Consider the following 82533-nt stretch of genomic DNA (forward strand, 5'->3'; position numbering starts at 1 on the left):
CAATGTCCGAAGCAATAGCTGGAGTCACTGAGAAGCCTACGCCATACTGTACTCAGTTGGCGTAGGAGTATGTCACTAACTGATACCCAACAGGAATTAGAGCCAGAAGAGCGGGAGTTAATTATGGCGATAGCACCACTTTTTCAAGAACAATTAGAAGCAGCGCAGCGACATGGAATAGAACAGGGGCTGGAACAGGGGCTGGAACAAGGCTTAGAAAGAGGACTAGAACAAGGCTTAGAAAGAGGCTTAGAAAGAGGACTAGAACAAGGCTTAGAAAGAGGACTAGAACAAGGTTTAGAAAGAGGTAGACAAGAACAAAAACGCTTAATCTTAGAAAATTTTCTGGTAGTTAGATTTGGAGAATTAACTCCAAAAATGACAGTTGTTTTATCTCCAATATCCAAGTTGCCTGCGGCGGAATTTACTGTGCTGTTGCTGGGATTGTCGATGTTGACAGTTGATGATGCAGGGCGGGAATCTGCGGTTAAATTGTTGGTGGAAAGTGTCTTGCAAGTACGATCGCCCGAATTGGGCGATCTTCTACCAGCAGCCGTCAATAATTTATTGGCATTGCCTCTGGCAGAATTGACATTGCTTGTAGAACAACTGCCCCAACTATCGGCTGATGAATTGAGGGAACGGTTAGGTAAAACACCTGACTAAAACCTGCGATCGCAGCCATCAAGGGCGATCGCAGCCATCAAGGGCGATCGCCCTTTATAGCATTTCCATAATTCTTCAATCAAATTCCTCGCTGCTGCCGATCGCATCGTTAACATGGAAGATGGAAAATTAGCCTAATTTTTAACTTCCCACAACTTCCCACAGAATAGACATCACCCATAACTCCCCCAATCTCAACTTATAGCTATCTCCAAAAACTCTTGTGGGGTAGGCATCCTGCCTGCCATTTACAGGCTTTTCACTGCGATGACTAATTGCTAACAACCAATCCTGGGCGGTAAATCCCTAAATTTTGCAGGTACATTTTTTCCAGTTTGGGTATCGACGAGTCCACTGAACCGCCAAAACGACGAAAAGAAGGCCAGATGTAGGCGAGTTTTCTGATGGCTGGCTCCAATCTACCCGCTTCTATATCTTCTAAAGCACCTTTTTCTCGGATCAACTCTACAGCTACAAAGTCTTGATTTTGAGGGCTGAAATCGGTGATGCTAAATTTTTTAGCAAATCTATCCCAAGTTGTGCTGAGAAACTGATACCGCCCCGCAGCGTCGGAACACAGCTTTTTGCCGTAGCGGCGGCCGCATCTCATTTCTCTGGGATGGTCGCTGAAACTGTCAAATTTGGTGCCGGTGTACTGGGTATGGTAGCCCTCGGAACCAGCAGTGCCTTCGGCTGTGGCAATGGTGTCGAGAAATGCTTTTACTCGATCGCGCTCAATGTTATCCTCTCCTTTGTCTGGTGAGTCGCCAGTTGGAACTTTCGGCAAGGCTTGGGGCGAAGTCCGAGAGCTTTCTGACGAGACAGTCACGCCTTTCGGAGGCGGCGAGATTTCTGCCGAGACAGTTTGTCCCCACAGTTTCGGGCTCATTCTACCCAAAAAAAAGCACGAACAAATGCACAAACTCCACCCCAGCCTCAAACGGAGGCGTTTGGAATGCTGGCTGCGCTGTCGCATCGGCCACCCGTGCAGGGGAATGGCTGCGGGTAAGATTCCTGTTTGCTGGCCGAAGGCGAACAGCGATTTCAAGGCTAGCAAGGTTTGTTTGTAGAAACGAGGTGGAAGTTTGCGAGCCCTCATCGCTGTGGCGAAAGTCTGGACATCTGTCAGAGTCACTTCTGCGAGCGGTTTTTCTACAAACCGCTGAAAACTGTTAGCCGTCTGCCAACTAAAACTCTTGCTGCGAGGGGATTTGCGATCGACCCACAGGCGAATTAGCTCGATGTCTGAAATGGGTTGCAGATAGCTTCCCAGATGTTCTGGTGCGTACAAGAGTACCTCCTGATATCACTTCTAGTTGAAGATTCCCAGTTAGAACGGATGATAGGAACAGGGATCGAGGGAAACTGGCTTCAACCATACTAAGTGATACTACTAAGCGCTCACGGGGTCAAGTTTCATCGCCGCTTTTTCGAGCAGTTGAGTGTAAAGTTGACCTAGTTGGGAGGCTACACCGTCCCAACTGAAATAGGTTTGGACGCGCACTCGGCCTGCTTGTCCGAGTTGCTGGCGCCATACTGAGTCAACTAACAGCCGATCGATCGCACTTGCAAACAGCGCTTCATTTTTCGGTGGCGCCAGTAAACCGGTTTGTCGCGGCACTACGGTATATTTCAGCCCTCCCACGTCGGAGACGACTACGGGCGTGCGGCAGGCCATCGCTTCAATGGCGACTAAACCGAAGGGTTCGTAATGGCTGGGAATGACGCAGACATCGGCGGCGGCGTAGTAGGCGGGGAGAATGTCTCGACTCAAGCCACCGGGAAAACTGGTAATGTCGCTTAAGCCTAATTCTTGAACTATGCTGCCGATCCGATCGCGCTCTTTACCGTCGCATTCGCCCTCACGCCAGCCGCCACCGATAATTAGTTTTAAATCGCCTTTGCCTCGCAGCGCTGACAGACTGACGGCGCGGACTAAGGTTTCGATGCCTTTGCGGTGGTCAAAACGGCCGACGTACAGCACGACTTTGGTTTCCGGTGCTATTCCCAACTGCTGGCGGGCGGCCGATCGCCCGATCGACCCAAACCGCTCAATCTCGGTACCGCAGGGAATGATCTCAATATTGCCTTTTGAGGACACCAGAGACCTCATGTGTTCTCTTTCTTGGGGACTGGTAGCCACTACGCGATCGGCTGTTTCCAGAAGTGTTTTTTCCACTTGCAGCCTGGTTTTGGCAATCATCGGAATTGTCGTAACCGACTTATATTTAACTGCTGCCAAAGAATGATAAGTGTGAACTTGTCGCAGGGGTTGGGATTTTTTCAACTCCATTCCCACCCAAGAAGACAGCCAGTAATTCGTGTGAACTAAGGGATATTGAAAGCCTGACTCTAACTGAAACTTCTGAAATTCGTGAACAAAAATCGGCAAATATCCGAAAAGTTCGTCGCGGGGAATAAATTCTTGTGGCCCTGCTACTAGCCGAATTGTCCGGCAATTGCGACTGTGCTGTACAATCCTTGCTTGTTGGCGATCGGACGATCGGGTGAACATATCAACTTGCCACCCCTGTTTCGCCAGAGCTTCTCCTACTTGACGCACGTAAACATTTTGCCCGCCCGCTTCTTCTTTGCCAATTTCCACAGCCGGATCGCCGTGTACCGAGATCAGGGCGATGCGTTTTTTTGTTAATGAAATCATGATTATTTACCAAAATTTTAAAAAAACTTGCAGATTGAAAGTGCTCTTTTGGCTACTACGTGAGGATTGCAAGGTTAAATCTAATTTTAATTAAAATCAAAATAGGCGATCGATAAATCATCCTTCAGGGATAACTTTCCGGGGGGAAATTGACAGCCGACTTCCTTCTGCTGACAGATACGTGCAACAGATCCAACTCTAGATAATCTAAATAGAAATGAACAAGGGTAAACTAAATTTCCCTGATTCGCGCCGGTGTCAAACTCGAACCTGCTTTCAGCTTGCTGTTCGAGGTGCTTCCGTCAGTCGAAGGTAGAATTGTTACCTTTCGGGAGAAATAGTTTGAGATGTAGAGAAATCAGAAGTAAATCTTCCTAAAGATAGAACTTTACAGGGCGATCGAAAAGAAAGCTAAATTACATTCAAAATTTTTCTTTCCTTGCGCCTTCTGGCTTATGTGTTACTGCATCTTTTTAATGTTAAGAATTGTTCCGATGTTTGCGCGTGGAGGATTCCTCATTTTCGTGCATGGTATTATTTCGCGAACTTCGCATTTTGGAGCCGTATCGATTAGCCCAAACTTGCGTAAACTCGGCGCCTAAGAAGAGAATTTGAGCGGAATAATTAATCCAAAGCAGGATAATCACGAACGATCCCGCAGCACCGTAGGTAGAGGCAATACCGCTACCTCCCAGGTAAATTCCAATTAGGGATTTGCCGATCGTAAACAGCACTGAAGTGATGGCGGCGCCGATCCACACATCATTCCAAGCAAGATCGACATCGGGCAAAAGTTTGTAAATCAAGGCAAACAGCAGCGTAACTACACCAAAGGAGATAGCAAAGTCCACAATCTGCCAAATACCGACTGGCAACTGTAGCAAGCCGTTCAACCAATAACTGACTGCTGCTAAAACGGCGCTAATTACTAAAGATACTAGCAGTAAAAAGCCTATGCCCAAAATCATTGCAAAAGACAATACGCGGTCTTGCAAAAAGCCCCAGATGCCACGTCCGGGAGGCGGTGAAACATTCCAAATAGTATTGAGGGCTTCTTTAAGATTAGTAAATACGTTGGAAGCGCCCCACAAAAGTGTAGCGACGCCGACTAAAGTAGCAATCATTCCCGACTTGGGTTCGGAGGCTTTGAGGATCAATTCTTGGACGGTTTGGGCGCCATCTTTGCCGATTAGACTTTGGAGTTGGGTGACGATTTGACCTTGGGCTGCGTCTGCACCAAAGACTAAACCCGCGATCGCAATTACGATAATTAGCAGCGGAGCGAGGGAGAAGACTGTGTAATAGGCTAGGGCGGCGGCTAGGGTGGGTGCTTTATCTTTTTGCCATTGAGTAAAAGTTTCTTTGAGCAGCGATATGACTGTCTTTAAGTTCACGACCTTTGGTTTCCTTATACTTATGCTTTACCAAGGGATTATAATAGTTTAGGAGTTTTTCAGCCTCAGCCACAAGATAGATTTATCGATTAGCAAACTCAGAAAATTACTATGATGTCAGATTCCAACACAACTGTTAACAGCACCGATGCACAAGTGTCAAAAAAATCAGTGTCCTGGGCAAAACTGAGCACATTAGTAGCGGTGGCAAACTTCTTGCTGGTGATTTTTCATTTCAGTTACCTTCAGTTGCGCCCTATTTATCAGAGCTATTTGCCGGGTATAGTTAAAATTTACGACCCGATTAAAGGTATTAATTCTAGTTTGCCAAATCCCGAATCTTTGCCAAATGCTGACCAGTTTTGGCGAATTGATGCGTGGTTTATCGCCTTTTTTTGGGCGGAATTTTTGATTAAAAGTCTGTTCCACACCCGCCGCAAACCGGGGGTAAGTTGGTCTAATTTTGTGCTGAGGCGCTGGTACGAGGTGTTTCTGTTGATTCCGATTTGGTACGGGTGGCGGATTCTGCCTGTGTTGGTGCGCCTCCACAAGTCGGGTTTGGTGAATCTCGATCGCGCCATTGCTCAAATTACCTACGAACCGGTGGCTTATTTAGCCGATACGATGTCGGAATACATGATGGTGCGGTTTATCAATCAAGCTCAAAGTTCGATCGAACAAGGCGACGCAGCGCGGGTACTGCTGGAACCGCAGCAGACCTACCTTCACGTCAATCAGGAAAATACGATCGAACAAATTACCAACCGGATTTTGGAACTGACAATTTACAAAGTTTTGCCGCAGGTGCAACCGGGTTTGGAAGAATTGCTGCACCACAATCTGGAAACAACCATCAAACAATCGGATTTTTATCAACTCCTGCAAACTTTCTCGCCGATTAATATTCTGCCTAAGGAAATGACCGAACAGCTAGCGAATTATTTAGCTCAAACTGCGGTTGATGTGGTAGCAACTACTTACGAAGATGATAAAGGGCGAAAAATTATTGATAATTTCAGCCAAGAATTCAATCAAAGTTTGCGGCGGGAATTGCAAGATGAAAAAACTCTCGGGGAATTGCAGTCGCTGCTGTCGGATTTGTTAGAAGAAGTGAAGTTGAATTACATTCAAGGCGGGTTGAAGTCCGATCCGGAGGAGACTTTTACGGAAATTGATTCGCTGCGGGAGGTAACGGAGAGTTGAGACAGCAATTAGTTCTGGTTTTGTGAATTGGATTGTTTTTTTTAGGAACCGCCAAGGAGAACAGGCGTCCCGTCTGTTCCACTCAGCTAGATAAGGTGACGCGCATCTAATTTTAACAATTCTGTTGCTTAAAACTCCTGTGGGATGGACTTCTAGTCCGTCCATAAAAATAATTTTTCATGCAGAATAGCTTAAGAGAAGACAAAGAGTTCATAACTTGTACGGTAAGGTGCGCATTGCGCACCCTACGAATACGGGTAGTGCGGATATCCGATATGTGAGGCAGTCAATCTATCTGAATCGACAGCTAAAATAAACGTATTAGTCAAAAATATCTATCGTATTATTTATCTATTTTGAACAACCTTGCTTGCCTGGAAATAGAAGTCGCCCAAACACTGCTGAGATTAGCAATGTTACTGGGCTTAACACTTTTAATCGCGTTTTTTGTGGCGGCAGAATTAGCATTAGTATCAGCCGATCGCCATCAAATCCGCCAACTTGCTCACTTGCGCGATCGCCCAACCGCCCAAACCGCCGAACTCGTCCACCAAGCGCAGAAGAACATACCGCATTACCTGTCGGTGACTCAAACAGGCACAACGGCAGGGAGCTTGCTGTTAGGTTGGTTGGGCGAGAGTGCGACTGTACACTGGATCGAGCCGTGGATCGACAAATTGCCGATCGGTCATTTACCCGCCATGTTGAGCGCTCATTCGATCGCAATTCCCGCAGCTTTTATCTTAGTAACTTACGTCGAGATAGTATTAGGAGAACTCATCCCCAAAGTATTAGCAACCCACGCCCCAGAACGCACCGCTTTGCTGCTAATGCCCGCCCTAGAAATCTGCTCAAAAATACTGTGGCCGCTGCTAGCAATTCTCAACGGTACTGTGCGGCTGCTGACAGATGGGATTACCAGTAAAAAGTCCGAACCGCTGCTGTCACCTTCCGAAGCAACAATCGTGGAAAAAGATGCTCATTCAGCACTAATTTCAGGCGTCTGGGAAGTAACAGCAGTTAACGAAAAACTCGGATTAAACCTGCCGACCAACCAAGCTTACCAAACAATCGCCGGATTTGTGATACACACTTTGGGTAAAATGCCCGCTCAGGGCGATCGATTCTTGTGGGGCGAATTAGAAATAGAAGCAGCAAACGTAATAGAAGGCAGCTTAGAAACAGTCCTCCTGCGCCAAGTAACACGCCCCTTATTTGAGCCACAACATCCAGAACTCGTCTTGAATTGAATAGACTTGAATTGCAAAAATAACTAGGACGGGCTAGAAGCCCATCCCACAAGAAAAAAACATTGTGGGGTGGGCTTCTAGCCCGCCCGAAATTTTAATTAACCTGAGATTTGAGACTAACAACTAATCCCAAATCTCAAAAAGTGCGACCTCAATCACCCAACAGCCACCTTAACCGGACCCCCAACAAACTGCTCATAATCCTCAAACAACCACTCAGGCAAACAACTATTCGCATCCTGAACTTGCAACTGCCCAGCACGACAAAACAGCATCGCCGCCAACAAATTATGTACAGCCTTAGGCGTTCCAAACCCCTTACTCAACTCAGCAACCAACGAATTAAAAAACGCGCGTTCACTCTCATTCAGCGGCTCATTAATAAACCCGCTGCCGAGCATTGCTTTGTAACCCTTGCCAAAATCACTCCGATACAAAAGTTCCACTTGCTCGGCAGAAAGACTCAGCCACAAATCAGCAATTTGCTTGCGAATTTGCCGCAAATCTACTATTACCATTTCTGCTGTCGGATCAATTTCATAAAGATTCACGGCAGCATTTAATTGATTGAGAAACTGCGGCAAATAATCTTGGTTGACAATGGTTTGTTCTGTTGCCAGAAATGCGCTCTCAAACACCTTTTCGTAATCCTCAATCAACCACTGCGGCAAGCGGGTGCGAGCGTCGGGAACCCGCATTTTTCCAGGGAAAAAATACAACATTCCACCCAGCAAAGCATTGATAGCTTGAGAATGCACTAACCCTTTGCTAGTTTCGGTCAATTGCTGCAAAAACTTCTGTTCGGCTTCAGTCATTGATTCTGCTTGCAAGCCGCAGCTAAGTATTGCTTGATATCCTTTGCGAACTTCGCCTCGGTAAAAAGTTTCGAGTTTGTCTGAAGGGACATTCTGCCAAAAATCAGCCAGTTGTTTGCGGATTTGGCGGAGTTCCAAAACTACCGATTCGTCAGACGAATCAATGCGGTAAAGATTGACGCATCCTAACAGTTGATTCGCAAATTGTGGGGATTGAATGTATTGAGCTAGCAAGTCAGAACTTGAATCAGACTTGACGGCGGATTCAGTCTCAAAAACTTGTTCATAATCCCCAATTAACCAGTGTGGCAAGCGGTTGCGAGCGTCGGGAATGCGCATGGTTCCCGGTGGGAAATACAGCATCGCCGCCAGCAAGGCATTGACAGCTTTGGGATGCACTAATCCTTTGCTAATCTGCGTTAATTGCTGCAAAATTATTTGTTCGCTTTCCATCATGGCTTGATGTTGAAAGCCGCTAGTCAGCAGAATTTGATAGCTTTTACCGGGCGCACTTTTATAGGTTGCTTCCAGATTTTCGGCGGGAATGTTCAGCCAAAAATCAGCGATTTGTTTGCGGATTTGACGCAGTTCGGATATTGCTGAGATGTTTGATGAGTTTCTTTGGTAAAGCTGGACGTTATTTGAGAGAATCTCGCTCAAATCTGGCTGCTTGGGAATGCTAGCCTGCAAGCTGCGCGAGGCTTCTAGGTGGCTGCTTTGCCAGTTGCTAAAGAGCTCTTGGAATAATTTTGCGATCGCCCCTGAATATGCAACACTGTCAAAACAGGGGGGATTGGCTTGCATTTTTTGCTGAATTTCCTGCCGTTTTTGCTGGCGCAGTTGTGGGTTAGTGCCGAGGGTAACGGCTAGCTGAATGTAGGATGCTTCGTCATGGGCGATTAAATCTGGCATCAAGAGCGATCGTACCACAGCCGCTCCCATGCGCGATCGTAAAGTATCACCATCCCGAACAACAGTTGGCAATCCAACCTCCAGCGGATCAACCAGAGAAGTAGTCCCCGCATAGGGATAAGAATCCAAATAAACATCACCCAACTTCAAAACTTCCTTAACATCCGCACGATTAGGAAAAGCCTTCAACACCCGCAAACGCTGACTCTCAACCCCATACTTAGCCAAAACCCCTTGCAGATTATTCACAAAAGCCGCCCCTGGATAATAATTAGTCCAGCTAGGGCCAAAAGGCATTAAAAACAGCAGAGAATTAGGAACAGCCGCCAGAATTTTTGCCCAAGTTTCCCTTAACTCCGGCACCAACTTATACAAATTCGCACTCGAAATAAACACAACCGATTCCTCAGAAATGCCAAGGCTATGTCTGTTGAGTTGAATATTAGGAGTATAAGGTTCGAGGGTATAGCTAAAACAGCAGCCAGGCCCGTCAATAGTTGCTAATTGCTCGCGATAATGCGCGCCTCCCTCAAGTGTCGGTTCCATCAACTTGCCAGCAATATAATAGTCAATGTGGCGCATTCCCGTCGTCACAGGAGAATTAAAACAAGTAGTTTGTACCCGCGCCAATCGATGCAGCGCTAGTAAACTAATGGGATGAGTGACAGCAGTAATATTCGTAGCAATCAGCAGAATATCTAAGTCATCAGCGCGGATTTCCTGAACTTGACTTTGCAAATTACTCGACAGTTGCACCAGTCTGTCAGCGCGACTCTGGCAATACTGTTCTAGTTTATTGCCATCCAGATTTAGAGCGTACAAAATAATTTCAAACTGCTCTCTGTTCAGATATTCAAAAGCAGGCAAAGTGGCGAAAGTTTCCGTCATCGCCCCGAAATGCTTAGTCAGAACTCCGACCCGAATTTTCTGTCTGTTTGCAGACCTTGCAGGAAAAATGCAATCAATGGCAGCACCGCGATTTTTCATCGCAAATTCAATAATATCTGCCCGCTTCGTGTAGATATCTTTGAGATTTTCACTATTGAAGTATAGAGGGATAAAGTTAGCACTTTGAGTAAAAAACCAGGCAATTTCCTGCCAAACTTGTGAATTTTGGTTTTGGAATATATTGCGGTGTACGTAACTAACCCATCCCTGCACGTAGTGGCAATAATTGTCAGCCTCTCCTAGTTCTTGAAATAGCGTCGGCGCCGCAAACATAAATTTGAGATAGTCGTTGACAAACCAATTGGGTATAGCTGCGTTTTCATACTTCAGCAACAACTGGTCAGCCCGACGGTAAAGAGCGGCTGCTAGTAAGTAGTTAACATCTTTGAGAGTTTTAATTCCCTGGGATATATGTGCTGCTAGTTGAGCTATCAAACTCTGTTCGGCATCTGTTAGTGCTTCATATTTGATAGTGCTGTTGAGCAGCATTTGATGTGCCTTACCTGCATCGCCGGAGTAGGCAGTTTCTAGTTTTTCTGCGGGTAGATTCACCAAATAATCGGCAAGTTGTCGGCGGCAGTCGCGGATGTTAGCCAAAGCAACTTGATTAGTTTGGTCTTTTTGGTAATCTCCCAAGTATTGAGGAAGGGAAGCTAAGAATTGTTCTGGTTTAATAACTTGAGCTAATTCATCAGCAATCAAGTTGCCGTGTTGCTGCAAAATTTGTTCTGACCAACGAACTTCTTCGGGTTTATAAAGTTGAGAGTGTAGGCGAACAATTGTAGCTCTCATCAAGTCTAATTTTGGGCGTTCTCCCGCCATTTTTTGGGTTCTGCTAGAGCCGTCGCCATGTTGCCTATAGTACAGGTAAGGCTGAGGTAATCGATCGCCTAACCAGCCTTTTTCATAGGCAGAAATCCAAAATTCCCAATCTTCGCATCCCAGCTTCATCACTTTTTTCAAGCCGCCTACTTGCTCGTAAATTTCCCTTCTAAATAGGGAAGTAGCGGGGGCTTGATTGTCTCTCAAAAATTTATTGGGTTCAAAGTCGCCGTGGTTGACTAAATCGCAGTTTGCCCCGAAGTGCTGCACATCTGTATAGACAAAGCCCACATTCGGTTTTGCTGATAAAACTTCAACGCACTCCTCTATAAATTTGGGATGAATTTTATCATCAGCATCCAGGAATAAAATCAATTTTCCTGACGATTGCTGCACGCCAACATTTCTCGAATCAGCGGGCCCTGTGTTGGGTTTGTCGATCAGGCGCAGCGCTTTTTGAGGATACAATTGAATTAAATAGTTTGCGAAGTTGCTGGTATCATCGGTGCTACCGTCGTTAACAATTATGCACTCCCAATTTTGATAGGTTTGATTGACAACGCTTTCTACAGCTTCTCTGAGTAGATTTGCGTGGTTGTAGCAGGGGATGATGATGCTGACGAGTGCTGGTTCGGATGTGCGGTAGGGCATGGCGTTTAGCTGTGACGGAGAGATAGCAACGGGGACGGTAGTGGCGGGTTTGATACCTCGGCGGATGATGCCGTATTCATCCCATATCTTAAGCGTTTCTTGTTGCGATCGCCCTGAACCATATTCTAAACCTTGTTCGTTGTGGTAGTAAAGCCCGATCGCTTCCGGGATGCGGCACATATTTTCTGTTTTGCCAATCCGCAGCCAAAATTCGTAATCCCCAGCCGCAGTCAATTCTGCTCGGAAATAGCCATGTTTTTCGTGCAGAGATTTTCTCCACATCGGCTGAGAGCCCGTAATGCAGCGCTTTTCCAGTTCCCCATAGGAAAATTCCGGCCAATTCCACCGCGTTTTAGATTGCGTCGCCGCCCAAGTATCATTAACAACATTCGTAATTAATTGATCGCCGTAAACCAGAGCGGTTTCTGGTTGCAAGTCCAAAGAATTAGCCATAATTTCCAATGCGTCGGGGCGGTGTCTGTCGTCGGCGTTCGCATTAGTAATGTATCGGCCTCTCGACATCTGGATGCCTCTATTCCAAGCCGCATAAATCGTTTCTCGCTCTGGTATCCGGCAGTAAATTATGTTAGGATATTTTCCTTGAAACTCCCGAAATACTGCTCCTTCATTCTGTTGGGAATTGCTGTCAATGACAATGATTTCCAGTGCGCCTTTTTGGTACAGGGTTTGGTTTATCAGGTCTTCCAGACATCCGCGAATAAAGTTTTCTGAGTTGTAAGTAGAAACTATGGCGGATACTTTTAATGAATCTGAAACTTGAGCAGTGACATCTTTTGTTTCATATTGAATTTTTGGCGTCTGTTTGTCAATTAAAGTCATGAATTGAACTGCAACATTCGTCAGTTCGCTTTGCAAACGGCTATTTTCATTCGCCAGCAGTTGTTCAAATTGGCGCGACAAATTTAGATCGAAAAACTGCGTGAAGTGAATTCCTTTTGTTTGCCAAAAGTTGTTGATGTAATTGACATGATGTTTGATATGATAGGCAACTGGACTAGCAAGATATTTCAGATTGAGATTTTTCTGATGAGCGGTAAGCGGTATCCACAAATCCCACCAGGGAAGACCTAAACTAAATTGGGAAGTTGGAAACTGTTCTAACAGTTGTTTGTCAAAGAAGAAGAAATCAAATCCCTGAGCGTAAACTTTCCCCTCTGTGTTTTCAGATGTCTCGACATCGACTCGCGAACCGAAAACTATGGAATTTTCCGCTTCTTTGCAGATTAAGGCGAGAAAATCGTTACCAGCTTTCAGGCTAATGTCTGAGTTGACTATGCCGCAAATTTTTGTAGGGCGATCGCGCAAATATGCAAATATATCATCAAGATACACTAGCGGTCTTCCCGCCTCGACCCGTGCATCGCGGTTGACAGCCTGAAAAGTAACATTGGCATAGATGGGCTGTAGTTGGCTAATTTCTTCAGGGCTATTGAGCGAAACAGGCGAAAATCCCAGAGTTCGCCAGCTTTCAACAGCAGCCCGCTGATTCTCAATATTTCCCGGTGCTATGCTGGTTACGATGATGGTATTGTCGATCGCACTTACAGACAAGCCACTCGAACTCAAATTACCCGCATCTTGACTCGGAAGTGGTTTTTTGACATAAAAAGCATCTCCCCAAGATGGATGGGAAGGATGGGCCATCGCTACTCGTTGAAACCCGTAGGATGAGAGGAAATCATCAATTTGGTCAATTAACGCGCACCCTTCATAAAGTTCTTCGCGATTAACTTCTGTGATAATTGCGTCTATATATTTCAAAGTCTCGACTGCGCCTTGAAATGCTAAAAGTTCTGCCCCTTGAATATCAATATTAATGATATTAAAGTCAGGGGGAGTGAACTGGCTTTGTTCCATCAGCGAGTCAAGAGTTTTCGAGATGACGGTAACTTGATTTACCTCTACCATTCCGGGGTAAATATCTTTATGTAGCTTCAGGGGCAGAATGCTGCTGCTCATATCGTGGGAATTTACGCGCAGATTGACTGTGCCATTTTCGTTGCTGACAGCGCAATTTGCCGCCCACACATTAGGAAGTCCAGCTATATTCTGTTTCAATCTTTCAAAGACAGAAGGGTTAGCCTCTATGAACAGCACTTTTGGCACGCCCATCGCTTGATATTCCTTCATTTCTTGCCCTTCATGGGCTCCGATGTGAATCAGGCCGCGCGGGGTAATCGAGTGTTCCTGACAAAGTTTCTGTAAGTTGAGATATCCTTTTGTTGCTATCACTTCATTGCTGCTATTTTTAGCTATTCCGCTACCAGAAGTATGATGCTGATTTGCCTCGAATTTAGCATAAATATCTCCCCACAGTAAGGAGTCATTGCTAGATTCTAGGTACTTGACAAGGCGTTCCTCGGAAACCCATTCAGGAAATACTAAATTAGTTTGTTCGCCATTGGCAAAATTGAAAAGCTTATATCCGAGAGTTTTCAGGTGGTTTATGCACTTTTTTGTATCGTCAATAAATTCTATGGCAAACTCAAATGATATATAAGGAATTGGTGTAGATAGTCCCTTTAATACTTGATACTCGAAGCCTTCTACATCTATTTTACAAAAATGTGGTCGTCCCCACACTTCGATCATCTCATCTAAGGTAGTAACTTCTACGCTAACAGTTTCATTCCATTGGTAGTTAGCAAAACGTCCGGTTTGCCATTTTTTAGAAAAAGTTGATATGTAATTCGCATCATTACATACTGAAAGCTCCATCGTTCCCGCTTGTTCCGCCAACCCCTTATTAACGATGGCGATATTTTGATTATTCTGGTATTTTTCGGTCAGGATGTTGACACAATTTGGCTGTGGTTCAAAGCATATTACTTTCGCCCCAGCGGCAGCATAGACATCAGCTTTTTGCCCTATATTTGCCCCCACATCAAAAACAAGCTCTCCAGGTTGAACAAAGTTACGAATAAAATCTATTGCCATTGATGATTTAATTGCCATTGTTTTAAATTCCTTTTTTATTGCTGCAACATGAAAGTCAAAAGTCAGAGTTTAGTTGAATGATTATTCAGGAGTTTTAACCTTTTACAGGATATTTTAGAGGATGCCGAAGGTCTGTGGCTTAACTTTTTTGAGTGATTTCCTATATATATAGGTAAACAGCCGATCGCGATCCTGTAACTCCAAAACTTCTTCATAGTTATAGGCCAAGTCGGCTGCCAAAACAGCACAGTCAGCGATCGCCTGTGATGCACTTGACAAAAATTACTTTATAGTGTAATCAAAAATTTACCTTTTGCGAGGAAAGCATTTCATCACCTGACGCAGTAAAGCCACGTTCGGTTTCCACCATGCAAGCAAGATCGCCCTATAGGGCGATCTTGCAGGCCGCAAACAAGTTACAATTACGTTAAGATTGATGAACATAAATAAAAAATCCCGAACTGTAGGGACTAAATAATTAGGAGGATCGACCTCGGTGAATAAACGGTGGAGAAACGCTGGACTGTACGCACTGCTGGCTATTGTAGTCATTGCCCTAGCAACCGCATTTTTTGACAAACAGCCCCCAAGTAGGGAAGTTTGGAAGTACAGCCAATTCATTCAGGAAGTCGAAGGCAAGAGAGTAGACAAAATAAATATCAGTTCCGATCGCAGCAAAGCCCTCGTAACGGCTCAAGACGGCAACAAGGTACTCGTCAACCTGCCGAATGACCCCGAACTGATCAACATCCTGACCAAAAACAACGTAGACATTTCAGTTCTGCCCCAAAACGACGAAGGCTTCTGGGTAAAAGCCCTCAGCAGCCTGTTCTTCCCGATCCTGCTCTTGGTAGGACTGTTTTTCCTGGTGCGGCGCGCCCAAAACGGGCCCGGAAACCAAGCCATGAACTTCGGCAAATCCAAAGCTAGAGTTCAAATGGAACCTCAAACTCAGGTGACATTCGGAGACGTAGCCGGCATCGAACAAGCCAAGCTAGAACTCGCCGAAGTCGTAGACTTCCTGAAAAATGCCGATCGCTTCACCGCAGTCGGAGCAAAAATCCCCAAAGGCGTACTGCTAGTGGGCCCTCCCGGAACAGGCAAAACCTTGCTCGCCAAGGCAGTTGCTGGAGAAGCAGGCGTTCCCTTCTTCTCGATTTCCGGTTCAGAATTTGTCGAAATGTTCGTGGGTGTCGGTGCTTCCCGCGTCCGCGACTTGTTTGAACAAGCTAAAACTAACGCTCCTTGCATCGTATTTATCGATGAAATTGACGCGGTAGGCCGCCAGCGGGGAGCTGGTTTGGGCGGTGGTAACGACGAACGGGAACAAACCCTGAACCAGTTGCTGACGGAAATGGACGGTTTTGAGGGCAATACAGGAATCATTTTGATTGCTGCTACAAACCGCCCCGACGTGCTGGATGCTGCGCTGCTGCGTCCGGGCCGTTTCGATCGCCAAGTTGTGGTCGATCGTCCCGATTTCTCCGGCCGCCTGGAAATTCTCAACGTTCACGCCCGCGGCAAAACTTTGTCGAAAGACGTGGACTTGGAAAAAATCGCCCGCCGGACACCCGGTTTCACAGGTGCCGATTTGGCTAACCTGCTGAATGAATCGGCAATTTTGGCCGCCCGTCGCAACTTGACCGAAGTCTCTATGGATGAAGTCAACGATGCGATCGATCGTGTGCTGGCCGGCCCAGAAAAGAAAGACCGCGTGATGAGCGAAAAGCGCAAAACTTTGGTAGCTTACCACGAAGCCGGTCACGCTTTAGTTGGTGCTTTGATGCCCGACTACGACCCCGTGCAGAAAATTAGCATTATCCCCCGCGGCCGCGCTGGCGGTTTGACTTGGTTCACACCAAGCGAAGATCGGATGGATTCTGGCTTGTATTCTCGCTCTTACTTGCAAAATCAAATGGCGGTAGCTTTGGGTGGCCGCATTGCTGAAGAGATTGTCTTCGGCGAGGAAGAAGTCACGACTGGCGCTTCCAATGACTTGCAACAAGTGGCAAGAGTAGCACGGCAAATGGTAACTCGCTTCGGTATGAGCGATCGGCTAGGCCCTGTAGCTCTCGGTCGCCAACAAGGGAATATGTTCATGGGTCGCGATATCATGGCCGAACGCGATTTCTCCGAAGAAACCGCAGCCACAATCGACGATGAAGTGCGTTTGTTGGTAGAGCAAGCTTATCTGCGCGCTAAAGAGGTACTGGTTGGCAATCGCCACGTTCTGAACGCTTTAGCAGAGATGCTAGTTGATAAGGAAACTGTGGATGCTGATGAATTGCAAAATTTGTTGGCCAACAGCGATGTCAAGATGGCGACAATTGCCTAATTAATTTTAGGTTTTAGATTTGAGATTTTAGGTTGAATCTAAAGTTTGAAATCTGTAATTGGGGTGGTTCTAGGATAATCTGGAATCGCCCCGATTTTTTTGTGTCGCGGGCTGTTTCAGATCAAATCCGCTGACATTGGAATTATACCAGAGTGCGATCGTCCCGATCGCGAGGAGATCGCGAGTGATCTGGCGATCGCACTGTATCATTTGTATGTAACCGAACTTGAACTTCACCCTTGATAAACTTCTCGCCGGTGACGAACTTTACTGATATCGATCGTGCGGCTGTCGTCATCAATGGTGTAGATTACCCTGTAATCACCAATCCGAATTCGCCAACCATTTTTCTCCCCCTTTAACTTGAGACACCCCGGCGGGCGCGGGACACTTGCTAAAGCATTTATCTGGGGATAAATTCGGCTGCTGATTTCAACGGGCAGAGCATCCAGGTCTTTTTGAGCCGAACGTGCAGTAATGACCAAGTAATCAGACATTCAACATACCCTTTTTCTCAAGCTGCTGCTTAACTTCTTCCCAGGGAACTCTTGGTTCATCTTTTCTAGATTCAATGGTCAAAGAGTCATAAACATCCTCCCAGAGTTCGCCGTGCTTCTCAAATTCGAGCACCACCGCAATTTTTTCGCCTTCGCCGTCAACTAAAAACTGAAAGTCTGTCGGTTCACCGCATTCAGCCAACACATCAACCCAGAAATCGCTGTGTTCTTTGAGGTCAACAATTGCAGCGGTTTTGTTGCCTAGATTATCGGTTAAAAATTGAACGCCGCGCATATTGTAGTTTGGCATATATCGAAGTTTGTAATGTGTACTAAAATTATATCCTAGTTAGAATGATACTAATTTCCCCAAAAAAAGCAACTGTATGCCCATGTTCCAAACCATACCATAATAATCATTAGTAGACCTTTGGCTAAAGTCACCTCTTGAAACTATTTGCGTTGATCTGCGTGCATCTGCCTAGTATCTGCGGTTGATCGGCTCTATCAAAATTTCATGCAAGAGGTCTATTGATTCTCAATCTTAAATCTAAAATTTCAAATCGCATGAATCATCAATCTTGGTTGACACAACTAAAAAAACACCGGGCGATCGCAGTCATCCGTTCCTCCGAAAAGGAACTCGCTTGGCAGATGGCATCAGCGGTAGCAGCAGGCGGATTTGTGTTTATTGAAATTACTTGGAACACCCACAAAGCTGCTGAATTAATTGCCGAACTCCGCTCGGAATTTCCTACTTTTAGTATTGGTACTGGGACTTTATTAAACTTAGAACAGTTACAGGAAGCCATAGATTGCGGCGCTCAATTTTTGTTTACTCCGCACACAGATTTAGCTATGATTAAAACAGCAGTTGATGCCGGAGTGCCGATCGTCCCTGGTGCTTTTTCTCCCACGGAAATTGTGACGGCGTGGCAAGCAGGCGCTACCTGCGTTAAAGTGTTTCCGATATCCGGTTTGGGAGGCGCAGCTTACCTGAAAAGCCTGCAAGGCCCTCTGGGACACATTCCTTTGATTCCCACTGGCGGGGTGACAGTGGAAAATGCGAAGGTATTTATTGACGCTGGGGCGATCGCCGTTGGTTTGGCGGGAGACTTATTTCCGAAACACTTACTGGAAAATGGAGATTGGCGGGCGATCGTCCAAATTGCCCAAACTCTTACCCAAAAGTTAACAATTAGTTAACCTCTCTTTCCCAATCTAAAATCTATAATCTACAATCTAAAATAGTACAATGTGTGAAACTTTCCAAATCTAAAATCTAAAATCTAAAATCGTCTTAGGTGTGAGGAATGAACAGCATTATCAACTCAACTTACTTCCGCCGCTGCGGAACTTTCTTAGCCGCTTGCGCCCTAACAGTTGCTGCATTTTCTGGGGGACAAAATCCTGCAATTGCCAGTTCGCAGCACAACAAAATTGCCAATAGAATTATGCAGTTGCAGCAATCAAGTCAGCGCTGGATAGAAATTGATTTGTCAAGACAAAGATTAATAGCTTGGGAAGGAAATCAACCTGTTTATGCGGTGACTATTTCCAGCGGCAAATCATCGACTCCCACCCGCACGGGAACCTTTGCCGTTGAAACCAAATACCGCGTTGCTAGAATGACTGGGCCGGACTACGATGTGCCCGACGTTCCCTATACAATGTATTACGACGGAGGCATGGCAATTCACGGCGCTTACTGGCACAATTTGTTTGGCAATCCCGTCACTCACGGCTGCACGAATGTAGCTGTAAATCACGCTAAATGGCTGTTCAATTGGGCCTCGGTGGGAACGCCGGTAGTGGTGCACAAATCTTAGGTTTAGGGCATTGGGCATTGGGCATTGGGCATTGGGCATTGGGCATAGTCAAACACTATTAGGACTGACGCATGGGTAGTCAGAAACCGGGTTTTTTGCGAAATACTTAGTTACAGCCCGCAGATTCGGTAAAAAACCCGGTTTCTTGGTCGGAGTTCATCAGTTCTGGTTTTTTTAGGCGTGCTTAATTCCTAACTTAACTGCACCACTGGTTTATCCTCCAACAACGTTTCATTCGTCAACAAATCTTCCACAGTAATCCGCAAAAATCGCTGTTCGTCCACGCGGAAGAAGATTTTGATGCGATCGCCCCCCGGATACCCCGGCGGCGTCAATTGCGCGATACTGCGAGCTCCATCTTTGTCATTTAGCGGCTGTACTGAAGTTTGGCCCGCGATTTGGCGAGTAATCAGCCGATCGCCGTCAAAATAGATCTCCGTCCCGCCAGTTTCCGCTCCCAATTCGCCGATAATTAATTCAATACTCGGCTGATTTTCTAAAGAAGCTCCCAAGACTAATTCTACCGGTTCGCTCATCGGATAAGACTGGCCCGATTTAATTAAACTGTGCCAACTGTGGCAATTTTCGCGACGGTTCCAGTAGCGAATTGCGTAACTGTGATAGAGAAAATCTTTGATTTCTATGCCTTGACTCAATTGTAGAGCACCTTGGGCGATCGCCTCAAAAGGTTTGTCGCAGCGAATCTTTGCCGGCTCGAAATATTGCTCAACCCAACGCTTTACGGCGGGAATTTGGACAGTACCGCCAACGAGCAAAACTGCATCAATGTCGCCAATTTCTAAACCTTGGCGGCGCGCTTGCTGCAATACTTGATTCATACACTCGTCGAGGTTGTCAAAAAACTGATGTTCGGCGAGGATCGATTCAAAGCGCGATCGGTCTAATTCTAATTCGTAACTCTCAAAATTTTCATCATCAAAATAAACCTCACTCGCCTTATTTACCAAAGATAACTGAATCTTTAACCGTTCTGCCAATCTCGTTGTAATCGGAGATTTTGCTAACTTTTGCGTTTTAACAAAATAGTCAACCAGCCAATTATCAATATCAGAACCGCCCAAATTTTGTCCGGCCTTAGCCAAAACCCTGGCTACTTTTGCCTTTTGTGCCGAAGATTCAGCTAATAATTTTTCGCCCCATTTCAGCAGAAAACCCAGGGGCTTTTTGCCAGCAGAAATGTCCAGGCGCACTAAAGAAAGGTCGAGAGTTCCGCCGCCGAAATCAATGACTAACAAAATTTCGCGATCGGCTAAACCGTAACCCAAAGCAGCCGCCGTCGGTTCGTCCAACATCCGCACCTGTTCTACTTGCAGAGATTCAGACACTTTACCCAACCAATGGCGGTAAGCTTCAAAACTATCTACCGGCACAGTAAAAATTAAAGAATCTACCGGCAAGGGGAGTTCACGAATTGAGTTGACAATTTGGCTCAAATACCATTCACCTACTCGTTCAAAATCAACAATTTGCCCGTCAATTTCCGGCACAAAACCCTGCACCGAAGTGCCAATTCCCCGCTTAAAATTGCGAAAAAACCGAGAATCTCCACTCAAATCAAGGCCTTTGTCGCGGACTTGCTGACCGAGAATAACTTTATTTTGAGCAGCGTCCTCAACGTAGAGCAAACTGGGAATTAGGGGCGGGTTTTGAGCCGAGATTGCCGACAATCCCGGTAATTTCAAAGTTTCTGGCTGCTGGATGGCCTGATTCCAGCGAGCGACGACGGTGTTGCTAGTTCCAAAGTCAATGGCGATCGTCATTGGGCCAAAATACACAGCTATTAGGGATTAGATTATATTATGGTATTTTGAGCCGCAAATGCAAACAGGCGATCGAAATGTTCTTACATGAACATTTTGTTGCAACTGAAAAGGCACGCCACTTTGATAAGCGGCACAAAACTCCCTTGTCCGCAGCAGCCAAGCTTTTACCTTCGATCTCAATACAATTTTTCAAATGTCGCGTAAAAAATGCTGGATAATGGCGATCGCAAAACAGCACTCTTAGCTCTCACACTGCTTGTCCCTGCCGCCAGTATTGGTGCAGTAACAGCATTATATATTGCCGGAAGCTGGGGACAAACACTGTCAGCCTTGTGTCAAGTTTGGTTGCTGGTTTTTCCGATCGCATGGTCTGTTTTAGTTGATCGGCAAAAACTGCATTTCTCCCTCCCCAAGCGCGGAGAATTGCTGGCTGGAGCTATTTGGGGAATATTCATGTTTGCGGTGATTGTGGGTATCTACAGCCTTTTCGGTCAGCAGTGGATCGATCCTGTAGCTGCCAAAGAAAAAGTGCAGCAATTGGGTATTAACAGCCCTAACATTTACTTGATGATTGAAGCATATTTTGTGCTATTCAACTCACTGATCGAAGAATTTACTTGGCGGTGGTTTGTCTGCAACAAATGCCAGATTCTGATACCGGGAAAAACAGCAATATTTCTCAGTTCACTATTTTTCACGCTCCACCACATTTTTGTAATCGCAGCCTACAGCGACTGGCGCGGCGTGATTTTAGGCTCCTTAGCTGTCTTCACCGCCGGGATAATTTGGTCGCACTGTTATCTGACTTACCGTTCGCTTTGGTCAAGTTATATCAGCCACGCGATCGCAGATTTAGCCCTGGCAATTATTGCTTGGCAAATCCTCTTTAACTAGCCACTTTTTTAGCAACTATAGCCCAATACGCGATTGTTAACACTTTTTGTCCGCAGCGATCGCGCCCCAGAGCAATCTCCGTGTCTATTTTTCACATCGTTATGACTGCGGGACTGTCTTAACTCAACCTTATTCGGCTCTGCTGGGATTTAGACTGATGCTGCGCCACAATTTAAACCTAATTTGTTCCCATTGAGAGATGCTTTGTGTTAAAATATCTGTTTTAAATCATAGATTTTGTTGCGCTGGCGAGCGCATAATGCTAACTATGTGAAAACTGGTAAACCATATCGCTGCAAGCATCGGCAGCACAACGCCCAAAAGTACGCCGATTGTGATTCGGAATCGCCAACTCAGGAAAAATGATTCTTTCATAACAGGATTTTTTTGTAAGCGAACTCGTTTGATACATACCGCTAAGCTGGGCCTACTACTTAAGAGTCAAGGTTGCCATGATCTATCTCACTGTATCCTGAGAATTTCTTTGATTTCTACACGATCATTTGATAATTTACGGAACTTGGTTTTTGCGGTAATTACTTAGACAGGATTTCCGCACGTTACATACTCGGTGGAGAAGTGGCAGTCACTTTTGGGGATGCTTTCAGGCGATCGCCTGCCATTAACAACTGCCAAACTCAGGCAGTTAATTAAATTGATACCGATGAAACTCTATGTTCTGTCGCGATTACAAAACCTACCTTTTCAAGCAGTGCCGGACGCATCAAACGGTTTTTTCACACCTCTACGACAAGAGAGCGAGGGATAGTCAAAAAAACAGGTTTTTTTCCTGATTAGTCTATCCATGACTGTGATTCCCGCGATCCCTTTCTGGATTAGCTCGCACCTGTGCAGGTAGTTGAGCCAATAACCATCTCTTAATCCCGAAAAAATATCATATTTTTAAGCAATACTGACTGTACGTATAGTCACTCAAAAAGCACAGTCAACGAGTCATATTTATAGCTATGGGAGCTATCGAAAATCCATATTTTAAAATTAAAAAATTGGTAAGAATTCAGGTCACTGAAATCCTTGCTGGGCAAAGACTTTAGCTCTGGAGCTTGATGCTAAATAAATTTCTATTCTCAATAAATGACGAAAAATGACAGTTTTTCGTCATTTATTGAGAATCAACAGATCAGGACAAAAGCCCTTATTTTGCCCTAAAACCCTTGCCAGACAAGCGTTGGAGCCGTAAGTTGTTAGACCTGAATCCTTACAAAAATTGCATCTAGTTGTTTTTAGTATAAAGTTTTTTTGACCGCGATTTTCATCTGCGGAATATTGTGACGATGGCTACCTTTACCCAATGCTAAAGTTGGGTGAATTTCGGTTTACCGTACCTCTCTGTCGGTAAGATAAGCAAGTGATGTTATGTTAGACACGAAGTATTGTATAACTTCGTATTGGTAGCAAAAAAAGCTGCTGTCAGAGCGGGTATCTGTCTTTAGAAGTAACTTTCGCAGACATCAAATAATCTCCCTACAGGAACTGTTTCAGGATCGAATCAATCATTACTATAAATTGAATGACCGCGACATTATGGATCGATACTGGGGTGTTGCGAACAGTCCCTAGGTTTGATTCTATGTACACACCGGGAAAGTGGTAATTAATCTTCACCCGCCCCTCTTTCCTGTCGGCTCTCACAAAGCGCACTCATCGCAGTGCCGAAACCGAGTCGGATTCTTTAGCGGGAGTTAAACATGAAAATCACCTTTGTTCTTCCTACTCTGTGTCTGACTGGTGGAATTCGAGTAATATCTATTTTCGCAGAACTCTTGAAACAACGAGGACACTCGGTCTTCGTCATCTCTGTACCCCATGTTCAACCGAGTCTGCGCCAGCAAGCCAAGTCGCTGCTGCGGGGAAGGGGTTGGATTTCGACACCTGAAAACGAGCCATCATTTTTCAATAATTTGAGTGTAGAACACAAAATTATCGATCGCTGGCGCCCCATAGAAGACAAAGATGTACCTAACGCTGACGTAGTAGTTGCCACCTGGTGGGAAACAGCCGAGTGGGTAGCAAAACTCTCTCCCAGCAAAGGAGCAAAAGCTTATTTTATCCAGCACCATGAAGTTTTTGACTATCTACCTGAAGGTAGAGTTGAAGCAACTTGGATGCTGCCCATGCACAAAATTACGATCTCTGACTGGTTAGTTGACCTAGCTCGGACTAAATACGGCGATCGCCAAGTTTCCTTAGCTCCTCCGAGCGTTGACACCAAGCAATTTTATGCCTGTCCTCGCCACAAACAATCGGTTCCGACAATTGGCATGATGTACTCTACAATTTACTGGAAAGGAACCGACATCGCCCTGAAAGCTTTTTCCCTAGCTGCTGAAAAAATTCCCAACCTGCGTCTGGTTGCCTTCGGTGTAGATGCCCCATCCTCCGAATTGCCGCTACCGGCCAATGCCGAGTATATAATTCAACCCGACCAAGACAAACTCAAAGACTCTTACAGCAAATGCGATGCGTGGCTTCTGGCGAGTCGCTCTGAAGGCTTCGGCTTGCCAATTATCGAAGCGATGGCGTGCCGCACTCCCGTCATCAGTACCCCAGCAGGCGCTGCTCCTGAAATTCTGAGTGGCGGTACTGGCATACTTGTAAGACCAGAAGATCCCGAAGAAATGGCAAAAGCCATAGAATCTATCTGTCAGTTGTCCAATGCCGAGTGGCAAGCCATGTCCGAAGCCGCCTATGCTAAGGTCATCAATTACTCTTGGGAAGATGCCACGGAGCATTTTGAAGCAGGATTGAAAGTTGCTGTAGAGAAATCTCAACAGCGTGACGTTAACATAGTTTCCTGTTCTCCCTACTATGCCGAAGCAGCACTATGCGGCGTCGGCAGCGGCGCCGGAAAAAGTTAAGCTTTGATCTTAACAGCAGCAATTTGAAATTCTGCGGTAGTCAAGCGAGCGCGGGATTCTGCGTAAGAACTCAATTATCGTTTGGTGGGGTGCTTCTGCTAAAACTCATATCGCCCGTGTCCTGTTTTCTACCCAACAGTCTCGACACGACTTCTGACCGCATCTACCTAAAAGACTGGTTCAATCTTACCGCTGGCCAAAATCTCAAGCCTAGTTCAACAGATGTTTTAAAGCTGACGCCGTTACAGGTTAGACTGGTCTAGTCCTCAAACATCTCCCGATTTCTGATTGAGAAAAAGTCCCTGACGACCAAGTAAGGTCGGCTCTACTATCAAGTTACGATCGCCTCCAACATTCACCTACACCTTGCAGTAAAGCCAAAAAGAGACTCATAAGTTTGAACGAACTACGATCGAGAAGTTTGAGGAACCAGTTTTGATCTTCTACATCTACCTAGTTTATGAAAATTACTTTTGTCCTTCCTACCCTTGCTCTTACAGGTGGCATGAGAGTTTTATCTATCTACACAAAAATTCTCCAAAAGCGAGGACACACAATATTTATCGTCTCTACACCCCCGGAACGACCAAGTTTGATAGAACAATTGCTCTCTGTGCTCAGAGGTAAGGGTTGGGAACCCACTTCGCTGAAAAAATGGTCTTATTTTGACAATGTAGATGTCGAAAGTCGAGTGATCGAAACCTGCCGTCCAGTTACCGACATTGACGTACCTGATGCCGATATTATCATGGCTACTTGGTGGGAAACTGCTGAGTGGGTGTCTAAACTCTCCCCGAGCAAAGGAGCGAAAGTATATTTTCTCCAACACTACGAGGCTTTTGACTACACACCAAAAGATCGAGTAGATGCAACTTGGTGGCTGCCGATGCACAAAATTGCCGTGGCTAAGTGGCTGGAAGACAAGGCTAGGAATGAATTTAAGAATTTGTCTGTATCTCTCGTCCCACCAACCGTGGATACCGAACAGTTTCACGATCCTCAGTCGCGGAAATCGGGGCAGCCGCGAGGCAAGCAGTCAGTTCCCACAGTCGGGATGTACTATTCTATAGCTCCTTGGAAAGGCTCTGCTCTTGCCATTAAAGCTTTCAAGCTAGCGGCTGCAAGAATCCCTAACCTTCGTTTAGTTGCCTTTGGTTCCGGCGAAACCCCTCCTCCAGATTTGTTGCAGCAGAATAGTGAGTATCATAGGATACCTAGTCAAGACGAACTCAAAGAACTTTACAGCAAATGCGATGCTTGGCTGTTTGCCAGCAGCACCGAAGGCTTCGGCTTGCCAATTTTAGAAGCGATGGCTTGTAGCACTCCAGTCATCGGCACTCCTGCTGGCGCGGCTCCGGAACTCCTCGCTGGTGGGGGTGGAATACTTGTCAAGCCAGAAGACCCAGAGGATATGGCAAAAGCGATCGAGCAGATTTGTCAGTTGTCTGATGCCGAATGGCGGGCAATGTCCGAGACCGCTTTGGAGATGGTGATTAATTATACCTGGGAAGATGCAACTGATCTCTTCGAGGCTGCACTGTACACGGCACTGGAAGGTCAGTCACAATTAACGGACAAGCCGTAAAATAGAGGTGGATTTAAAAGATTGGGGTTGGGCGATCGTAAGAGCTAGAATTTAGATCCGGGAAATAAAGTAGTCTTTCTACCATTTTACTGCGACAAAAAACATATGGCTATATTAATCCCAATTACTATGTTCGGTTTGATTCCGGTCGTTCTTTACTTGTTTGTGAGGTTTCCGACTCAGCGGGCAGTAATTATCACTTTTGTGGCAGCGTGGCTGTTTTTACCACAAGTTTCTTATCCCATCCCCCTATTTCCGGCGTATACCAAAGTTTCGGCATCTTGCTACGCCATTTTGCTGGGTGTGATTATCTACGATACTGAGCGCATCACCAAATTTAAGCTTGGTTGGCTGGATGTGCCAATGGTAATTTGCTGTTTGTCTCCAATTATTTCACAACTTACTAATGGTGGCAGCCCGATTTCTCCGACTTTCAACCAAATCGTTACTTGGGGTCTGCCTTATTTTTTGGGACGGTTGTATATGGGTAGTTTAGACGGGCTGCGACAATTGGCGATCGGGATTTTTGCAGGTGGGTTGGCCTACATTCCTTTTACTTTACTTGAAGGGGTTAAGGGCCCAATTCTGCACCAAATGGTTTACGGCGTCAATGCCTTTGAGGACTGGGGTCAAGCAAGGCGTATGGGCGGGTGGAGACCCGTAGTGTTTATGCAGCACGGTTTGATGGTGGGAATGTGGATGATGACAGCCGCCTTAATCGCAGTTTGGCTCTGGCAAACTGGGACGCTCAAAAAGTTTCAGGGCAAAAGCATTAAGACTCTAGCAATTGTATTAACTATCGCTTTTTTTCTGTGCCGTTCTACTGGCGCCTACAGTTTATTTGCGATCGCGTTGTTCATATTATTTTCTGCCAAGTGGTTTCGCACTTCTTTACCGCTGCTATTGGTAATTGGATATATAGCGTTTTATCTGTACGTAGCCGCATCGGGTCAATTTTCGAGCAAAGACGTGATGGCTGTTGTCAATCCCATATTTGGAGAAGAACGAGCCGCCTCTCTGAAGTTTAGATTTGACATGGAAGAGATATTGGGGGAAAAAGCGCGGCAAAAATTTCTTTTTGGCTGGGGGGATTCGGGCGGAAACCGCGTGTACAACCAGTACGGTACAGATATCTCGGTCACCGACAGCTTGTGGATTATTGCATTTGGTACTAACGGTGCAGTCGGTTTAGCTAGTTTATTTTCTTCATTGTTACTTCCTGTTATCGTCTTTTGCCTGTTCAAGTATCCCGCCAGAACCTGGTCTAATCCCAAAGTAGCGCCCGCTGCGGTCCTGGGAGTAGCCTTAACTATGTATATGTTTGACTGTGTGTTGAACGCTATGACTAACCCGATTTTTGCGCTCATTGCTGGAGGAATATCGGGTCTGGTTTTAAAAGCTCCAGAAAGTCTTAAGGCCAAGAAAACCATTTCGCCGCCAAGAAGACAGTCGCTAGTTCACCAAAAATCATCCTAATTTTCCAGCTTTGAGCGCGCTCAAAGCTGGAAAATCTCTTGCATTTTCTAGATAGAAAACTTTAAAAATCTACCACCTTTGTATTAAATCTAGTTCGGGAGTTGCGATCTCTTTCTCAGTCGATCAAAATTAGTGTAAAAGAATATTGATTACATTAATTAGCAAGGGTTCAAATATTAGCACGGAATTGTGTTTTTATTGAAACTGTGTTACGAGTTGTAAAGCGAACTGGGTTTATATACTGTTTGCTAAAACGAGCAAATTCTTTACAGAATCTTTAAAAATCCTGACTCGACAGGTAGGGTGTAGGGAGATATACTAAAGAAAGTATATTCACCCCCACGCCCAAGTAGTAAAAACACTCTTGGTATAGTGTGGGTTATTGTTTGACTTGTAGTTGAATATTAAGGCTGGATGGGAATAACAAAAATGAAAACAGTTAATTTATTGAACATAGTGATAGATAACTTTACGATTTTAGAGTTGTTTGAAAAACTAGACGATGAAGGCGGTGTCGTATTTACACCCAATGTAGACCACTTAATTAAGTTGCAATATGACCGCGACTTCTATGAAGCTTATAATACATCTAGTTATAGAGTCTGCGACAGTCAAATCTTGATGTATGCCTTAAAGTTTTTGGGTACTCCTATCAAGGAAAAGATTTCTGGTTCTGACTTGTTTCCGGCATTTTATATGTATCACAAAGATCACGAGGAAATTAAAATATTTTTGCTAGGAGCTGCGGTCGGAATTGCTAAGAAAGCCCAGGAAAAAATCAATCAAAAAATTGGTAGAGAAATAGTGGTTGAAGCACTTTCTCCTTCTTTTGGCTTTGAAAAAAATGAGGCAGAGTGTGAGGCAATAATTGAGGCGATCAATCAATCAGGAGCTACAGTTCTGGCTATAGGAGTGGGAGCGCCTAAGCAAGAGAAGTGGCTGGTTAAATATAGGAGCAAATTCACACACGTGAAAGTTTTCTTAGCCGTAGGTGCAACCATTGATTTTGAAGCTGGTTGCAAAGCAAGATCTCCCAAATGGATGAGCGAAGTCGGTATAGAATGGGCGTACCGACTGTTAAGCGAACCAAGAAGGTTGTGGAGAAGATATTTGATAGAAGGTCTGCCATTTTTTAGATTAATAGTAGAACAAAAATTAGGGTTTTATAAAATGCCTTTCGTTGATAGTTAAACCACGAAGCTAGAATGGAAAGGCGGTTCCAAAACACTGGATCTACAAATCAATAAGGTCAATGAATCCGAGTATGATATCGGGCGTTTAAATTCAGCCCCAGACGGATGGAATCTGTGGAAAGTGCGATCGCCCTTTCTGCCAAAAATATTCATTTTTGGTTTCAAATCCAGGTAAAATCGAAAGGAAACCTTTCTTGCAAATCCCTAACTAGGGATTTAAATCATGAATTTGCCTTCTTTCTTGTGGTTGTGGAAAATAGCAGCTTGGTCAATGGGCGTTTCCCTGTTAGCTTACCTGTTGCTGGCCGTTACTGGAACCTGGATGTTTGCCGCCCGCAGTACGAAACAGCCGCGCCCGAAATGGCTGCGTCCCTTTCATTTGGCGACTGGTACGGGGATGGCGACTTTGGTAATTTTATTGTTGGGAATTGGCGTAGTCGGTACGCTGGGATACTACGGCAATTTGGGTCACTCGGCTCATTTACCAGCGGGGTTAGCTGTTGTGGCTTTGGTGTTGGTTTCGGTTGGTAGCGGGCTGCAAATTGGCCCTAAACATCCTTGGGCGCGTCCCCTTCATATTGGCGCTAATTTGGCTTTGTTTGGGGGATTTGTGATTGTGTTGCTCACAGGATGGACTATTGTACAAAAATATTTACCAAAAGTTTAACGTTTGTAGTCAGGACTTCAGTCCTCAAAGTTTTAATTCCACTGAAGTCCCTACTACAAACCTGCTGCTTTAGCTGTGAAATCTAAGATATGTTGAGCGGTAATTTGCGGTTTTTCTAAGTGGGGAACGTGCCCGCAGTCGGGTATCCAAATTAGTTTAGAATTTACGATCGCACTTTTAAACTTTTCTGCATCCGCAATCCCTAAAATTCTATCTTGTTTTCCCCACAAAATCAAGGTCTGCTGCTGAATTTGGGAAAGTTTTTTCCCAAAACCGCCGTAACCGCCGCTTTTGGTAAACGCAATTAAAGCTTGATTCCAGTTGGGCATTTCCAAGTGCAAAGCAGCGCAAGTTTGTGCATCTACAGAAGCTAAGGTTTCGTCGAAATAAGCATTGACGCTAATTTTTTGACGAATTTTAGGGTTTCGCAAAAAGGAAGTTGCTAGAGTTCCTAAAGGAGGAATTAAAAATTTACCCTTATTAGGAGTGATCGCAAAACCTGCACTGTCTATTAATACTAATTTTTTGACTGCTTCGGGATGATTTAGGGTAAAGTCTATTGCTGCTGCACCTCCCATCGACGCGCCAACTAAGATTACTGGTTGCGAAATTAGCGTTTTCCAGAAATAGTATAGATGACTTCCAATCGCCTTTTGACTGAATGGCAAACCTGCCACTCTTTCTGTAAAGCCAAAACCTAACAAGTCAATTGCCCAAGTCTCATTTTTTTTGGCTAGAAGCGGTAACAGACGGCGATATTCAAACACGGAACTGTCGAAGCCGTGAATTAGCAAAATAGGTGTGTTTCCGCTGCCTTGATGCACGTAGGTTGTGGTAATTGGCTCAGCGGTTAGGGAAGTTGTAATTGCTGACTGTTGAATGCTTTGGGCTAAGGCGATTGAGGTGGATTCTGTGAGTTGTGCGATCGACTTTGGGAGAAAACTTGCTGGCATAATGCTTGATAAGTTGTGAATTCGTAGCGCAGGTGCTCCCGCGATCGCCCTAAGACTTAAGTATATATGCTCGATCGCCCTTATTTAAGTATTTAGGTCGATCGCTACTTAAGTATCGCTCAGCCTGATTTAAGGATGAGTTTGCTGACATCTGCTAAAATATTTGAGAATTGTTGCCAATAATTATTTTTTAGTTTACTATGCTTAAGGGCAGTAAGTCTTACTTGATCTCAGTTAAAGCGCAAATCAGCATCTAGCGCCAGAGAGATTAAAACTAGGAACCTGCCAAAAACCCGTCTAATGTCTGGGCGCTGGGAATAGCTGCACGCCTAAATATTCAAGGCTAAAGAGTGCGCTAGAACGGAAAATTTAGCCCTATCTGCGATTTTATACCGATCGTATTGAGAATATATCTCAAGTCGATCGCACCAGCAGGCCAAATAACTTGTTATTAAAGTCGATCGACTTCCAAAACAGATGAACAAACCATACAGTCAACAGAACCAAGAGTCAAACCCCTCACAGTTCAAGGGTTTTACCTTTTACGGCGAGACACCAGAAGTCTCGGAAACCGAAGACAGCAGCACAAAACCTCAGATAGAAGTTCAACCAAACTCAGCTCAGAGTAAATCATTCCCCCTAGCAATGGCAAGCATCGGCGACAAGCTGCGGATATTTAAACTCAAGGGTTCAGAAGGCACTGTGCGTCGCCTCATCGGCATGGGATTTGTCTCCGGTATCGAAGTTCAAATCATCAGCAATTCTGGCGGTTCAGTGATTGTAGCAATGGGCGACAACCGCATCGGTTTGGGCGCAGGTATGGCACAGAAAATTATGTGCATAAATTAGGGGAATTGCCATAAATGTACAGCAATCTTATTTCATTTGTGAACAAGATTTTTTTTATTAACCGCAGAGGGCGCAGAGGGCACAGAGGAAGAGAAAAGAGAGATATTCACAAATACTGAGAGGGTTGCTACATTCAAGAGTTTGATTAAATTTGTACAAATTTAGACTGAATCAAAAAAAGAAATGAACGAGAAGAAACAACTGGGAGATTTAGCTGTTGGCAGCACCGCAAAAGTGGTTGGCTATGAGAAAACAGCCCGCGCTTATAAAGGCAAATTGTTAGCAATGGGATTGACACCGGGAACCGAATTCACTGTTACTCGCCACGCACCTCTGGGAGATCCCGTAGAAATCTTAGTGCGGGGTTTCAAACTCAGTTTACGCAAAGATGAAGCAAAAACTCTATTTGTAGAGGAGGTGAAATAATGGCTAAGCAAATTATTGGATTGGTGGGTAATCCCAACTGTGGTAAAACTACTTTATTTAATGCTTTGACAGGTGCTAACCAGCGAGTGGGCAACTGGCCTGGTGTCACCGTCGAACGCAAAGAGGGAAAATATACTCACGATGGTTTACCAATTACTATCGTTGACTTGCCAGGGGTTTATTCTCTTGATGCTGAAGACGGAGATACTGGCCTTGACGAATTGGTAGCGCGAGATTATTTGCTATCTCGCGAAGCTGATGTAATTATTAATATTGTTGATGCTTCCAATATAGAGCGAAATTTGTATCTCAGCACCCAAATTTTAGAGATGCGTGTGCCCATGATAGTAGCGCTAAATATGATGGATGTTGCCAAAGAACGAGATACCAAAATTGATGTTAGCAAACTCGCAGAACGCCTCGGCTGTATGGTTGTGCCAATGAGTGCTGCGTCAAATGACGGATTGCCACTGCTGCGGGATGCTGTGAATAAGGCGCTACAAAAGCCGATCGTACCATCTGCTTATGTCGCTTATCCGGCTGCGATCGAAGATGCGATCGCCCAACTCATCCCGCACATCGAAAAATACAGCCCAAATCGCAACGTAGATGCCCGCTGGACAGCCCTTAAACTCCTAGAATACCAGGATGAAGTCGCCCCCGAACTCGCAAATACAGAATTAGAAAAAATAGTCGTTCCGCACCGCCGCAGAGTCCACGAAACCCTCGATGACGACTTGGATATTATCATCGCCGACAGTCGGTACACCTACATCCGCACCCTCACCCAAGGCGTAACCGAATGTTCCAGGGAAATCAAAACCAACCTTTCCGACAAAATCGACCAAGTTGTGCTTAACCGCTGGTTAGGTATTCCCGTATTCTTGATGGTGATGTACTTCATGTTCACCATTTCGATTAACGTTGGCGCAGTGTTTATTGACTTTTTTGACATTTTGTTTGGGACAATTTTTGTAGACGGTTTAGCTGCTGTTTTAGAAAGCGTCAATACTCCTGGATGGTTGATTGGACTGCTGGCAAAAGGTGCTGGCGGTGGCATTCAAACCACAGCTACTTTTATTCCCCAAATTGGGATGATGTTCTTGTGTTTGTCTGCCCTAGAAGACTCTGGCTACATGGCGCGGGCAGCCTTTGTTATGGACAGATTAATGCGATTTGTCGGACTTCCCGGCAAGTCCTTTGTGCCGATGATGGTAGGTTTTGGGTGCAATATTCCCGGAATTATGGCGACGCGGACATTGGAAAATAAGCGCGATCGCACAATGACGATTATGATGAATCCATTCATGTCTTGTAGTGCCAGATTAGCAGTTTACGCCCTATTTTGTGGCGCATTCTTCCAAGTCGGTGGTCAAAACATGGTGTTAGGACTTTATCTGTTAGGAATTTTAGCCGCAGTTCTCACCGGGCTAATCTTAAAAAATACCCTTTTGCAAGGAGAAGCTGCACCGTTTGTAATGGAACTCCCGCCCTACCACATTCCCAAGCTCAAAGGAGTGCTACTGCGGACTTGGGATAGATTGCAAGCTTTTATCAAAAAGGCCGGAATTGCGATCGTGATCATGGTGGTTATACTAGGATTCATGAGCTCAGTGGGCACCGACGGTTCCTTCGGCAAAGACAACAGCAAAGACTCAATTCTTAGTGCAGTCGGCCGCGCGGCAACACCTGTATTTACACCAATGGGAATCACCCAAGAAAACTGGCCCGCCACCGTCGGTTTGCTAACAGGAGTATTTGCCAAAGAAGTAATGGTTGGAACCTTAGATTCATTGTACACCCAACTAGCAGACGAACAAAAAGCAGCCAGTGGAGAACCGGAAAAAGAAGAAGAATTTAGTTTCTGGGGAAATATCGGCAAAGCATTTTTTAGCATACCAGAGAATCTTACAAAACTTCCCGGTCAACTTTTCGATCCCCTCGGCTTAAATTCTGCTAATATTACCGACCAAAAACAAGCGGAAGAAGACCAAGGTATCTCTGGTAGCACCTACGGACAAATGTCCCAGCGGTTCGGTTCCAATCAAGCAGCTTTTGCTTATTTGCTTTTTGTATTGCTGTACTTTCCCTGCGTCTCCGCAACGGCTGCGCTTTACCGCGAAACTAACTTAGGTTGGACAATATTTGCGGCTGCTTGGACTACTGGTTTAGGTTACTGGGTTGCAGTTCTCTATTATCAAGTCGCGACATACGCAGAGCATCCAGAATCTTCAGTTATTTGGGTAGTGAAACTGGCAATAGCTATGGCCCTGACACTGGCGGGATTAAAAATGGCTGGTGCAAAACGCCCCAAACGGCGCGAAGCAATAAGTCAATAACTGTAGGGTGCGTCGCTATCGAAAATTCCTAAATAAAGATCACAATCTCACAGCGACGCACCGGTGCAAAATAGATTGACTCGGACAAGTCTGTTGGGTGGGGGCGGGTTTACAATATTATTTATTTTTGCCATAAATTGTCTGTGAACCCGCCCCTACAAACCCTAAAATTATTAACCAATGAATTCACAAAAAAAACATCCCAAGCTCCTGTAGGGGCGGGTTCACCAACCATCTATAGAAAAGACAAAAAATCTCATAAACCCGCCCCAACCCGACCACTATTCACATCAACATCTTACGACAAGAAAGGAGAAAAACCATGATTTTAAGCGACATCCAACAGTTTATTTCCCAAAACAAAAGAGCTTCTATCGCCGATTTAAAACTCCATTTTCGGATGGACGGCGATGCTTTGCGCGGAATGCTCAACCGCCTGATGCGTAAAGGCCGCATCAGTAAAATGGCAGAGGCAAAAAAGTGCGGCGGATGTCACAGTTGCGCTGACGATGCTACGGAGATTTATGTCTGGGTAAATGCCGATAAATCCTCACCTGTAGCAGAACCAGTGTCTGCAAATTGCCATTAAATTCGACAAATTCAGGGTGCTAACTCAACAATTGTCCTACAGCAATCGCCATCAATCCCAAACCTCCCTTTTCCTCTCTAACTCTGCGCCCTCTGCGCCCTCTGCGGTTAATAAAAAAATCTTGTTCATAGCTCAAATACAATTGCTATGAAATCATTAATTCCTCTCGACTACGGCAGCAACCAAATCCTTGTTTGATGGGTGTTTCACTGGTAAATAAATGGCAAATTCAGCTTCCTGACCTATTTTGGAATTCACTTCAATTCTACCCTCATGCTTCTCAATAATTTGGTAGGAAATCGAGAACCCTAAACCAGTCCCTTTCCCGACAGGTATGGATTCCTCGATAATTGTCATCGTTGGGATGCGACACTTAAAATTTAAAATCTAAAACTGGTTGGCGGCTGTGTAGAGATAGCCAAAAATTTAATATTTCTTCCCCGACTTGTTCTGGATAGAAGTGATGGAAAAAATGCCGCCCGTCTGGACATTCCCAAAGCCGATCGCCTTTTTTGAGAAATTTCGACCAGCGTCGCATCACAATAGGAGATACCACAAAATCGGTTTTGCTACTACATATCAACAAAGGTACTTCTACACCCTCATCGCGGGAATTATTCATCCTAAATAAGGAGTGAGGACAAGGAGAACAGGCTAAATCATCCTCAAAATATGGTATAAATTTTTGATTGATACTTTGATTTTGGAATCCCAGCATATCGCTAACCATTTGAGTTAAAACTTGTTTCCCACTCCAGGGAAAAGCTGCAAGATGCGTATAGTAATGTGCTTGCCAATTAACCGCAGATGGTATACCGACACCTAAAAGTCCCAAAGAACTTACTTTGTGAGGATAGCGACGCGCATACATTAAACCAACTAATCCACTGGTACTGTGACCAATGAGATGAATTGGGCGATCGCGCAATGTTAAAAAATCGTGCAAAAGCTCAACAGCCATATCCAAAGAGCAAGCTTCGTCTTCAGTTTGTTGGTATTCCCATACTTGCACGGGTACAGAATCGTTTAAGTAGGAAAGCAGCGATCGATCGAAGCATTGCAAACTCGGACTTACACTTAACCAAAGCACATCATCTGAACTAAATTTCATCTATTTTAAGTTGGAGATCGAGTTATTTATGACTTAAGTATAACGTTTGAATGTAGGGTGTGCAATGCGCACTTTACCGCTACTAATTAGGTGGGCATAAAAAATATCAGGAAATAGAAAGAGGGCGGGTTTTGCCTTGATCAACTGCGTGATATCATAGACTCTTAACTAAACCCGCCCCTACCAGATACCATTATTTTTTCGCAATGACCTACTTACTAGCAGTCTACAAACTAAATTCTTTCTTGAGTTGAGATACCCAAGATTTGATCCGGGCTTCCGTCAGATCGGATTGGTTGTCTTCATCAATAGCAAGACCTAAAAACTTGCCATTAACTACAGCTTTAGATTCATTGAAATCATAACCGTCTACCGGCCACTGACCGACAGTTTCGCCGCCCTGTTCCGAGATTTTTTCAGCCAAAATCCCCATCGCATCCATAAAATTATCCGGGTAGCCTTCTTGGTCGCCAGTTCCCAAATAAGCTACTTTTTTGCCGCTAAAATCAATATCATCAAGTTCTGGGAAGAAACCATCCCAATCGCTTTGCAGTTCGCCGATGTTCCAAGTCGGACAAGCGATAATCAGACATTCGTATTCAGCAAAATCATCATTGTCAATGCTGCCGATTTCGTGCAAAGTTACGATATCGCCGCCAAATTCATCTCGAATCATGTCAGCGATAGATTCAGTTTTGCCAGTTGTAGTTCCGTAGAAAAGACCAATTGTTTTTGACATTTTTACTCCGAGTGTGAAATTTGATAGTGTTTGATATTTCTTTGTTTTGAGTCAAGATTTGGCATTTCTTGTCTGCAATTCAGACAAAAATAGTAGACGCGATTGTGGCTAACCTGAGAAATTAGAGAGTCAAGGCAGCAAGGACACTGTTTTTTCATCTGCTTAAAGTTGAAAATTAATCAACCAAGCTGACTCACTCAGATCGGGGTCGGGTTCGCAGTCAATTAGTAATAGATTCAGCGTCGTTTGTACTTTTAGACTGCGCGGGATGCCGGCGGGTACAAACACAAATACTCCCGGTGTTAAAGTGACTGTGCGATCGCACACCGTGAGAGTTCCCACTCCTTCTAAGACGGCTATGCTGACATCTGTGGAGTGATCCAAGTCGGGTATTTCGGAATTTCTACCCAAACTGATCAGTTTTTGGCTGGTCGGTTGTCCGTTGCCGATTCGCGAGGCTGACGCGGAAACTATTGCTGCTGTCACGGTGATTGACCTCCAGGTACTGTTAACTTCCGGTAGTTATTGCAATTAATATTCAATAAGCTACCATACAATTTAGATAAATTGTCAAGACTTAAATATTAATATTTGTTACAAAAAGGTGGCTTTACTGGAGACTTTGGGGAAATTACAGCCTTAAATTCAGACCTAGCGGTAGTTTTGGGCGATCGGGCCCGAATGTGAGGTTGTTTAATTTTCAAAATACTTGCTAAATATTTGCATTTATCTGTTAAAATCTTGGGCAGGTTGGAGGCGGATTTGTCGATCGACCAAATCCGCCCCCAACCTGCCACTAATGACAACCGGCTAATTCTTCGCCCCTACGCCAACATACATAATCGAGGTATCCTGATTAATTTGGATTTTAAACAATCCAGACTTTTTGTAATCAATATAGTTAGCGATATTAGAGAGTAGCACTTGAGAAACTTGTTGGAAACTTGCCAGCGAAGGAAATAGCTGCTTTCCACTTGTAAAATTTCCCCAAAAACCGTGCATTTCGGATAAAATGGCGCCCATTTCTCCAAACATATCAAAACCTTTAATTTTAATCTTGCCAAAACCCGTATCCCGCATTACCACAGAAAGTTCCTCCGGGGTAATAAACTTTTCCCAATCGTGAACGCCTCGCTTAATTTCCTGCAAGATATTTTCCATCAGTTCAATCATCACAATTTGCGAGGAAAAAGTTCGGTTGATTGTATCAAAAAAGAACAGTCCTCCGGGCTTGAGAATTCTGTGAACCTCTGACACAACTTGTTTGTAATCGGCAACGTGTTCTAAAACATCTACGCAGATTACAACATCGAAGGTATTGTCAGCGTAGGGCATATTTTCGGCAAAGCCTTGACGGTAGTCAATTTCAAAACCGCTGGTAACTGCGTGATTCTGCGCTGCTACAATACATTTGTGCGATCGATCTATTCCAGAAACCACCGCGCCTCTCTCGGCCATAAACTCGCAAGAAAAACCGCCGCCGCATCCGACATCTAAGGTTTTCAGCCCTCGCCAATTCGTTGCGTGTCTGTCGAAAAACTCAAATCTAGGTTTATTTAGATGGTAAAGAGCATAGATTTTAGCATTTTCGTCCCACCAATTATCAGCATTTTCGTCATAAAATTCTAGATCGTTTTTTAATTCTGTTTTCCTGGACACGATTTTTTCAATCCTGATTGATGAAAGATATAGATGCAGTTGTGAATCGCCACAGTTTTTTATTATAATAGTTTTGCCATAAATTTCAACCAGATGGATCGCGTTTCTATTATCATCCCAACCCTCAACGAAGCGACTTGTCTGGAACGCACCTTGCGCCAACTGAGCATTCTCAATCCTCCTGCTTGGGAGGTTTTGGTGGTAGACGGTGGCAGTCAAGACGAAACAGTGGCGATCGCACTTTCCGCCGCCACCCGTGTTATTTTTAGCAGTATGCCGGGACGTTCCGTGCAAATGAATTTAGGTGCGGAAACCGCTACAGGCGAAATTCTGTGCTTCCTCCACGCCGATACTTTGGTTCCCGACGACATCGTAGCAGTTATCCAAAACACATTATCCGATCCGAAAATTGTCGGCGGCGGATTTATTTCCCTGATGGCTGGTTCGCAGCACACAAGATGGGGTTTTTCGCTGCACAATTACCTAAAAACTTACTACGCGCCGCTGCTATTTCGCCCTCATTTGTTTGTTAAAGGATTACGCTTGCTGTTTGGGGATCAAGTTATTTTTTGCCGCCGCACTGATTTTTGGGAATGCGCAGGTTTTGATGTGGCACTACCAATTATGGAGGAGGCAGATTTATGTTTAAAATTGGTGCGGCGGGGTAAAATTAAGTTAGTTAATCGGGTTGTGGAAAGCAGCGATCGCCGAGTGGCGCATTGGGGCGAATTTAAATCAATTTGTATCTATCTTGCGATCGGTTTTTTGTGGGGTTTTGGCGTTGATCCGAAATATCTCAAGCAGTTTTATGAAGACATCCGCTGAAACACAAAATCCGTTTAAATTCCCAGAATGTACTGGCTGTATTTTTTGGGCAAAACTTTCTGCAACAGGTAAATGATCGCCAAACAAGCGAACAAAGTACCTGTCACTAAAAACCCGAGCTTCAGCAGCGGATGTACGGGATCAATAAATTTATAAAACACTAACAACACATATTTCACGACTGTCGAATCTAGGAGATATATCGGGAATGAATAAGCCGCCAATATTTTGATTAATCCCGATACTCTACTGGGAAGTGCGATACTCTTAGCAAATGCGAGGATCGATAATACGAATAAAATTGCGTATCCTTGGGAAGATAGTTTGAAAAACGATCGCAGAAACCATCCTTCTGAATTAACTCCACTTATCAGGTAATATTCCCAAATACTCGATAGATAAAAGAGGATAGTTGCTCCTAAAATTGGTATTCTTATGCCTTCGAGAACGGGTTGGATTTTGTCATAGGCTGCGCCCAAATATAGACCGGTTGAAAATGGCAAAATCCAACTAAAAATCCAGCGCTCCATCAAAGGTAGAGGTATTGATATGTATTTGAAAGCGGCTAAGTAAAACCCTATTGTAAAAATTGTTTGAATTATCAAACCCAATGCTAAAATTTTTCTGGGTTCTAAAAATCTTAGTTTCACTAGGAGCCACCACCAACCGTAGCATTGAACAATCACCACGATGAAGTAATAGGGAGGCATTACGGAGCCTGTCAGGATATCTCTGAGTAATGAAAGTAAATCAAATTTTTGGAGTGAGTCCCAATTATTTAAAATGTACAAACCTACTGACCAAAACAGATAGGGAGGTATAATTTTTGACAGTCTTTTTTTGACTACCTGTGCGGGATTATTTTGATTTTCCAGTTTGTTGGTGAGAAAAAAACCGCTGAGCAGTAAAAATGCAGGTACGCAAAATAGTTGCAATGTATCGATCGCGACAAAGATGATTCTGCGATCGCGAAATGCCGAAAACCCAGCATGAGTAATGACAACACTGACGATCGCTAAAGCGCGGATCAAGTCAAATTCAGCAAACCGATTAGATGCTTTTTGCATGGTAACAATTAGATTACAAACATTAGGGTCAAATCAGGAATTTTCTGTGTGATGAATTTTTACAATAGCAGAAAATATTATATTTGCTCCTCTATTCAAAAAAGTTATCTCTGGGAAAATAAGTCACACCATTTTCAAAAAAAATGCAACTGTAGGCCAGTGCTACCCATATTTCATCAGCCATTGCCAATTCTAAAATCTCAAATTAAAAATCGGATCACGAAGTGCTGGGATTGAGGAATCAAGACTGTTGCGAAAAAAAAATCTACCTAAAGATAGGTAGACTTGGAGAAATGTTTAAGCAATTAATTAAAAGTTAGCTAACCGTTGTTGTGATGGATGTGCGACGCCGAAACACTATCCAATTGATCGCGCCCGTTGCGGATCACGCGCAGCATATCGCTCAGCTTGTGCTCAATATTATCGAGCACTTGGTCAGCATAATCGTCGGCGCCGTTTTGAATTTCCTCGCATTCAGTCATCGCCCTGACTCTCATCTCTTCCAGTTCCTCTTGAGCCTGGTAGCGAATTTGTTCCACTTCCGCCAGCGTCGCCTGCTGAATTGCCTCGCAGTCGAGCAAAACTTGCTGTCGCAACTGATCTGCTTCTACTTTTGCCTGCTGGATTAGGCCCATATCATTTAAAAGTTCTGCCGCTCGCTGTTCTGCTGCTTCTATCACTTCTTGAGCGTAGAGTTGAGCTTCTTGGAGCAGTTCGTCCTTGTGCCGAATGATCATCTCGGATTCCTGAAAGGCGATCGGCAAATTTAGCCTCACCAAGTCTAACTGATCGAGTAACTGTTCTTCATCCACCAGAGTGCGTCTGGTCATGGGAATTCGCGGACTGTCGAGAACAATTTCCTCAAGCCGATTCAATTCCCGCTGGATGTCTACTCCTGCGGTTCTGGTGTCGTCTCCGAAGGCTGCTGTGTTCTGAGGTGATTCGTTCTCAGTGCTGCGTCCGGTAGTGTCGGGTTCGATGCGATTTGGTTCCTGCTGGCGTAACATTTGTAAATATCTAGGGCGACGTGTTTCGGAACAAGATGATCTACGGAGCCACCAAACTTGGCAATTTCTTTAACTACACTACTACTTAAAAAGCTGTACTCGTTAGAAGTTGCCAAAAAAACTGTTTCAATTTCACCCATAAGGGTTTTATTGGTGTGGGCCATCTGGAGTTCCATTTCAAAATCTGTTAATACCCGGAGTCCCCGCAGCAGCACTTTGGCTTGTCGAATCTTAGCATAGTTTACTGTCAAACCCTCAAAACTGTCTACTTCTACGTTTGGCAAGTGTTGGGTAGAGCGCCGGATCTGCTCGATTCGTTGCTCTACGGTGAATAGAGGGGTTTTGCTGGGATTTTTGACTACTGTAACAATTACGCGATCGAATAATCTAGACCCCCGCTCGATAATATCTGCGTGACCGAAGGTAATGGGGTCAAAGCTGCCTGGATAGATTGCAATCACGAGTTTTGCCAGAGAGTGGGGGAGGGGGAGAGGGGGAGAGGGGGAGATGGGGAGAGGGGGAGATGGGGAGAGGGGGAGATGGGGAGAGGGGGAGAGGGGGAGATGGGGAGATGGGGAAAACCTTCCTTTTTCCTTCTGACTGCCAACTGCCAACTGCCAACTGCCAACTGCCAACTACCAACTGTCAACTGTCAACTGTCAACTGCCCACTGTCAACTGTCAACTGTCAACTATCTTCTACTTTTTGATGGAATGAGCTTTGTAGAAAGTTTCGAGGCTTTGCCTGTCGCCCACAAACCGCCAGTGCCAAGGCTCATAACTAACGCCTTGGCGGTTGTTTTTGGGGAAGGACATTTCAAAGCTGAAGGCGGGAGCGTTGGCTTCTAGCCACTTGAATGCTTGGGTACTGTCAAAGCTGGGACTGAGGTTAGTGTCGGGGGCGGAGCCGTCGCCAATGTCGATCGCGTAACCTGTATGGTGTTCGCTATATCCAGGAGGGGCGCTGACTTCGGCTCGCTTGGTGGCGTTTTGCCTGCGTTCGGCTTTTACGTCAAAAAATACGTGCTGTTGGTCTTCCACGGAGCGAAAGCCGGATATGGGAGCGAAATAGATCCCTGATGCGGCGGCGGCGTTAGCCATTTCTTGATATTTTGCTGCTGCGGTTTTGCGGAGTTTGATGCCACCGTCGGAAGTGACGTTTACCAAGTCTGAGGCTGGTGCTTCTGGGTAAGGCAAGTGTCCCAGCAGGTTGTCTGGGGTTGCGGGTTTTGAGTTGGTGGCTGGACTCGCGGCCACCCCTGACGGCGAGCTCGCCGCTGCTGGGTTTTGTTGAGTTTGTTCTGCCCGACTGGTTGCTGGGAAAAAGTTAAAGTTGAAGTGCAGCCAAATGCTGACTCCAAAGGCTACGGCGCCCAACCCTAGCAGTTTCCAAATCAGCCCTTTTTTCTTGGACTGGCTCGCTCCTGCTTCTATGTATGGGTGATCTCGCACTGCTTCTGGAATTTCGTCAGCGGCAAGCTCTGAGGCTTGCGGGGTTTTTCTCGACAGACTAGCGTTATCCAAGCCAGCTCCACTCCTGCACTTCAATAAGGCTCAACGTTACAAATTGTAGACCGATTGCGCGCGATCGCACATCCACAATTCCCGCTGAGAATATATGATCTCTTTCTGACTGGGCTTTGTCCCATCCGCCAGTTTTCAAATAGCCCGCGGATCTCGCACTGGTTGGCGCAAGTGGCGCTAGTTAATTTTAAGTGTAATTTGCTACTTATTCGACAAAATTTTACAATTCTGCGATCGACACATCAAACGTCCGTGCCAATTTTAGCAGAGCACCGATGTCAGCCATTGTCAGATTGGGCGATCGGGCGTAGCTTTTGACGGTGTTCACCGATTCGATTCTTGACAAAGGGGAAGTATGTGCTTTTAAGTAATTAGATATTAAAGGGCGATCGCCCCGGCATTGGAAACTGAAGGGCGATCGGTCAACTAGACAAACTCCCATGAAATGAGAGACACCTAGTGAAATCAGATGCGATCGCTATGATATCAAAAAAACACTCCCAAGCCAAGCAGATGCAATTCACTTAAATCAATTATGCTATTATTTAGAGATTCATGCCTAAAAAAATTCGAGAATTAAAAAGCCTGCTCCTAAAAGCTGGGTTTAGATATCGCTCTGGTAAGGGAAGCCATACTAAAATGGTTTCATACACTTCTAGCCGAGCCAGTTATTTTATCCGGCAATGATGGGGCTGATGCTAAGCCTTACCAAGAAAGAGATGTTAGCCTGTCCCTGCAAAAGCTAGAGGAAATTCGAGAACAAGAGGAACAATCATGATCAAATATCGCTACACTATTTTAATTCAATGGTCGGAAGAAGATAATTGTTTCGTGGCCAGTCTTCCAGAGTGGGGGCATTTTTGTCACACTCATGGAGACACCTATGAAGAAGCTCTCACCAATGCCCAAGAAGTATTAGAACTCTTAATCGAATCTTCTGAGGAAGAGGGGAAGGCTTTACCAGAACCTCAAACGCTTGGCAAACTGTTACAGTTAGTCTGATTAAGATTCTTCCTACTTTCAAGTGCAATGAATCGCCCAAAATCAAACATTACCAACTTCGGCTCTCCAGAGTTTTAGACGAGCATAAAAATAAAAATTCCCGTAGTGCGCGCCCCAGATCCCGCGTTAGCGAGACGCTCACACTACTGTTTCCACCACAAATGCAGAAGAGCCATGAATTTGAAGTACGCCCTTGATCGTGAATTTGAAGATCGCTCTCCCCTCTGGCACAAACTACAATACTCAAGTCTTTGAAAGAGAAGCTCCGCTTTACGCGACGGTCGTTCTATTAGTAATAACCAAAACGGTACATTCTTTTCGTTGCCGCCAACAACCCAGCGATCGTTAGACTTACAGAAAAACCCGAACTGACCCCATATACCAATTGGGAGGTGTCCAGGGGGGGCCTTTAAAGTATAAGTGAGCTCGTCCCAGTACATCCATTTGCCGTCATCAGCGCGCCATCCGACGCGATCGCCCAACATATCCCAATTTCTGTAGAGAATCTCCCAAATCCGCTTCTGAACACTAAGACCGAAACGGCCTTTGCTGTACTTTAACCAGAGTTGGTCTATGGTAAGCAGGTCTTCGCAGAAAAAGCCTTTGATGTCTGCCATTTCGATGTATTTTGGATGTTTTCTTCCTAAAACTTCCTTCAGCTTGTAAAGTGTTTCATTATCAGCTTCTTGCCACTTTTGGGCAGCTAATAAATCCCGCAGATAGCTGTAATCTACTCCTACTGCTGAAATCAAATCGTCATTGTTTGTCATGGAATAAATACCTCTATCAATTGCTGCCTGACTAAGATCGAGGACATAAGCTGTTAGTCATTTAAATTTCTTGCCTGAACCCCTTACAGCATGGGGTATAGACCACAAATAATGCAGTTTAAATGTGGAACAGCTTACAAGCAAGATCGATCGCCCAAAATCAAACATTACCAACTTCCGCCAATTCAGCAACATTAGCAGAAATTTCCTCATCCCCTGCATCAACCGCAACCGTTAACTTCAATCCCAAAGCCTTCAGCCAACTAGCCAAAGCATAAATTGTCGCACTTCCTTCTGGCGACAACAAAACATCTAACTTTTCCAAATGCAATTTAGCATCATCAGCCGACATATTTGGTTTTCCCAAACTCTCAAATACATTGCTAAGTGCGAGTTCAAGCAAACCTGGTTGAGAATCGTCGTCTTCCAAATGCGCCGTTAGATAAGCGGCAGCGTGTATCTTATCCTTGAGCGCTTCAATCAGATAGTCCTGATAACTATCGCTCGTTGGCATTTTCGCGTTCTTCATATTCTTTCCAATACTCCTTAGCTTTACGGATATCTTGTTGTTGAGTGCTTTTATCTCCACCGCAGAGGATTAGCACGATTATTGACCTAAATTGTCCAAAGTACACGCGATACCCAGGCCCAAAGTCAATTTTTAATTCGCAAACTCCTTCCCCAACAGACTTCGTGTTTCCTAAATTGCCTAAGCGAACTCGGTCAAGCCTTTGCTCAATTTTAACTACTGCATTCAAATCCCGCAGGGAACTAAGCCACTCTGCAAAAGGATTTCTACCGTCTGGGGTAATATAACGCCGAATTTCCTTGGGTTGTACTTCCATAAACGCGATCGCACTTACTCACTGATCATCATACGGGCGATCGGTCAAAATCAAACATTACCAACTTTGGCCACCTGAGCACAATTAGTAGGGTGCGTCAGTTGGAAAACCCTAATTTTTCGTAATCACCGGAAGACTGACGCACCCTACAGCCTACAAGCTGCGGTAAAACAAAATCGCCCAAAATCAAACATTACCAACTTCCGCCAACTCAGCAACATTAGCAGAAATTTCCTCATCCCCTTCATCAACCGCAACTTTTAACTTCAATCCCAAAGCCTTCAGCCAACTAGCAAAGGCATAAATTGTCGCACTTCCTTCTGACGACAACAAAACATCTAACTTTTCCAAATGCAACTTAGCATCATCAGCCGACATATTTGGTTCGCCCAGAGCCTCAAAGACATCTCTCAGCGCTTTTCGCATGATTTCTAATTCCAAATCTCCTTCTTCCTCTTCTCCAAATATTAGAGAAAGGTAAGCAGCAGAATAGTTTGGATCTTTGAGATTGGAAATTTTAAAGGGATGATAGCTATCACTAGCCGGCATTTTGGCGTCTTTCATAATCTCTCCAATATTCCTTAGCTTTACTAATGTCTTGATCTTGAGTGCTTTTATCCCCACCGCACAGCAGAAGCACGATCGCAGAGCCCACTTGTCCAAAGTAGACTCGGTAGCCTGGGCCATAGTCGATTTTAAGTTCGCAAACTCCTTCCCCAACTGAACGACAGTCTCCCAAATTGCCACTGCTAACCCGCTCAAGCCTCTTGTCAATCCTGATTTTAGCGTTAACATCTCGCAGGGAGCCAAACCATTCGGCAAATGGAACTGTGCCATTTTGTTTGATATAACGCTTAATCTCTCTGGGTTGCACTTCCATAATTTCAATTTTAGCCGATCGCACTCACTCACAATAAAAAATCAAATCTTACCAACTTCCGCCACCTGGGCAACATTAGCAGAAATTTCCTCATCCCCTGCATCAACCGCAACCGTTAACTTCAATCCCAAAGCCTTCAGCCAACTAGCCAAACCATAAATTGTCGCAATCCCTTCTCCCGACAACAAAACATCTAACTTTTCCAAATGCAATTTAGCATCATCAGCAGACATATTTGGTTCACCCAAAGCCTCAAATACATCTCTCAGCGCTTTTCGCATTATTCCTAATTACAAATCTCCTTCTTCTTCCTCAAAAATCTCTGTGATGTAAGCAACAGAAAAATTCGGATATTTGAGAGATTTGATTTTCAACGGATGGTAAGGGACACTTTTAGGCATTTTCTTGGCTCCTGTATTCTTCCCAATATTTCTTAGCAGTGCGAATATCTCGATCTTGAGTGCTTTTATCTCCACCGCACAGCAAAAGCACAATTATTGCTCCAACTTGTCCAAAATAAACCCGGTAGCCCTGCCAGGAAGAGCCTGGGAACGAGGGAATAGTCACAATTTGTTTTAGTCTCGATCGACTAATAAAGCTATAAAATATAAATTTGCATTGCATATCAACTAAATATAAAAAAAAACATAATTTATTAGTTTTAAAACAAATATCTTTGAGTAATTCTGGTGTGTGACACCGTAGGGCGGGGAATGTAGATTTTAAGTGTGTTAAAAATTGCAGAATGTGAGTTATGATTGAAAGTTGCTTTGCCGCGCGCGGCTTGGTTGCAGACCCAGCGTTTCTTTCGAGGAAAGCAGGATGCACCTCGCTTTGACTCATTATTTTTTATGGTTTCACTGATGCGAAGTAAAAATAAGCTTTTTTATTACGGAATTACTCTTTCTGCATTTGTTTGTTTATTTGTTTTTTTAGGTATGAGTGTCTTTTCTTTTCAGAGTTCGGCTCAAACCGAAAGCAAATTTCTCTCCGCGCGGGAAAGCGATCCGATCGCAATGGGCTGGATGCAAGGTTTCCCGCCGCCCAAAAATAAGCAGTTGAAATTCGCCGACGGCTCATTTTTCCAGTTTCCCGCCCTGCGCTGGAGCGTGGCGCACATGAACGAATTCATGCCCGCCGTCAACGTTTCACGGGGACTAGGCGCGCCCGATCCGCTGCCTTACCGTCTCGATCCACAAATTGACTCGATCGCATTCCGCCCCCTGAATGCTGCTAAAGACATGACATGGGAAGAATCGCTGTGGCAAAACTACACAGACGGCATTCTGGTTTTGCACCGGGGATCGATCGTGTATGAAAAATACTTTGGTGCGCTGGCGGCCGACAACAAACACGCCGCGATGTCGGTGACGAAATCTCTCACCGGCACTCTGGGCGCAATTTTAGTCGCCGAAGGCAAACTGGACGAAAACAAGCGGGTAGCCGAATACATCCCCGAACTCAAAGATTCCGCCTTTGGCGACGCTACCGTGCGCCAAGTGCTGGACATGACGACTGCGCTGCAATTCAGCGAAGAATACGCTAACCCCAAAGCCGAAATCTGGGAGTATTCCGGCGCCGGCAACCCCTTGCCCAAACCCAAAGATTACAGCGGGCCCGTGGGCTACTACGCCGCGCTAAAAACGGTGAAAAAGGCTGGCAACCACGGCGAAGCCTTCGGCTATAAAACCCCTAACGCTGACGTGGCGGGCTGGCTGGTAGCCCGCGCCAGCGGCAAATCTGTGGACGAATTTCTAGCCGATCGCGTGTGGAGCAAAATCGGCATGGAACAGGATGGCTACTATTCGGTGGACGAACTGGGTACTCCCTTCGCAGGCGGCGGCTACAACGCCGGTTTGCGCGACATGGCACGCTTTGGCGAGTTGATTCGCAACCAAGGCCGCTGGAAAGGTACGCAGGTTTTGCCCGCCCGCGCGATCGAAGATATCGCCGGCGGCGGCAGCAAAGCGGCTTTCGCCAAATCGGGCCATCCCGAATTACCAGGCTGGTCTTATCGGGATATGTGGTGGAATACCGGAAACGCCCACGGCGCTTTTGCGGCGCGTGGTGTGCACGGACAAACGATCTATATTGACCCCGCAGCCGAAATGGTCATCGTGCGTTTCGCCTCCCATCCCATCGCTGGAAACAGCGCTAACGATGCGACTTCATTACCAGCTTACGAAGCTGTCGCCCAGTATTTGATAAAAGGAAAATAAGTTTATGCAGCCTACAACTCTTTTCGATTTGAGGGGCAAAGTCGCCATCGTGACCGGCGGCGGTAACGGCATCGGTGCAGCCTGTTGCCGGATGCTGGCTGATTTCGGCGCCACCGTTGTTATTGCCGATTTGAAAGTAGCGGACGCCCAAAAGGTTGCCGATGAGATTGGTGCCAGCGGCGGCAAAGCTTTGGCTATGGAGTGCAACGTGCTCCGTGATGAAGATTTAATTAGTCTGGTGGAACGCACCATCGCTGAGTGTGGAGCAATTCACGTTCTGGTCAATAACGCTGGCGGCGGCGGCGCCGGCAAAGAAAGTCCGTTCGAGATTTCGCAGCAGCAATTCGAGCGCCCCTTTCAAATCAATGTTTTCAGCGCGTGGCGACTGTCGCAACTCTGCGCGCCGCACATGAAGGCGGCGGGCTACGGTTCGATCGTCAATATGTCCTCGATGAGTTCCATCAACAAAAGCCCCGCCATCAGCGCCTACGCTGCTTCCAAGGCCGCCATCAATCACATGACGGCAAACCTGGCCTTCGACTACGGCCCGGAAATTCGGGTCAATGCCGTGGGGCCGGGAGCTGTCAGAACGGCGGCCTTGGCTTCGGTTCTGACTCCAGAGGTCGAAGAGCGAATGCTGGCCCATACTCCGCTCCAACGCTTGGGCGAGCCTGAAGACATCGCCGGAGCGGTTCTCTACTTTGCTGCTCCCGTATCTCAGTGGGTCAGCGGACAGGTGCTATTCGTCAATGGCGGTGGCGTGCAGACGCTGGATTAAGCCTGTCAAAGCCACACTCCTCGGACACTGCACGGCTGGGATTTTATTTCTAGGCAAATTCCTAAATGCTCGATCAAATGGGCGATCGCGAACAGTGGTGTTTATGGTAGCTAAGCTCGGTAATAATGCTGGCGTATGTAGCTCAGGCAAAATGTCAATTCGGCAGAGCCCGATCGCCCCTTGACTCCATGCGCTACAATTATTAAGAAATCTTTAGTTAAATCCGTTTAACGTCTCGGACGCATTATGAGTCTTCCCATTCGCAACGTCGCCATCATTGCTCACGTCGATCACGGCAAAACCACCCTTGTGGACGCTCTCCTCAGACAGTCCGGGGTCTTCCGCGAAGGGGAAGAAGTCCCAGATTGCGTCATGGACTCCAACGACATCGAGCGCGAACGTGGCATCACCATCCTTTCCAAAAACACCGCTGTCCGATACAAAGAAACCCTGATCAACATCGTCGATACCCCCGGACACGCGGACTTCGGCGGCGAAGTCGAGCGAGTGCTCGGCATGGTTGACGGTTGTTTGCTGATCGTAGACGCCAACGAAGGCCCGATGCCGCAAACCCGGTTCGTACTCAAAAAAGCCCTCGAAAAGGGACTGCGCCCGATCGTCTTTGTCAACAAGATCGATCGCGATCGAGCCGATCCCCACAAAGCAGTCGATAAAGTTTTGGATCTGTTCCTAGAACTCGGCGCTGACGACGATCAGTGCGACTTCCCCTATCTGTTCGGTTCCGGGCTCAACGGCACTGCCAAAAAAACATTGGAAGACGAAGCAGTGGACATGAAACCGCTGTTTGAAGAAATCCTAGACCACGTACCGCCCCCGATCGGCGACCCCAACAAGCCACTACAACTGCAAGTAACCACCTTAGATTACTCAGAATACGTCGGTCGCATCGTCATCGGCCGCATCCACAACGGCACGATTAGAATCGGTCAACAAGCAGTCTTAATCACCGAAAGCGGCGCCATTGTCAAATCAAAAATTACCAAATTGATGGGCTTTGAAGGCCTGAAGCGGATTGATATCCCAGAATCTTCTGCTGGTAATCTTGTCGCCGTTGCCGGTTTTGCTGATGCGTATATTGGCGAGACAATTACCTGTCCCAACGACCCACAAGCGCTACCTTTAATCAAGGTAGACGAACCGACTTTGCAGATGACTTTCTCGGTGAACGATTCGCCGTTCTGCGGTCAAGAAGGTAGTTTGGTCACATCGCGTCAAATTCGCGATCGACTAATGCGAGAACTCCAAACCAACGTCGCCCTGCGCGTCGAAGAAACCGAATCTCCCGACAAATTCCTCGTATCCGGCCGTGGCGAACTCCACCTCGGCATTTTGATCGAAAATATGCGTCGCGAAGGATACGAATTCCAAGTATCTCAACCGCAAGTAATCTTCCGCGAAGTCGGCGGTCGTCCCTGCGAACCCTTTGAATGTTTGGTATTAGACGTACCCGAAGAAGCAGTCGGCGGCTGCATCGAACGCCTCGGTCAGCGGAAAGCAGAAATGCAAGATATGCACGTCAGCAGCACCGGTCGCACCCAAATCGAATTTTCAGTCCCCGCTCGCGGTTTGATTGGATTCCGAGGCGAGTTTATGCGCTTGACTCGCGGCGCAGGAATTATGAACCACAGCTTCCTCGACTATCGCCCCCTCGGTGGAGAAATTATCGCCCGTCGCAACGGAGTATTAATTTCCTTTGAAGAAGGAACTGCAACTACTTATTCACTGAAAAATGCTGAAGACCGTGGCGTATTTTTCATTACCCCTGGAACCAAGGTTTACCGAGGGATGATTATCGGAGAAAACAACCGAGATGAAGACATGGAACTCAATATCTGCAAGTCGAAGCAGTTAACAAACCACCGCGCCTCTGGCGGTGAAGAATTGGCGCAATTGCAAGCACCAGTCGATATGAGTTTGGAGCGCGCTTTGGAATACATCGGTCAGGATGAATTGGTGGAAGTAACACCGAAATCAATTCGCTTGCGGAAGTTGTCCAAGAAGTTGGTCAAACGCTAAAAAAAAGATTTTTAGGGTGGGGTATAAATCCCCATCCTAAAAATCTCACCGTCAACTATCAACTGTCAACTATCAACTATTTTTAAGGTCTATACCAATAATTACGATTCAAGTTGATGACAATATTAAGACAGCATTTGAAGAAGCTAGTCTTAAGACTTAGCAAGAGTTAAGTTCGATTATTCAATTGTTTTTTATACAAAATTTACACAACAAAACTTTAACCCAGGTTAGGGCAGAAATTTCTGACAGGGCAACGCAGCGAGGCTTAACGCCAGAAATTTTACAAGAGCTTTTAGCAGATAATAATGATGGGTAGAAAACGCGATATTAAACAGATTGATGCGATCGCTAGGGAGTTTAAGATGGGAGGTGAATTAAGGATTGCTTTTGGTTTATTCATTGAGGAAGAAAAGAAAAATGGTTATGGTGGAACTTTAAACCGTAGAGGCGATTTTACTTAGGTCGAACTCCGCCAGAAAGCAAAAGAATTTTTAGAGGATATTTAAATGGCTATTCAAACATCTATTGCTAATCAGAAGCCAAATATCGAGCAAATTATTTCAGTCATTACTAAACCAATTATCGGAGAAATTTGTCATCAGGTTATATTTAGTTATGGGGATGAATTACGGCTAGATTTCGGTGAGATGTCTGCCTATACTCACCCAAAACTAGCACATCTATGCAAAGGTAGTTGGCAATTTGGCGCAAGGGCAACACCTTGGGTTTTCAAGCAAGGCGATCGAATCTTAACTTCTTCCTTGCCAGTAGATATAGATGCAGAAATAGATGAGGTAGAAATAGATGCTGTCAAAAAAGTTTTGCAGCAATTGGAAAATAAAGAATTGATTGATTTTGTGATTGATACTCATAATATTAGTATCACTCTAGTTTTTGAGGGTGATTACCAACTAATTTTACAGCCAGATTTCCAAGATGATTCTGGACTTCCCTATTGGGAATTGTTCATGCCAACAGAACAAGTTTTGACGGTTGGGCCTAGATTTTTTTGGGAATGTAAATCAATTCATGAACGTTATTGATCTTAAATTCAATATGCTTGTACTGTAGTTTAGCAAATTTAGGATCTCGATCGCGCGATCGACTAACAGCCACAATATGTTTTAATTTATATTTGAGCAAAATTAAAGCAAGCCCAGCCATGAGTCCTAAATCCATAGCCGTAATCAACTTCAAAGGCGGAGTCGGAAAGACCACCGTAACTTGGAGTCTGGGAAATATTATATCCCAAGGAACAGACTTAGAAGTCTTGATGTTAGACCTAGACCCGCAAATGTCCCTCACAGAAGCGATCGGGCTTAACGAAAATACAGGTCATTTAGAGGATAAATTTGGTAAGTGGTACGAAAAATCTCTGAAGCACAGACTCACAATTTACGACGCCCTCGAAGTCTTTAAAAAAGCCGGACAAAACTTTAAATTTCCCGTGGGTTTCGACACGATTTATCAGATTGACGAACAGTTGCATTTTATCCCTTCAGTTGAAGAATTGTATTGGTTAGATTTGGATGGATTTGAGGGGAAAAGTGTTAAAGACTTTATCCGCCAGTTCAGTGGCAAAATCGCCAACTCTCCCAATCTCCCCAAATACGACTTGATGCTTTTTGACTGTTCGCCTTCCTTCAGTCTCCTCACCTACAGCGTACTCTCTTGTTGCGACTTAATATTAATTCCCGTCAATCCAGATTATTTTGGTTCTAGGGGATTGAGTTTAGTTTTAAACTCGCTCCAGAAACGGATTGAGCCTTACCCGTTTCCCAAGATTGCCGTGTTTATGAATAAAGCTAAAATTTATGGAGGATTGCTGACAAATGAAGTTCAGTTTTATATGAGAGAAGTCAAGAGACTTTGCGCTGAAATCTCAAAAGACAATAACATAGAAGTGAGATTTTTAGAATCGACGATTCGGGAAAGTGTTGGGTTGAAGCGGGCGATTAATGAGGGAGAACTGCCACGAGAATTAGTTAGAGAGTTTGAGCAACTGTGGCGCGAGTGTGAGGAGTATCTGAAATGATTAAAAAAGATATTTTGCCTGCTGGCGATTCAGAAAGTGGGGGGTTAGTTGATGAAATTGGCGAACTTAAGGAAATCTTGCGCGAGGTTTCTAAAAAATTAACCAGGATTGAGGCTCAAGTTAAGCGGGGAGTGCTTTCTGCTGGGTCTAAAAATTCGCAATTATCTACGGTTGCTGATGTGAATAAGCCTGCTAATTTATCGGCAGAAAATGTTTTAGAAGTTTATGAAGAACTGCGTTTGCAAGCTAAGAAGGGTCATGAACTAGAGGTGAGGCAAAAATTGTCGGCTATGAGTGCAACTGACTTGAATTTGATGTGTTGCGAGTTAGGGATGCCTCCGAGCAGCAAGAATCCGTCCCGCAAAAAAATGTTTGAGCTAATTATTGGTAGAATTAAGCAGAGTTTGATGCTGTCGCGACATATCGATCGACAAACGCTTTAAAAATTAGTATCTGAATCGAAAAAATGGGTTTTAATTTGCATTTCTAGCTGGGATCTGGAATCGCATACACAATAAAAACGGCTCGTAGTGCGTCTTGGTGTCCGCTTTTATGCTGCGGGCTACAGCCCGCACTACCAACCTGGCTTAATTATTGTATTTGTTCGACTGGAGATGATATTAGAGCGTTTTCGATAGAACTTTACTCAAATTGGAGCAGATGCAATAATCTTTTTCTCCTTAAATTGCTGGTGAACTTCCAATTCATGTCCCTCAAGTTCTAAGTGTTTTTCATCCTGCACCTGTTTGTCAATTTTGGGCAACTTTAAAATCGCCCCAGCCAAAACCCAGTAATACACCGATACTGGATCTACATCCAGCGGATAGTATTGAGGATTGATCGTAATAAATCCCACAAACACCCAAAAACTAGCTCCGTAACTCCGCAAATTTTTGTCCTTCACAGTGCGGTAAGCTCGAAAAGTTAGAAAAGCTAAGTGTAAAAGCATGATTTGAAAAGCAATCATTCCCGGATAACCGAGTTCGTAGATCAACTTAGGATGGAAAGTTTCAATTAGCTGCGTGAAACCAAAGATTCGCGTGGAATTAGTCGCTCGTCCCACACCTCTACCGAGAGGTCTGTCAATGATAAAATTGTTGCTCTGCTCCAACTGATTTAAGAAAAACTGCTGGGGTGGTGCAGCATTCCAGCGGTTAACAAAACTCTCCCACCGCTGCTCGATAATTCCTGGGTTAATTGCTGCACCGACAAACAGCAGAATTGCCAGTCCTGCACCGATGGGAATAAATCGTTTGAAATTAACTAATTGACCTGTGAGAATTAGCAGGATGCCAGTGGCAACTGGAACTAAAACTAAAGCAGCTCTTTGACCGGAAATAACTGCATTGGCAAATACTAATGCCATGCCAAATAAACCAATAACTCGCCACCAGAATGAAGGGTCACAAAATGCAGAGGCAAAGGTCAAAAAAGCATTAGCAATTAAAAACCACGCCCACTGCCAAGGCGCCACAAATGTTCCTGGCAAGCGGATAAATTTGACTTCTGGACTGAATACCAGAGAACCGCCGACAAAACATCTAGCTTGCAGCGTTGCTTTATATAATTCTTCTCCGCTCATGCCTCGGGTTCCCGCGCATTTTCCACTTTGCAACAACAGGTACTGAATCAAACCAAGAACGCAGCAAACGATCGCCAAAACTACGTGCATTCGACCAAAAAACACCAAATCCTTCTTAGTGCGGATTAGATAATAGGTACAAGCAATCAGCGGTATGTAACCTATCAATACTTTTAAGCCGAGAATTCCTTGCAGAATGGGTTTGTCGCCTTTCATAGGGTGGAGCTGCATCTCCCCGTTGACAAAAATTAAAGTCAGCATTGCCATCATCAACAGGATGCTGAAGGTAGAAAGCATTTGTTTGGGAATGAACAGGGGCAACTGTTTCTTTTTGCAGCTTTGAATTAGGGCGATGAGAGCTGGTATGTAGAAAGCATCTTTGGCTACTTGAAATGCAGCATTCCCGCCGCCAATTGCGTAAGTAATTGTACCGCTGAAAGGCAGGTAAATTAGAAAAGCCCACAAAGCTTGACGGGGGTATTTGTAGGAAAGCAGCAAAATGGCTACGGCTGCGCCTCCAGCAATAGCAATCTTAGGGCGGGTAACGAACAATAGGGGGATGCTGACAATAGCACTGATTAAGCAGCTTATGACGATCGCCTGCGCTAATTCATTGCGCTTTTGTGAAGTTTTACGTTTTTGTGCGGTTACTTCTTTTTTGCTGAGCGATGTTGTTTTTTCGCTGAGCTTTTGTTGGGATTTCTTGGATTTGCGCTTGTTTTTCAACATAACTTCTAGAAGGCACTTATGTAGAAGGCTGAAGGCACTTTTGTGTACCAGACTATCTGATGTAGGAGGTAGAATGTAGAATGAATAGAAGAAAAAATATTGCGGTAGATGTGGTTACTTATTCTTCAAGTCCAGAACTCGAAAAAATCTGGGTCAAGATTGTGGGTGCGAGGCGGGCATAACTTATACTCGCGACCTTGTAGAATATAACTGCTGCATCTATAATGTACAAATCTCGAAAAAATAATTTTAATCGATCGCTGAAAGTGAATATGAAGTTAACAAAATTGGTATCGATCGGCATTGCCCTAGTTGTAGGAGCAAGCGCGAGCATATTATCTAGCAGCAGCAGTAGAGCATTCGGGGCAGAAAAAGTTGTCCTGACATTTGGCCCGATCGCACAAACCATCAATATCAGCGACTTAGAAGACTTTGCAAAAAACGGCACGACGACACCAACCATCAAACAAATTATCGGGTTCTCCAAAATGGACCCACAAGTGCTGCAGGGATTGATGAGTCTAGAAATCGGTTTAAAGCCAGCTATTCTGGCCCGGGTAATTTACAGCACCCCAGGCGAAAAAATTACAGACGAAATCGGTCAAGCAATTCGGACTCACCGCCGCACAGAAAGCGGCAAAGCCCTGCGGGCTGCGGTGATTCTGGCATCCGGCGACGACGGTAAACTGTCGCTGCTAGAAATCCTGAAAAAGTATCCTCTGCCGGAGGTTTACGTAGATGTTGCCAGCATTGCCGCCACGGTTGGAAAAATTCAGGGTTTAGCCGGCAATCTGAGCAGCCTGCTTCAAGATTCGATGCGCGAGACAACGAGGACAACTGAAACTAATCGCACCGAAAGTCCGATCGCACCTCGCCGCAGCGTTGCGCCAACAACCCCCCCTCCAGCGCGTCGCCCCGCACCCGCACCCCTACCAGCACCAGCACCGCAGCCTGCGAACCCTGTCAGAGGACTCTGGTAAGGAGATTATATTAAACTAACCGTCTCCCTAACAGCTTCTCGCAGCCTCTCCACATCGCGCATCGGCGGTGCACCAAAGAGCCGCTTGTACTCCCGGTTGAAGTGGGAGGCATCGTCATAACCCACACGGTAGGCAGCACTGCTAGCGTCGAGGTTTTCCCCCAGCATCAGACGGCGAGCCTCCTGGAGCCGCAGTTGCTTCTGGAACTGCAAGGGACTCATTGCAGTGACAGACTTGAAGTGATGGTGAAAGCCCGAGACACTCATTCCAAGCTCTCGTGCGATGCTTTCAATCCGAAGCGGCTCCTTAAAATCTTTACGAAGTCGATCGACTGCAAGAGCGATGTGATGGGTTGAGCCTCCCAGAACTGCAATCTGACGAAGCCGACCACCTTGCTCTCCCATCAGCAGTCGATAAATGATTTCCCGCTTAATCAATGGTGCGAGAACATGAGCTTCAGCAGGGGAATCGAGAAGCCTGACGAGCCGCACTACAGAGTCCAACAGATTTGAATCCAACGGACTGACATCGATCGCTTTTACATTGGCACCTCTTTGTGCTGAGGGATGCCCTGCCTCGACCATGACTGAACCGACAAAGGTGGGGTCGAGATCGAGGCGAAGGCTAAGGTACGGTTGCGCCTTGGACGCTTCAAGAATTTGACTCACAATCGGCAGTTCAACAGTCGCCAGCAGATAGTGCATCGGGTCGTACTGATAGCGATCGTTACCCAGAAGCACTTCTTTGCTGCCCTGAGCGATCGCACAAAAGGCAGGGATAGAGACACTATAAATGCACTCCGAAGGCGAAGAGGAGCGATTGAAGTGCAATCCTTTCAGCGGCTCAATCGTCCCATCCTGACGAATTGCTTGTGCAATCCGCTCAGTCAGTTCGTCTCTATTGGCTTGCGCTCTCTCTGCCTCACGCTTTGCCTGCGGGTCGCTGATTAAATCCCGATCGGACGTTTCAAGTGTTTTAGCAGGGTTCATTTCTAAGTTTGCAGGATTGTACAACAATCTTAGACGATCGTTCTATGGCTTGCCCCTGAGAGTTCCTAGAATGAAGCTAAAGCAATAAAAAACGATTCCGGCTTCTTGCAAGCGTCTGGACTTTTATACAAGAGAAAACTCAGTCTTGATTGGGCCAGAGATTCGCCTACTGACAACCAAAAGGACATCAAGGCTAACCCTGCTGCTTAAAAAATCCATCCCTACCGATAGAGCAGGTGTTAAGTGCTCAATCTCTAAGATTGGGCTGCAACCAAAATGGCATCAATTGAAGGAATTAACCAAATGAACATCCAAAGAAGTGGCTCACAGCCTTCTGCCAAAGGGCCGGCCGATTATTTTACCGGCACTGTCCGCATTGACCCCCTATTCGAGGCACACGATCCGGCACGCACGTCTGGCGCCAGTGTCACCTTCGAGCCCGGCGCTCGAACAGCATGGCACACCCACCCGTTGGGCCAGACGCTAATTGTGACGGCTGGCTGCGGTTTCGTACAGCTCTGGGGTGAGCCAATTCAGGACATCAGACCCGGTGATGTTGTCCAGATTTTGCCCGGTGAGAAGCATTGGCACGGTGCCACAGCAACCACAGCTATGACGCACATCGCCATTCAGGAATGGCTCGACGGCAAGCCCGTGGACTGGATGGAACAGGTCAGCGACGAGCAGTATCAAGGAAAATCTTGAGGCTTTTGAGATGGTTTCCCATCAAGGGGAAAAACTGTCAGAAGAGAATGCTGATTTTGGTCTTCGCCGTAGCGATGTCCCTGAGTTACTCAGCCTGTCGTGCCGACAACAGTGTGCCGAGTCGTGCCTCGTCGAAGATGCAGACTGAAATATCAATCTAGCAGACAGTATGAAGCTAAACATCAAGGTCAAAGACAAAGTTGTTACAGCCACTTTGATCGACAGCAAAACCACTCGGGATTTTATTTCCCTGCTGCCATTAACGCTGACGTTAGAAGATTACGCGAGAACCGAAAAAATCAGTGATCTGCCAAAAAGATTATCTACAGAAGATGCACCCCCAGGCAGCGATCCTGCTGTTGGAGATATTGCTTATTACGCTCCCTGGGGGAATTTGGCGATGTTTTATAGAGATTCTGGATACGCAAACGGACTCGTTATCCTCGGAAAAATAGATGGTGGCATCGAGGCATTTAATGTGCCTAGCTCTGTAGAAGTGACAATCGAGCTTGTTCAATCGCAATAAATAGGGCGATCGGCCGATCGCCCTATTTATTGCGATGGGTCATGAAACTCAGAACAGAATTGAAGGAGAAAAATAATGACGACGAACGAGAAGGGAAACTACACAGGAAAAGTTGCGTTTGTGACCGGAGCAGCCAACGGCATCGGTCGAGCTACGGCGCTGGCGTTTGCCCGTGAGGGCGCTCATGTAGTGGTCGCTGACATTGCAGAACAAGGCAATCAAGAAACGGCCCACATGATTGAGGAACTCGGCGGGCAGGCGATCGCCGTCAGGTGCGACGTGACGAAGGCCGAGGACGTGAAGGCGGCCCTAGCCAAGACCGTTGAGGCTTTTGGGCGACTGGACTTCGCCTTCAATAACGCAGGCATCGAGCCGAGGAAGCCAGCTCCGACTGCGGAGTATGAGGAGGAGGAGTGGAACCGGATCGTAGACACCAACCTCCGTGGTGTTTTCCTGTGCATGAAGCATGAGATCCCGCTGATCCTCAAGCAGGGAGGCGGCGCGATCGTCAACACCTCATCAGGCGCAGGAATCATCGGCATCAAGAATAGCCCCGCGTACACCGCCGCGAAGCACGGCGTGATCGGACTGACCAAGGCGGCGGCCCTCGACTACGCCGCGCAGAACATCCGCGTCAACGCCGTCTGTCCTGGCTACATCGACACCCCGATGATGGGTCGCTTCACCGGCGGCACGGACGAGGGGCGCGCAAAGGTGATTGCGGAGGAGCCGATCGGACGGATGGGCAAGCCGGAGGAGATCGCCGCGGCCGTTCTCTGGCTGTGCTCGGACGGAGCTGCCTTCGTCATTGGGCACGCTATGGTCATCGACGGCGGCCAAACGGTGCAGTGATGTTCGGGGCGATCGTCTATGAGCCAGCCGGAGGAGGTGGACCTGAACGAGATTCTGTTCCGACCCACGCGCTAAGTGCTGTAAAATCCCCCGGCCTTACAGTTCCACAAGTAAACCAATAGGAGCATCAATTCATGTACAACACAAAAGCTTATTCCGCAGCCAGTGCAACATCACCGCTGTCCTCTACCAACATCGAGCGGCGCGATCCAACCGAACACGACGTGCAGATTGAAATCCTCTTCTGCGGCGTCTGCCACTCCGACATCCATTCCGTCCGCAACGAGTGGAGCAGCATCGCGCCTACTGTCTATCCGATCGTCCCCGGTCACGAGATGGTCGGTCGCGTCACCAAAGTCGGCTCGGCAGTTAGCAAGTATAAACCCGGCGATCTCGCAGCGGTTGGCTGTATGGTCGATTCGGATGGAACCTGCCCCCAGTGTAAAGCTGGCTTTGAGCAGTTCTGCCCTTCCCTGACCCTCACCTACAACTCCCCGGACAAGCACAAGACCGCTCCTGTCACCTACGGCGGCTATTCCAACAGCATCGTCGTCGATGAAAGCTTCGTTCTGCGCGTCCCCGACCACCTCGATCTCGCCGGAGTTGCACCGCTTCTCTGCGCCGGGATTACAACCTATTCTCCCCTGCGTCACTGGGGTGTTACCGAGGGCAAGAAGGTGGGCGTGGTCGGTCTTGGCGGACTGGGGCACATGGGTGTGAAGTTTGCTCATGCGTTCGGAGCCCATGTCGTCGTCTTCACTACTTCGCCCAACAAGAAGGAAGACGCACTCCGCCTCGGTGCCGATGAAGTCGTCGTCTCCCGCAACACCGACGAAATGCAGAAGCACGCTGGCAGCTTCGATTTCATCCTCGATACCGTATCCGCCAACCACGATATCAACGCCTATCTCAACCTGCTCACCCGCGACGGCAACATCACCCTTGTCGGCGCACCTGAGAACCCCCTAGATGTCTCGGCATTCAGCCTCATTATGGGCCGCCGCAGTCTCTCCGGCTCTAACATCGGCGGCATCGCGGAAACCCAGGAGATGCTCGACTTTTGTGGCAAGCACAACATCACTGCGGATGTCGAAGTCATCCCCATCCAGAAGGTCAACGAAGCCTACGAGCGACTGCTCAAGTCCGATGTGAAGTACCGCTTCTGTATCGATATGGCATCCCTTAAATCTGAATAACTGCGGTGAAACCTCGGCTGATTGGCAAGTCTGTTAGGCGGAACTCAGTAGTGACTCAACAAAAAGAGGAATTAAGATGATTAAAGACAAAGTTGTGATTATTACCGGCGCATCATCAGGGATTGGTGAAGCAAGTGCGAAATTGCTTGCAAGCAGAGGCGCTAAAGTCGTACTAGGCGCGCGACGCGAGGACAAACTAAGACAACTGGTTGATGAAATTCGGAAAGCTGGCGGACAAGCAGTCTATCAAGTGATGGATGTAGTTAACCCATCTGATAACGCTGCGATCGTCAACCTTGCCAAGGAAACATTTGGAAGCCTCGATGTTATTTTCTTGAACGCTGGCATCATGCCAACTTCTCCACTTTCTGCATTGAAAACTGATGAATGGAATCAAACGGTTGATATCAATATCAAGGGTGTACTCAATGGTATCGCTGCTGTGTTGCCAACATTTGTTAGCCAAAAGTCTGGGCATATTATCGCAACTTCATCGGTTGCTGGATTAAAAGCCTATCCAGGTGGTGCGATCTATGGTGGAACGAAATGGTTTGTACGCGATTTCATGGAAGTTCTACGCATGGAGTCTGCTCAAGAGGGGACTAACATTCGGACTGCGACAATTTACCCTGCTGCAATTAATACTGAGTTGTTAGATCAGATTACCGACCAAGATGCGGCTGAAAAAATGACAGCTTTGTATAAGAAATATGGCATCTCACCAGATCGAGTAGCCAATGTTGTGGCGTTTGCGATTGACCAGCCAGAAGACACAAATGTGAACGAATTTACGATTGGCCCAACCGCGCAGCCTTGGTAAGGATTGTGTTGGCAGTTAGATTGAGTGCGATCGCATCTCGAAGGAGTAATTATGCAGAAGCGCAAACTTGACAACAGTAACCAGTGTTCGCAGAGGAGGTAAGTGTGGATACCACCCGCTTGGAGGCATTTAGCGACGGCGTATTCGCGATCGCCATCACCCTCCTGGTCCTCGAAATCAAAGTGCCGCCACCCAATACGGCACTTGGAGCAGAACTTCTCCAACTCTGGCCATCCTATCTCGCCTACGTGGTCAGCTTTCTGGTGATCGGCGCAATCTGGATCAACCACCACGCTATGTTCCAACACATCGTCCGCGTGGATGGGACGCTGTTGCTGCTGAACGTCCTCCATCTGATGCTGATCGCATTTCTGCCGTTTCCAACCGCGGTACTCGCCGAAGCATTTCACCGGGCAACGGACGAGCCAATTGCCGCTGCGTTCTACAGTGGGATCTTGACCGTCATTGGTATCTTCGTCACCGCTATGTGGCGGTACGCGGCTCACGGGCATAGGCTGCTCGACCCCCGTCTCACGGCGAAAAAGGCACGGCAGATCGGACGGCAGTTCCTGATCGGGCCGATCGTTTACGCGATCGCCACTGTAGTTGCGCTGGTCGCGCCCTGGCTGGCGGTGCTGCTCTTCATCTTTCTCAACCTCTTCTATCTCTGGCCTCGCTGGGGTCACAGGAGTACCCTATCCCACACCGGCGACTCCGCTATGAACAGCGATCGCAGCGAAGACGAGTGACAACGGCGGGAGCGATCGATGGCGAAAAATATCAGTTCCATATCATTCCAGATCAAGAAGCAAAACAATGCAAACGCGCAAACTTGGAAACAGCAACTTAGAAGTTTCGGCGATCGGGCTTGGCTGCATGGGAATGAGCTTTTCTGATGGCCCGCCCAAAGACACGCAGGAGATGACCGCTCTTCTGGGAGCCGTCGTCGATCGCGATCGGCATTCATCAGAAAATTGGGTAGAAACCCCGTCCTTTTAGGATGGCTTTATATTACAATATAATTGGTCAACGACCCACCCGAGACGATGGACCAAACAGCCTATACGAGCGAAGTTCAGCCTTGTGCTGACGGCGAAGCAAAATCGGTAGACCGGGAAAAGAGGATAGGGCAATGGTAAACATCCCTAGAATCAAAACGTAGAAGAATTCCGTTTGGTATTCGACACGTAAAAACCGCAGGGCTTGCGGGGTTAGTCTGTGGAGCGAACATAAGACCAAATCTCTTTGAGGGTGGAGGCAGTTGCGAAGAAGCAGAAATTCAAATCGTGAGGTTTGGGAATCCCCGTGCGTTCACGCCGGGGAGGATGTCAACAATGTGTCCTAGGGAATGGTTGAGCCAGTAGTTGAGGCCTCCGGCAGACAATTTTGGGGAGCATCTCAGTTTTGCATTTACACGGAGCAAGCGATCGTCCCGCTCGCACTCCTAAAAATGCTTTTTAGAAAAACGAGATGCTTCCCAATTTTGATACAAAACCCACCCCCGCCCTAGGCCTAGGCCTACTTTTATGGCATTCTTCCTTATTCCTGAAATCCGTGAAATCCGTGACATCCGTGACATCCGTGGAGCGAATCCGTTGCCGAACTTCCTTATTCCTTCGCCTGTAACTTCCGAAGCAATCATTTTTTCTTAAGCAATTTTTTGAGCAACTTAGGAACCTCCGAAGGCCGAGCCGCCACGGGTATATCCGCCTCTTCAAAGGCAGCCATTTTGTTTTGGGCCTTCACACCAAAGGCTTTCTGGGCAGCAGCCCGAGAACTGATCAGGATGCCTGCGTGGCCCAAAGACGGGCCTTTGGGAGCATAACGGCCCGCTAGATAAGCAACCACAGGTTTGTCGATCGCCGAAGCGATGTAAGAAGCAGCAGCTTGTTCACTCCAACCCCCAACTTCCCCGATCAAAACCATCGCCTCCGTACTGTCATCTTCGTCCAAAAGTTGCAGCCACTGCATAAAAGAAGAACCAACAATCGCGTCGCAGCCAATACAAACCGCCATCGACTGTCCCAAACCCGCCTCAGTCAGTTCTAGGGCAACTTCGTAAGTCAAAGTGCTGCTGCGGCTGATTACGCCGATCGAGCCGGGAGTGTAAAATTCCTTGGGGTGAGTTCCCAGCAGCAGTTGATCGGGGACAATAATCCCCGGACTGTTGGGCCCGATCACCAAAGTTTCCGTGGCCTCTGCCTTTCTGACTAAGCGCACCAGATCCAGAGGAGGCACTCCCTCCGTGACGATCGCGATTTGCCGAATTCCCGCCGCGATCGCTTCTAGAGCCGCATCCAGCACCCAGTAAGCGTCTACCAAAATTACCGTAGTATCAATATGACCTACTGCCGCCACGGCTTCTTCTACCAAATCAAAAATCGGAATTCCCTCCAAATCCAGCCCTCCCCGACCGGGACTGACACCGGCGACTACATTAGTGCCGTATGCTTTCATCATCAGGGCGGCGCGGGTTGAGGCGGGAGATTCTGTAATGCCCTGTACTAGGACTTTGCTTTCAGGAGTTAAATTCATGTTTTCCTAGTTAACACTCGATCTTTAAAAAGTAGAAGGCTTTGATTTGTCCAGAGTTCTCGTTTTGCCGATCGACTCTCGCTACTTGGCAGATGATACAGCTTGAGCCACAGCTTCATCTAAAGTTCTAGCTAGCTGCACCGGCAACTGTCCCAAACGCTTTTTCACTGCATCAGCATCGATCGCTACCAGGCGAAGCACAACTTGAATGTGCCGGTTGGCGCGAGCTTTCCGTTCCAAATAGCCCACTACGGCCGCGATGATTTCCTCGCTCTTGGAAGCGCTGCCCAAAATATTTACAAGTATCACCTTAACGCTTTTATCCTGAGCGACTAACTCCAGACCCAAATCCGTGCGATCGCGCAAAGCATTTACTGCATCGTAGCGGTCTAGGGAACCCATATTCAGAAAATTAGCTGGTTTTCCTCCTTGGTGGGCTACAGCATCCAGAGTTGCCATTGTCAAGCCGACTCCGTTGCACAAAATCCCGATATTCCCATCTAGTTCGATTAATTGCAGGGATTCGGAATTCGAGATTGGGGATTGAGATTTGGAGTCAAACTGCGACGGCGACTGCTGCGCCTTTGAGTTAGAATTCCGGCGATCATCGCCCACATAGGGATTTCTCCTGTCCCCTACCAACCCGCTGCTTTGGCTTTCACCCGAAAGTGCGGCCAAGTCTGGATGCCGTCCCAAGGCATCGTCGTTGGCGCTGACTTTACCATCTAAAGCCATTAACTCTCCCGTTGGACTGATGCCGAGAGGATTGATTTCTACTAAATCTAAATCTTTTTCGACAAACAACCGGTACATTTTCTCGACAATGGTACTCACCGATTGAATCAAATCTCCCTGCAATCCCATTTTCAGCATCAGACGCCTCGCGTAGAATGGCGAAAATTCCTGGTCTACGGCAACTTGCTGCATTTGGTCGATCGACCGTTCGACATCCATACCTCCTTGTCTCGAACCCAGAAGTACCGGGCGGCGGGCTATGGGGTCTAGGAGTACAGCCAAGTACAATTCTTGGTCAGCGTTGTACTTGGCTTCTGCTAACAGGACTTGCGGATATTCATTCTCGATCGGCAAATTAAAAATTGTTTGAGCCGCAGCAACTGCATCGATCGTATTTTCCACAAATTTAATGCCACCCGCCCGGCCTCGTCCCCCAGCCCGCACTTGCGACTTAAGTACAACTGGGTAGGGAATTTTCAGCCCTTTGAGGTCGGCGGGTTTGTCAATCCGTTGCGACGGCAAAATCGGAATTGCCATCTGGCGAAATAAAGATTTAGCTTGGTACTCTAACAAATCCATTTTTAATAACGAGTGATGGGTATTTTGCAACAAGCAATTCGTCGTTCTTGGTAATTCATAATTAATAGATACCAATTAGCTTTTTGTCAAGTTAAAATTTAAAAGTTATGGCTTTGATCTTTTAATTTTAATCTTAAATTTTTATGTTGCCGATTACTTATTCGGTATTGCTAGCAGATCACCTATTGATTAAGCTGTTTTGTAGTTTTTGTTTTGCGATCGACTAATTGCAAAATTTTACTGTTGACTCGCGCGGGGACAGGGTAGGGAGATGGTTGGTAGTTGTTTTATAGCCTTTCTCAGAAAGATCAGGTACGCGAACGGCATTGGGCATTGGGCATTGGGCATTGGGCGAAGCGAAGCGGAGGGATTGGGCATTGGGCATTGGGCTATCCTCACTTTTTTGAGAACCGCTATATCTTCGTACTTTGGGCAATACTGATCCGAGATATTTCTGCCAGCTAATTATCAATTGATGCTAAGTAAATCCACCTAATTAAACGTCAAATACGGCTCGCGCTCAAGCTTGCCGTGTATGTCTTCTTCCTTCTTCCTTCTTCCTTCTTCCTTCTAATTAGCAGTGCCTTGATGGACGGTTTTAACCCATTTCAGTCGCTTGGGACGCACCGAAATCCGAGCCGTCACAATCCCTACCAGCAGCCAGTGCAACATATACACAGTACCCCGCAGCGTTTGCAGCAAGGTGACAAAAACTCTTTTAATGTCAAATTTCGTCTCTTTGCGAGTGCGACGCAAACCGACAAACATTCCGACCAGCGACAAGGTAAGAGTCATCACAGTTATCGGACTGGCTAGAGGCATCCGGCGCAGCGCAATTGACATCAAAAAGTCAGGCAGCGCTACTGTGGGCAAGAAATATTGAGATACCCAAAATCCAAATAAATCCCAAGTTTTCCCCGTTCCCATCCGGTTGCGAAAAATTAGCCGCCAATAGTCAAGATAACGCTGATAGCCGCCTTCTGCCCACCGATTGCGCTGGTGCCACAGGGCGCGAGCATTGGTGACTCCTTCTTCTGACACGGCTGGGGAAGCCAAAAATTCAATGTCCCACTGGTCTAGGTGCAGCCTCACGGTCAAATCTAGGTCGTCGGTAATCGTTTCCTCGTTCCAGCCGCCGCAGCGTTCTAAGGCTGTACGGCGCATGAATTGGCCGTTACCGCGCAATTCTCCTATGCCGCCGATCGCAATCCGTTGCTGCTGGAAAAAACTATCGAGAGCCATTTCTGCTTCTTGGCCGCGAGTCCACACATTTACCGCAGCATTGGCGATGGCTTTTCTGACTTGCACCGCGCCTACCTGTTCTGCATTGAACATCGGCAGCACCCGGCGCAGCAAATCCGGTGTTACCGTGGCGTCGGCGTCAAATATGCCCACAAATTCACCGCGAGTCAGCGGCAAAACTTGATTCAGGGCTCCTGACTTACCGCCGCTGGCATTTGCTCCTCTGCTAAATACTTTGAGCTGCGGGTACTGTTTGGTTAGCTGTTCCAAAACCAGCGCTGTGCTGTCGCTGCTGTGATCGTCGATCGCCCAAACTTCGTAACGGTCGATCGGGTAATCTACATTGCAGATTGATTGTACGAATCGGGCAATCACCGCTTCCTCATTTTTCGCCGCCACCAGCAGCGACACAAATGGCCAATCCTCTCGACTTTCATCGGCAAGAGGAGGCAGTGCGGGCTTGGGCTGGGCAAACAAAACTCGCAATGCTTGCATCCACAGCAGTCCCGTCAACCCCCACACTACCCACGCACCCCAAGAAATCAAGTGTAGGGCGATCGTCCCTCCCCAAATCGCAGTCAGCACCGCGGCAGCTTTTCCCCGCCGTCCCCGGTACAGATTCTGAGGAAAAGATGGAGATCCCGGCACAGACACCGCAACTGGGAGCTCTGATGAAGTTTCTGCGTCAAACACCCTGTCGCCCATGTCTGGTAGGGCAAATATTTTGCTTACCTTCGAGTTCGAGGTCAAACTCTTGAGCTCTTCTTTCGCTAAATCAGGGATGTCCAAGTTAAGCTCGCTGCGATCGTCGTTTTCCGGCCAAGAACTCTCCTGCATAGGTTATTTGATTCAACCACCAATAGTTTTTGATTTTAGAGTTGACATACTCACCGTCCGTCAAAGCCACGGTGATTCTTGACGCTTCACAGCAACTTGCTACCGAAATAGTCTGACAGTCGCTCATCGTCCGTTTAGAGTCTCCCAATGACCTATGGCGACTTTTTCCTTTTGCACAAGCAAAATACTTGTTTGCCTCCAGGGTCGGATTTCACCGTTGCCCGATCGGCTTCCCCTATTTCTGATCGCAACTCTGACAGGACTTTCAACCTTGTTATTTGTTTTGAAGTATCTTAAATCCGGGTGGGTCAGTGACCATCGATATCTTAACGCAAAGCCGTCAAGCTTATGACGGGGTTTTAGACCCATTTCTCTGATAAGTATCCACTGTACCAGTTTCTGGGCTTTTGTCGAAAGCTGACCGGAGCAGGTTTGTGCGGACTCGCCCAAGAGTACGGCACTGCTAAACTGGAATTGCATAGAGTATTGGGGTTGACCCATCCAAAACGGATACCAGCCAACGGCTTAAGGCATTCGCCACCCCAAATTTTAGACTCCCGTTCAAACTCGCCTCTTCAGCAGATTCATCTGGCCTTGTAAATCTAAAATCCAAAATCCAAAATCCAAAATATACAGAGTCTTGCTTGCGATCGACTAGGAATATCTGCTAGTTTTTTCAGATGATCTCAACCCACTGTCAGGATGCGGAAATATGTCTCTTCCTCAACTGAAACCAGCCGACGACAAAGAAGTGAAAGTCTACGCGCCTTTCTATCAAGAGCCCAAGCGCAAGTTTTTGCCGCACGCTATTGGCCTCTACAAGCTCAAAAGCTTGGAGGGGGCAAGAAAAATTGACGGCGGCGAAGATGTACCCTTTGTCGCTAGTTGGAATATCTCGTCGCTGCCGATGGATTTGACCCGCTGTCGGGTGTTGTTTGACGGCAATGCTGAACTCAGCTACGAAGTGACTCTGCAAAGCTCGGAGTTTGTCAGTTGCTTAATTGAGGTACTTTTGACTTTTCAGCGGACTCGTACCGTCGATTTTTCTAAAACGTTTTACCGGAAGCTCATGCGCATGGATGAGTGATTTTCACCGCACCCGCGCTTTCCAAAGTTTGTAATTAATTGCTACATAAAATGCGCACTAATAATGTAATCCCATCGGGACGGCGAGATTATATTATTGGTGCGCTATTTCTATTTTAGGATTTACGCGCGCTGACTGATGAAACCTGGTTTCTACGAGATTTAGCGTTTAGTAATGAGAAATATACGAATAAGCCTGGTCTTTTGCCTCCCATGCGTAAGCCTTGTATTTCAAAAGCCGGAAGACTAACTGAGTTATTTTATTGTTATCAAGCATCCCTTGGGCGATGCTTTAAAGTGCGATCGCACCTTCGCATTTCGTTCAATTTTAAATAGTTATTGAAAACCGATGCTCAAAAAAAATATGAAAAAAAAATGTAAAAAAAAAGCGAACAAAAGAGTGGCGAACAAGTGAATAAAAGTTTCCACAAAAAAATCAATCTACGCAAACGCGACAAAATCGAGTATAATCGGATAGCGAAATTGACTCGCCGTGCTGAAATACTGTTGAATAAACTAAATTTATTTAAATAGACAGGTGCAAATTGAGGAGAGAAGGCGTACCAAAATTGACTAAATATTTGCTGATCGGTTCGACAAAAGCTTACAGCGGCAAGTCTGCGATCGCCCTGGGGATGGCCCTCGCACTTCGGGAACAAGGACTGGCGATCGCCTACGGCAAACCTCTGGGAACCTGTTTCAGCTCGGAGGGAGCTGGAGCCGAGGAGGAAGACGTGCGGTTTGCGGTAGAGACGCTGAAGCTCTCAGAAAGTCAGATACCGTCAACTCTGCTGTCTTTGGACGAAGAGACGGTTCACAAGCGTTTGCGCGGAGAAGACAAGATAGATTACCGCCAGTCTCTGGCGCAATATTTGCAAGATCCCAGCGGAGACTTGGTGCTGTTGGAAGGCCCGGCTAATTTGGAGGAAGGCAGTCTGTTTGACTTGTCTTTGGCTCAAATTGCTGAGGTAGTTGATGCCTCTGTGCTTCTGGTAGTCCGCCCGATCGATCTTTATGTAGACGATTTGCTGTCGGCTAAACGGCGTTTGGGTTCCCGCTTGGCTGGTGTTGTACTCAACGACGTTCCCTCGGACAAACTCGAATCCATCACGGCGACTGTGCGGCCTTTTCTGGAGCGTCGCGGCATTCCGGTTTTGGGAATGCTACCGAGAAGCGCTTTGCTGCGCAGTGTCAGCGTCAAAGAATTGGTGCACCAATTGAAAGCTGATGTCCTCTGCCGTCGAGACCGTTTGGACTTGATGGTGGAAACCTTGACAATTGGTGCGATGAATGTTAGCTCAGCTATGAAGTATTTCCGCAAAGCCAGAAATATGGCGGTAGTCACCGGGGGCGATCGCACCGACATTCAGCTAGCAGCTTTGGAAAGCTCGACTCAGTGCTTAATTCTCACCGGCCACTTGCCTCCTTCTCCCCTCGTGATTGGCAGGGCAGAAGAAATGGAAATTCCAGTTTTGTCTGTTGATTTGGATACCTTAACCACGGTGGAAATTATCGACAGCACCTTTGGCAGCGTGCGCCTGCACGAACCGATCAAGGTGGAATGCGTTAGTCAGCTAATGGCAGAACACTTTGACCTCAAGAGCATGATGGCATCCTTGGGTTTGGGCGATCAAGTCCATTAAGCACGCAGCCCGAACTGAGCGAAGAAGCTATTCGGCAGAGCGAAGAAGGCCAAGAGAGTTTTTTATTGGAAAAATAAAATAAAAAGTTCTTAAATTCTCAATTTTTCTTGAATTCTACCTTCAGACATTCTGCCTTCTGGCTTCCTCAAATCTCCCCATTTCTGGTCAGATATCGTAAATCAGGAATTCTTAACTTCTTTTTGGCGGCAATGGCTAGTGAGTCTGCTAGAATCCACAACGTAGTTTTATTTAATTTAATAAATTCTTTGAGTCAATCAATTGAGCTACCCAGAGTTGATGATTTTTTACAAGAACTTGCGGCAATCCAGCAAACCAGCTCCAAGCGGATTGCTCTTTTGGGTTCTCGCCACGTTCCTATTACCCACCAGCAGCTAATTGAGATGCTGAGCTACGCCATAGTTCTGGGAGGCAACCAGCTCATCACATCGGGGGCTACAGGCACCAATTCAGCCGCAATTCGGGGCGCAATGCGAGCAGATCCTAATCTGCTGACAGTGATTTTGCCACAAAGTATGAGCCGCCAGCCGCGGGAGTCCCGCGAGCAGCTCGAACAAGTCATACATTTGGTAGAAAATCCCAAAAATGACAGCTTGTCTCTCCCGGAATCCAGCGCCATGTGCAACCAGGAGATTATTTCTCGCTGTCAGCAACTGATCTGTTTTGCTTTTCACGAAAGCCACACTTTGCTGAAAACTTGCCAGGATGCGGAGGAACAGCGCAAAGTGGTGACTCTGTTCTATTTTGATTGAAATGCGAGGCGGATGATGCTGTTGGGATTGCCTGTGTCGGTTATTCTGCTTGATTGTATTGCTGCTGCTGCTGCGCTGGTTTATGCACCGTTTTTGGTGGTTGCCCTCGCTCGCTTGCAGCTAGGTTACGATCAAGCAGCACCTCGCGCTATGTTTGAGAGCTTGCCTGCTTACGCTCAGCGGGCAACTTGGGCTCACCAAAATTCGTTTGAGACGTTTATGCTGTTTTCAGCGGCGGCTTTGATGGCTTTTGTGACAGGAGTAGATTCGGAGGCGGCGGGCTGGGCTGCGATCGCTTTTCCTCTAGCCCGGTTGTTGTTTTCGGTTTTCTATATTCTGAATGTGCCTCTGGGGCGATCGCTCATGTTTGCGATTAGTTCTTCTTGCACTGTTTCTTTATTCTATATCAGTTTGATGGCTGTGAATGGCTAATTGTCAGTTGTCAGAAAGAAGAAGGAAGAAGGAAGAAGGAAGAAGGAAGAAGGAAGAGGGAAGAGGGAAGAAGGAAGAATATTTTAAATTCCCAATTCCCAATTCCCAATTCCCAATTCCCAATTCCCAATTCCCAATTCCCAATTCCCAATTCCCAATTCCCAATTACTAATTTATGGCTGCTAATTATTCATTCGATATTGTCAGCGAGTTCGATCGACAAGAATTAGTTAACGCTGTTGACCAAACAGTGCGAGAAATTCAAAGCCGCTACGATTTAAAAGATACCAAAACAACCGTAGAATTGGGCGAAGAATCAATCACTGTTAATACCGACAGCGAATTTACTCTCGATGCGGTTCACACTGTTTTGCAAACTAAAGCCGCCAAGCGGAATTTATCTTTGAAAATTTTTGATTACGGCAAAATTGATCCTGCTAGCGGCAGCCGCGTCCGTCAAGAAATTAAACTAAAAAAAGGACTAACTCAAGAAATCGCCAAACAGATTACTAAGTTAATCCGCGATGAGTTCAAAAAAATTCAAGGTTCGATTCAAGGCGATTCAGTGCGGGTTTCTGCTAAAGATAAGGATGATTTGCAGTTGGTGATTCAACGATTGAAGCAAGAAGATTATCCCGTGGCTTTGCAGTTTAACAATTACCGGTAAATTGGTGAAAGCTAAGTATTGGATTGTCAGTTGTGCGATCGCCTCTTTGAGTGCTATAGAACTTGCCTTGCGCTTGCTCGGATTCGGAAATCCTGCCTTGCTACAAGCTGATGCCAATGCTGGCTATATATTTGCACCAAATCAACTTGTATATCGCTTTGGCAATAGACTTGAGTACAATCAATATTCTCAGCGATCTGAACAAATCGATTCAGCAAAGCCTGAAGGTACTCTCAGAATTTTGATGATAGGAGATTCGGTTCTCAACGGTAATAATACCACCGATCAGCAAGAAACTATTCCAGAATTGTTTGAAGCGCGTTTGTTGGGCATAAAAAACCAAGTTGAGGTGCTGAATGCTTCTGCAGGTTCTTGGGGAATTGGCAATCAATTGGGATATATTCGCAAGTTTGGCACTTTTGAAAGCGATGCTGTGATTTTGCAAATTGGTACTCACGATTTGCTACAACCTCCAAGCAGCAGCGCGGGGGTGGGAAATGACCCGCTGATGCCGAATCGCAAACCGTTATTGGCAATTCAAGAAGCGTTTCAAAGACACGTTAGCCCCAAATTGTCAAGTATTTTTGTATCGAATTCTCCTGCGGCGGGAGTGCCGGTGTCGGAATCACAACGGTTTAGGGAAAATATGCAGCGATTTGAGCAAATAGTTGCTTTGGTGCGAGCTAAGAATATTCCGTTGTTTGTGTTGTATACTTGCGATCGAGCGGATTTACTGCCGATACCGAATCAGCCAAGGTTTAAATCTGAGTTTGTCGATCGGCTAAAAGCTTTGAAAATTCCAGTCATAGACATTCACGTAGCCTGGTCAAAATTGCCGAAAACCACGGTAGAAAGTTATTTTCGGGATGGCGTACACCCCACAGCCCCAGCCTATGAATCAATCGCAGATTTAGTCTTTCAGCAGTTGTGTACTGAGAAAAAATTAGCTGCTTGCTCATTAACTAATACCAACTCTGAAAAGTAGTGCCACACATATATTTTACGCGATCGTCTGTAAGCAAACGGTATTGCCCTTTCCCGATCCCGATCGGCGAATTTCAATAATTGGTAAAAAATTTAATTGTGTAGCAATATCTAATCGAAATTGATTTTAAATATCTAAATTCATGACTCTTTTAGTCTCAAGTTTACCCGCACTTACTGCAAGTTGGTCGCACTTAACCGACGTAAATCCTGTGGCGCTGACTGCCGATGAAAAACCAAGTTTCTGCGTCTAGGACTATACTTTACATTTTTTAAAGTGGATCTATTTAGCTGCCGAAAGATGGGATGAACATCAGGATGTCTGTGATGGATGGCGGCGAAGCCACAAAATACGTCAAATATATCACCAAAGGCAATGCTACAGCTATAATTGCTTTAACCGCGAGTGTGTTGGAAGAAGAAAAGGCGATCGGGCTTTCAGCCGGTTGTGATGACTTCCTTCGCAAACCCTTCGTTGAACACAGTATTTTTGATGCACTAGCTAAGCATTTGGGAGTCAAATATATCTATGCAGAAACAATATCTCCTGTCTTGGATGATACAGAAAAAAGCCCATTGACATCGGAAGATTTAAGCTGTATGAATCAAGAATGGATTAGTCAACTATACGAAGCTGCACTTGAGGCAAATACTAACCTCGTGTTACAAGTCGTAGGAGAAATTCCTCAAACAGAAACTCGTTTGATAAAATCCCTAACAAAACTTGCCAGTGAATTTAAGTTTGAGCAGATTCTTGATTTAGTTGAACCCCTAATAAGCAATGAATCTTAATTCGGAAATCGAAAAGAAAGGTAATATTCTAATTGTAGACGATCTTCTAGAAAATCTACAATTACTAAGCGATGCGCTCCTCAAACTCGGCTACACTGTTCGCAGCGTCACCAGTGGGCGAATGGCAATGAAAACGGTGAAGGTAAAGCGACCAGATGTGATACTTTTAGATGTTAAGATGCCAGAAATGGATGGTTATCAAGTCTGTAGAACTCTCAAAGCCGATGCAGATTTTAGCCACATTCCAGTGATTTTCATTAGTGCTTTAGATGATGTCTTCGACAAAGTAACCGCCTTTGATTCAGGGGCTATAGACTACATCACCAAACCATTTCAAATCGAAGAAGTAGTGGCGCGTCTGGAAAATCAGTTAACCATTCAACGCCAGCAACAGCTTCTGGAACAAGAAAATATTAAGCGCCGGGAAGCAGAAGAGGTACTGTATCAATCGAGGGCTTTACTGGCTAGTGTTTTGAATAGTTCCCTTGATGGTATTGCGGCAATGCAGGCTGTTCGTAATACCGAAACAGGGGAGATTGAGGATTTTGAGTGTTTAGTTGTCAACCCCGTGATTGCTAGAGCTTTTAAATGCAGTAGTGAAGAGATGATTGGCAAATTGGTACTAAAAAACTTTTTGAACAATATTGATCTAGAATTATTTAATCGCTTCGTTAATATTGTTGAGACGGGGGAATCTTTAGAACAGGATTTTTACTATGAATCGGAAAAATCTTGCTGGTTTCACTTCGTAGCAGTTAAGTTAGGAGATGGTTTTTCTGTTACTATTCGTGATATTAACGCCCGCAAACAAATAGAATTGGCTCTCCAAGATGCCAATCAAAAATTAGAAGAACTGGTAAATATCGATGGTTTGACTCAGGTGGCTAACCGTCGCTGTTTCAACAATCGCCTTCAAAGTGAATGGCAACGCCTAGCGCGAGAAAATCAGCCACTTTCTCTAATTTTATTGGACGTTGATAAATTCAAATCCTACAACGACTACTATGGTCATTTGGCTGGCGATGATTGCTTAATTAGAATAGGTCAAACATTACAAAAAGTAGTCCGTCGTCCCACCGATTTAGCAGCGCGTTACGGTGGCGAAGAATTTGTGATACTCCTCCCGAATACGGATTTAGAAGGAGGGATTAAGGTGGCACAAAACATTCAAGAAGAAATTCACAATCTGGCGATTCCTCATGCAGAGTCTGACGTGAAGGAAATCGTCACAGTTAGTTTGGGTATTTCCTCAGTCATACCCACCTTGGAAGTTCAACCAGATACACTGGTAGCCTTTGCAGACAAAGCTTTGTACGATGCGAAACAACAGGGGCGCGATCGCTGGAGTACAAATTGTTGAAAAATCGGGGCGTTTTTTTGAGGAAGGGGGAATTATGCCGTTAGACAGGACTTTTCGCCAGTTGTAATTAATCCTGGTTTGTTCTTTTTCATGGTCAGATGGTCAAACTTTTGATCATGAAAGTTTGATATTTTCCGTCCCCTGACGCTTCCGCAGAGGGTGGAGATCCTGCCTTTCTCACAGGATGGAAATAGGGTTGGCTGAAAGAGAAATAAGCTGTAGCTAGGGCTACACATTAAGAATGTAAATCCTAACTAAATATCTAAACCAATGACTGTTAAGTCGGGAGGATGTTCGACAACAAACTGGTAATCTAACTCTTGTTTGGCTTGCGGGGGCAGAGACATTATCCATTCCAACATTCCCATTTCACCTGCTACTATCTTCGGATTAGTTTGAGTCAACCGCACTTTAACTTGTTCATTGCGGCTGACTGGTAGTTGCTCTTTCAATGTCAAGTTTACAGGCAGTTGCTGCAAGTTGGTCACAATTAACCGATAAGCGTAACTCGTGCGCCGCTGATTCCCGATCAGTTTTTTATCTACTTGTCTTTCCACTAATTCTCGCTCGATTTTTAGTCCTTCATCTATTCCTAAATTCAGCTTGAATTCTTGGCCAGGGGAAATATTTGCTAGCTGTAAAGTACCTACGAAAGTGTTGTCGCGAAAGATATTTGCTTGACCGGGCAGGAGAGTTGCACCTGTCATTGGATTGGTGACAATTGCTTGCAAATAAGCAAAGCTGACTAAACGCGGAACGGCTATGTATTGAAGTTGGGAGGGATAATTTTCGCTGAAAATAGTGACTTTGTGCGGCGTGCCGTCGCTGGGAATATTGGTATTTCCTCCTACTTGAAAGGTGACTGTGCCGCCTGCTTTAGATACTGTTGCTGTGGCGGTTTGAGCTGCTATGGGTTCGGGTGCGGGAGCGCTGCCACCAACAGCCATCATGTCTAATTGCTCCTCGTCTTCCATCTCAGATTCCATGAAATTGTCATACACTGCTGACGTTTCTGGTTTCGCACTTCGTTCCATCCGCGCTCTGGGAAAGCCTTGGCTTTGAGCAGATTTTGGGCGAACAATATCGATAAACCAGGGTTGGAGTTTGGGCGGCAAAGTTCCCATTCCGGGTTTTGCTGTTGATAAAGTTAGCGCTACTCCCGTCCAATCTTCGCCTGTATTTTGATTTACTTCGGCTAGGTAATTGAGATTGATTTGGTTGTTGGTAGTATCTATTCGCAAGTCGTAAAGGGGAGTCCAACGGGCTTGGGTTACTACATAGGAAATTTCGAGTTCAAAATTGCCGCTGCCGCTTGGTTCGATCGCCACAATGATGTTAAAACTTTTCTGGGAATGGGGAGTTTGTAGTTGGCGCAACTGCTGGCGCAAAGCTTCTATTTGCTTGTCTAATTCGCGCTGCTGTCTTTCGTGTTGCCCGATCGCACTTACGTACTTTTTATAATTGCTGCCTAAAAAATTGAGCAATTCTCCGGTTTCGTTCAAACCAATTTGCTGTTTGGCGATGCCACTGGCAAAGGAACCGACGCTTTTTGCGCTCAAATTCTCGACAAAGTTGAGTTGAATTATTCGCGCGGCGATTTGGTCTTTTATGGCGCGTTTTTGGGTTTCTAATTCTTGGATTTGGTGGGTTAATTCGGCGATGCGATCGCCCGTAGGTTCGCTGCTAAACACTGTTTCGCTACGCACTCCCAGCAATCGCACGGCGACTGTACCCGCGCCGGTGGCCCTGACTGACTCTGTTTCGAGGGTTGTGGGGAGGGAGGCGATCGTCAATTCGCGCTCGTTTCCCGTCAGGGCTACTGTGCCGCGGCGGGTGATCAGGGCGCGATCGGTGTACACGGTAACTTCGGAAATTTGCGACTCTACTATTTTGATATTATCGCGATCGACTAAATCTGAATTAGTCATTGCTACTAATGCCTTTACGAAACTCTTTTAGTGCATCCAAGGGCGAAGCAAACAAAATGCAGCGCTTCAACAAAGATAAGTCTAACTCTGGCAGTAATTCGCTATTTGTAATTTTCTCATAATCCTGTTCTCGCAAATGGTAAAGCTCTAGCGTTCCGTCTTCCCAAAACCAAACTTCCTGCACACCCATTAGCCGATATTTCTGAAGTTTAATCGGACTCCCGCTAGTAATCACCACCTCAATACATAGATCTGGAACATCCTTATCTGTCCCGAAACAATAAGACAAATCTGCCTGATACTCGACTTGATTTTCAACAATCTGGCTGTAAGCACCGCTGGGAAAAAACTCAATTTCTTTAACTTCAAAGTAGATCGCAAGCAATACGCCAATTATCGATTGAAACGCTTCATGAGGTTTACTAATGCCCACAATCTCTAAAACTCCTTGACAATAAAATAACCGCACTCCAGGCACATTCTCAAAACTAGCTTGAATTGCTTTGAATTGATGCCAGGTTAAGCCGCGGCAAGTGAAATGCTGCTCGGCTGCGGGAGAAACTGTGGGATTGTCTATAGTTTGAACCATGACTGTCCTGTTTATTTCAATATGTTAGCAACAACTTAATTTTAGCTCAGCGGCTCGATTCCCGCCAAATCCAAAATTTGAGGAATCAAATCTTCTCGCTTCACGGCCATCATGTGAACTCCTTGGCACAATTGCCGCGCTAGCTTGACTTGTTCTGCCGCAATTTTTATGCCTTCCTGCAAAGGTGCTGGGGATTTTGCCAAACGATCGATCGTCTCTTGCGGTATGTTAACTCCCGGCACGTATTTTTTAATGAATTCAGCATTTTTAGCTGATTTAAACAAAAAGATTCCTGCTAAAATTGGTTTGTTACAGCCAGCAGCAATTTGCTGCATAAACTTATCGAAAACGTCAAAATCTGTAATTAATTGACTCTGAAAAAACTGTGCTCCCGCTTCTACTTTTTTCTCAAATCGGCTTTGTAAACCAGACCAACTGGGGGATTGCGGATCGACAGCGGCACCGACAAATAAATCGGTAATTCCGTCTGTTAAAGCTTTGTCATTCCAGTCTTTGCCGCCGTTCATTTTTTGAATGACTTGCAGCAGTCGCACTGATTCTAAATCGAATACACTTTTGGCTTTGGGATGGTCGCCGGCTTTGACTGGATCGCCGGTGAGTGCCAAGATATTATGGATGCCTAAAGCGTGGGCTCCCATGAGATCGGCTTGCAAACCTATTTGATTGCGATCGCGACAAGCAACTTGACAAATCGGCTCAATTCCCCGCTGCAATAGAATCGCGGAAACTGCTAGCGGACACATTCGCAGCACTGCGCGGCTTCCGTCTGTGATGTTAATGGCGTGCACTCTGTTTTTGAGAATTTCCGCCATTGCGATCGTGTGAGTCATGTCGCCCCCTTTTGGCGGGGCAACTTCGGCGGTAATTATAAATTCTCCGGGGGTGGTGCAGGCTGTACGAAAACGGTTCATAGTTATATGTGAAGGAAGAAGGAAGAAGGAAGAAGGAAGAAGGAAGGAAGAAAGAAAGAAGAAGGAAGATGGCCCTTCGGCTTCGCTCAGGGTGAAAAGAGGGAAGAAGGAAGAGGGAAGATGGAAGAGGGAAGATGGAAGAAGGAAGAGGGAAGTTTGGCAACGGATTTTACAACGGATTTAACGGATGTTAGGAATAAGTGATTAATGATTCTATAAAATCACCAATTACCAATTACCAATTACCAATTACCAATCACCAATCACCAATCACCAATTACCAATTACCAATTACCAATTACCCATGATTAAAGAGGTAGAGAATAACCGAAGGCGGTTTTAACTTTAGTCAGAGTTTTGTTGGCAATGGTTTCTGCCTGTTCTTTTCCGCGACGGAGTACAGATTCTAAATATCCCGGATCGTCCATTATTGCCTTGTATTTATCCTGAATTGGTTTGAGGGCATTAATTGTTGTCTCTGTCAACAATGGTTTGAAATCTCCCCAACCCATGTTTTCACATTCCGCTGCAACTTCTTCCTTCGATTTGCCGGAAAGTAGGAGATAAAGTGTCAGTAAATTTCTCGCTTCCGGGCGATCGGGGTCGTCGAAAGTCAAGCCTCGTACTGCATCAGTTTTGCAGCGCTTGATTTTTTTGGTAATTGTTTCTGGTGAATCCAATAAGTTAATTCTACTCTGTTCGGAAGGGTCAGATTTTGACATTTTGCGCGTGCCGTCTGTCAAACTCATCACTCTCGCGCCGTCAGTACGAATTAACGGTTCTGGAAGTTTCAAGACTGGTTTTTCTGGTGTACCGAATTGGTGATTTAATCTGACGACAATATCGCGGGTGAGTTCCAAATGCTGTTTTTGGTCTTCTCCCACTGGCACTTTGTCGGCATCGTACAGCAAGATGTCTGCTGCCATCAATACGGGATAATTTAGTAATCCGGCGTTGACATTTTCGCCTTGTTTAACTGCTTTTTCTTTAAACTGAATCATATCTTCGAGCCAGTTGATCGGCGTAATGCAGTTGAGCAGCCATGCTAGTTCTGTGTGCGCCGAGACGTGGGATTGCACGAAAATAGTAGAATATTCTAAATCGATGCCGCAAGCTAAATACAGAGCGGCGATAGCGTAAGTGTCAGATGCTAGAGTTGCTGGATTGTGCGGTGCGGTAATTGCGTGCAAATCGACTACACAAAAGTAGTTTTCGTACTGGCTTTGACCTTCTACCCAGTTGCGAATGGCACCGAGATAATTGCCGAGGTGAAGATTGCCTGTTGGCTGAACTCCTGAAAGAACGCGCTGTTTGCCCATGAGGAAAGAATAGAATTGATTTCACATTTCTATTTTGACACGTTATTTTGATTTAAGATACTTTAATTTTTGGGCGCCATTAGCAACGGGCTAGAAGCCCGTTCCACAAGACATAATTTTGGGGTAGGGATTAGCAACGGGCTAGAATCCCGTTCCACAAAGCATTTTTTTTGATTATGCTCCTACCCAATGCCCAATGCCCAATGCCCAATGACTAATTGCGATTATAAATCTGTCAGCAACCTGGCTTTGCGTAAAATAAATGTGAGAACTGTTTCTTGACCGGTGATAATATCGGCTCTGCCCTCCATTCCTGATTGAATTGAATACTGGCGGGGGACGTTTGCCTGGGGGTCTCCGAAGAATTGGCCGCTGGTGGATTGGAGTTTTGTTAAATAGGTTTGTTGGGGCTTTATTGCTACTTCGTAATATGCTGTACCTAAATTGTTACCGGGATTTTGAGGGGCGATCGCATCTGGGGCGATTCCACTGACTGTTCCTTTCAGTGTCCCGTAATCTGGGAAAGGCAAAGCCGAAATCCTGATCTGTACGGGTTGGCCGATTTGGATGCGGGCGATGTCTTGGGATGTGACTTTGGCTTTGACTATCAGGGGTACGTCGCTGGGGACGATTTGGGCGATCGCACTGCCGGCTTGTATGGTTTGACCAGTGTTTTGTACTTCCAATCTCAGAATTGTACCATCAGCAGGCGCGCGGATCACGCTATTTTCTAGTTGTGACTGAATTTGATTGAGTTCTTTTTTAGCTTGAATTAATTGTTGTTGAATGGTCGATCGCTTGACGAGCAAAACCCGCCGACTTCGGCCCAGTCTCTCGGCGACATCCGGCTGCGATGTGGCGATTTTCACTAGAGCGGACTCGACTACTTCCTGGGCGGCTGGACTTGCAGTTTTGATGCTTTGAAATTGGCCGCTGGCTAAAATTTGATTTTCCAAGTCCCGCAGTTGCTGGTTGATTTGCTGTGCTGCTGTTTGAGACTGATTAATGATTTCTTGGAACTGCTTTTTTTGGGTGCCCAAACGCGAAGCGTCTACAACTGCGATCGCATCTCCGGCTTTTACTGTCTGATTCTCGCTGACAGCAATGCTTTCGATGGTTCCTTCGGTTGCTGCTTGCACAACGCGCACTTCTCCGGCTGGACGGACGATCGCGTCTGCTTTGACTGTAGCACTGTATTTGGTGACGCTTGCAAGGGCGATCGCCCCGCCAAACGTGGCCACCATCAAAATTCCCCCCAAAGTTGTCCAGCGGCTGACAGGGGGCAAAAACTGGTCGTTATCAAAGGTTTCTGCGGGTGTGGGTTCGGGAGTGCGAGGCATGGCGGCTACTGGGGGTGAGGGTTCGAGGGGAAGAATGTTGAGTTTTGATTTTTGAGTTGGGGAAAGGGAGAGAGCGATCGCCTATTTCTTTCGTCACATTTATTTTCTGCTTTCCGGACACCAAGCATAGGTTTAGAAATATCAATCAAAATTCATAGGGTCAAGGTCAAAATCCGCACAGCTTTGCAGTCTCCACCCGGAAATCTCCCCAAACATCAAGAATGGTGGAGCCAGCGGGCAAAAGTCAGGAAATTAGAGAATTTCAGCAATGATTTCTGGCGCTGTTACCCGGTTTTTCTGGGATCTGTACGTAAGTAAGTAGATATGTATTAATAGGAGTTCCTTATGTCGGATAATCAACACAATTCACTCTTCACCGAACTAACGGATCGAGAATCGGGTACTGTCAGCGGTGGCAGCATTACCAAGGGTTTCAGCAGTTCTAACAGCAACAGCGACACCAATAACAGCAGTAGCAATGGCGTCAATACGCTGTTTTTCCTGCCACAGCCCAGCCAGATTTTCCTTTACGATCCGATTCGCGATCGCCCTTACAAAACCCTAATAGTCTAGATAGCTGAGTCAGGTAGCGCGATCGAAATGAATTTAGAAAATATCTCGGTAATATTCCGGAACTCGCACACCCCTTCAAGAACTATTAGTTAGTAATTACACGAGGCTATAGAGATTTATAAAATTTCTAATTCTCGTTCCATCTTGTCAAATTAAATGGAGTCAAATCATGAAAGAAACTAAGGAAAATTCACTGTTTGCTGAACTCACCCCTGAAGAATCAGCTAGCGTCAACGGCGGTTACTATTATGCCAATAATCGCTACAACAACGACTGCGATCAACGGCGCAGTTGGGTAGTGTACCGCCGGAATTGCGACGGTTCCTTCAGAAGAGTAGTCCGCTACGGCTACTCCTAAAGTTTAGGGCTGTGAATTCAGCTCTCTAACTGTTGATCGAGAAAGCACCCATAATTTCATGGTGCTTTATTTAAGCGAGGCTGTAGAAATTTTAGATAATTTCTAGTTTCTGTTAAAAACTTTTAACCTTGAAAGGAGTCAAATCATGCAAGAAAATAAGGAAAATTCACTGTTTGCTGAACTCACCCCTGAAGAATCAGCTAGTGTCAACGGCGGTTACTATTATGCCAATAATCGCTACAACTGTAACCGTGGGCGCCGCCGCAGTTGGGTAGTGTACCGCCGGAATTGCGACGGTTCCTTCAGAAGAGTAGTCCGCTACGGCTACTCCTAAAGTTTAGGGCTGTGAATTCAGCTCTCTAACTGTCGATCGAGAA

82 protein-coding genes and 1 pseudogene are annotated in these 82533 nt (G+C 46.0%); 46 read left to right on the plus strand and 37 right to left on the minus strand.

The genetic code is table 11. From position 1 onward, the window contains the following. Positions 1–69: 69 nt before the first annotated feature. The gene (locus QUB52_RS05295) at positions 70–666 is read left to right on the plus strand and encodes a hypothetical protein (protein WP_332974528.1); all 597 of its coding nucleotides are present in this window, start codon (positions 70–72) and stop codon (positions 664–666) included. A gap of 271 nt (positions 667–937) precedes the next feature. Here the strand turns inward: QUB52_RS05295 and QUB52_RS05300 are convergent, their stop codons facing one another. The 3 genes from QUB52_RS05300 to QUB52_RS05310 all read right to left on the minus strand — a co-directional run bounded on the left by QUB52_RS05300 (position 938) and on the right by QUB52_RS05310 (position 4722). After that, a complete protein-coding gene (locus QUB52_RS05300) occupies positions 938–1957 on the minus strand; it encodes a glycoside hydrolase family 24 protein (protein ID WP_265237799.1) in 1020 nt (339 codons plus the stop codon). A 102-nt stretch (positions 1958–2059) separates the two neighbouring features. Continuing rightward, positions 2060–3328: a glycosyltransferase gene (locus tag QUB52_RS05305; protein ID WP_265237798.1), complete on the minus strand. Its 1269-nt coding sequence runs from the start codon at positions 3326–3328 to the stop codon at positions 2060–2062. 479 nt (positions 3329–3807) lie between these two features. Continuing rightward, entirely contained in the window at positions 3808–4722 is a 915-nt protein-coding gene (locus tag QUB52_RS05310; RefSeq protein WP_265237796.1) for a YihY/virulence factor BrkB family protein, read from the minus strand. A 111-nt stretch (positions 4723–4833) separates the two neighbouring features. On the opposite strand from QUB52_RS05310, the gene QUB52_RS05315 reads away from it, so the two are divergent. Next, positions 4834–5925 carry a hypothetical protein gene (locus QUB52_RS05315; RefSeq protein ID WP_332974529.1) on the plus strand — a complete coding sequence of 364 codons (1092 nt, stop codon included), beginning with the start codon at positions 4834–4836 and terminating at the stop codon, positions 5923–5925. Between the two features lie 413 nt (positions 5926–6338). Beyond that, positions 6339–7175, plus strand: a complete 837-nt coding sequence (locus tag QUB52_RS05320) for a CNNM domain-containing protein (RefSeq protein WP_265237793.1) — start codon at positions 6339–6341, stop codon at positions 7173–7175. A 155-nt stretch (positions 7176–7330) separates the two neighbouring features. Here QUB52_RS05320 and QUB52_RS05325 read toward each other — a convergent pair whose 3' ends face one another. Further along, the gene (locus QUB52_RS05325; protein WP_332974530.1) at positions 7331–14299 is read right to left on the minus strand and encodes an FkbM family methyltransferase; all 6969 of its coding nucleotides are present in this window, start codon (positions 14297–14299) and stop codon (positions 7331–7333) included. Between the two features lie 96 nt (positions 14300–14395). Next, on the minus strand, positions 14396–14560 hold the full coding sequence (locus tag QUB52_RS05330; RefSeq protein WP_332974532.1) for a hypothetical protein: 165 nt from the start codon (positions 14558–14560) through the stop codon (positions 14396–14398). Between the two features lie 217 nt (positions 14561–14777). Here QUB52_RS05330 and ftsH3 point away from each other — a divergent pair, with 217 nt between their 5' ends. Beyond that, complete coding sequence (gene ftsH3, locus QUB52_RS05335; RefSeq protein ID WP_332974533.1) at positions 14778–16616, plus strand: ATP-dependent zinc metalloprotease FtsH3; 1839 nt, start codon at positions 14778–14780, stop codon at positions 16614–16616. A 233-nt stretch (positions 16617–16849) separates the two neighbouring features. Here the strand turns inward: ftsH3 and QUB52_RS05340 are convergent, their stop codons facing one another. Both QUB52_RS05340 and QUB52_RS05345 read right to left on the minus strand, forming a co-directional pair. Further along, entirely contained in the window at positions 16850–17113 is a 264-nt protein-coding gene (locus tag QUB52_RS05340) for a type II toxin-antitoxin system RelE family toxin (RefSeq protein WP_265237788.1), read from the minus strand. Further along, a complete protein-coding gene (locus QUB52_RS05345; RefSeq protein WP_332967941.1) occupies positions 17106–17423 on the minus strand; it encodes a hypothetical protein in 318 nt (105 codons plus the stop codon). Before QUB52_RS05345 ends, QUB52_RS05340 begins: the two co-directional genes overlap by 8 nt. Before the next feature lie 257 nt (positions 17424–17680). On the opposite strand from QUB52_RS05345, the gene QUB52_RS05350 reads away from it, so the two are divergent. Then, entirely contained in the window at positions 17681–18319 is a 639-nt protein-coding gene (locus QUB52_RS05350) for a bifunctional 4-hydroxy-2-oxoglutarate aldolase/2-dehydro-3-deoxy-phosphogluconate aldolase (RefSeq protein ID WP_332974534.1), read from the plus strand. Between the two features lie 107 nt (positions 18320–18426). After that, the gene (locus tag QUB52_RS05355; protein ID WP_265237782.1) at positions 18427–18942 is read left to right on the plus strand and encodes a L,D-transpeptidase; all 516 of its coding nucleotides are present in this window, start codon (positions 18427–18429) and stop codon (positions 18940–18942) included. A 191-nt stretch (positions 18943–19133) separates the two neighbouring features. Here the strand turns inward: QUB52_RS05355 and QUB52_RS05360 are convergent, their stop codons facing one another. Beyond that, positions 19134–20723, minus strand: coding sequence for an Hsp70 family protein (locus QUB52_RS05360; protein ID WP_332974535.1), 1590 nt, complete (start codon positions 20721–20723; stop codon positions 19134–19136). 210 nt (positions 20724–20933) lie between these two features. On the opposite strand from QUB52_RS05360, the gene QUB52_RS05365 reads away from it, so the two are divergent. From QUB52_RS05365 to QUB52_RS05390, 6 genes are all read left to right on the plus strand, one after another. Then, on the plus strand, positions 20934–21620 hold the full coding sequence (locus QUB52_RS05365; RefSeq protein WP_332974536.1) for a CPBP family intramembrane glutamic endopeptidase: 687 nt from the start codon (positions 20934–20936) through the stop codon (positions 21618–21620). 1709 nt (positions 21621–23329) lie between these two features. Then, positions 23330–24499, plus strand: coding sequence for a glycosyltransferase family 4 protein (locus QUB52_RS05370; protein ID WP_265237779.1), 1170 nt, complete (start codon positions 23330–23332; stop codon positions 24497–24499). 460 nt (positions 24500–24959) lie between these two features. Then, positions 24960–26084, plus strand: coding sequence for a glycosyltransferase family 4 protein (locus QUB52_RS05375; RefSeq protein ID WP_332967938.1), 1125 nt, complete (start codon positions 24960–24962; stop codon positions 26082–26084). Positions 26085–26189: 105 nt separating this feature from the next. Next, on the plus strand, positions 26190–27560 hold the full coding sequence (locus QUB52_RS05380) for an O-antigen ligase domain-containing protein (protein WP_265237777.1): 1371 nt from the start codon (positions 26190–26192) through the stop codon (positions 27558–27560). 429 nt (positions 27561–27989) lie between these two features. Next, entirely contained in the window at positions 27990–28751 is a 762-nt protein-coding gene (locus QUB52_RS05385) for a WecB/TagA/CpsF family glycosyltransferase (protein ID WP_265237775.1), read from the plus strand. Between the two features lie 225 nt (positions 28752–28976). After that, positions 28977–29420 (plus strand): DUF4079 domain-containing protein, encoded by a 444-nt coding sequence (locus tag QUB52_RS05390; protein ID WP_265237773.1) that lies wholly within the window; start codon positions 28977–28979, stop codon positions 29418–29420. Between the two features lie 53 nt (positions 29421–29473). On the opposite strand, the gene QUB52_RS05395 is transcribed toward QUB52_RS05390, so the two are convergent. After that, the gene (locus QUB52_RS05395) at positions 29474–30373 is read right to left on the minus strand and encodes an alpha/beta fold hydrolase (protein ID WP_265237771.1); all 900 of its coding nucleotides are present in this window, start codon (positions 30371–30373) and stop codon (positions 29474–29476) included. Positions 30374–30850: 477 nt separating this feature from the next. On the opposite strand from QUB52_RS05395, the gene QUB52_RS05400 reads away from it, so the two are divergent. The 4 genes from QUB52_RS05400 (at position 30851) to QUB52_RS05415 (ending at position 34576) form a co-directional block, all read left to right on the plus strand. Continuing rightward, positions 30851–31222 carry a FeoA family protein gene (locus tag QUB52_RS05400; RefSeq protein WP_332974537.1) on the plus strand — a complete coding sequence of 124 codons (372 nt, stop codon included), beginning with the start codon at positions 30851–30853 and terminating at the stop codon, positions 31220–31222. Positions 31223–31405: 183 nt separating this feature from the next. Then, positions 31406–31648 carry a FeoA family protein gene (locus QUB52_RS05405; RefSeq protein WP_265237767.1) on the plus strand — a complete coding sequence of 81 codons (243 nt, stop codon included), beginning with the start codon at positions 31406–31408 and terminating at the stop codon, positions 31646–31648. After that, on the plus strand, positions 31648–33987 hold the full coding sequence (feoB, locus tag QUB52_RS05410) for a Fe(2+) transporter permease subunit FeoB (RefSeq protein ID WP_332974538.1): 2340 nt from the start codon (positions 31648–31650) through the stop codon (positions 33985–33987). The genes QUB52_RS05405 and feoB overlap by 1 nt, the downstream gene beginning before the upstream one ends. 322 nt (positions 33988–34309) lie before the next feature. Further along, the gene (locus QUB52_RS05415; protein WP_332974539.1) at positions 34310–34576 is read left to right on the plus strand and encodes a FeoC-like transcriptional regulator; all 267 of its coding nucleotides are present in this window, start codon (positions 34310–34312) and stop codon (positions 34574–34576) included. A gap of 156 nt (positions 34577–34732) precedes the next feature. Here the strand turns inward: QUB52_RS05415 and QUB52_RS05420 are convergent, their stop codons facing one another. The 5 genes from QUB52_RS05420 to ubiG form a co-directional block, all read right to left on the minus strand. Then, positions 34733–34933: an ATP-binding protein gene (locus QUB52_RS05420; protein WP_265237806.1), complete on the minus strand. Its 201-nt coding sequence runs from the start codon at positions 34931–34933 to the stop codon at positions 34733–34735. Between the two features lie 16 nt (positions 34934–34949). Then, complete coding sequence (locus QUB52_RS05425; protein ID WP_265237761.1) at positions 34950–35687, minus strand: alpha/beta fold hydrolase; 738 nt, start codon at positions 35685–35687, stop codon at positions 34950–34952. A 226-nt stretch (positions 35688–35913) separates the two neighbouring features. Next, a complete protein-coding gene (fldA, locus tag QUB52_RS05430) occupies positions 35914–36426 on the minus strand; it encodes a flavodoxin FldA (RefSeq protein ID WP_265237759.1) in 513 nt (170 codons plus the stop codon). A gap of 162 nt (positions 36427–36588) precedes the next feature. Beyond that, on the minus strand, positions 36589–36912 hold the full coding sequence (locus QUB52_RS05435; protein WP_332967930.1) for a cupin domain-containing protein: 324 nt from the start codon (positions 36910–36912) through the stop codon (positions 36589–36591). A 324-nt stretch (positions 36913–37236) separates the two neighbouring features. Beyond that, positions 37237–38085, minus strand: a complete 849-nt coding sequence (gene ubiG, locus QUB52_RS05440; protein WP_265237756.1) for a bifunctional 2-polyprenyl-6-hydroxyphenol methylase/3-demethylubiquinol 3-O-methyltransferase UbiG — start codon at positions 38083–38085, stop codon at positions 37237–37239. A gap of 93 nt (positions 38086–38178) precedes the next feature. Between ubiG and QUB52_RS05445 the strand changes: the two genes are divergently transcribed. Then, entirely contained in the window at positions 38179–38910 is a 732-nt protein-coding gene (locus QUB52_RS05445; protein WP_265237754.1) for a TIGR04283 family arsenosugar biosynthesis glycosyltransferase, read from the plus strand. 14 nt (positions 38911–38924) lie between these two features. Here the strand turns inward: QUB52_RS05445 and QUB52_RS05450 are convergent, their stop codons facing one another. The 6 genes from QUB52_RS05450 to QUB52_RS05475 all read right to left on the minus strand — a co-directional run bounded on the left by QUB52_RS05450 (position 38925) and on the right by QUB52_RS05475 (position 42949). Then, complete coding sequence (locus tag QUB52_RS05450; RefSeq protein WP_265237753.1) at positions 38925–39977, minus strand: acyltransferase; 1053 nt, start codon at positions 39975–39977, stop codon at positions 38925–38927. A 320-nt stretch (positions 39978–40297) separates the two neighbouring features. After that, positions 40298–40984, minus strand: a complete 687-nt coding sequence (locus QUB52_RS05455; protein ID WP_265237751.1) for a DivIVA domain-containing protein — start codon at positions 40982–40984, stop codon at positions 40298–40300. Continuing rightward, entirely contained in the window at positions 40867–41445 is a 579-nt protein-coding gene (gene coaD / locus QUB52_RS05460; protein ID WP_265237803.1) for a pantetheine-phosphate adenylyltransferase, read from the minus strand. Before coaD ends, QUB52_RS05455 begins: the two co-directional genes overlap by 118 nt. After that, entirely contained in the window at positions 41442–41633 is a 192-nt protein-coding gene (locus QUB52_RS05465; RefSeq protein WP_332976124.1) for a hypothetical protein, read from the minus strand. Before QUB52_RS05465 ends, coaD begins: the two co-directional genes overlap by 4 nt. Positions 41634–41682: 49 nt before the next feature. Further along, a complete protein-coding gene (locus QUB52_RS05470; RefSeq protein ID WP_332967926.1) occupies positions 41683–42507 on the minus strand; it encodes a M15 family metallopeptidase in 825 nt (274 codons plus the stop codon). Between the two features lie 220 nt (positions 42508–42727). After that, a complete protein-coding gene (locus tag QUB52_RS05475) occupies positions 42728–42949 on the minus strand; it encodes a hypothetical protein (protein WP_332974908.1) in 222 nt (73 codons plus the stop codon). A gap of 332 nt (positions 42950–43281) precedes the next feature. Here QUB52_RS05475 and QUB52_RS05480 point away from each other — a divergent pair, with 332 nt between their 5' ends. Next, positions 43282–43509: a type II toxin-antitoxin system HicB family antitoxin gene (locus tag QUB52_RS05480; protein ID WP_332974907.1), complete on the plus strand. Its 228-nt coding sequence runs from the start codon at positions 43282–43284 to the stop codon at positions 43507–43509. A 143-nt stretch (positions 43510–43652) separates the two neighbouring features. Here QUB52_RS05480 and QUB52_RS05485 read toward each other — a convergent pair whose 3' ends face one another. The 7 genes and pseudogenes from QUB52_RS05485 to QUB52_RS05515 form a co-directional block, all read right to left on the minus strand. Continuing rightward, the gene (locus tag QUB52_RS05485) at positions 43653–44279 is read right to left on the minus strand and encodes a GUN4 domain-containing protein (RefSeq protein WP_332974905.1); all 627 of its coding nucleotides are present in this window, start codon (positions 44277–44279) and stop codon (positions 43653–43655) included. Positions 44280–44439: 160 nt separating this feature from the next. Further along, the gene (locus QUB52_RS05490) at positions 44440–44793 is read right to left on the minus strand and encodes a helix-turn-helix domain-containing transcriptional regulator (RefSeq protein ID WP_332974904.1); all 354 of its coding nucleotides are present in this window, start codon (positions 44791–44793) and stop codon (positions 44440–44442) included. Beyond that, positions 44777–45124: a type II toxin-antitoxin system RelE/ParE family toxin gene (locus QUB52_RS05495; RefSeq protein ID WP_332974902.1), complete on the minus strand. Its 348-nt coding sequence runs from the start codon at positions 45122–45124 to the stop codon at positions 44777–44779. Before QUB52_RS05495 ends, QUB52_RS05490 begins: the two co-directional genes overlap by 17 nt. 186 nt (positions 45125–45310) lie before the next feature. Beyond that, positions 45311–45688, minus strand: coding sequence for a helix-turn-helix domain-containing transcriptional regulator (locus QUB52_RS05500; RefSeq protein WP_332974900.1), 378 nt, complete (start codon positions 45686–45688; stop codon positions 45311–45313). Then, entirely contained in the window at positions 45663–46004 is a 342-nt protein-coding gene (locus QUB52_RS05505; protein ID WP_332974899.1) for a type II toxin-antitoxin system RelE/ParE family toxin, read from the minus strand. Before QUB52_RS05505 ends, QUB52_RS05500 begins: the two co-directional genes overlap by 26 nt. A 41-nt stretch (positions 46005–46045) precedes the next feature. After that, on the minus strand, positions 46046–46285 hold the full coding sequence (locus QUB52_RS05510; protein WP_332974897.1) for a hypothetical protein: 240 nt from the start codon (positions 46283–46285) through the stop codon (positions 46046–46048). A 112-nt stretch (positions 46286–46397) separates the two neighbouring features. After that, positions 46398–46535, minus strand: a pseudogene (locus tag QUB52_RS05515) (type II toxin-antitoxin system RelE/ParE family toxin); the annotation flags it as partial. 407 nt (positions 46536–46942) lie between these two features. Between QUB52_RS05515 and QUB52_RS05520 the strand changes: the two are divergent. The 7 genes from QUB52_RS05520 (at position 46943) to QUB52_RS05550 (ending at position 53519) form a co-directional block, all read left to right on the plus strand. Then, positions 46943–48223 (plus strand): serine hydrolase domain-containing protein, encoded by a 1281-nt coding sequence (locus tag QUB52_RS05520; RefSeq protein WP_332974896.1) that lies wholly within the window; start codon positions 46943–46945, stop codon positions 48221–48223. Positions 48224–48227: 4 nt separating this feature from the next. Further along, positions 48228–49001, plus strand: coding sequence for a glucose 1-dehydrogenase (locus QUB52_RS05525; protein ID WP_265238130.1), 774 nt, complete (start codon positions 48228–48230; stop codon positions 48999–49001). A gap of 246 nt (positions 49002–49247) precedes the next feature. Then, positions 49248–51038: a translational GTPase TypA gene (gene typA / locus QUB52_RS05530; protein ID WP_265238132.1), complete on the plus strand. Its 1791-nt coding sequence runs from the start codon at positions 49248–49250 to the stop codon at positions 51036–51038. 308 nt (positions 51039–51346) lie between these two features. Continuing rightward, positions 51347–51502, plus strand: a complete 156-nt coding sequence (locus tag QUB52_RS05535) for a hypothetical protein (protein ID WP_265238134.1) — start codon at positions 51347–51349, stop codon at positions 51500–51502. A 45-nt stretch (positions 51503–51547) separates the two neighbouring features. After that, a complete protein-coding gene (locus tag QUB52_RS05540) occupies positions 51548–52084 on the plus strand; it encodes a hypothetical protein (RefSeq protein WP_265238136.1) in 537 nt (178 codons plus the stop codon). A gap of 119 nt (positions 52085–52203) precedes the next feature. Next, entirely contained in the window at positions 52204–53076 is an 873-nt protein-coding gene (locus tag QUB52_RS05545; protein WP_265238137.1) for a ParA family protein, read from the plus strand. Continuing rightward, entirely contained in the window at positions 53073–53519 is a 447-nt protein-coding gene (locus QUB52_RS05550; RefSeq protein WP_265238139.1) for a hypothetical protein, read from the plus strand. The genes QUB52_RS05545 and QUB52_RS05550 overlap by 4 nt, the downstream gene beginning before the upstream one ends. A 203-nt stretch (positions 53520–53722) precedes the next feature. Here the strand turns inward: QUB52_RS05550 and hpsL are convergent, their stop codons facing one another. Further along, a complete protein-coding gene (gene hpsL / locus QUB52_RS05555; RefSeq protein ID WP_332967899.1) occupies positions 53723–55387 on the minus strand; it encodes a hormogonium polysaccharide biosynthesis protein HpsL in 1665 nt (554 codons plus the stop codon). Between the two features lie 272 nt (positions 55388–55659). Here hpsL and QUB52_RS05560 point away from each other — a divergent pair, with 272 nt between their 5' ends. Then, positions 55660–56367 carry an alpha/beta hydrolase gene (locus QUB52_RS05560; protein WP_332974895.1) on the plus strand — a complete coding sequence of 236 codons (708 nt, stop codon included), beginning with the start codon at positions 55660–55662 and terminating at the stop codon, positions 56365–56367. A 5-nt stretch (positions 56368–56372) separates the two neighbouring features. Here the strand turns inward: QUB52_RS05560 and QUB52_RS05565 are convergent, their stop codons facing one another. Next, the gene (locus QUB52_RS05565) at positions 56373–57356 is read right to left on the minus strand and encodes an AraC family transcriptional regulator (RefSeq protein ID WP_332974894.1); all 984 of its coding nucleotides are present in this window, start codon (positions 57354–57356) and stop codon (positions 56373–56375) included. 276 nt (positions 57357–57632) lie between these two features. Here QUB52_RS05565 and QUB52_RS05570 point away from each other — a divergent pair, with 276 nt between their 5' ends. From QUB52_RS05570 to QUB52_RS05600, 7 genes are all read left to right on the plus strand, one after another. Further along, the gene (locus tag QUB52_RS05570; protein ID WP_265238146.1) at positions 57633–58061 is read left to right on the plus strand and encodes a (R)-mandelonitrile lyase; all 429 of its coding nucleotides are present in this window, start codon (positions 57633–57635) and stop codon (positions 58059–58061) included. 169 nt (positions 58062–58230) lie between these two features. Continuing rightward, the gene (locus QUB52_RS05575) at positions 58231–58587 is read left to right on the plus strand and encodes a cyclophilin-like fold protein (protein WP_332974892.1); all 357 of its coding nucleotides are present in this window, start codon (positions 58231–58233) and stop codon (positions 58585–58587) included. Positions 58588–58662: 75 nt separating this feature from the next. After that, positions 58663–59439, plus strand: coding sequence for an SDR family oxidoreductase (locus tag QUB52_RS05580; RefSeq protein WP_332974891.1), 777 nt, complete (start codon positions 58663–58665; stop codon positions 59437–59439). A 134-nt stretch (positions 59440–59573) separates the two neighbouring features. Further along, positions 59574–60635, plus strand: a complete 1062-nt coding sequence (locus QUB52_RS05585; protein WP_332974890.1) for an NAD(P)-dependent alcohol dehydrogenase — start codon at positions 59574–59576, stop codon at positions 60633–60635. 76 nt (positions 60636–60711) lie between these two features. Continuing rightward, positions 60712–61455: an SDR family oxidoreductase gene (locus QUB52_RS05590; protein ID WP_332970669.1), complete on the plus strand. Its 744-nt coding sequence runs from the start codon at positions 60712–60714 to the stop codon at positions 61453–61455. A gap of 104 nt (positions 61456–61559) precedes the next feature. Continuing rightward, complete coding sequence (locus tag QUB52_RS05595; RefSeq protein ID WP_265238157.1) at positions 61560–62204, plus strand: TMEM175 family protein; 645 nt, start codon at positions 61560–61562, stop codon at positions 62202–62204. A gap of 67 nt (positions 62205–62271) precedes the next feature. Further along, positions 62272–62454, plus strand: coding sequence for a hypothetical protein (locus QUB52_RS05600; RefSeq protein ID WP_265238159.1), 183 nt, complete (start codon positions 62272–62274; stop codon positions 62452–62454). A gap of 639 nt (positions 62455–63093) precedes the next feature. On the opposite strand, the gene QUB52_RS05605 is transcribed toward QUB52_RS05600, so the two are convergent. The 3 genes from QUB52_RS05605 to QUB52_RS05615 all read right to left on the minus strand — a co-directional run bounded on the left by QUB52_RS05605 (position 63094) and on the right by QUB52_RS05615 (position 67383). Then, the gene (locus tag QUB52_RS05605; RefSeq protein ID WP_332974889.1) at positions 63094–63990 is read right to left on the minus strand and encodes a succinate--CoA ligase subunit alpha; all 897 of its coding nucleotides are present in this window, start codon (positions 63988–63990) and stop codon (positions 63094–63096) included. Between the two features lie 81 nt (positions 63991–64071). Next, positions 64072–65304, minus strand: a complete 1233-nt coding sequence (locus QUB52_RS05610) for a succinate--CoA ligase subunit beta (RefSeq protein WP_265238164.1) — start codon at positions 65302–65304, stop codon at positions 64072–64074. 570 nt (positions 65305–65874) lie between these two features. Continuing rightward, positions 65875–67383, minus strand: a complete 1509-nt coding sequence (locus QUB52_RS05615; RefSeq protein ID WP_265238166.1) for a glycosyltransferase — start codon at positions 67381–67383, stop codon at positions 65875–65877. 712 nt (positions 67384–68095) lie between these two features. Here QUB52_RS05615 and ebsA point away from each other — a divergent pair. The 9 genes from ebsA (at position 68096) to QUB52_RS05660 (ending at position 75117) form a co-directional block, all read left to right on the plus strand. After that, entirely contained in the window at positions 68096–68470 is a 375-nt protein-coding gene (ebsA, locus tag QUB52_RS05620) for a type IV pilus biogenesis protein EbsA (protein ID WP_265238168.1), read from the plus strand. A 544-nt stretch (positions 68471–69014) separates the two neighbouring features. After that, on the plus strand, positions 69015–70112 hold the full coding sequence (locus QUB52_RS05625; RefSeq protein WP_265238170.1) for a phosphotransacetylase family protein: 1098 nt from the start codon (positions 69015–69017) through the stop codon (positions 70110–70112). Positions 70113–70378: 266 nt separating this feature from the next. Next, positions 70379–70882, plus strand: a complete 504-nt coding sequence (locus tag QUB52_RS05630; protein WP_265238172.1) for a DNA recombination-mediator protein A — start codon at positions 70379–70381, stop codon at positions 70880–70882. Positions 70883–70897: 15 nt separating this feature from the next. Further along, positions 70898–71314, plus strand: a complete 417-nt coding sequence (locus QUB52_RS05635; RefSeq protein WP_332970672.1) for an MAPEG family protein — start codon at positions 70898–70900, stop codon at positions 71312–71314. After that, positions 71307–71486 (plus strand): hypothetical protein, encoded by a 180-nt coding sequence (locus QUB52_RS05640; protein ID WP_332976125.1) that lies wholly within the window; start codon positions 71307–71309, stop codon positions 71484–71486. The genes QUB52_RS05635 and QUB52_RS05640 overlap by 8 nt, the downstream gene beginning before the upstream one ends. Positions 71487–71489: 3 nt before the next feature. After that, entirely contained in the window at positions 71490–71981 is a 492-nt protein-coding gene (locus tag QUB52_RS05645) for a YajQ family cyclic di-GMP-binding protein (protein ID WP_265238175.1), read from the plus strand. Positions 71982–71985: 4 nt separating this feature from the next. Continuing rightward, complete coding sequence (locus QUB52_RS05650; RefSeq protein ID WP_332972308.1) at positions 71986–72966, plus strand: SGNH/GDSL hydrolase family protein; 981 nt, start codon at positions 71986–71988, stop codon at positions 72964–72966. A gap of 305 nt (positions 72967–73271) precedes the next feature. Beyond that, positions 73272–73757: a response regulator gene (locus QUB52_RS05655; RefSeq protein WP_265238179.1), complete on the plus strand. Its 486-nt coding sequence runs from the start codon at positions 73272–73274 to the stop codon at positions 73755–73757. Further along, the gene (locus QUB52_RS05660; protein WP_332972309.1) at positions 73747–75117 is read left to right on the plus strand and encodes a diguanylate cyclase domain-containing protein; all 1371 of its coding nucleotides are present in this window, start codon (positions 73747–73749) and stop codon (positions 75115–75117) included. Before QUB52_RS05655 ends, QUB52_RS05660 begins: the two co-directional genes overlap by 11 nt. Before the next feature lie 254 nt (positions 75118–75371). Here the strand turns inward: QUB52_RS05660 and QUB52_RS05665 are convergent, their stop codons facing one another. Genes QUB52_RS05665 through QUB52_RS05675 form a run of 3 tightly spaced genes read right to left on the minus strand, consistent with a single transcriptional unit; the run spans position 75372 to position 78566 of the window. Beyond that, entirely contained in the window at positions 75372–77045 is a 1674-nt protein-coding gene (locus tag QUB52_RS05665) for a mucoidy inhibitor MuiA family protein (protein WP_332972310.1), read from the minus strand. Continuing rightward, the gene (locus QUB52_RS05670; RefSeq protein WP_332972311.1) at positions 77038–77634 is read right to left on the minus strand and encodes a Uma2 family endonuclease; all 597 of its coding nucleotides are present in this window, start codon (positions 77632–77634) and stop codon (positions 77038–77040) included. The genes QUB52_RS05665 and QUB52_RS05670 overlap by 8 nt, the downstream gene beginning before the upstream one ends. Before the next feature lie 41 nt (positions 77635–77675). Then, positions 77676–78566 (minus strand): methylenetetrahydrofolate reductase, encoded by an 891-nt coding sequence (locus tag QUB52_RS05675; RefSeq protein ID WP_332972312.1) that lies wholly within the window; start codon positions 78564–78566, stop codon positions 77676–77678. Here QUB52_RS05675 and QUB52_RS05680 point away from each other — a divergent pair. Next, complete coding sequence (locus tag QUB52_RS05680) at positions 78484–78750, plus strand: hypothetical protein (RefSeq protein ID WP_332972391.1); 267 nt, start codon at positions 78484–78486, stop codon at positions 78748–78750. The genes QUB52_RS05675 and QUB52_RS05680 overlap by 83 nt on opposite strands. 124 nt (positions 78751–78874) lie before the next feature. Here QUB52_RS05680 and trpS read toward each other — a convergent pair whose 3' ends face one another. Then, positions 78875–79885 carry a tryptophan--tRNA ligase gene (trpS, locus tag QUB52_RS05685; protein WP_332972313.1) on the minus strand — a complete coding sequence of 337 codons (1011 nt, stop codon included), beginning with the start codon at positions 79883–79885 and terminating at the stop codon, positions 78875–78877. A 224-nt stretch (positions 79886–80109) separates the two neighbouring features. Next, positions 80110–81225: an HlyD family secretion protein gene (locus QUB52_RS05690; RefSeq protein WP_332972314.1), complete on the minus strand. Its 1116-nt coding sequence runs from the start codon at positions 81223–81225 to the stop codon at positions 80110–80112. A gap of 345 nt (positions 81226–81570) precedes the next feature. On the opposite strand from QUB52_RS05690, the gene QUB52_RS05695 reads away from it, so the two are divergent. From QUB52_RS05695 to QUB52_RS05705, 3 genes are all read left to right on the plus strand, one after another. After that, positions 81571–81798, plus strand: coding sequence for a secretion protein HlyD (locus tag QUB52_RS05695; RefSeq protein ID WP_265238192.1), 228 nt, complete (start codon positions 81571–81573; stop codon positions 81796–81798). Positions 81799–81967: 169 nt separating this feature from the next. Beyond that, positions 81968–82156: a hypothetical protein gene (locus QUB52_RS05700; protein WP_265238194.1), complete on the plus strand. Its 189-nt coding sequence runs from the start codon at positions 81968–81970 to the stop codon at positions 82154–82156. A 145-nt stretch (positions 82157–82301) separates the two neighbouring features. Further along, positions 82302–82490: a hypothetical protein gene (locus QUB52_RS05705; protein WP_265238196.1), complete on the plus strand. Its 189-nt coding sequence runs from the start codon at positions 82302–82304 to the stop codon at positions 82488–82490. Positions 82491–82533 lie beyond the last annotated feature (43 nt).

Source organism: Microcoleus sp. A6-C6 (assembly GCF_036705955.1).
GTDB lineage: Bacteria > Cyanobacteriota > Cyanobacteriia > Cyanobacteriales > Microcoleaceae > Microcoleus.

Excerpts from the sequence above, each read along its gene's own strand:
- QUB52_RS05535 (WP_265238134.1), top strand. The coding sequence starts at position 51,347 with ATGATGGGTAGAAAACGCGATATTAAACAGATTGATGCGATCGCTAGG.
- QUB52_RS05565 (WP_332974894.1), bottom strand. The coding sequence starts at position 57,356 with ATGAACCCTGCTAAAACACTTGAAACGTCCGATCGGGATTTAATCAGC.
- QUB52_RS05560 (WP_332974895.1), top strand. The coding sequence starts at position 55,660 with ATGAAGTTAACAAAATTGGTATCGATCGGCATTGCCCTAGTTGTAGGA.
- QUB52_RS05645 (WP_265238175.1), top strand. The coding sequence starts at position 71,490 with ATGGCTGCTAATTATTCATTCGATATTGTCAGCGAGTTCGATCGACAA.
- QUB52_RS05695 (WP_265238192.1), top strand. The coding sequence starts at position 81,571 with ATGTCGGATAATCAACACAATTCACTCTTCACCGAACTAACGGATCGA.
- QUB52_RS05510 (WP_332974897.1), bottom strand. The coding sequence starts at position 46,285 with ATGCGAAAAGCGCTGAGAGATGTATTTGAGGCTTTGGGTGAACCAAAT.
- QUB52_RS05450 (WP_265237753.1), bottom strand. The coding sequence starts at position 39,977 with ATGCAAAAAGCATCTAATCGGTTTGCTGAATTTGACTTGATCCGCGCT.
- QUB52_RS05420 (WP_265237806.1), bottom strand. The coding sequence starts at position 34,933 with ATGACAATTATCGAGGAATCCATACCTGTCGGGAAAGGGACTGGTTTA.
- feoB (WP_332974538.1), top strand. The coding sequence starts at position 31,648 with ATGGCTAAGCAAATTATTGGATTGGTGGGTAATCCCAACTGTGGTAAA.
- QUB52_RS05680 (WP_332972391.1), top strand. The coding sequence starts at position 78,484 with ATGTCGCCCCCTTTTGGCGGGGCAACTTCGGCGGTAATTATAAATTCT.
- typA (WP_265238132.1), top strand. The coding sequence starts at position 49,248 with ATGAGTCTTCCCATTCGCAACGTCGCCATCATTGCTCACGTCGATCAC.
- QUB52_RS05395 (WP_265237771.1), bottom strand. The coding sequence starts at position 30,373 with ATGCCAGCAAGTTTTCTCCCAAAGTCGATCGCACAACTCACAGAATCC.
- QUB52_RS05585 (WP_332974890.1), top strand. The coding sequence starts at position 59,574 with ATGTACAACACAAAAGCTTATTCCGCAGCCAGTGCAACATCACCGCTG.
- QUB52_RS05705 (WP_265238196.1), top strand. The coding sequence starts at position 82,302 with ATGCAAGAAAATAAGGAAAATTCACTGTTTGCTGAACTCACCCCTGAA.
- QUB52_RS05425 (WP_265237761.1), bottom strand. The coding sequence starts at position 35,687 with ATGAAATTTAGTTCAGATGATGTGCTTTGGTTAAGTGTAAGTCCGAGT.
- QUB52_RS05345 (WP_332967941.1), bottom strand. The coding sequence starts at position 17,423 with ATGCCAAACTACAATATGCGCGGCGTTCAATTTTTAACCGATAATCTA.
- QUB52_RS05580 (WP_332974891.1), top strand. The coding sequence starts at position 58,663 with ATGACGACGAACGAGAAGGGAAACTACACAGGAAAAGTTGCGTTTGTG.
- QUB52_RS05525 (WP_265238130.1), top strand. The coding sequence starts at position 48,228 with ATGCAGCCTACAACTCTTTTCGATTTGAGGGGCAAAGTCGCCATCGTG.
- QUB52_RS05640 (WP_332976125.1), top strand. The coding sequence starts at position 71,307 with ATGGCTAATTGTCAGTTGTCAGAAAGAAGAAGGAAGAAGGAAGAAGGA.
- QUB52_RS05325 (WP_332974530.1), bottom strand. The coding sequence starts at position 14,299 with ATGGCAATTAAATCATCAATGGCAATAGATTTTATTCGTAACTTTGTT.
- QUB52_RS05320 (WP_265237793.1), top strand. The coding sequence starts at position 6,339 with ATGTTACTGGGCTTAACACTTTTAATCGCGTTTTTTGTGGCGGCAGAA.
- QUB52_RS05570 (WP_265238146.1), top strand. The coding sequence starts at position 57,633 with ATGGCATCAATTGAAGGAATTAACCAAATGAACATCCAAAGAAGTGGC.
- ebsA (WP_265238168.1), top strand. The coding sequence starts at position 68,096 with ATGTCTCTTCCTCAACTGAAACCAGCCGACGACAAAGAAGTGAAAGTC.
- QUB52_RS05390 (WP_265237773.1), top strand. The coding sequence starts at position 28,977 with ATGAATTTGCCTTCTTTCTTGTGGTTGTGGAAAATAGCAGCTTGGTCA.
- QUB52_RS05615 (WP_265238166.1), bottom strand. The coding sequence starts at position 67,383 with ATGCAGGAGAGTTCTTGGCCGGAAAACGACGATCGCAGCGAGCTTAAC.
- trpS (WP_332972313.1), bottom strand. The coding sequence starts at position 79,885 with ATGGGCAAACAGCGCGTTCTTTCAGGAGTTCAGCCAACAGGCAATCTT.
- QUB52_RS05575 (WP_332974892.1), top strand. The coding sequence starts at position 58,231 with ATGAAGCTAAACATCAAGGTCAAAGACAAAGTTGTTACAGCCACTTTG.
- QUB52_RS05375 (WP_332967938.1), top strand. The coding sequence starts at position 24,960 with ATGAAAATTACTTTTGTCCTTCCTACCCTTGCTCTTACAGGTGGCATG.
- QUB52_RS05480 (WP_332974907.1), top strand. The coding sequence starts at position 43,282 with ATGATCAAATATCGCTACACTATTTTAATTCAATGGTCGGAAGAAGAT.
- QUB52_RS05295 (WP_332974528.1), top strand. The coding sequence starts at position 70 with ATGTCACTAACTGATACCCAACAGGAATTAGAGCCAGAAGAGCGGGAG.
- QUB52_RS05545 (WP_265238137.1), top strand. The coding sequence starts at position 52,204 with ATGAGTCCTAAATCCATAGCCGTAATCAACTTCAAAGGCGGAGTCGGA.
- QUB52_RS05605 (WP_332974889.1), bottom strand. The coding sequence starts at position 63,990 with ATGAATTTAACTCCTGAAAGCAAAGTCCTAGTACAGGGCATTACAGAA.
- QUB52_RS05475 (WP_332974908.1), bottom strand. The coding sequence starts at position 42,949 with ATGGGAGTTTGTCTAGTTGACCGATCGCCCTTCAGTTTCCAATGCCGG.
- QUB52_RS05505 (WP_332974899.1), bottom strand. The coding sequence starts at position 46,004 with ATGGAAGTGCAACCCAGAGAGATTAAGCGTTATATCAAACAAAATGGC.
- hpsL (WP_332967899.1), bottom strand. The coding sequence starts at position 55,387 with ATGTTGAAAAACAAGCGCAAATCCAAGAAATCCCAACAAAAGCTCAGC.
- QUB52_RS05490 (WP_332974904.1), bottom strand. The coding sequence starts at position 44,793 with ATGCCAACGAGCGATAGTTATCAGGACTATCTGATTGAAGCGCTCAAG.
- QUB52_RS05610 (WP_265238164.1), bottom strand. The coding sequence starts at position 65,304 with ATGGATTTGTTAGAGTACCAAGCTAAATCTTTATTTCGCCAGATGGCA.
- QUB52_RS05385 (WP_265237775.1), top strand. The coding sequence starts at position 27,990 with ATGAAAACAGTTAATTTATTGAACATAGTGATAGATAACTTTACGATT.
- QUB52_RS05540 (WP_265238136.1), top strand. The coding sequence starts at position 51,548 with ATGGCTATTCAAACATCTATTGCTAATCAGAAGCCAAATATCGAGCAA.
- QUB52_RS05670 (WP_332972311.1), bottom strand. The coding sequence starts at position 77,634 with ATGGTTCAAACTATAGACAATCCCACAGTTTCTCCCGCAGCCGAGCAG.
- QUB52_RS05365 (WP_332974536.1), top strand. The coding sequence starts at position 20,934 with ATGCTGGATAATGGCGATCGCAAAACAGCACTCTTAGCTCTCACACTG.
- QUB52_RS05445 (WP_265237754.1), top strand. The coding sequence starts at position 38,179 with ATGGATCGCGTTTCTATTATCATCCCAACCCTCAACGAAGCGACTTGT.
- QUB52_RS05350 (WP_332974534.1), top strand. The coding sequence starts at position 17,681 with ATGAATCATCAATCTTGGTTGACACAACTAAAAAAACACCGGGCGATC.
- QUB52_RS05495 (WP_332974902.1), bottom strand. The coding sequence starts at position 45,124 with ATGGAAGTACAACCCAAGGAAATTCGGCGTTATATTACCCCAGACGGT.
- QUB52_RS05700 (WP_265238194.1), top strand. The coding sequence starts at position 81,968 with ATGAAAGAAACTAAGGAAAATTCACTGTTTGCTGAACTCACCCCTGAA.
- QUB52_RS05405 (WP_265237767.1), top strand. The coding sequence starts at position 31,406 with ATGAACGAGAAGAAACAACTGGGAGATTTAGCTGTTGGCAGCACCGCA.
- QUB52_RS05400 (WP_332974537.1), top strand. The coding sequence starts at position 30,851 with ATGAACAAACCATACAGTCAACAGAACCAAGAGTCAAACCCCTCACAG.
- QUB52_RS05635 (WP_332970672.1), top strand. The coding sequence starts at position 70,898 with ATGCTGTTGGGATTGCCTGTGTCGGTTATTCTGCTTGATTGTATTGCT.
- QUB52_RS05520 (WP_332974896.1), top strand. The coding sequence starts at position 46,943 with ATGAGTGTCTTTTCTTTTCAGAGTTCGGCTCAAACCGAAAGCAAATTT.
- QUB52_RS05690 (WP_332972314.1), bottom strand. The coding sequence starts at position 81,225 with ATGCCTCGCACTCCCGAACCCACACCCGCAGAAACCTTTGATAACGAC.
- fldA (WP_265237759.1), bottom strand. The coding sequence starts at position 36,426 with ATGTCAAAAACAATTGGTCTTTTCTACGGAACTACAACTGGCAAAACT.
- QUB52_RS05360 (WP_332974535.1), bottom strand. The coding sequence starts at position 20,723 with ATGACGATCGCCATTGACTTTGGAACTAGCAACACCGTCGTCGCTCGC.
- QUB52_RS05455 (WP_265237751.1), bottom strand. The coding sequence starts at position 40,984 with ATGTTACGCCAGCAGGAACCAAATCGCATCGAACCCGACACTACCGGA.
- QUB52_RS05340 (WP_265237788.1), bottom strand. The coding sequence starts at position 17,113 with ATGTCTGATTACTTGGTCATTACTGCACGTTCGGCTCAAAAAGACCTG.
- QUB52_RS05500 (WP_332974900.1), bottom strand. The coding sequence starts at position 45,688 with ATGAAAGACGCCAAAATGCCGGCTAGTGATAGCTATCATCCCTTTAAA.
- QUB52_RS05415 (WP_332974539.1), top strand. The coding sequence starts at position 34,310 with ATGATTTTAAGCGACATCCAACAGTTTATTTCCCAAAACAAAAGAGCT.
- QUB52_RS05660 (WP_332972309.1), top strand. The coding sequence starts at position 73,747 with ATGAATCTTAATTCGGAAATCGAAAAGAAAGGTAATATTCTAATTGTA.
- QUB52_RS05675 (WP_332972312.1), bottom strand. The coding sequence starts at position 78,566 with ATGAACCGTTTTCGTACAGCCTGCACCACCCCCGGAGAATTTATAATT.
- QUB52_RS05355 (WP_265237782.1), top strand. The coding sequence starts at position 18,427 with ATGAACAGCATTATCAACTCAACTTACTTCCGCCGCTGCGGAACTTTC.
- QUB52_RS05380 (WP_265237777.1), top strand. The coding sequence starts at position 26,190 with ATGGCTATATTAATCCCAATTACTATGTTCGGTTTGATTCCGGTCGTT.
- QUB52_RS05655 (WP_265238179.1), top strand. The coding sequence starts at position 73,272 with ATGAACATCAGGATGTCTGTGATGGATGGCGGCGAAGCCACAAAATAC.
- QUB52_RS05485 (WP_332974905.1), bottom strand. The coding sequence starts at position 44,279 with ATGACAAACAATGACGATTTGATTTCAGCAGTAGGAGTAGATTACAGC.
- QUB52_RS05665 (WP_332972310.1), bottom strand. The coding sequence starts at position 77,045 with ATGACTAATTCAGATTTAGTCGATCGCGATAATATCAAAATAGTAGAG.
- QUB52_RS05370 (WP_265237779.1), top strand. The coding sequence starts at position 23,330 with ATGAAAATCACCTTTGTTCTTCCTACTCTGTGTCTGACTGGTGGAATT.
- QUB52_RS05590 (WP_332970669.1), top strand. The coding sequence starts at position 60,712 with ATGATTAAAGACAAAGTTGTGATTATTACCGGCGCATCATCAGGGATT.
- QUB52_RS05550 (WP_265238139.1), top strand. The coding sequence starts at position 53,073 with ATGATTAAAAAAGATATTTTGCCTGCTGGCGATTCAGAAAGTGGGGGG.
- QUB52_RS05600 (WP_265238159.1), top strand. The coding sequence starts at position 62,272 with ATGCAAACGCGCAAACTTGGAAACAGCAACTTAGAAGTTTCGGCGATC.
- QUB52_RS05305 (WP_265237798.1), bottom strand. The coding sequence starts at position 3,328 with ATGATTTCATTAACAAAAAAACGCATCGCCCTGATCTCGGTACACGGC.
- QUB52_RS05315 (WP_332974529.1), top strand. The coding sequence starts at position 4,834 with ATGATGTCAGATTCCAACACAACTGTTAACAGCACCGATGCACAAGTG.